The sequence below is a fragment of the Ruminococcus difficilis genome, assembly GCF_016680995.1.
The window spans coordinates 1-98513 of sequence record NZ_JAEQMG010000145.1; the positions used below are offsets into that span (position 1 = coordinate 1).

Annotated in this window: 109 protein-coding genes, 1 tRNA gene and 4 pseudogenes; 19 read left to right on the forward strand and 95 right to left on the reverse strand. The window is 49.5% G+C overall.

Going from position 1 to position 98513, the window contains the following annotated elements; genetic code table 11:
• The first annotated feature begins 165 nt into the window (after window positions 1-165).
• The 4 genes from JKK62_RS13300 to JKK62_RS13315 all read left to right on the forward strand — a co-directional run bounded on the left by JKK62_RS13300 (window position 166) and on the right by JKK62_RS13315 (window position 2046).
• Window positions 166-360, forward strand: a complete 195-nt coding sequence (locus JKK62_RS13300; protein ID WP_117523227.1) for a helix-turn-helix domain-containing protein — start codon at window positions 166-168, stop codon at window positions 358-360.
• A 74-nt stretch (window positions 361-434) separates the two neighbouring features.
• Window positions 435-641, forward strand: a complete 207-nt coding sequence (locus JKK62_RS17830) for a helix-turn-helix domain-containing protein (RefSeq protein WP_117523229.1) — start codon at window positions 435-437, stop codon at window positions 639-641.
• A 17-nt stretch (window positions 642-658) separates the two neighbouring features.
• Complete coding sequence (locus JKK62_RS13310; RefSeq protein ID WP_138156911.1) at window positions 659-871, forward strand: helix-turn-helix domain-containing protein; 213 nt, start codon at window positions 659-661, stop codon at window positions 869-871.
• A gap of 74 nt (window positions 872-945) precedes the next feature.
• Window positions 946-2046, forward strand: a complete 1101-nt coding sequence (locus JKK62_RS13315) for a tyrosine-type recombinase/integrase (RefSeq protein ID WP_201428307.1) — start codon at window positions 946-948, stop codon at window positions 2044-2046.
• Window positions 2047-2117: 71 nt separating this feature from the next.
• On the opposite strand, the gene JKK62_RS13320 is transcribed toward JKK62_RS13315, so the two are convergent.
• A tRNA-Trp gene (locus JKK62_RS13320) sits at window positions 2118-2193 on the reverse strand.
• Window positions 2194-2508: 315 nt separating this feature from the next.
• The gene (locus JKK62_RS13325; protein ID WP_201428308.1) at window positions 2509-3864 is read right to left on the reverse strand and encodes an MATE family efflux transporter; all 1356 of its coding nucleotides are present in this window, start codon (window positions 3862-3864) and stop codon (window positions 2509-2511) included.
• A 115-nt stretch (window positions 3865-3979) separates the two neighbouring features.
• Here JKK62_RS13325 and JKK62_RS13330 point away from each other — a divergent pair, with 115 nt between their 5' ends.
• The 3 genes from JKK62_RS13330 (at window position 3980) to JKK62_RS13340 (ending at window position 8252) form a co-directional block, all read left to right on the forward strand.
• Window positions 3980-4849, forward strand: coding sequence for a helix-turn-helix domain-containing protein (locus JKK62_RS13330; protein ID WP_201428309.1), 870 nt, complete (start codon window positions 3980-3982; stop codon window positions 4847-4849).
• A 124-nt stretch (window positions 4850-4973) separates the two neighbouring features.
• On the forward strand, window positions 4974-6971 hold the full coding sequence (locus JKK62_RS13335; RefSeq protein WP_207752193.1) for a CotH kinase family protein: 1998 nt from the start codon (window positions 4974-4976) through the stop codon (window positions 6969-6971).
• A 159-nt stretch (window positions 6972-7130) separates the two neighbouring features.
• Window positions 7131-8252: an acyltransferase family protein gene (locus JKK62_RS13340; protein ID WP_201428311.1), complete on the forward strand. Its 1122-nt coding sequence runs from the start codon at window positions 7131-7133 to the stop codon at window positions 8250-8252.
• Window positions 8253-8483: 231 nt separating this feature from the next.
• On the opposite strand, the gene JKK62_RS13345 is transcribed toward JKK62_RS13340, so the two are convergent.
• The 4 genes from JKK62_RS13345 to JKK62_RS13360 all read right to left on the reverse strand — a co-directional run bounded on the left by JKK62_RS13345 (window position 8484) and on the right by JKK62_RS13360 (window position 11427).
• Complete coding sequence (locus JKK62_RS13345; protein WP_201428312.1) at window positions 8484-9062, reverse strand: haloacid dehalogenase-like hydrolase; 579 nt, start codon at window positions 9060-9062, stop codon at window positions 8484-8486.
• Between the two features lie 147 nt (window positions 9063-9209).
• Window positions 9210-10451 carry a hypothetical protein gene (locus JKK62_RS13350; protein ID WP_201428313.1) on the reverse strand — a complete coding sequence of 414 codons (1242 nt, stop codon included), beginning with the start codon at window positions 10449-10451 and terminating at the stop codon, window positions 9210-9212.
• 129 nt (window positions 10452-10580) lie between these two features.
• Window positions 10581-11063 (reverse strand): CDP-alcohol phosphatidyltransferase family protein, encoded by a 483-nt coding sequence (locus tag JKK62_RS13355; protein WP_201428314.1) that lies wholly within the window; start codon window positions 11061-11063, stop codon window positions 10581-10583.
• Window position 11064: 1 nt separating this feature from the next.
• On the reverse strand, window positions 11065-11427 hold the full coding sequence (locus JKK62_RS13360) for a VOC family protein (protein WP_201428315.1): 363 nt from the start codon (window positions 11425-11427) through the stop codon (window positions 11065-11067).
• A gap of 254 nt (window positions 11428-11681) precedes the next feature.
• On the opposite strand from JKK62_RS13360, the gene JKK62_RS13365 reads away from it, so the two are divergent.
• Together JKK62_RS13365 and JKK62_RS13370 are read left to right on the forward strand one after the other, a co-directional pair.
• Window positions 11682-11939 (forward strand): type II toxin-antitoxin system Phd/YefM family antitoxin, encoded by a 258-nt coding sequence (locus JKK62_RS13365; RefSeq protein WP_201428316.1) that lies wholly within the window; start codon window positions 11682-11684, stop codon window positions 11937-11939.
• Window positions 11932-12246 (forward strand): type II toxin-antitoxin system RelE/ParE family toxin, encoded by a 315-nt coding sequence (locus tag JKK62_RS13370; RefSeq protein ID WP_201428317.1) that lies wholly within the window; start codon window positions 11932-11934, stop codon window positions 12244-12246. Before JKK62_RS13365 ends, JKK62_RS13370 begins: the two co-directional genes overlap by 8 nt.
• Before the next feature lie 130 nt (window positions 12247-12376).
• On the opposite strand, the gene JKK62_RS13375 is transcribed toward JKK62_RS13370, so the two are convergent.
• From JKK62_RS13375 to rlmD, 3 genes are all read right to left on the reverse strand, one after another.
• On the reverse strand, window positions 12377-12838 hold the full coding sequence (locus JKK62_RS13375; RefSeq protein WP_201428318.1) for a hypothetical protein: 462 nt from the start codon (window positions 12836-12838) through the stop codon (window positions 12377-12379).
• A 148-nt stretch (window positions 12839-12986) separates the two neighbouring features.
• Window positions 12987-13451: a hypothetical protein gene (locus JKK62_RS13380; protein WP_243411854.1), complete on the reverse strand. Its 465-nt coding sequence runs from the start codon at window positions 13449-13451 to the stop codon at window positions 12987-12989.
• A 37-nt stretch (window positions 13452-13488) separates the two neighbouring features.
• On the reverse strand, window positions 13489-14856 hold the full coding sequence (gene rlmD, locus JKK62_RS13385) for a 23S rRNA (uracil(1939)-C(5))-methyltransferase RlmD (protein ID WP_201428319.1): 1368 nt from the start codon (window positions 14854-14856) through the stop codon (window positions 13489-13491).
• Between the two features lie 241 nt (window positions 14857-15097).
• Between rlmD and murC the strand changes: the two genes are divergently transcribed.
• Window positions 15098-16477, forward strand: a complete 1380-nt coding sequence (murC, locus tag JKK62_RS13390; protein ID WP_201428320.1) for a UDP-N-acetylmuramate--L-alanine ligase — start codon at window positions 15098-15100, stop codon at window positions 16475-16477.
• Window positions 16478-16579: 102 nt separating this feature from the next.
• Here the strand turns inward: murC and JKK62_RS13395 are convergent, their stop codons facing one another.
• The 7 genes from JKK62_RS13395 to JKK62_RS13425 all read right to left on the reverse strand — a co-directional run bounded on the left by JKK62_RS13395 (window position 16580) and on the right by JKK62_RS13425 (window position 25193).
• Entirely contained in the window at window positions 16580-20206 is a 3627-nt protein-coding gene (locus JKK62_RS13395) for a response regulator (protein ID WP_201428321.1), read from the reverse strand.
• Between the two features lie 304 nt (window positions 20207-20510).
• The gene (locus JKK62_RS13400; RefSeq protein WP_201428322.1) at window positions 20511-21020 is read right to left on the reverse strand and encodes a hypothetical protein; all 510 of its coding nucleotides are present in this window, start codon (window positions 21018-21020) and stop codon (window positions 20511-20513) included.
• 22 nt (window positions 21021-21042) lie between these two features.
• Window positions 21043-21258, reverse strand: coding sequence for a helix-turn-helix domain-containing protein (locus JKK62_RS13405; protein ID WP_201428323.1), 216 nt, complete (start codon window positions 21256-21258; stop codon window positions 21043-21045).
• 6 nt (window positions 21259-21264) lie between these two features.
• Window positions 21265-21744 (reverse strand): DUF2975 domain-containing protein, encoded by a 480-nt coding sequence (locus JKK62_RS13410; protein ID WP_201428324.1) that lies wholly within the window; start codon window positions 21742-21744, stop codon window positions 21265-21267.
• 138 nt (window positions 21745-21882) lie between these two features.
• Window positions 21883-23574, reverse strand: a complete 1692-nt coding sequence (locus tag JKK62_RS13415; RefSeq protein WP_201428325.1) for a S1C family serine protease — start codon at window positions 23572-23574, stop codon at window positions 21883-21885.
• 157 nt (window positions 23575-23731) lie between these two features.
• A complete protein-coding gene (locus JKK62_RS13420) occupies window positions 23732-24175 on the reverse strand; it encodes a GNAT family N-acetyltransferase (RefSeq protein ID WP_201428326.1) in 444 nt (147 codons plus the stop codon).
• A gap of 202 nt (window positions 24176-24377) precedes the next feature.
• Complete coding sequence (locus tag JKK62_RS13425) at window positions 24378-25193, reverse strand: amidohydrolase family protein (RefSeq protein ID WP_201428327.1); 816 nt, start codon at window positions 25191-25193, stop codon at window positions 24378-24380.
• A gap of 221 nt (window positions 25194-25414) precedes the next feature.
• On the opposite strand from JKK62_RS13425, the gene JKK62_RS13430 reads away from it, so the two are divergent.
• The 3 genes and pseudogenes from JKK62_RS13430 to JKK62_RS13440 all read left to right on the forward strand — a co-directional run.
• The gene (locus JKK62_RS13430; protein ID WP_243411855.1) at window positions 25415-25615 is read left to right on the forward strand and encodes a spore coat associated protein CotJA; all 201 of its coding nucleotides are present in this window, start codon (window positions 25415-25417) and stop codon (window positions 25613-25615) included.
• On the forward strand, window positions 25608-25856 hold the full coding sequence (locus tag JKK62_RS13435; protein WP_201428328.1) for a spore coat protein CotJB: 249 nt from the start codon (window positions 25608-25610) through the stop codon (window positions 25854-25856). Before JKK62_RS13430 ends, JKK62_RS13435 begins: the two co-directional genes overlap by 8 nt.
• Window positions 25857-25858: 2 nt before the next feature.
• Window positions 25859-25951 (forward strand): annotated as a pseudogene (locus tag JKK62_RS13440) (manganese catalase family protein); the annotation flags it as partial.
• Window positions 25952-26047: 96 nt separating this feature from the next.
• Here JKK62_RS13440 and JKK62_RS17835 read toward each other — a convergent pair.
• From JKK62_RS17835 to JKK62_RS13700, 52 genes are all read right to left on the reverse strand, one after another.
• Window positions 26048-27676: a peptidoglycan-binding protein gene (locus JKK62_RS17835; RefSeq protein WP_201428329.1), complete on the reverse strand. Its 1629-nt coding sequence runs from the start codon at window positions 27674-27676 to the stop codon at window positions 26048-26050.
• A gap of 10 nt (window positions 27677-27686) precedes the next feature.
• Window positions 27687-28181 (reverse strand): phage holin family protein, encoded by a 495-nt coding sequence (locus JKK62_RS13450; protein WP_201428330.1) that lies wholly within the window; start codon window positions 28179-28181, stop codon window positions 27687-27689.
• Window positions 28182-28245: 64 nt separating this feature from the next.
• Window positions 28246-28413, reverse strand: a complete 168-nt coding sequence (locus JKK62_RS13455) for a hypothetical protein (protein ID WP_201428331.1) — start codon at window positions 28411-28413, stop codon at window positions 28246-28248.
• On the reverse strand, window positions 28406-28630 hold the full coding sequence (locus tag JKK62_RS13460; protein WP_201428332.1) for a hypothetical protein: 225 nt from the start codon (window positions 28628-28630) through the stop codon (window positions 28406-28408). Before JKK62_RS13460 ends, JKK62_RS13455 begins: the two co-directional genes overlap by 8 nt.
• Before the next feature lie 10 nt (window positions 28631-28640).
• Window positions 28641-29420, reverse strand: coding sequence for a leucine-rich repeat domain-containing protein (locus JKK62_RS13465; protein WP_201428333.1), 780 nt, complete (start codon window positions 29418-29420; stop codon window positions 28641-28643).
• A gap of 4 nt (window positions 29421-29424) precedes the next feature.
• Complete coding sequence (locus JKK62_RS13470) at window positions 29425-29919, reverse strand: hypothetical protein (RefSeq protein WP_201428334.1); 495 nt, start codon at window positions 29917-29919, stop codon at window positions 29425-29427.
• Window positions 29920-30047: 128 nt separating this feature from the next.
• Window positions 30048-30854, reverse strand: coding sequence for a hypothetical protein (locus tag JKK62_RS13475; RefSeq protein ID WP_201428335.1), 807 nt, complete (start codon window positions 30852-30854; stop codon window positions 30048-30050).
• The gene (locus JKK62_RS13480; RefSeq protein ID WP_201428336.1) at window positions 30832-32094 is read right to left on the reverse strand and encodes a hypothetical protein; all 1263 of its coding nucleotides are present in this window, start codon (window positions 32092-32094) and stop codon (window positions 30832-30834) included. Before JKK62_RS13480 ends, JKK62_RS13475 begins: the two co-directional genes overlap by 23 nt.
• A gap of 12 nt (window positions 32095-32106) precedes the next feature.
• Window positions 32107-32505, reverse strand: a complete 399-nt coding sequence (locus JKK62_RS13485) for a DUF6711 family protein (protein ID WP_201428337.1) — start codon at window positions 32503-32505, stop codon at window positions 32107-32109.
• Window positions 32506-32519: 14 nt separating this feature from the next.
• Window positions 32520-35261 carry a phage tail protein gene (locus tag JKK62_RS13490; protein ID WP_201428338.1) on the reverse strand — a complete coding sequence of 914 codons (2742 nt, stop codon included), beginning with the start codon at window positions 35259-35261 and terminating at the stop codon, window positions 32520-32522.
• Window positions 35262-35273: 12 nt separating this feature from the next.
• On the reverse strand, window positions 35274-35552 hold the full coding sequence (locus tag JKK62_RS13495) for a hypothetical protein (protein WP_201428408.1): 279 nt from the start codon (window positions 35550-35552) through the stop codon (window positions 35274-35276).
• A gap of 29 nt (window positions 35553-35581) precedes the next feature.
• On the reverse strand, window positions 35582-35902 hold the full coding sequence (locus JKK62_RS13500; protein ID WP_201428339.1) for a hypothetical protein: 321 nt from the start codon (window positions 35900-35902) through the stop codon (window positions 35582-35584).
• 70 nt (window positions 35903-35972) lie between these two features.
• Window positions 35973-36419, reverse strand: a complete 447-nt coding sequence (locus JKK62_RS13505) for a phage tail tube protein (RefSeq protein ID WP_201428340.1) — start codon at window positions 36417-36419, stop codon at window positions 35973-35975.
• A complete protein-coding gene (locus tag JKK62_RS13510; RefSeq protein ID WP_201428341.1) occupies window positions 36412-36921 on the reverse strand; it encodes a hypothetical protein in 510 nt (169 codons plus the stop codon). Before JKK62_RS13510 ends, JKK62_RS13505 begins: the two co-directional genes overlap by 8 nt.
• Window positions 36918-37307 carry a hypothetical protein gene (locus tag JKK62_RS13515; RefSeq protein WP_201428342.1) on the reverse strand — a complete coding sequence of 130 codons (390 nt, stop codon included), beginning with the start codon at window positions 37305-37307 and terminating at the stop codon, window positions 36918-36920. The genes JKK62_RS13510 and JKK62_RS13515 overlap by 4 nt, the downstream gene beginning before the upstream one ends.
• Entirely contained in the window at window positions 37307-37645 is a 339-nt protein-coding gene (locus tag JKK62_RS13520) for a hypothetical protein (RefSeq protein ID WP_201428343.1), read from the reverse strand. Before JKK62_RS13520 ends, JKK62_RS13515 begins: the two co-directional genes overlap by 1 nt.
• Window positions 37642-38031: a head-tail connector protein gene (locus tag JKK62_RS13525; protein WP_201428344.1), complete on the reverse strand. Its 390-nt coding sequence runs from the start codon at window positions 38029-38031 to the stop codon at window positions 37642-37644. Before JKK62_RS13525 ends, JKK62_RS13520 begins: the two co-directional genes overlap by 4 nt.
• A gap of 2 nt (window positions 38032-38033) precedes the next feature.
• Entirely contained in the window at window positions 38034-38303 is a 270-nt protein-coding gene (locus JKK62_RS13530) for a hypothetical protein (protein WP_201428345.1), read from the reverse strand.
• A 12-nt stretch (window positions 38304-38315) separates the two neighbouring features.
• On the reverse strand, window positions 38316-39206 hold the full coding sequence (locus JKK62_RS13535) for a capsid protein (RefSeq protein WP_201428346.1): 891 nt from the start codon (window positions 39204-39206) through the stop codon (window positions 38316-38318).
• A gap of 15 nt (window positions 39207-39221) precedes the next feature.
• Window positions 39222-39809: a hypothetical protein gene (locus tag JKK62_RS13540; protein WP_201428347.1), complete on the reverse strand. Its 588-nt coding sequence runs from the start codon at window positions 39807-39809 to the stop codon at window positions 39222-39224.
• Window positions 39810-39985: 176 nt separating this feature from the next.
• Window positions 39986-40180: a hypothetical protein gene (locus JKK62_RS13545; protein WP_201428348.1), complete on the reverse strand. Its 195-nt coding sequence runs from the start codon at window positions 40178-40180 to the stop codon at window positions 39986-39988.
• Window positions 40181-40417: 237 nt separating this feature from the next.
• Window positions 40418-41962 carry a phage minor capsid protein gene (locus tag JKK62_RS13550; RefSeq protein WP_243411856.1) on the reverse strand — a complete coding sequence of 515 codons (1545 nt, stop codon included), beginning with the start codon at window positions 41960-41962 and terminating at the stop codon, window positions 40418-40420.
• Window positions 41962-43440: a phage portal protein gene (locus tag JKK62_RS13555; RefSeq protein WP_243411857.1), complete on the reverse strand. Its 1479-nt coding sequence runs from the start codon at window positions 43438-43440 to the stop codon at window positions 41962-41964. Before JKK62_RS13555 ends, JKK62_RS13550 begins: the two co-directional genes overlap by 1 nt.
• The gene (locus JKK62_RS13560) at window positions 43427-44803 is read right to left on the reverse strand and encodes a terminase (RefSeq protein WP_201428349.1); all 1377 of its coding nucleotides are present in this window, start codon (window positions 44801-44803) and stop codon (window positions 43427-43429) included. Before JKK62_RS13560 ends, JKK62_RS13555 begins: the two co-directional genes overlap by 14 nt.
• Window positions 44793-45254 carry a terminase small subunit gene (locus tag JKK62_RS13565; protein ID WP_201428350.1) on the reverse strand — a complete coding sequence of 154 codons (462 nt, stop codon included), beginning with the start codon at window positions 45252-45254 and terminating at the stop codon, window positions 44793-44795. Before JKK62_RS13565 ends, JKK62_RS13560 begins: the two co-directional genes overlap by 11 nt.
• Before the next feature lie 139 nt (window positions 45255-45393).
• Entirely contained in the window at window positions 45394-45759 is a 366-nt protein-coding gene (locus JKK62_RS13570) for a hypothetical protein (protein ID WP_201428351.1), read from the reverse strand.
• Entirely contained in the window at window positions 45756-46085 is a 330-nt protein-coding gene (locus JKK62_RS13575) for a hypothetical protein (protein ID WP_201428352.1), read from the reverse strand. Before JKK62_RS13575 ends, JKK62_RS13570 begins: the two co-directional genes overlap by 4 nt.
• A 10-nt stretch (window positions 46086-46095) precedes the next feature.
• On the reverse strand, window positions 46096-46227 hold the full coding sequence (locus JKK62_RS17840) for a hypothetical protein (protein ID WP_279380636.1): 132 nt from the start codon (window positions 46225-46227) through the stop codon (window positions 46096-46098).
• Window positions 46228-46231: 4 nt separating this feature from the next.
• Window positions 46232-46564: a hypothetical protein gene (locus tag JKK62_RS13580; RefSeq protein ID WP_201428353.1), complete on the reverse strand. Its 333-nt coding sequence runs from the start codon at window positions 46562-46564 to the stop codon at window positions 46232-46234.
• Entirely contained in the window at window positions 46554-46739 is a 186-nt protein-coding gene (locus tag JKK62_RS13585) for a hypothetical protein (RefSeq protein WP_201428354.1), read from the reverse strand. The genes JKK62_RS13580 and JKK62_RS13585 overlap by 11 nt, the downstream gene beginning before the upstream one ends.
• Entirely contained in the window at window positions 46717-46938 is a 222-nt protein-coding gene (locus tag JKK62_RS13590) for a hypothetical protein (RefSeq protein WP_201428355.1), read from the reverse strand. The genes JKK62_RS13585 and JKK62_RS13590 overlap by 23 nt, the downstream gene beginning before the upstream one ends.
• 2 nt (window positions 46939-46940) lie before the next feature.
• The gene (locus JKK62_RS13595) at window positions 46941-47246 is read right to left on the reverse strand and encodes a hypothetical protein (protein WP_201428356.1); all 306 of its coding nucleotides are present in this window, start codon (window positions 47244-47246) and stop codon (window positions 46941-46943) included.
• A complete protein-coding gene (locus JKK62_RS13600) occupies window positions 47230-47427 on the reverse strand; it encodes a Lar family restriction alleviation protein (RefSeq protein ID WP_201428357.1) in 198 nt (65 codons plus the stop codon). The genes JKK62_RS13595 and JKK62_RS13600 overlap by 17 nt, the downstream gene beginning before the upstream one ends.
• Before the next feature lie 85 nt (window positions 47428-47512).
• Window positions 47513-47758 carry a hypothetical protein gene (locus JKK62_RS13605; RefSeq protein WP_201428358.1) on the reverse strand — a complete coding sequence of 82 codons (246 nt, stop codon included), beginning with the start codon at window positions 47756-47758 and terminating at the stop codon, window positions 47513-47515.
• Window positions 47759-47936: 178 nt separating this feature from the next.
• Window positions 47937-48140 (reverse strand): hypothetical protein, encoded by a 204-nt coding sequence (locus JKK62_RS13615; RefSeq protein ID WP_201428360.1) that lies wholly within the window; start codon window positions 48138-48140, stop codon window positions 47937-47939.
• Window positions 48137-48592 (reverse strand): YopX family protein, encoded by a 456-nt coding sequence (locus tag JKK62_RS13620; RefSeq protein WP_201428361.1) that lies wholly within the window; start codon window positions 48590-48592, stop codon window positions 48137-48139. Before JKK62_RS13620 ends, JKK62_RS13615 begins: the two co-directional genes overlap by 4 nt.
• Window positions 48593-48595: 3 nt before the next feature.
• Window positions 48596-48952, reverse strand: coding sequence for a DUF3789 domain-containing protein (locus JKK62_RS13625; RefSeq protein ID WP_201428362.1), 357 nt, complete (start codon window positions 48950-48952; stop codon window positions 48596-48598).
• Between the two features lie 15 nt (window positions 48953-48967).
• Window positions 48968-49387: a hypothetical protein gene (locus JKK62_RS13630; protein WP_201428363.1), complete on the reverse strand. Its 420-nt coding sequence runs from the start codon at window positions 49385-49387 to the stop codon at window positions 48968-48970.
• Between the two features lie 122 nt (window positions 49388-49509).
• Window positions 49510-51801 (reverse strand): phage/plasmid primase, P4 family, encoded by a 2292-nt coding sequence (locus JKK62_RS13635; RefSeq protein ID WP_201428364.1) that lies wholly within the window; start codon window positions 51799-51801, stop codon window positions 49510-49512.
• A gap of 12 nt (window positions 51802-51813) precedes the next feature.
• Entirely contained in the window at window positions 51814-52380 is a 567-nt protein-coding gene (locus JKK62_RS13640; protein ID WP_201428365.1) for a DUF669 domain-containing protein, read from the reverse strand.
• Window positions 52381-52382: 2 nt separating this feature from the next.
• Window positions 52383-52739, reverse strand: coding sequence for a VRR-NUC domain-containing protein (locus JKK62_RS13645; protein WP_201428366.1), 357 nt, complete (start codon window positions 52737-52739; stop codon window positions 52383-52385).
• Window positions 52736-54070 (reverse strand): DEAD/DEAH box helicase, encoded by a 1335-nt coding sequence (locus JKK62_RS13650; protein WP_201428367.1) that lies wholly within the window; start codon window positions 54068-54070, stop codon window positions 52736-52738. Before JKK62_RS13650 ends, JKK62_RS13645 begins: the two co-directional genes overlap by 4 nt.
• Window positions 54045-54941, reverse strand: coding sequence for an AAA family ATPase (locus JKK62_RS13655; RefSeq protein WP_201428368.1), 897 nt, complete (start codon window positions 54939-54941; stop codon window positions 54045-54047). The genes JKK62_RS13650 and JKK62_RS13655 overlap by 26 nt, the downstream gene beginning before the upstream one ends.
• 10 nt (window positions 54942-54951) lie before the next feature.
• On the reverse strand, window positions 54952-55542 hold the full coding sequence (locus JKK62_RS13660) for a siphovirus Gp157 family protein (RefSeq protein ID WP_201428369.1): 591 nt from the start codon (window positions 55540-55542) through the stop codon (window positions 54952-54954).
• 7 nt (window positions 55543-55549) lie between these two features.
• The gene (locus JKK62_RS13665; RefSeq protein WP_201428370.1) at window positions 55550-56485 is read right to left on the reverse strand and encodes a hypothetical protein; all 936 of its coding nucleotides are present in this window, start codon (window positions 56483-56485) and stop codon (window positions 55550-55552) included.
• Window positions 56445-57572, reverse strand: a complete 1128-nt coding sequence (locus JKK62_RS13670; RefSeq protein ID WP_201428371.1) for a PcfJ domain-containing protein — start codon at window positions 57570-57572, stop codon at window positions 56445-56447. Before JKK62_RS13670 ends, JKK62_RS13665 begins: the two co-directional genes overlap by 41 nt.
• Before the next feature lie 213 nt (window positions 57573-57785).
• Window positions 57786-58175 carry a hypothetical protein gene (locus JKK62_RS13675; RefSeq protein WP_201428372.1) on the reverse strand — a complete coding sequence of 130 codons (390 nt, stop codon included), beginning with the start codon at window positions 58173-58175 and terminating at the stop codon, window positions 57786-57788.
• A gap of 92 nt (window positions 58176-58267) precedes the next feature.
• Window positions 58268-58432 (reverse strand): GlsB/YeaQ/YmgE family stress response membrane protein, encoded by a 165-nt coding sequence (locus tag JKK62_RS13680; protein WP_201428373.1) that lies wholly within the window; start codon window positions 58430-58432, stop codon window positions 58268-58270.
• Window positions 58429-58590: a helix-turn-helix domain-containing protein gene (locus JKK62_RS18000; RefSeq protein WP_201428374.1), complete on the reverse strand. Its 162-nt coding sequence runs from the start codon at window positions 58588-58590 to the stop codon at window positions 58429-58431. Before JKK62_RS18000 ends, JKK62_RS13680 begins: the two co-directional genes overlap by 4 nt.
• Before the next feature lie 7 nt (window positions 58591-58597).
• The gene (locus tag JKK62_RS13690; RefSeq protein WP_201428375.1) at window positions 58598-59029 is read right to left on the reverse strand and encodes a hypothetical protein; all 432 of its coding nucleotides are present in this window, start codon (window positions 59027-59029) and stop codon (window positions 58598-58600) included.
• Complete coding sequence (locus JKK62_RS13695; RefSeq protein WP_201428376.1) at window positions 59007-59243, reverse strand: hypothetical protein; 237 nt, start codon at window positions 59241-59243, stop codon at window positions 59007-59009. The genes JKK62_RS13690 and JKK62_RS13695 overlap by 23 nt, the downstream gene beginning before the upstream one ends.
• Before the next feature lie 457 nt (window positions 59244-59700).
• Window positions 59701-59919: a helix-turn-helix domain-containing protein gene (locus tag JKK62_RS13700; protein ID WP_201428377.1), complete on the reverse strand. Its 219-nt coding sequence runs from the start codon at window positions 59917-59919 to the stop codon at window positions 59701-59703.
• A 181-nt stretch (window positions 59920-60100) separates the two neighbouring features.
• Between JKK62_RS13700 and JKK62_RS13705 the strand changes: the two genes are divergently transcribed.
• Window positions 60101-60469 carry a helix-turn-helix domain-containing protein gene (locus JKK62_RS13705; protein WP_201428378.1) on the forward strand — a complete coding sequence of 123 codons (369 nt, stop codon included), beginning with the start codon at window positions 60101-60103 and terminating at the stop codon, window positions 60467-60469.
• Here JKK62_RS13705 and JKK62_RS17845 read toward each other — a convergent pair.
• Window positions 60466-60600, reverse strand: a complete 135-nt coding sequence (locus tag JKK62_RS17845; RefSeq protein WP_279380637.1) for a hypothetical protein — start codon at window positions 60598-60600, stop codon at window positions 60466-60468. The genes JKK62_RS13705 and JKK62_RS17845 overlap by 4 nt on opposite strands.
• Before the next feature lie 99 nt (window positions 60601-60699).
• On the opposite strand from JKK62_RS17845, the gene JKK62_RS13710 reads away from it, so the two are divergent.
• From JKK62_RS13710 to JKK62_RS17590, 3 genes and pseudogenes are all read left to right on the forward strand, one after another.
• On the forward strand, window positions 60700-61494 hold the full coding sequence (locus JKK62_RS13710; protein ID WP_201428379.1) for a zinc ribbon domain-containing protein: 795 nt from the start codon (window positions 60700-60702) through the stop codon (window positions 61492-61494).
• Between the two features lie 248 nt (window positions 61495-61742).
• A complete protein-coding gene (locus JKK62_RS13715) occupies window positions 61743-63185 on the forward strand; it encodes a recombinase family protein (protein WP_201428380.1) in 1443 nt (480 codons plus the stop codon).
• Window positions 63178-63312, forward strand: a pseudogene (locus JKK62_RS17590) (manganese catalase family protein); the annotation flags it as partial. The gene JKK62_RS13715 and the pseudogene JKK62_RS17590, both read left to right, overlap by 8 nt.
• Before the next feature lie 545 nt (window positions 63313-63857).
• Here JKK62_RS17590 and JKK62_RS17595 read toward each other — a convergent pair.
• From JKK62_RS17595 to JKK62_RS13745, 5 genes and pseudogenes are all read right to left on the reverse strand, one after another.
• Window positions 63858-64937: pseudogene (locus tag JKK62_RS17595) on the reverse strand (recombinase family protein); the annotation flags it as partial.
• A 182-nt stretch (window positions 64938-65119) separates the two neighbouring features.
• Window positions 65120-65284 carry a hypothetical protein gene (locus JKK62_RS13730; protein ID WP_201428382.1) on the reverse strand — a complete coding sequence of 55 codons (165 nt, stop codon included), beginning with the start codon at window positions 65282-65284 and terminating at the stop codon, window positions 65120-65122.
• A gap of 119 nt (window positions 65285-65403) precedes the next feature.
• Window positions 65404-66627 carry a relaxase/mobilization nuclease domain-containing protein gene (locus JKK62_RS13735; RefSeq protein WP_201428383.1) on the reverse strand — a complete coding sequence of 408 codons (1224 nt, stop codon included), beginning with the start codon at window positions 66625-66627 and terminating at the stop codon, window positions 65404-65406.
• Between the two features lie 2 nt (window positions 66628-66629).
• Window positions 66630-67013 carry a MobC family plasmid mobilization relaxosome protein gene (locus tag JKK62_RS13740; protein ID WP_201428384.1) on the reverse strand — a complete coding sequence of 128 codons (384 nt, stop codon included), beginning with the start codon at window positions 67011-67013 and terminating at the stop codon, window positions 66630-66632.
• Window positions 67014-67654: 641 nt separating this feature from the next.
• Window positions 67655-69490, reverse strand: coding sequence for a hypothetical protein (locus tag JKK62_RS13745; protein ID WP_201428385.1), 1836 nt, complete (start codon window positions 69488-69490; stop codon window positions 67655-67657).
• Between the two features lie 284 nt (window positions 69491-69774).
• Here JKK62_RS13745 and JKK62_RS17600 point away from each other — a divergent pair, with 284 nt between their 5' ends.
• Both JKK62_RS17600 and JKK62_RS13755 read left to right on the forward strand, forming a co-directional pair.
• Window positions 69775-70935 (forward strand): DUF6076 domain-containing protein, encoded by a 1161-nt coding sequence (locus JKK62_RS17600; RefSeq protein WP_243411858.1) that lies wholly within the window; start codon window positions 69775-69777, stop codon window positions 70933-70935.
• Entirely contained in the window at window positions 70928-71743 is an 816-nt protein-coding gene (locus tag JKK62_RS13755) for a sigma-70 family RNA polymerase sigma factor (protein WP_201428386.1), read from the forward strand. Before JKK62_RS17600 ends, JKK62_RS13755 begins: the two co-directional genes overlap by 8 nt.
• Window positions 71744-71981: 238 nt before the next feature.
• Here JKK62_RS13755 and JKK62_RS18005 read toward each other — a convergent pair whose 3' ends face one another.
• The 21 genes and pseudogenes from JKK62_RS18005 to JKK62_RS13860 form a co-directional block, all read right to left on the reverse strand.
• Window positions 71982-73523 (reverse strand): dockerin type I repeat-containing protein, encoded by a 1542-nt coding sequence (locus JKK62_RS18005; protein WP_201428387.1) that lies wholly within the window; start codon window positions 73521-73523, stop codon window positions 71982-71984.
• 106 nt (window positions 73524-73629) lie between these two features.
• The gene (locus tag JKK62_RS13765; protein WP_201428388.1) at window positions 73630-74373 is read right to left on the reverse strand and encodes a hypothetical protein; all 744 of its coding nucleotides are present in this window, start codon (window positions 74371-74373) and stop codon (window positions 73630-73632) included.
• Between the two features lie 171 nt (window positions 74374-74544).
• On the reverse strand, window positions 74545-74820 hold the full coding sequence (locus JKK62_RS13770) for a DUF6809 family protein (RefSeq protein WP_201428389.1): 276 nt from the start codon (window positions 74818-74820) through the stop codon (window positions 74545-74547).
• A gap of 715 nt (window positions 74821-75535) precedes the next feature.
• On the reverse strand, window positions 75536-75808 hold the full coding sequence (locus tag JKK62_RS13775; protein WP_201428390.1) for a DUF6809 family protein: 273 nt from the start codon (window positions 75806-75808) through the stop codon (window positions 75536-75538).
• A gap of 72 nt (window positions 75809-75880) precedes the next feature.
• On the reverse strand, window positions 75881-78454 hold the full coding sequence (locus JKK62_RS13780; protein ID WP_201428391.1) for a PEP/pyruvate-binding domain-containing protein: 2574 nt from the start codon (window positions 78452-78454) through the stop codon (window positions 75881-75883).
• A 20-nt stretch (window positions 78455-78474) separates the two neighbouring features.
• On the reverse strand, window positions 78475-81606 hold the full coding sequence (gene carB / locus JKK62_RS13785; RefSeq protein ID WP_201428392.1) for a carbamoyl-phosphate synthase large subunit: 3132 nt from the start codon (window positions 81604-81606) through the stop codon (window positions 78475-78477).
• Window positions 81599-82702, reverse strand: a pseudogene (gene carA / locus JKK62_RS13790) (glutamine-hydrolyzing carbamoyl-phosphate synthase small subunit). The gene carB and the pseudogene carA overlap by 8 nt, the downstream one beginning before the upstream one ends.
• The gene (purF, locus tag JKK62_RS13795; protein ID WP_201428393.1) at window positions 82702-84132 is read right to left on the reverse strand and encodes an amidophosphoribosyltransferase; all 1431 of its coding nucleotides are present in this window, start codon (window positions 84130-84132) and stop codon (window positions 82702-82704) included. Before purF ends, carA begins: the two are co-directional and overlap by 1 nt.
• A gap of 292 nt (window positions 84133-84424) precedes the next feature.
• Window positions 84425-86152, reverse strand: a complete 1728-nt coding sequence (locus JKK62_RS13800; protein ID WP_243411859.1) for an ammonium transporter — start codon at window positions 86150-86152, stop codon at window positions 84425-84427.
• A gap of 214 nt (window positions 86153-86366) precedes the next feature.
• Window positions 86367-88460, reverse strand: a complete 2094-nt coding sequence (locus JKK62_RS13805; protein WP_201428395.1) for a glutamine synthetase III family protein — start codon at window positions 88458-88460, stop codon at window positions 86367-86369.
• 150 nt (window positions 88461-88610) lie between these two features.
• Window positions 88611-88982: a DUF1284 domain-containing protein gene (locus JKK62_RS13810; RefSeq protein ID WP_316638055.1), complete on the reverse strand. Its 372-nt coding sequence runs from the start codon at window positions 88980-88982 to the stop codon at window positions 88611-88613.
• Between the two features lie 2 nt (window positions 88983-88984).
• Window positions 88985-89539: a biotin transporter BioY gene (locus tag JKK62_RS13815; RefSeq protein WP_201428397.1), complete on the reverse strand. Its 555-nt coding sequence runs from the start codon at window positions 89537-89539 to the stop codon at window positions 88985-88987.
• 25 nt (window positions 89540-89564) lie between these two features.
• Entirely contained in the window at window positions 89565-90281 is a 717-nt protein-coding gene (locus JKK62_RS13820) for a gamma-glutamyl-gamma-aminobutyrate hydrolase family protein (RefSeq protein ID WP_201428398.1), read from the reverse strand.
• Between the two features lie 21 nt (window positions 90282-90302).
• Window positions 90303-91013: a gamma-glutamyl-gamma-aminobutyrate hydrolase family protein gene (locus tag JKK62_RS13825; RefSeq protein ID WP_201428399.1), complete on the reverse strand. Its 711-nt coding sequence runs from the start codon at window positions 91011-91013 to the stop codon at window positions 90303-90305.
• Window positions 91014-91024: 11 nt separating this feature from the next.
• Window positions 91025-91948, reverse strand: coding sequence for a M14 family metallopeptidase (locus JKK62_RS13830; protein ID WP_201428400.1), 924 nt, complete (start codon window positions 91946-91948; stop codon window positions 91025-91027).
• Window positions 91945-92886: a M14 family metallopeptidase gene (locus JKK62_RS13835; protein WP_201428401.1), complete on the reverse strand. Its 942-nt coding sequence runs from the start codon at window positions 92884-92886 to the stop codon at window positions 91945-91947. Before JKK62_RS13835 ends, JKK62_RS13830 begins: the two co-directional genes overlap by 4 nt.
• Before the next feature lie 18 nt (window positions 92887-92904).
• Entirely contained in the window at window positions 92905-93675 is a 771-nt protein-coding gene (locus tag JKK62_RS13840; protein ID WP_201428402.1) for a transglutaminase family protein, read from the reverse strand.
• Window positions 93672-94373: an alpha-E domain-containing protein gene (locus tag JKK62_RS13845; protein WP_201428403.1), complete on the reverse strand. Its 702-nt coding sequence runs from the start codon at window positions 94371-94373 to the stop codon at window positions 93672-93674. The genes JKK62_RS13840 and JKK62_RS13845 overlap by 4 nt, the downstream gene beginning before the upstream one ends.
• Window positions 94355-95692, reverse strand: coding sequence for a circularly permuted type 2 ATP-grasp protein (locus tag JKK62_RS13850; protein ID WP_201428404.1), 1338 nt, complete (start codon window positions 95690-95692; stop codon window positions 94355-94357). Before JKK62_RS13850 ends, JKK62_RS13845 begins: the two co-directional genes overlap by 19 nt.
• A 141-nt stretch (window positions 95693-95833) precedes the next feature.
• A complete protein-coding gene (locus JKK62_RS13855; RefSeq protein ID WP_201428405.1) occupies window positions 95834-97171 on the reverse strand; it encodes a citrate/2-methylcitrate synthase in 1338 nt (445 codons plus the stop codon).
• A gap of 739 nt (window positions 97172-97910) precedes the next feature.
• Window positions 97911-98513, reverse strand: a 603-nt coding sequence (locus JKK62_RS13860; protein ID WP_207752195.1) for a protein-ADP-ribose hydrolase, incomplete at its 5' end; no start/stop codon positions are given.

The following is a 98513-nucleotide window of genomic DNA, read 5'->3' on the forward strand; positions in this document are numbered from 1 at the left end:
GTCCGAGGAAAAGCCCAATCAGCGTGAAGTTCTTAAAATCTCGATGGAGAAAGTAAGGCGTTTTGCGCCCAAAGCCAGCAATACACAGCTCGAAGATTTTGTTATAAAAGCCTGCGAGCATTACAGAAGATATTTGAATAAAAACCGTGACAGAGGGAGGTGAAAATGATGACCGACAAGGCTTATGAAATGTTTTCCGATTACGAAGATGTCGTAACAGTTGACGATGTTATGAAGATGCTTCATATCGGTAAAAACTCTGTGTATGATCTGCTGAAGAATCACAGAATTGAATCTATAAGGGTAGGAAGCAGATATGTGATACCTAAGAAAAGCGTTATCAATTTTCTTAACATATAAGTTCATTTAATCCGCACATTTGATGTTTGAGAGCCTGTTGTGCTATTCTATATACACAGCGGGCTTTCATCCAAATGAAAGGAGACACTTTGAAAAACACAACTGAATTATTCGCTGAATACTGTGACGTCGTATCGGTTGACGATGTTACGAAAATGCTAAAGCTCAGCAAAGTAACTGTTTACAAGTTATTAAAATCCGGCAAAATCCGAACTATCAAAGTTGGCAAGAGATACATTATCCCAAAGAGATGTGTTTCGGAATTTCTTGAAAGCTGTTAGATAGGAGGATGAATTGTATGGATAAAACAAAAGAAGCTTTTGCAGAGTATAAAGACGTTGTCACAGTATGCGAGGTAATGGAAATGTTAGGTTTGGGAAGAGTAGCTGTCTATCGCTTGTTGCGTGAAGGAATCATCCGCACAATCAGGGTAGGCAAAAAGTATATTATTCCAAAGCAGAGCATTATCGACTTTATCTCAACAGGAGAATCATTTTTTAGAAAGGGTTAATTATTTTGGAAGGAAGCTTAATAATAAAAGGCAATTACTACTATGCCAAATTTCGTGTCAACGGCAAACAGAAAATGATTGCCACGAAGATACCCGTTAAGGGTAACAACAAACGCCGTGCAATTGAGAAGATGAAAGAGATCATTGAGAACTACAAGGATATCAACCTTGAATGCGACGATGTTCTTTTTACCGACTTTCTCGACAAATGGCTGAAAGGTATCAAGGGAATTATAAAACCTTCTACGTGGGAATCCTATGACAAGACCGTGAGCGGCAAGCTAAAGCCCTATTTTGAGTCAAAGAGATACAAGTTCAAGGATATGAAGCCGGAGGTGTTCACCAAGTATTTTGTGTTTCTCTCTCAACACGGTAAGTCAAACGGCAAGGGCGGACTGAGCTACAAAACGGTCAAAAATATCCGGGGAGTGTTGTCATCGGCGTATGAATACGCTCTTGAGAATCGCTACGTTAATGAGAATCCGGTATTAAGGAGCCGTATGCCGTCATTTCCTCACAGTATCAAGAAGGATGTACCCGAATACAACGCACAGCAGGTCAGAAAGCTTCTGCTTTACGCAAAGGAGCACGAGAGCCATATCTACATATTCCTGCTTCTTGCCCTCTATACAGGGCTGAGAAAGGGCGAATTGCTCGCCCTGACGTGGGATGATGTAGACTATGATAAAAAGCTCTTGCGGGTAAACAAGAGCAGAACAGGCAGCCGCAAGGACGTGACAATGCAAATCACAACGCCGAAAACGGCGAGCAGTAACCGTAAGATTCCGCTCAACGATACCGTTCTGGAAGCGCTAAAAGAGGAAAAACAGCGGCAGGAGGATTATGCCAAGTTGTTGGGCAATGGCTACGACAAAAGTCACAACTTCATTGTCCGCACCGTTCTCGGAAAGCCGTATGTCAACCTCAGCGCAATCAATCGGGTGGTAAACCGTCTGACCGAGAATGCCTGCTTGCCGCATTGTACGATCCACGGATTTCGGCACAGCGTAGCGAGTATCTTTGACGACAACGGCGTACCGATTCAGGACATTTCCGTTTTGCTCGGACACGAAAGCGTACAGACCACCGAGAGAATTTATATCAACCGTCGAAAGACCGCAAAGGAGACGACGATAAACGCTCTCGACAGCGCCATAAATTTGAACATCGCATAAAGGTGGTATAATTTTTGGTAGAATTAAAAGAGAAAAGGCTTCGGAAATCGCTTTCCGAAGCCAAAAATGAGTGGCAGGGGCAGAAGGACTTGAACCCTCGGCACGCGGTTTTGGAGACCGCTGCTCTACCAACTGAGCTATACCCCTATATATTTTGTTGAACGAAGACGAGGAGCAGATCATACATGATATAAAGCACGTGTACATGCCGCCTCTTTTCGTGCGAGGATTAGTATATCATCGAATGGGAAAAATGTCAAGATAAAAATGAAAAGTCTGTTGATTATCCCTGTCGATTCTACAGGTTTTTTGTGGTGATGGCGGTTTCGAAGAACGAATTGCCTTGTTTGTCCCCTATCAATCGAATGTTTCAAGCTCGGCGGGAGGATAACAACAGAGATATACGCAGATACACAGCAGCGGGGATGACACAACCGTCATCCCCGCCGTCATTTTATCCTGTTAAGTCACTTCCGCTGGTTCTTTCAGTTCATGTACCTCTTCCCTATCCTTGACGACGCGCTTGTTCCTCCACGCGCCGCTCTTCCAGCGAACGATCATCATGATACCGCGCACGATCTCGTCCGCCGCGAGGGCGATCCACAGTCCGTAGATACCCATCCCGAACACGACAGCGAACAGATAGGAGCCCGCCACGCTGATGATCCAGTTGGACATCACCGCGCAGATCGTCGGAAAGTAGACGTCGCCCGCGCCGCGCATGCAGGCGATGATGACGATATTGGTCGTCCTGCCGAATTCAAGTACCGCGTTCATGAGCAGGATGGTACTGCCGATCGCGATGACGTCGGCGTTATCGGTGAAGAAGCCCAACAGCGGTTTGCGGAGCAATATGCCGATCGTGCAGGTGATGACAGAGATCAGAAGCGCCGTTCGATAGGATCTCAGCCCCTGCCGATACGCCTCATCATATTCCTTCGCGCCGACGAGATGACCGATCATGATCTGGGACGCCTGTCCGATCGACATGGCGAACAGGTAGAAGAACATCGTGATGATCTGGACATAGGTTTTTGTGACCAGCTCATTCTCTGACAGACAATACAGCACAATGGAGGTGATCACGAGCTGTGAGAGATTATAGAGGAAGGTTTCCAGCGCCGAGGGGATGCCGATCTTCAGCAACGACAAGAATTCTCTTTTCGGAAACGGCTTCAAGAGCTTGAACGCCGAGGGTGATTCGATCTTCGTAAACAGGATGATCACCAATATGATACTGCTGATAATGCGGCTGATACAGGTCGCGATCGCCGCGCCCTCTACTCCCATTGCGGGTACGAGGATGATATCCATTCCGGTGTTCAGTATATTCATGCCCGCCGTGACGAACATCGTCATTCTGGTCATGCCGTGATTGCGGATGATCACCGAACAGCCGTTGATCAACGCCTGAAACATCATCGTGCCGCCGACGATAGAAAGATACCGGGTCGCGTAGTCGAGGATCTGCCCGTCGGCACCCACCAGCATCAAAAACGGACGATTGAAAAGCAGGAAGACCGCACTGACGATCACGCCGAAAAAGGCCTGTGACGTCAATAACAGCACCGATACCAACGAGGCTGATCGGCGTTCCTTCGCGCCGAGGTACTGAGAGATCATCACAGCGCCAGCCGTGGAAAGGATCTGGAACACGATGGTCATGATCGACACGGTCTGGTTCGCCGTATTGACAGAGGACGCCGCCAGATCATCATATTGACTGAGGATATAGACGTCGATGAATCCGAGCAGCATGAACATGGCGGTTTCGATGAAAATCGGCCATGCCAGATTGAAGAGCTTTAGTTTTTTCATAATCACCATCACACAAAACAATTATCATTCTATACTTGCATTATATTCTCTTGCATAGTATAATACTTGCATAAAACACGCTATTTTTTAACACAAACCAATCATGAGGTGTGAGATGTCGGCATATCAGGAAACAAAAGTACACGGAACGCATGATTTTCCCTTTGCGGTCTATCGGGGACTTGTCCCGGAATGGCTCAGCGATTTTCCTCTCCACTGGCACGAGGAGATGGAGATCATCTATGTGGAGAAAGGCTCCGTCAGTATTTCGATTCGGAACACGGAGTACCTTGTGCGCGGCGGTGAATTCGTGCTGATCCACCCGCAGACGATCCATTCGATCCGACAGCATGAGGATGACCGCGGCTTCTATCACAATATCCTGTTCCGCTTTTCGATGCTGGAAAGCGGCGCTGACGATCTCTGCCGCAAAAAATATCTGGAACCGATCTATAACCGACAGCTGCTGATGCCGGAATATATCGATATCTCACATCCGCTGAATGAAAAGCTCACCCCGCTGATCCGTATTCTGTGGTCGCATCAGAGGGACAGACAGTTTCGGGATGAGATGCTGATCAAGGCAAAGCTTTTTGAAGTCCTCTATCATATCCTCGAATACTGCGAGGAAGCGGACAAGGAGCGCGCGTATGAGGATATCGTATTCGATAAGCTCAAGCTTTCGCTGAATTATTTGGAAGAGAATTTCGCGGAGAATATCACAGCCGATACGATGGCGGCTGTCAGCAATTACTCGGTCAGTCATTTCTCCAAGCTCTTCAAGCAGATGACCGGAGAGTCTTTGACGCAGTATCTGAAAAACTATCGGTTGGAGATCGCCGCTAACCGCTTGAGGCATGAACCGACCAAGGTATCCGAGATCGCGTTGTCATGCGGCTTTTCCAACCTATCATATTTTTCCCGCGCCTTCTATCAAAAGTTTCATATGACGCCGTCAGAGTACAGAAAAACGCCGGAATTATAAAGAAAGAATGACACAAACTCTGTCAGATAAGCGGATTGTGTCAAGAAAAAAAGCATTTTATGTTAGAAGCAATTTTTGAATAATTATATAATGAACACATAATGATTAAAACACAGGAGGTTTTATGATGAAAAAGACCATCGCTATCATTTTATCACTGCTGATGATCCTGAGTGCTGTTCCCTTTACCGGCGCTTTTGCCGCCGAAGAAAACGGTGCTCCGTCGGATTACGCGACCGAAGCGGCGCTGTATGTACACGCGGTCAGCGGATCTGCCGATACGCAGGCATGGCAGGCATGGCAGAGCGTGCATGATGAGGATTTTGAAGTAGCAAAGCCCAATGAAAAATACTTCTTCCTCCCCTCTTCCGCCGCCGAGAACACCATTGACGTATACAACGGCTTTGACGCCGCGGTCACCCTCAACGGTGTTTCCATCGCGTCACACGCCACCGAGAGCGTCGCGTATACTGCCGGCACCGCATATACCGTATCAGCAGGCGGCAACAACTACACACTGAAGATCATGAATTCCAACGCCGAGGGCGCGATCTACATCAACAATCCGGACGCGGATGGCAACGGTACCGATCTGATGACCTATCTGAACGATACCAAAGAAAACAGCGCGACCGCTACCGGCGCGATCGTCACCCCCGACGGCAAGATCGACAACACCGCTATCAAGAAGATCAAGGGCAGAGGCAACACCTCTTGGGACAAGCCGAAGAAAGGCTATAACATCAACTACGATAAGAAAGTCAGCATCGCCGGCATGGAAAAGAACAAGAAGTACTCCATTCTGCCCAACTATCAGGATGATTCTCTGTCGCGCAACCGCATCCTGTATGACCTTTCCGACGCGGTCGGTCTCCCCTACGCGTCCGACTCCCGTTATGTCGACTTTTATGTCAACGGCTATTACTGGGGCTCTTATCTGATGTGCGAAAAGGTCGAGCCGGGCAGTCTGGTACCCGAAGTGACCGACGACGGCTATCTCAATGAGGACGGCACGATCAAAGAGGACTTCCCCTTTATCGCGGAGGTCGACGCCAGCGCGACCGAGGGTGATTACTATGTCACCACCAACAACATGAAGATCACGATCAAGGCTCCCGAGGTCGACCCCGGCCAGCCCGGTTATGAAGAAGTCAAGAACTATGTTAAGGAAAAGTTCAATGCCTTCTATACCGCTACCGCTCCGAGCGGTGATCTCGCCTCTGTGGCGGACGTCAACTCCGTCGCAAAGCTCTATCTGATCAATGAGCTGGGCAAGAACTGGGACAGCGGCGTATCCAGCACCTTCTTCACCTATCGTCAGGATGAAAACGGCAACTATAAATTCTACGGCTCCCCCGTATGGGATTATGATAACTCACTGGGCAACGCGAAAGGTGTACAGTGGGATCTGAGAAACATCGGCGTGACCGATTATGAGGAATACACCGGTTGGTGGTGCCAGCATAAGGGTAAATCAAACGCCAGCGCGAAGCGTTCCAACAATGTCATCGCGAGGATCTCTCAGAACGCGGCGGTCAAAGCCGTATTGCCGAGGATCTGGTTCGAGAGATTCATGCCCGCTCTGGATCACTTTACAGGCGCGAAATATGATAAAGAGATCAACGCCGATTTCTACACCAAAGAAGCATATTATGGTTTGATCAAGGATTCCGCGGCGATGAACTATGAGAGCGGTTGGCTGCTCAACACCGGCAGCTGGATCGCGGATCATTCCAGCCAGAATGTCGCGCACTATGACAGCGCCACCCAGAAGATGGTAGTGGATTCACAGACGACCAACTACGCGCAGGATTTTGAAGGCATGTACAACTACGCTTCCGACTGGATGCTCAGCCGTGCCGCATGGCTCAGTGAGCAGTTCGCGCCGAACTACGTACCCTCTCCCCTGCTCGGCGACGCCGATCTGGACGGTGAGGTCAACATCATTGACGCGACAGCGATCCAGCGTCACAACGCGGGTATCATTTCTCTCCCCGAAGAAGCGAAGGTTTCCGCCGACGTCGACAAGGACGGCGAAGTCACCATCATTGACGTCACCCTCTTACAGCGCTATTTTGCCGGCATCGCTACAATAAAAGGCATCGGCAAGCCTATCGAATAAGATCGATTCATCATCGAATGATCCTTCGTGATCGCAAATCACAATTGACCAAGTCGTTATCGGAACGCAGAACCGTGCTCCGATAACGGCTTTTTGATTATGCTGAAAAAATGCTCTTTTTTTCGGTAATTATGGATTTTATCAAAAAAGCATGTTATAATGAAGAATCATATACGAAAATCGGAGAATGATATGCGCCAAAACAGCACTACCAATCCCCTCAATCAATACAAACTAAATTACGCGTCATTCAGCTATTTCAGAAACGCGATCTACGGCTTTGCGGCGTTGTGGATTGTGGTCTTTCACGGTGTATTGCTCGGCAATATTCGTGATGAATTTGATCCCGCGATCCGATTGATCAGAGATTCGATCGACATGGGCAACATCGGCGTCGACGTCTTTGTCTTTTTGTCGGGCATCTGTCTGTATTTTTCCTATTCCAAAAAGCCAAAGCTCGGCTCCTTCTACCACAAGCGGTTCGTCAGGGTCTATATTCCCTACCTGATCATGGTACTGCCCTACATCATCTACTTTTATGTCACGGGAGAGATCGACCTTTGGCTGACGATCAAAACGATCCTCACCATCAACACATGGACCGGCGAGATCGACCCGATCGATTTTTGGTATGTGTCCGCCATACTGGTGTTCTACCTGCTCTATCCGCTGATCTATCGATTCATTTTCCGCGAAAAAAAGTCCGAAAAAGCACCTCGGAAAAAAGCGGAGTTTTGGCGGATGATGCTCCTCGTTGCGATCTCGTTCGCCGTATCTGTCACCATCTACTATACGTTACCCGACGTGTACAATGTGATCAGCCGTATGCTGTCACGATTCACCGTGTTCATCATCGGTACCTATGTCGGTAAATTAGTCAAAGAGGGAAAGCCGTTCCACGAGGGCTTTTTGATCGCCTCGGTCGTCATCCTCGCGGGCACCTATCCGCTGTATGAGTGCGATATCCTGCCCGGCGTATGGTCGCGCTATTACGGCTCATTGACGGGCATAGCGCTGGTGTTCCTGCTGTCGCAGTTCTTTATCCTTGCTTCAGAATGGAAGATCGACCGCTTCTTTGCGTTCTTCGGTCCCTTCTCGTTCGAGATCTATGTCCTCTCCATCATTGCGAGAAGGATCTATTACTTCACCCCGTGGTATACCGACGGCTACGCGTTCCTGCACTACATGATCGTGATGGTGTTCACCATCTTCATCGCGTGGGTAGTCAGCAAGATCGAACAGCCGATCTTCAAGCTGTTATTGAGACCTCGAATCGGTTGAGATTGCCACGGGCAACCCTCCGCCGCTTTGCGGCACCTCTCCTGTGTATGGATTCTGTAACCCAAATCACAGATTTGGACAGAATCTCACCTTAGGAAAGGGAGGTTCATCGCCTCGCAATGACGATTTCGTTTTGGGTTAAGATTAACACAAGGAAAACTCACATCAATATTGCATTTAAAAAACCGACGGAGCGCTCCGTCGGTTTTCGTTATGATAAGATTCAAAGTTTTACTTAGATCGTTTCGTGAGCTTCATGGGGACGCCTTTCTTGACGATATACACTTCTTCGGCGATCTCCATCATCGCCTTATCGTTATACGAATCCGTGTAAAACGCATCGATCTTTCGGTCGCCGTATTGTTCCGTATACCGCTTGACCTTATTATCTCCGAAATTGAACCATGTGATCTTCTTCGCCCCAACGTCCATTTCCGTGCCGATGATGTGATCGGTCTTCAAATACTCACGGATACAGTCGAGCAGAAAGACAGGGCTTGCCGAGATGATCACATCCTCCGGCTCGATCAAAGAAAGGATGTTTTGGTGCAGTCGGTCGGTACGTTTCTCCCAAAACGGCGCCGCCAGCTCTTCGGGAGATTCTGTTCCGTCCAGAACCCCGGCAAAGATCGAGTTGATAATCGATTCAAGCTTTTCCTTACTCACCCAACACAGCTCATATTTGACCGCGGTAACCAGGATCTTCGGGATATACCGAATGATCTTTTTATTGTGTTTGATCATATAGAAAGCAAAATGCAAGCCGCTTTCGCCGCGATAGATCGTGTTGTCAAAATCAAATACTTTCACTGTATTCCTCTGTTTCTGTTGAATAGGATATATCATTATTATAATTATAGCAATTCCGAAAGCGTTTGTCTATAAAAAACAGGCGACTCCGGCACATATCGGAATCGCCTGATGATCTTTTATTAGTTGAATTGTTTTATCGACAAATCACTTTTCTTCGGTTTTGTCCGTTTCGGCAGAGGGTTCGGAAACGTCGATCGAAGGCGACTCTTCCTCAGCCTTTTCTGTTCCGACAAGCTCGGGGTGTACCTCCGCCCAGTTGAACAGTTTATCGTTCGGCTTTGCCGCGCCGCAGCCGCAGGTGCCGACATAATTCTGGTTGATCTTGCCGCACTCCGGGCACTTCCACTCGTTCTCACCCGGCTCGATCTCCGGCTCGGCGGGCTTCTTCTCTACCTTTTCTTTTTTCGGTTCGACAGGCTGTTCTTCTGCCAGCTCTTCCTTTTTCACCAACTCGGGATGGACCTCCGCCCAGTTGAACAGCTTATCATTGGGTTTTGCCGCGCCGCAGCCGCAGGTACCGACATAATTCAGATTGATCTTGCCGCAGTCAGGGCACTTCCACTCGTTCTCATCCGGCTCACGCTCAGGCTCGGCAGGCTTCTTCTCGACTTCTTCCTGCTCGGGAACCGGCTCTTCAACGGGCTCTTCTTTTTTCACAAGTTCGGGATGAACATCCGCCCAGTTGAACAGCTTATCGTTCGGCTTCGACGCACCACAGCCGCAGGTGCCGACATAGTTCAGGTTGATCTTGCCGCAGGTCGGGCACTTCCACTCGTTCTCATCCGGCTCACGCTCAGGCTCGGCGGGCTTCTCCTCGACCTTTTCTTCCGGCTCGGGGATCGGTTCTTCAACGGATTCCTCTTTTACGACCAACTCGGGGTGAACCTCCGCCCAGCTGAACAGCTTATCGTTCGGCTTTGCCGCGCCGCAGCCGCAGGTGCCGACATAATTCTGGTTGATCTTGCCGCACTCCGGGCACTTCCACTCGTGCTCACCCGGCTCGGGCTCAGGCTCAGGCTCGACTTCCTTTGCCTTTGCGGGCGCCGCATCGGAGGATTTCGACTTGAACAAGGAGCGCTTTTCTTCCTTGACCTTTACAAAGCTGAATGACGCGGAGCCGTCCGCCGCACTGAGGGTCATTGTATCTCCTGTCAACTCACAGCGGAACAGCGCGGGCGTCATGGTGGCGGAATCCAGCTTCATCATACCGTTCTCAAACACCTGATAAAAGATAGAATCCAGATCATCCTTGCCCAGCATCGAAGCGGGGATCGTACAGGAGCCGTCTTTGAAGAACTGCGCGACAGCCTGCACTGCGTTTTCCTCGGTTGCCTCGACCGCCTGAGCGGGGCACCATTTTCCGACAAAAGAGTTGCCATCAGCCATAATTCATACTTCCTTTTTGATATGTTTCATACTATTTTTGAACTGTTATCACGCTAACAGGTTTATTATATTATAAAACGACAATTTGTGTCAATCCTTTTTATGCGATTGTGCATCGATCGGATCAAATCATTTTCGGGACAACAGATATCCTTCCTGTATCGCCGCGATTGTCGCTGTCATGCTGACAAACGCTCCGCTGTATCTCAAATCGATCAACGATATTGTCAGCGGCAGCACAAATAGCAATAATCCCGTCATCTTATTCAATACGGTATGGCAGGCTACTATTTCCTTTCGCGCGACATATCCGTGAATCAAGTTGATCACTTTGATCACAGCGATCATGATCATCCAGATGATAAGCCATATCGGCATGTGGATCGCGGGGATCAGTTTGATCAGACACACAACGACAAAAACAAAATCGGCAGCTGAATCGAGTTTTGATCCAAAATCACTGACGGTGCCGGTTGTCCGCGCGACAGCCCCATCGATCATGTCGCTGACCCCGGCGATGATATACAAGACATAAAACGCCGGTGAAAACACGGGACAGAACAGCAATATGATACTGCAAATGATCCGGATAACGGTTATGAAATTCGCCATGTTATACCGGCGTTCCCACTTCGATCAGATTACCGTCAGGATCGTAAAAGCGTATGACCTTCTGTCCCCAGCTGTGGGTCATGAGCCGATTCACATATTTCACATCCGGATCATACCGTTCCAATTTCTTTATGAATCCCTCAATGTCCGATTCCTCAAAATAGAGCTCAGAGGAATTGTTCTCCGGAACGATCTCTTTTCCGAGGAACTCTTTCCAGTATTTCTCCTCCTGCAGGACAAGACCTTCCGTGAGGATCATATTACCGTCATTATCGAGGATCAGCTCCAGACCGAACAGATCATGATAAAACTGTCGTGATCTTTCAATATCTTTCACAACAATCAATACATTTTTTAATTTCATTTAGATGATCCTTTCCCGGCAAAAGCCCTATCGATTCTACCCGACACGAGATATCGACACTACTGATTCACAGTGAGTCGCCGCAATGAAAATGATGTCACCTATCCCCTGCCGGTTCTTGGAAAAAGGTTTACTCGATTTGCCTGAGTGCGTGAATATGTCTATCGGTAATAAGTCGCCAATTTGCTCCTACTCTTGACGTATTGATAATATTATGATAAAATTAAGATAAAATAATAGCGAGGTGAAATACTATGCTGAATATCAGACCTGTATCGGATTTAAGAAACAAATACCCCGAGATCGAACAACTCGTCCTCGGCGGAGAAGAAGTGTATCTCACCAAGAACGGCTACGGCACGATGGTGGTCATGAGCATCGAGCAGTACAGTAAGCTGAAAGACGCACTTGAAATGAAGCTGGATGAAGCGGACTATCAAGCAGAATCGACTGCCGAGAGGCTCACTCACGAAGATGTTTTCACAAAGCTGAGAGGACGCGTCAATGGATAACGTCAAGTATCAGCTAAGGTATCTGCCGATCTTCTACGAAGATATGGCGGAGGTCGTCGATTATATCTCCATCGACTTACAGAATCCATCTGCGGCTATAAAGCTGATCGACCTAACGGAGCAAGCGATTCTCAAAAGACTGGATAACCCGCTGAGCTTTCAGCCAATCCGATCCAAAAGGGAGCGCGAGCATCCATATTACCGAATCAACATCAACAACTACGCCGTATTCTATGTCGTTATTGACGACGTCATGGAAGTCAGACGATTCCTCTATAGCAAAAGAGATTTACAATCAATCATTTAATGATTCAGGGCGGTTCGCAAGAACCGCTTTTTTGCGCAAATGATGTCATCTATCCCCTGCCGGTTCTTGGAGTAAGGTCTACTCGATTTGCCTGTTCGTGGGAATATGTCTACAGGAACATTACATCATATTACGGTTTTAATTCAGATACTTTCCTTAATCCTGTATCATATCTACCCGACCAAGAATGAATCTCATAATCAAACGACAACAAATAGTCACTTGCATATCCATAATGCTTTGATAAAGATGAAACAGATAGATTATCCAATTCTTCCACAGCTAACTTGCCGCCGAATCGACGCTTTCCGTCCTTATAGAATTCAAGTGGCAAGACCTTATCTTCCATGATAGCCAATATATACTCCAAAGCTTCATCTTCTTCATTCACATCGAAATGACAATGCTGAGTAGAAAAACAAACAATGTATTGAACAAAACGATCTTTCATATCCTGAGAAAAGTATTCTTCCTCATATACATATAGATTGTTACTGTTATTAGAATTCATAATCACCAGTTCGTGCTCTTTTGCTTCGACTAATACAGCATAAGTAGCAACTGCATCTTCAATTGCATCAAATAGCTTCATTATTCTCTCAATCCTTTCTTGACATCATAACTACTGCTTCGACGTGCCCCGAGACAATAACTTAAATGTCATCGGTATGAGGGAACATATCCACTCTAAGCGGCTCTGACTAAACAAGTCAACCTGTCTTGCACATGTAAACCGGAATTTATAATATAAAATTTACAGTTCCATATATTAAATGACAAATAGTAAAACATACTGCAGGAATAAGCGCTATGATGTTTTTTCTATCCAGCGCAAAAAGGATAAATGCAACACAAGGCGGCAATGTCAAACATATAATTACAATCGTATTTACAATGCCGTTATAATACAATACCCATCCTGAAAAGTATAAACCAATGCAAACTATTGAAGATATAAGCAGCGGGGAGATTTTTATGCTGTCTCTTTCCTTGTTTATAACAACGCAGAGAGAAGCAACGAATATAATTTGGCAAACTGAACCAATGGTATCAACTATCGGAGTTATTGACTCCTGACGAAGGATATCATTCGGTGCAGGAACAGCAAACCATATAAAGTTTGGAAGCATAATAATCAGAAAAATAACCAGACCTGAAACATTAAAACCAAACTTATACTTTTGAAGCAAAATATTTTCCTCCATAAATTCTGAATTGTCACCTCACATGACAATAATTCTATTACCTCGACCCGTCTTGAGACATCAATACTACTGTCTCAATGTGCGAGGTTCTCGGGAACATGTCCACGGGTGTTATTTCTTTTACGGAATAATTCTGTTCAGTGAACAGTTGAAGATCACGCGCCATGGTGGCGGGGTCACAGCTGACGTAGACGACTCTGTCGGGGGACATCCGCACGATGGTGTCGATCAGCTCCGGGGTCAGACCCTTGCGCGGCGGATCGACGACGACCACATCGGGACGGATCCCCTTTTTGCGCAATTCTTCCGCCGCCTGTGACGCGTCACCGCAGATGAATCGCGCGTTACGGACGCCGTTATGCGAAGCGTTACGCTTGGCATTTTCGATCGCTTCGGGGATGATCTCCACGCCAATCAGCTCACTGCATTGATCCGCCATGCTCAGTCCGATCGTACCGGCGCCGCAGTAGAGGTCGATCAATGTTTCCTTGCCGCTCAGACCTGCGTATTCCTTCGCTTTGGCATACAGCGATTCTGCCTGTGTGCGGTTGATCTGATAAAACGCCTCGGGCGCGATCTCAAAGCGCAGTCCGCACAGTGTATCGGTAATGAAGCCGTCGCCGTGAACCGTATAAGAACGCTTGCCGAGGATGACGTTGGTATCCTCGGCATTGACGTTGAGGATAATGCTTTTGATTTGTTTATATTTTTCTGTAAGAGAATAAAAAAGCGACGCGTCGTCATCAAAATGTCGGCTGCCCGCCACAACGCAGAACATCACGTCGCCGGTCGTTTCGGCATAGCGCAGATAGATATGACGGATGCCGCGGCGATTCTGCGGCGTATAAACCAACGAGGGTCGATGGCGCAGGAACGCATACACATCCTCGATGATGTCATTGAAGATCGGCGGCGATAGCTGACAGCACAGGCAGTGCATGATGTGGTGACTGTGGCGGGCGTAGTAGCCCATCACCACCTCGCCGTTGCGGTTGAGCCCGACCGGGATCATCGCCTTGTTGCGGTAGCCGTCAATATTCTTTGAAGGAATTATATCATGGACAAGCTGAGCGTCCAGCTTGCCGATCCGTGTCACGGCGTCGATGACCTTCTGCCGCTTGGCGCGACATTCCGCCTCATAGGAGATATGGCGATAGACACAGCCGCCGCAGGAAAATGACACGGGACAATCCGTCACAATACGGTCGGGTGACGGTGTGATGATCTCCTCCACACGCGCGAATCCGACATTCTTCTTCACCTTGAGCACCTTGGCGCGGATGGTATCGCCGACAGCGGTATTGGGGACGAAAAAGACCATCTCCCCTGCCCTGCCGACGCCGTCTCCGTCGGAGGTCAGCGAGGTGATATTCAGTTCAATGATTTGGTTTTTTTGATACATCATAATTATATAATCGCAAAATAAATCCTTGTTTTGTCTTTTCGGAGTTCTTTATTTGTATTATACAATAGTCAAATTAGTTATTTTTCTAATACTGAAATATGATTTACTATTTGTTTTCACTATTGCACTTTTATGACGAAAGTGGTATGATATACGGTAGCACAGAAGAACAGGATGTGCAGACATACATAGAATAATGAAGAACTCACATCATACTATCGATATATAAGGGGCTATTATAATGAACAAAGATCATCTTTTAGATAATATCAAACGCATCCACTTTATCGGCATCGGCGGCTCGGGCATGTGCCCGCTGGCGGAGATCCTGCACAGCGAGGGCTTCATCCTCTCAGGCTCCGACTGCAACGAGGGCGAGACGCTCGACCGCATCCGCAGCTACGGCATACCGGTACACATGGGACATAAGGCTGAGAATATCGAGGGCGCTGAGCTGATCGTATACACCGCCGCTGTCAAAAAGGACAATCCCGAGCTGGTTGCCGCGAATGAAAAGGGTATCCCCGCGATCGAGCGCAGTGTGATGCTCGGTATCGTCACCCGCCGCTACAATCGTTCCATTGCGGTAGCCGGTACGCACGGCAAGACCTCCACCACCGCGATGCTCAGCCAGCTGTTGATCGGCGCGGGCTTTGATCCGTCCGCGATCATCGGCGGCAAGCTCCCCTACCTCGGCGGCAACAGCTATGTCGGTCAGAGCGATATCATCGTATGCGAGGCGTGCGAGTATGTCGATACCTTCCTTGAGCTGACGCCGTATCTCTCCATCATCACCAACATCGACGCGGATCACCTCGACTATTTCAAGACGCTCGACAACATCAAGAAGAGCTTCAACAAGTTCTGTCACCTGACCACAGGTCTGATCGTCTACAACGGCGACGACGAGAATATCCTCGACGCAATCGAGGACGTTGAACTGCCGATGATCACTTTCGGCTTCAGAAAGACCAACGATTACTATGCCGCGAACCTGCGCGACGTCAAGGGCGCTTATAAAACCTTTGACCTGATGCACAAGGGTGAAAAGCTCTGTGAGATCGATCTGATGGTTCCCGGCAGACACAATATCTACAACGCGCTTGCCGCGGCGGCTACCGCGCATTATCTGGGCGCTACTCCGGAGCAGATCGCGGAGAATCTCGGAAAATTCACCGGCGTACACAGACGCTTTGAGATCCTCGGCGCGCCGGGCGGCATCACCGTGGCGGATGACTTTGCGCATCACCCCACCGAGCTGACCGCGACCCTCAGCTCCGCGATGGAAATGGGCTTCCGCAAGGTATGGGCGGTATTCCAGCCGCATACCTTCTCCCGCACCGCGCTGCTGCTGGATGACTTTGCCAAGGCGCTGAGCATTCCCGACGTCGCGATCATCTCCGAGATCCTGCCGGTACGTGAGACCAACACCTACAACATCTACAACACCGATCTCGGCGCAAAGGTCGAGGGCAGCGTATGCATCGACACCTTTGAGGATATCACCAAGTACATCGTCGAAAACGCGCAGGAGGATGATCTGGTCATCACCCTCGGCGGCGGTAACGTCTACATGTGCGCGAACATGATCCTCAAAGCGCTGAAAAAGGAAGAGGATTGATGATCGGGCACCCCCCTATCATTTGAATCGCTTCAATAGAACAAAAAAGCACTCCCTTATGGTAGAATCACCATAAGGGAGTTTTTATCTATCGTTTTATGATCAGCTCAACAGCTTTTGTAATGTATCCATCATCTTGGGGATATCATAGGGCTTGGCAAGATGACCGTCCATGCCGGCTTCGAGCGCGATCTTGCGATCCTCTTCAAAGGCATTTGCCGTAACCGCGACGATCGGGATACTCGCTTTGGCGGGATCATCCATATTACGGATCCGTTTCGCGGCGGTATAGCCATCCATCTTCGGCATCTGGATATCCATCAGGATAATGTCATAATAGCCCGCGGGCTCCGACTCCATCTTTTCAACGGCGATCTCTCCGTCGGACGCGATATCCACCGTTAAGCCGACTTCTGTCAGGATCGTTTCGGCGATGATCTGGTTCATCTCGTTGTCCTCCGCGAGAAGCACACGCTTTCCGGAAAAATCCGCAACTGTGTTTTCTTCCGACTTTTCATCCTTTTCTCTGAAAGGCTCCGCCAGCAGATTTCTCAGTTCCGACATAAACAGCGGCTTGGAGCAAAACGCGGTGACGCCCGCTTCCAATGCTTCTTCCTCGATATCGCTCCAGTCATAAGCGGTAAGGATAAAGATCGGCGCGTCATCTCCGATGACCTTGCGGATACGGCGCACGGTTTCGATGCCGTTCAGATCCGGCATCTGCCAGTCGATGATATATACCTTGAATTCGTCGGCGATATCCAGCGCGTCCTTCGCGCGGATCACGGCTTCTTTACCGTAGTTTGTCCAGTCGGGGCGCATACCGATCTCACGCAGCATAGAACATACGGAAAGACAGGTATCGATATCGTCATCCGCCACCAGCGCGCGTAAGCCTTTCAGCTCAGGGATCGGCTCGGGTTCTATTGCCTGACCGCAGACGCGACAGGTGATCTCTACGATGAATTCAGATCCCTTCCCCTTTTCGGAATTGACCGTGATCGTGCCGCCCATCATATCGACGATGTTTTTCGTGATCGCCATTCCGAGACCGGTACCCTGGATGCCACTGACCGTGCTGGTCTTTTCACGCGTAAACGCGTCAAAGATGTTTTTCCGGAATTCCTCGGTCATGCCGATACCGGTATCCTTGATACGAAATTCGAGCTTCGTCATATCTTTAGAGACGGACGGCTTCTCTGTCAGACGGAAGCTGATCATGCCGCCGTTCGGCGTGAACTTGATCGCGTTAGACATGATATTCAGGAGCACCTGATTCAGTCTCAGCTTATCGGTAATGATGTCCTCATGTACCACATCCTGTGTATCGATAAACAGATCCAGCTGCTTTGCGCTGATATTAGCGTGAACGATCGTCCGCAAATCGTGGATCAGCGCCGGCAGATGAACCTCTGTTTCTTCCAGAGTCATCTTGCCGCTTTCGATGCGGCTCATATCCAATACGTCGTTGATCAGCGAGAGAAGGTGCTGACTGGATACCGAGATCTTGCCTAAGTAATCCTTTACTTGTTCTTTGTTGTCGATATGGGACGCCGCCAGCGCGGTAAAGCCCGCGATCGCGTTCATCGGAGTACGAATATCGTGCGACATATTATTGAGGAAGATGGTTTTCGCCTGATTGGCGTGTTCCGCCGCTGCCAGCGCATTTTTGAGCGCTTCCTTCTGCGCCTGTTCCTCACGCACCAAATCAGTGACGTCACTGTGGTAGCCCTGCAGCATTTGATGACGCGGTTCGATCTCTTTCGCCGTACCGCCGCAGCGAACATACAGCACGCCCTTTGTCGGATGCTCCCAGCGATAGGTGTTTTCGGACAGCTTGCCCTCGAGCATTTCCTGTACGCTTTGCTCTACCGAAGTCAGATCTTCGGGCAGGATCCCGGAATGCCACGCTTCATAGATCTCTTCCTCCGACAAGTCTTGACCCTCTACGCCCAAAAGCTGCTTCATCTTGGCGTTGGCTCGCAAACGGGGCTCTTTGCCCTCATCCAGAATGATCATCCACATACCGTAGCCCGCGTCGGAGATGATCTCATCCGTCTGTGCCAATTCCTTTTGGCTCGCCTGCAATTCAGCGTTCTTCTCCTCAAGGCGGATACGGGCTGCCTCTTTCTCGCGTATCTGTTTCCTTGTACGGATTCTGTCACGCACCAACAGAAGGATGATCACGGCACTGATCACGATGATCACGGAAATAAACAACAGCATATGATCCGCGATCACATCCCAGAGACCGTAGGTATAAAGATCCTGTGTATAGCGATAGGAGATATTCTGCGCGTAATCACTGCCGACCACATTGACGCCGCGGTTCAATAGCTTCAACAAACCTTCGTTGCCGATCTCGACGCCGAAGCAGCGGTCATCGTTGCGTGTCAGCTGGTGCAGCACCAGATCCTTATACTTTTTATTCTTCAGAATATCATTCGCGCGCAGACCGTTGAGCGTCGTACAGCTCGCCTCTTCGGAAACAACAGCATCCAGACACGCGTCGATACTGGGATAAAAGGTGATCTCCGCGTTCGGAAAATTCGTGCGGACATAATAATACTGCATACGGTTGTTCTCATTGACCGCAAAGTGTGAGGTAGTATCCTCCGTGTAATTTCCCTTATGTACCAGCTCGGTCGAAGCGGAGGTGACGGGCATGGTCTGATAGATCCCGTTTTCCTCCGAGAAATACAGTCCGCCGCCGACAGGGAACGCGACGTCTATTTTCTTCGATGTGATATCGGCAATCATATCGTCATAGCTTTTGTACCCGGTATAAGTGATCTTTAAGTCGGAAAGCCCGAGATCGGTAAGCATTTCAGGGATCATGTCTTTGACGATACCGGTCACATTGCCGTCTTTGTCCGTATCACTGTAGGGCAGATAGTTTTCAAGATAACCGACCCTGAGGTCATCATGGGAGGAGAGCCATTCTTTTTCAGCCTGAGAAAAAGCCCGTGCCGAAATGCTGGCGGGATAATACTTATTGCCGAGGGAATGAAGCCAGTTCGGCTCCTCCACCGCCATGGTCGACTGCGCGTCGTTCAATTCCTTCAAAAGATCATTACGCGCTTTGTTGACGCAAAGATAGTAGTCGGAGGTTCCGAACGGAGTGAGCACCTCGGCGTTATCGCGGCCGTAGGAGCCGTCTCCCTCTACTGCGATCACATCCAGCTCTCCCGAGTCAAACGACTCAAACAAAACGGTATAATCATTATACGTCTTTACGGACGCGGTGATATGGTTGGTCGCAAGATATTGATTCAACGTCTCGACCATCGCGCTGTTCAGAACGCCGATCGTCTTTTCGTTGAGCGTTTCGGGATTGACCGTGATATCATCCGCAGAGATATGCTTAACAAGGTTATAGGTCTCGTTACCCATCGGGGCGTCGGGATAACCGATCACGGCGGAACGATCCTGCTTCCACGCAAGACCTGCCAGCAAATCGATTTCTCCGCTCAGAAGCATCTCATACAGATCGTTGTATTCTCCGTAGACATACTCGTACTTCCAGCCCGTATATTCGGAGATCTTGCGATAATACTCGTAGGCGTAGCCGTTTTTGATCGCGCCCTCTTTCGCGCCTTCCTGAAACACCTCATTCTCATAGTAACCGACCTTCACGGTTTTGATCTCGGTTTCCTCTGCGATAAAGGATACGGAAAAAGCCGAAGTACTGAGGATCAGTACGAACAGGATACAGAATAAGGCTCGCACTGCACGATTTCCGACTGTTTTTATGTGAAGCATTCATTTCACCTCTGACTATCATGAATCGGACTTTCTGCATCATACGAATATCGGAAAACCGATTCAAAAACTGATATAGTATCAGCCAAGTTGTTTATTACAAACCTATACATAGTTATTTTATCATATCAGTATATAATAATCAAATCTATATTGATAAAAATATACTTCTAAATCAGAACACTCCCTCAAACTCTTTGGGGGAGTGTTATTGATCATATTACAATTTTTCTTATACGCGTGATAAATACAGATCTCCGTCTTCTTCTTTCTATTCAAAGTCTTCTTCTTTCCATTCAAAAACAGAAGTAGATTTATACTCTTGAGGAAGATCCTTTATCGTTTCCCAATTCTTTTCGAATTCTCCTGTTTTCCATTCGAGATCATCAAAACGGTCACATACCATCCGTACATCTGTTTCCGAATCATATTGTTGTAATTCATAGTTGAATGATCCTGCTTGATAATCATCGACATTAAAAACTATCCATTTATCGTAAAATTCTATGTACAGCTTACCTTTATCATAAGCAAAACGTTTGATATATCCTTCTGCTATTTGTGCCCATTTGAAGTTATCTTTCGGATCAGAGGAAAAATTGAGGCAGAGAGAATCCGAATCAGGAGACATTCGCACGTCTACTTTATTGTAATAGGTATATGTATCAGAATCTAACCATGTCACATTTACACATCCGTCTTTATCAGGTATACATCCGGTTTGAGGGATTGTAAAAAAACAGACAATTATTAAGCAAACGCAAACTTTTATGCTTTTCATAACAATCCTCCGGCTAATACTATTATTCATCCTTACGAAACTCCAACAAATCGCCGGGCTGGCAGTCCAGCGCGTCGCATAGCTTACGCAGAGTCTCCACCTTGACCGCCTTTGCCTTGCCGTTTTTGAGGATGGACATATTGGCGAGGGTGATCCCTACCCTCTCCGAAAGCTCGGTCACACTCATCTTGCGCTTAGCAAGCATCACATCAATGTTAAAAATGATTTCACTCATCATGTCACCTCAAATCGTATAACGGTTCTCGTCCTCGATATCGGCAGCTCGGGACGTCAGGTGAGAAAGCGCGAATGAAGCAACGCAGATCGCTATACCGATGAATACAACTACCAGCGACATCATGACAAGACCAGGATGGTTCATGTTCAGAAGCAGTAAAACAATATTTCCAATAAAGAAATATACTGCATCAACCGCTGATAGGATCGCTATGGCTTTTAGCAGCTTTGCATTAGCCAAAGAAAAAGCGTTGTCACGGGCGATGTTAGAAGCGATCCTCCAACCAAGCACCAATACAATAAAGCAAGGCACTGCCGCGATCCAAAGAAAAATCGTCCACGGTATATAGGCGCTTGCAAACTCCGGATATGCCGCCACCAATGACTTAGCGATCGACGGAACGGCAAAGCCCAGAATACCTGCTCCGCAAACTGCAAATCCCAAGAGGACTGCTTTGATCCAAATTGAGAGAGTTTTCAATTTCATTCTCTCACCTCCATAATTCGATTGTAACAGAGAACTTATTGAAAGTCAAGATGAATTTATCGAATTACAATAAATTTTAACAACAAAGAAACTGCCACCTTAGGGGTGACAGTTTCTGATACTAACCTTATGATTTCATTATCTGTTACCAAACATTCCGAAGGGATTGCTTCCCTGGCTGCCGTCGTTGCCGTTATTGTTATTGGATTGACTACTGCTGCTGTTCGTGTTGTTCTGATCGGGGACGTCCTCATCCAGCGTCAGCTCGATCGTCTTCTTGCTTCCGCCGCGATCGATCTCGAACGTGACTTTATCGCCTGCGGATTTATCATTGATCACGGTCGTGATATCATCCGCTTTGCTGACCTCTTTACCGTCGAGCGATACAACGCGGTCGCCCTTAGCAAAGCCTGCCTTAGCGGCATTGGAACCGTTCTCGACGGAGTTGATATAGACGCCCGCCTGAGAGGTTCCGTAATAGTACCACGCGAACATGCTGTTTGACAGATCGATGAAGGTCATACCGGTATCCGCTCTGCCGCGAACATAACCATAATCCTTCAGATCATCGATGATCTCGATAACGTCGTTGATCGGGATGACAAAGCCAATGTTATCGATCTCTTCGGAAGAGGATTTTGCGACAACGATACCCGCAAGCGTACCCTGACCGTCAAACATACCGCCGCCGGAGTTACCGGGGTTGACAGCCGCATCGGTCTGCATAAGGTGCATGGTCTTGCCGTCGATGACGATGGAGCGATCCAGCGCCGAGATGATACCTTCGGTGACGGAGCCGCCAAGCGTGCCCAAGGGGTTGCCGATGATGACCGCTTTCGCGCCGACCGCGAGCTTGGATGAGTCGCCGAATACCGCGACAGGCAGATCGGACGCTTCGATCTTCAACAGCGCGATATCCACCTTAGCGTCGGTACCAACCAGCTTAGCGTCATAGCTGTCGCCGCCGCGGGTCGTGACCTTGATGGAGCTTGCGCCGGAGATCACGTGGTTATTGGTGACGATATAGCCGTCCTTGCTGATGATAACGCCGGATCCCGCGCCCTGAGCAATATACTGACCGTAGAATGTGCTGGTCTGCATGACCTCGGTCGTGATCTCTACGACGGTATCCGCGACCTCATTGGTGATGGTCTCGGTCGACTTATCGACCGTATTCTCAGCGTCTTCCTTTTCGGTATTCACCTTATGGATGACCATCGTGCCGGTGTCGTTGCTTTCATACTTGGAAGCGTTGATCTTCTGTGCCAGGATACTGCCGCCGAAACCGGTCAATCCGGAAACGATGATACAGATAATGAGCAACAGCGCGATACTGCCCTTCGACATACCGCCGCCGGACTTTTTGTCCTTTTTGTTACCGCTGTCCGCGGAATTCGTCGTGCTCCAATTGTTCACCGGTTTTTGCGGTGTATCGGAAACGCCGGAATAGATGTTACGGCTGTTTTCCGTCGCGCGGGTATTGTAATGATAGAAGCCGTCATTCGGGTTTTGATTCGGCTGACTCGGAGTCGACGCGGGAGTGGGCTCAGGACGACTGTATGACGGTGTGCCGGCAGCTCGATAAGGATTCTGATAGGCGTCCTGTCTCGGCTGAACAGGCTGCTGATAGTTGCCGCGATCGACATAAGGATTGTGATAGGGGCGTTGCTCCTGCGGGTCTACGGGCTGCTGAATCGGTTCCGATCTGTGAACGGGATCGGGTACAGCAGCGTGATCGCTCTCAGCCGCTTGCCGGGGGGTCTCATGCAACAGCTCTGTTTTTTCATTATCTTCAGGGAAATGCAGGTTTTCATATTGATTATCAGACATAATATACCTCCTGTTATTCTACCATTTATCGTAACGCCGAATCAAGGCGCAATATACTTTCTGAATATAACACTATCATAAAGCTTTTATGTGTCATCTGTATGAACAAAGAACAAAAAAATATGAATACATTATGAACAGAACATGAACGTTCCGGTCATTGCCGCTGTTTGTCGATCACCATCTGTAAATACGGCAACAATTCAAAGCCCATGCGCTCATACAAACGCTTGGCGCCTTCATTATAATCCTCGACCTCTAATCGAAGCCGCATGATACCGGACTGCGCCTTGAGCCAGTCAAAGAACTCGGTCGCCAAGCCGCGTGAACGGTACTCGGGATCGATGTAGATCTCTTCGATGGTCACGCTCACACCGCCCGCCTCCTGTGAGAAGGTCTTGGACAGCAGCACAAATCCGCAGGGCGTCGCGTCACATTCAAAGATGTAGCCCTTGACATAGGCGTCACTGCGCAGCATCTCATCAAAGGTGGCGCGATAATTCTCCTCAGGTACGGGTGCGTTCACCACATCGGTGTGATAAAACACATCGACATAATGACGGTAAAGCTCCCAATCGTTTTCTGTTATTCTTCTGAACATGGTATAATTCCTTAATCGAATATTAATGGTTAAGATCGCCACACCCCGACACGAGTGTCAGGGTTCGCAATGACACTCTGTAGGTTGAGATTGCCACGGCAACCCTCCGCCGCTTTGCGGCACCTCCCTTAGGAAAGGGAGGCTTATCGCCTCGCAATGACGATTTATAGCATGGTCTATGCCACACTGTAACCAGCAAAGACTATTTCAGATCGATACGGAACAATCTTGCTGCGTTGCGATACATGATGTTGTCATAATCCTCGGGGCTGATCATCGCGCGGAATTCATTGAAGTATTCCTGATACAGCGATCTGTCACCGGTCTTGTTATGCAGATAGGTATCGGGACCGTCGATGGGATTGTCGGAGCCGAACAGGAGCTTACCGCTCCCCCATCGCTCGATCGCTTTGAGAGTGCTTTTGACCGGCACCCATGTCGTATCGCCGTACAGGTTATCCGCTTTGCCGAGCAGCTCGATCGCCTCGCTGTTATCGGAGCCCAGATCCATATGCACCATCACAAAGCTGATATCGGGATGCTTGAGCGCGGCATTGTACAGATGGACGGAACGCGCCTCCTCGCAGCCGCCGGTGTGAGAAACGACCGGCAAATGATACCTTCGCGCGATCTCATACACCGCCTCGGCACGGGGATCATCGGGCGCGACACGTGAATGGAACGGATGCAGTTTGAGTCCGTAGACCAGCTCTCGATTCTCCTCCAGCAAGCGGATAAATCCATCATCGGGTGTTTCCGCATAGAGCTTCATCCACGGCGTCACGCCGATCCGGTCGGGATAACGGCGAGCGAAACGGAGGGTGCTCTCGAACACCTGATTCTGCGGCGTCTGCAAGGCGTCGGGAATCCTTTGACCGTTATGATCAAACTCAGCCGCGTTGACGCCGGACACCAATGAGAAATCCACCCCGTAACGGTTCATAGAATAAATTACATCCTCTTCACGCATCTCAAAATCAAGTATCGTTCCGATATGCACATGGGTATCGATCAACATAGAATCACCGACATTCATTTTATCACAATCAAACGCAGGAATCAATCGGAATCTGAAAAAAACTGCCGATGAAAAGTCGTTTCTTTCTCAATCACAGAGAATCATACTCGCATTCCGCCGACCTCGGCATAGTATGTACTGTGGCGAATCGCCATCATCATTCCGATCTGTCACGCTGATCCTATATCTCCATACAGATCGGAGCAAAAGGAGAATGATTCATGGACAGGAAAACGATCATGGCTGAATACGGCGTCGCGCCGTTACCGAAGGATACGACCGAAGCGATGGCATACATCCCCTACCAGCCGTATGAGCCCGAAATGTGCAAGGCGGTGCTCGGATATGAGAACGGTACGCTGTTCCGCGCGCTGCACAAGCCGTTCTACGGCAGTAAATGCGGAGGTGCCGACAATGACTGAACGCGATATGATGCTCAAAAAGATCGGCACCCTCAAATTTGCCGTCACCGATATCGACCTATTCCTCGACACCCATCCGGGTGACGCCGCAATGTTGAAGAAGCGCGAGGAATATGAAAGTCAGCTCGAACCGCTGATAACACAATTTGAGGCGCAATTCGGTCCGCTGACCAAATGCGAAAACGACGCCAACACATGGGCTTGGGTCAAAGACCCGTGGCCTTGGGATACGGAGGGTTAACTATGTTTGTATACGAAAAGCAACTGCAATATCCGGTCAAGATCAAGAACCCCAACCCCGCGCTCGCGAAAATCATTATCACACAGTACGGTGGTGCATACTCCAAAAGTAGATAAAAGCCAGCCACAAAGAATGAGGCTGGCTTTTTCTTTAATTATATTCATTATAGTGTAAATGTCAAGCGACGATGATTAACCCGCCAAAAGCATCCAGGTAACAGGACCGACAATGCCGTCGGCTGTAATGTCGTTATCTCTCTGGAACGACTTAACGGCATTCATAGTGCCGCTGCCGAAGATGCCGTCAAAGCCGTTGGTGCTGTATCCGTTACAGATCAGGAAGCCCTGCAGTATCTTCGTAATGTTGCCTTGAGCGCCAACGAAAAGGCATACAGCCGCAGAACTGGTCATATTGCCATAGATACCATCAACCATAAGGCCGGCGCCGCACTGTCGGTTTAGCTCGGTTTGCAGAGCCTTGACAAGCGCTGCCTTTGTCCTGGGACCATAGATATCATCGACATCAAGATCGGCGCTGTAGTTGTTGTTGAGCCACGACTGAACAGACGCGACCGAAGATTCATCCTCGGAGTAGACCTCTTCGTTCTCAGAATACGGTTCATAGGAATAGTCGGAATACTTTGGACGGCAGCAGCACGAGATGTTCGACTTATCGCGTGTTTTGATCTGGAAGTCATCACACTCGTCGCCGCCGTTGTTAGCTCCGATACACTTGATCGTGTCATCATAGACAGCGACGCAGAGTTCAACATGATCGAGCGTCTTATATTCGAGAGAGGATGCCGGCCAGTACGAAGACCGTTCCTTGCTCCACGAGAAGATCACGAGATCGCCGGGCCGGACTTCGTCGGGACCATAGAGCTGATCAGCATCATAGAAATTTCTGCAAAGGGATCCACAATCCGCAACCTTGCCGCCGGGGATAAGATCAAGCGCGCCGGCATGATTGAAAAGATACATTTGACCGGCACAGCAACAGGCAACATCGTTGATGTCGTCGCTGAATGTGCCGTACCAGTTCATGATGTCACAACTGTCGGGGTGTTCGTCTACGTTCAGCAGAGCGTAAGCGGTATCGATGATCAGCTGAGCAGCTGTGCCTTCGTCAATCTGTTTGGGCGTGCCGTTGCCCCAGCCGTTATATCCGCCGTTCTTGATGATTGCAGGATAATCCTTGTAGACCTTATCTTTGTCAATAACTCCTACGCCGGGAATGGAGTTACTCTCAAGATAGTTCTTCTCACCGCCGTACTGCCAAAGTCCCAGTTTCCTTGTCCAGTCAGGCGCATAGTTCCATTGTGAGAGCCAAACGTCGCACTTAACAATGGTATCGGTGCTGATCCAGTCGCGCAGCTGATAATATCCAGTATAGATTACCGGGTAATAGCCGAGCCTCAACATCTCAGATACGAATACCGCCGTGATATTTTTGACGTTGGATTCATTCCAACCGCCGCCATCGGCAATGTGATATTCATACTCGAGGTCTAAAGCAATCGGAAGTGTAGGTCTATATCCTTTTGCTTTCTCAGCTTTCAGCAGTTTGTCGATCTTGTCACACTCGTCCTTGATTGCCGTCGTCGAACAGGCTTCGGTGAAGAGATAGACGCCCCAAGGCATACCGAGCTGTTCGGCTTTCTTTACGTTATCCGTAAATTCCGAATCAATGATTCTGCCATTTCCGCCCTGACCGCATTTGATCATCACAAAGTTATAGCCGGCAGACTTAACCTTTGACAGGTTTATGTCGCCCTGATAGTCAGATATGTCAACCCCTTTTGTGTTCACAATACTCGCCATAGGCATTCCCTCATTCCTCTTTGTAATGTTCCCCGTCGGTATCGACTTCTGAGTCTTTCTTGTGATATTTGCCGTCGGCAGTATCTTCGACCTTATTCTTTAACGTCTTGATGATGTTGACCAAAAAGCCCGGAAGGGGCACATCGAGCTCGCCGAGGTTTTCAAGAATGGAAATCAATTCATTAATGATCAGCCAGATGGTGATAATCATACCGAAGCAATAGTTGATCTGCATATCGATACCGATCTTCAACAGTGCGGAGCTGATCAGATAATCCGCTACCATTCCGACCGCGACCAAAGCGAGATACCCCGCCTTCTTGATGATCCCGACCACACCGACACGGCTGTTGAGTTTACCTGTGTAGGCGGCGCCCGCCATACCGGTGATGTAGTCAATCAACATGACGATGATCAGCACAACCAGCGGGATCATCAGCACGCCGAAATAAGCCGCCAGCGCGCCAAGCGCTCCGGCGACAATGATCTGAAAAAATTCTTTCATTGAAATCAATCCTTTCTGTTGAATGAAAATCACGCCGAGTAATTCGACGTGATTTGACTTATTATTATTCATACTCAACCTTGAAGAAGTCAAACGCCTTTTTGATCTTTTCGTTCTTCAACAGTTGCTTTCGCTGACCTTTGTTGAGCGTGTCGGATATCTCTTGTAGGATATCGTGAAAGTCGCCAACCCTTGTGTCAACGTTTTTCTGCAATTTCTCCTTACTAATCATCTGTTTCAACTCCCATCTGGTTCAGCATAGCGAGCGTATCGTCTACGGTGAGGTCGCCTGTAGGCTCAGGAATAGGGATATCCTTGTAGTTCTCCGCGCTGTCGCTCTTGCCGAGGTCGATTTCTTCCGCTCTCATGGTTTCGGTCGCAACATCGGTCAAAATCATTCCGTCATCAGGTAACAGCTTGATAAACTGTCCTTCGTCAATTATTCTCATAATATCCCTCCTATGCCAAAGTCCAGTTTTTGTTTGTGGCGATGGCTTTCTGCTCGGCAGTCAGCTTGTTGAGATTGGTCTTTCCGACGGTCAACTTAAACGTCGCTTGTCCTGTTCTATCCGCTAAGGATTCAAGCCATGATACGATGGTTTCAGTGGTGTATTGGGTACTCGCTGAGAGATTGAGACCATTACAGTTAAAACCGCTTTCAATGGTGACATCTGTTAACGAGGTGCAACCATAGAATGCATCGGCCCCTATGCTTGCGATGCTGTTAGGAAAATTAACTGCGGTTAACGAGGCGCAGTACTGAAACGCATAGGTACCTATGCTTGTGATGCTGTTAGGAAAATTAACTGCGGTTAACGAGGCGCAACTCTGAAACGCAGAGGTACCTATGCTTGCGATGCTGTTAGGAAAATTAACTGCGGTTAACGAGGCGCAACTCTGAAACGCAGAGGTACCTATGCTTGCGATTTTTAAGCAGTTGACAAACGATACTTTTTTTAAATATGGGAAGTATGAGTATCCTATTTGACTTGTCCATGTATATTCAGCGTTCGGCGCATACCCGATAATATAGCACTCGGTAGGGTTGCCGTTGCTGTCAGGTTTAGTAAAATAGATACCCCCGACAGGTACGTCTGTACCGTCTACGCTTGACGGGATCGTGTCGATAGCCAACGGCATTTGACTCGGGCTGATCGGTGCGGTCTCCCCGCGCTTTCTCTTTATTGATTCTTCAATAGCGTCTAAAATCGCTTTCGGAATGATTTCATATTCTGCCATGTTATCACCTCTCGTTCAGTTCAGCGTTGACAATGTTGTTGACAAACGCTTTTAAATCCACATTCACCGCCACTTCACTATACCCATCCGCATTATCATCCTCAGCGGCATATGTGCCATTAGCTGTGATTTGCTTTGTGATAAGGGTGGGCTGTGGAGCCGCACCAACTGTAACGCTTGACAAGCCGATATTCGGAGCGGTCGGAGTAACCACTTGCTGTTCAGCGGTCGGCGTGACCGATTTAGCTTCAAGCGGTGTCGCGTTGACGGTAACATTCGACAAGCCATCATAACCACTGTCGGGAGTTACGGATTGTTGTGACGTTGTAGGAGTTACCGTTTTGGATTGCAAGGTGGGTGTACTCTGAATACTCGCCACCGTATCAGCCAGATTGTCACTGTTCTCCGTCGCGGGCATTGTTGCGCCTTTTGCTTCGGCTTCATTGTAAGCTGCCGCTATATTATTTTTTATGCGTGTGATCTCACTTGCCACACTCATATACATTCACCTCCGTTAAATTGAAAAGCCCCCTGCACAAAGGCAGGGAGCCACCTCTCCATCTATGCCGATATGTCGAAAAAAATTGCATATTTGAGGTAATATTACTTATATTATTAAGAAAAAGTTTACACTTCCGACAACAGGGTTTCGATATTTCCGACCATAGAGTCTATATACGTTGTATCATAAAACGACTGACCGCCTTTGATGGTTCCCTTATGATTGACAGTATCACTGTAAAGCTGACCGGTTGACATGGCGGCAATCTGTTCGGCGGTCGGGTTGAGGGGAGCACGGGACATTTTTTCTGTTTTCAAGTCGGAAATATCAATTTCAGTCGCTATTTTCAGCCAATCGTAATTGATAATGCCGGTTGCCGGATCTAAATTTACACCGAAGAGCCCCCAAAATTCATCGTCATATTCCCAAAATGCCAGCTCTCCCGCTTCACCGTTCTGTCCTGCATAACTTTCGGGGATCGAATCACCCCAGTTTGCAGATTCGGGAACGGTATTTTCGTTAATCTTGAAAATACCACCCGGCTCAAACGCTGCCCAAGTGCTCTCCCATGTTACTGTACCGCTATTTGCAGTGCCTTTCCTTCTGTAGATCTTTCCGTTCATATCCAAACGGATCTGAGCAACAGAAACATCACCGACGTAGTTTTTACTACCGCAAAAGCGGAGCCATCCGCACGGGCTTCCGCTTCCTGAAACAAAGACACGATAGGCCACGTCGTTTGCGGTAGCGCTGTTAACATTCGGATAGGGATCCGAACCCGTAAGTTGAACATTTTGAACGGATTTGATCACTTCATTGGTAACAGCCTCGAGTCCGTTTTCGATCTTGTTGAGGTTTTCGGCACTGAGTGCCGGAGCTTGTCCGTTTCTCCATTCGGTTTTGATGTAACTATTCATTGATTTCTTCGTCATTCTCCTTTCCCATGATTTCAACGCCCTTCGCTTCGATCTCAACCGTCAGACCGTACATTCCCTTGATCTTTCTGGAGAGGACAATGCTCTCGACAAACGGGACCTCGGGATCATTGGTAGGAAGTCGGATCCGATCGCCGACCTGCACCCACCAGCGGTTGAAAATCGATGCTTTGAACGGACGGTACCGATATACACTACCGGTGATCTTTGCCGTATGATCAGTTGAATAAGCTTCTTCAAGATTTTCGATGATCGGCTGAACATACGACCAATCGGCTATACTGTTCAAAACGGGATTATCCGAATAGTAACGGCTGTATCCTTCGTAGGGATCAACGTGAAAGAATACACGCCTTCTACTTTTGTTGAACTTGAATTGTCCCCATCGGATCTCTTTTGTGATGAAATCATCGTAATCAAATCCGTTGATCGCATAAGACGAAATGACATAGACGGTATTCATGTTTTGATACGGAAAGATCACACGAGGGTGTGCACGAGCACTCGAGATTTCCGTCGGGGCATCTTCAATCAAAAATACGCCGTTGAGCTCGCATAACCAGCGATAAAACTCCAAGAACGTTGTATTGTCATCCGCAAGATCCTGCCAGTAAGTATCATTCAAAAACAGAACAGTGTTTCTGTTGATGAAACCGGAACGATCAAAAGAAAGCCTTGCTTTCGAGAAAAACCAATTAATAATAGTTGAAAAAGTATATTCCGGCGCGGTTTGTGGATCATATGTGTGCAAATAGTTATACACTCTGTTCTTACACAGAATCGTGGAAGGGTAATACATACGGTCAAAGGCGATAAGCTTCCTGATCCTGTAATTGCTTGTCTTTTTGCAGGAATAAATCGGACCGACAAACAAGACGTATTGATCGGTAAAGCAAACGTTCGGATACATATCTTCTCTTGGGTACAGAGATGCGGAAGGATACAGATCGCCGTAATATTTCGCCTGTGCTGTAACGACTATTTGCTTACCACTGAGATCCTCGGCGATATCGACCAGACTGAGCGTCAGCTGAGACGGAATACAACCGCCGATCTTGATCTCCTTATCATCACAAATAGACTGCTCGATCTCCAAGCTCTCCGATACGATGTTCGACGGATCCAACGGCACGGGATCGTTCCACACTCCGCCGCTCTTGCTCTGGATCCCGATCGTGATGATATTGTCATACCTGCTGACAAGTTGTTCATCAATTGCGTAAAGCTCTGATATCATGTTCTCACCTCATCAATACTCGATCAGCTCAAACGATATCGGGTTATATAGGATCGTGTCGGCGTTAAAGTCCATTACCGAAAACTCCACATCGGGGAGATAGAATGTTCCGGAATAGTAGCTGTTTGTTTCATCGTTCCAGTATTCCACGTAGACATTGCGCTGGTGCGAAGAGGCATATCCCATACGGTTCTGCAGATCGATCTTTTCATCCAGCGTCAGAATATGTGTTGTAAAGCGGATAGACGATCGGGTGTGCGGCATTGTGGCTCTGTGGAGAACACCTGACTGATCAACCTGTGCGTCTGACTCCTGACGCTGATCGGGAGTAGATGAATAATCAGTAAAGTAACTGCCGGGGATCACGTTTCCGTTGATCTTCAGGATCCATCCTTCATAGTTGTTTGCCAATACTCATCCCTCCCCTACCACGGCAAAGAGCCATGGCGAATTTTATATAAACGCACCTGTTCAACGAATTCCTCAAACAGGGTCTTTCCGTTCAACGTAGCGACAAACTGATAGGTGTTACCACCGTTCTTCGTATAGATCACAAACTGTTCATACAGACGCTTGAGGTAGTCAAGGATCGACTGCAGCAGCGTTGTGTCGTACTGATTGCCGGCGTTCATCATATTCTGCAGCTTGCTCAACGGCGAAACGACCTCGGGGTCACCGTTACCGGCGCCGGCGTTATCACCGACAAGCGCAAGGGTCGGGGCTGTCACGATACCGCCCTTTGCGAGCTTAGGGATCAAAGGCGGTTCCGCGGGCATTTTAAACTCCCAATCCTGACCAAACAGCTTTCCGATCGCGCCGGCTACACCTCCGATCGCGTCGACGATGCCGCGAACGACGTTGTAAATTCCGGTCCAGAGTAAATTGATTCCGTCGATGATCAGATTCACGACGCTCTTCAATATAGCCCACATTCCGTCCCAAATTCCTTTGAAGAAATTTTTGATTCCGGACCAGGCTTTTTCCCAATCGCCCGAGAATACTCCTGTGAGAAATTCTATCAGACCGCCGAGTGCGTCTAAAATCCCGCCGATCACGCCGCCGATTACACTGAAAACCGTGCTGAAGACGCGACCGATCGCCTGAAAAGTGGAGGATAAAATAGGACCGACATACTCGATGATCCAATTTACGATGGGAGAAAGATAATTTGTCCAAAATGTTGCGATGAACTCTCCGATTTTTCCGATGAAATTTACGATTTTTTGAAAAATCGGCGATAAACAGTTATTCCATGCATCGGTAAAAATACCCTTGATGAAATTCCAGATCGGCATGATCCATTCGTTCCACAGATTCATGAAGGTCGTTCCGACATTGTTCATCGCGTCGCAAATCTTACGAAAGATTCCTTCACCGTCGCCGTTCCACCAGCTCGACAGTGTTGAGCCGATATCGCCGAACACCTGGCCGAAGAAGTCCATCACATCAGCGCCGATCGTTTGGAGATTGTCCAGGAACAAACCGATCGTCTCGGAGTCCTTTTCCAGCCAATCAGCGAGTGATTCGCTGGCAACCGCAAATATGCCGGATACAACTGTACCGATACCGCCGTAGAAATCGGTGAAGCCGGACAGAAGATTGGCAATAGACTCTTCCATCCGCGGCCGCATGCGGTCGATGCTGTCACCGACAATATCGCCGATATTATCAAAGGCTCGACCGAGTCCATTGAACCCGCGGGTAAAGTTATTACCGATCGTATTGATATAATCGATGATCTTGTTTTTGTCGCGTTTCAGCCATTTGTCAACGCCGCCGGTAAACGTCTGGAAGGATTTGCCGGCGATCTGAATACAAGCGCCAACCGCTGATCCTATCGCGCCGAAGGCGGATTGTCCGACATTTTGCATCTGCTCGAATGCCGCCTTTGCGATAGGCTTCAAACTGTTGAAAATACTCTTACAGTTGTCGCCGATCGCAGACCAGTTCACCTTATTGATCCCTGCCTGCACCTTGTCGACGAAATTCTTGAATCCGGATTTTTCATAAAAATCCTTGAATGTATTCTTGAATTTATCCGAAATACTATCAGCGGCGGAGTTCGCCTGCGATGTCAGGGCGCTGATTCCGGACGAACCGGAGTCACCGGCGCTTGAGGCGGTATCGGAGCTGTCATCGTCCGATTCGCTCGAGGAATCCGAGATCACGTTGAGCTTATCGAATGAAGCAACGCCTCGTTTTACCTCCTCGTTGGTATTTTTGACCTCTTTGGTCAAATCCTCCTGGTTATCGGTTGCGGTAGTGATCGCGTCGGAGGTACTCTGTACCGCCGAAGTTGTATCATCGGCGGTTTTCCATCCGAACAGATCACCCAGGGATGAAAAAGCTGACTTAGCTGCTTCTGTAAGAGCAGCTAACCCGGCGGTGATCTTCTGGATCACGGTAACGGCAGCCGTCAAAATCGGCTTTCCGATCACGGCGATAAACTGTTTCCACGCTTCTTTCAGATTGCCGAGGACATTCTCGAGACCGTCTGATTCACGTGCTGCCTGTCCGAGAGCGCCGGACGCGGCGTTGGCGTCCTTGACCATCTGCAGCAGGGTCAGCTGCTTCTGAGCTTCGGACAGATCCTTGAAGGATTTACCGTACAGCTTGTTTGCCGCGGTATTTCGTGTGGTCTCGGTACATGAGAGACCCAAAGCGGCGTCGTTGGCATAATTACCCTTGAGGAAGGATTTCAGGCTTTCGGCGGTATCCTCGAGAGAGCGATCATAATATGCGGCGCTGTCGGCGGTGACCTGCAGCGCTTCCTGCATCATTTTCAGCGCATTAGAAGAATCCATCCCTGTCGTTTTTGCAAAGGCGTAGATCGAGGTACCGACGCCCTGCAGCCGACTCTTGATAATACCGCTTTCATTGGCGACCTTCTCCATTGCGGCGGTCGCGCTGTCTGACAGACTGCCGAAGGTCTGCTCAAACTGGGAATTTGCTGCCTGTACTTCGGCGGCAGATTTGACCGCGGCTTTCGTAAAGCTGACAACTGCCTTGACGGAAAATGCCGCCGCTACCGTCTTTCCGATCTTATTAAACGCGCCCGAGATCTTTGATCCGACTGCGTTTGCCTCGGAAGGGACCCTGCTGACTTCACGATTGAAGTTGCGCTTGTCCAATTCAAGACCGATTTTGATCTTGCCGATTTCGCTCAATCTGTCACCTCCTTACATAGAGGCGAAGAAGCTCTCCATCTGATCCAGGAAGGCTTTGTGGGCTTCTTCGTCTTTGTTTACATGCGAATGTTGAGCCCGCCAGTCATTTCGGATCTTATGCTGAGCGGGAGTATAATGCTCGAGGATCTTCGGATCGTTCTCTGAACGGATCTGAACCAGTTTCCCGAGCGGAGTTTCAGGATCCATACCTGACAATAAGGAATAAAACTCATCGCAGGTCATTTCCCGAAACTCATCGGAGTACATTCTGACCCCGTACTGCTTGAGCATAGAGGCTACAATGACGTCATAGTCCTCTATCAGGTCGTAGTAGGGGTCTGAGGTTCCCCCTCATCATCACCCGTAGCGGAAATGAGATTTGCCGCCTCGATGATGAAGGTGCCGAAATCCTCCAAATTCAGCTCCAGCTGTTTGACCTTCTCCTGCTCCTCTTTCGAAAACAGGACGTCAAACAGATGATAGATATCCTCTGTTGTGATATCTTCCTTCTTTTTCAGAGTGGGAGTAATCTCCAGAACGTCAGTCGCTTTGTTGTTGACCTCGATCTCAACGCCATGGATGCGGAGTCGGGGCTTTTCTTCAAAGTTCAGCTTGTCGGTAATATCAACGACTCTTGCCATTGTTCATTCTCCTTTGTGGTATAAAAATACGGAGCTGCCTGATGACAGCTCCGCTGATTGATTACGGCCCTTATGCCGCGGGGGTAAAGACGGGCTTGCCGTTGCTCTGAACCTCGAATTCGAGAGGTCCGACGTTGGTAGCCGCGGCGGCGCCCAAAGCGCTGACACTGACAACAGCACTCTTGAACAGTGCTGTAGCACCGCTGGGGAATGTCCACAGGAAGTTCTTTTCTGCACTGCGGCCATTTTCGAAAGCGATGTTTGCCACCGTATCGTTGCCGGCGTCGCCGACATTACGCTTACCCTTGACGCTGATTTTGACGGATTTCGAGGTCATCATGCGTTTGACCCATCCTTCTTCGCCGTAGGCGTGCCACTCTTCAACGCCGTTATCAAATGTGACGGAGTATTCCTCCATATCCGCGATCGGCGTAGCAGGCGTTTCGTTGCCCGACGCGCCGATAGCGAACTGGTTTTCATAGCACGGAAAAACACCGGTCGTAGGGGTGTTAGGCATTATTCTCATTCTCCTTTTCTACATAAAGTTCAAACTCAATGACGAATTCAAAAACGCCGTAGTCATCGGTACCGAAAAACACGGGTTCGGGAACCGTCAGATCGATAAATTTGATTCTGCGTGTCGCTTCACTGTCGATGTCCGGGTAATGAACCGGGCAGGCGGGGACTTCCTCGTCGGGATATTCTGCGTCCGGCCGCCTGTCGGTGATTCTCGACAGATCACTCGGTAAAGGTGTCCGCAGGAATTCAAAGATTTTTTCCGCGGCAAATTGCGACTGCTCCATATTGTGTGTATAGTGGATCAGCAGCGATATGCCGATGATTTCATAGCTTTCCAGACCGCCGTAAGCGCGGTATGGGCGGCCGCTGCGTTTGAGCGGATAAACGCCCATCGCCTTGTCGGGCTTGTTATCCAGCTTGCCGCAGTAGCCGCGGCGAAACAACTCGTGATAAACAGGAGCCCGTTTCAACCATGTCAAAACATCAAACACACTGATCATAAGTTGTTCTCCTTCTTGTATATTGCGGCAAAGGTCTCCGAGGCAAAATCCTCGTGCTGACCGCCGGGGAGCCACGGCTCATACCATTCGCCGCGAGCGTTGGCATGAAATTCACGGTTGAAGTTGTACTCCGGATGGTAGTACAGCCTTCTGCCATAGGGCGTATCGGTCACGAGATCGACCTGTCCGGATGAGGCTTTGCTGTCATCCACAAAGGTGCTCTCATTTTGAAGGTTACCGGTTTCAAACGGAAAAACCTCCGCGTTCTTGACCTCGCTCAACAGTGCCGCGGCAGTCTGCTTCAGCGCCTTTGTCGGGGACGAGGTGAGCTTGTCCAGGGCAGGCATGTCGATCTCAACCGTAGAACTGACATCAAATCCGGACATCAGATCAGCTCCAAACAGGTATAATTGACGGTTCCGTCGGGGTTACGAGCCTTGATGCCGCGCAACACATGACGCCTTGCGCCGAACACCTTGACCTCACCGCCGGAGATCACCGCCATATCGGGCGCGATATCGCCGTTGAAATACGCCTTTGCGCTGATTTCGACCAGCTTCTTCTGCTCGGTCATCACGGTCTTTGCGCCGTCCTGGTAATTGCACATCAGATCCGCCTCAAAGTCGGTGAAGGGCTCGCCCTTCTCGCTGAGACCTTCGCCGTGCAGTTTTACGTGGATCGGGATCCTGCACACGGAATCGGGTACTAATTTCACATACTTCATAATACTCTGCACGTCAGTCCTGTCTGCCGCAGCAAGCCGAATACTTCCTGCGGAATGATCACGCCGCCCACACGCAGCACCGCCGCATCGTCAAAGCTCATCGACACGCCGCTGATCGCGTATGACTTGAGCGTTGAACTGAGCAGCTCGGCATTATCGTCCTTGAAGGTCAGAAATCGAGCGCACACACGCAGCAGCGTGTCCTGTTGGAACCGCGTCAAAGCGGCATAATCCGTGATACGGTTGAAGGTCAGTGTGTTGATATCCTCGCACACGCTTTTCACGACAGGGAGGATGCCCTCGCTGTAGGTGATCTCTGTATCAGCGAGGACAGTGTCCAACAGCTCGTGATCATTCGCGATCAAAGCGGAATAGAGATCAGGCATGATCACTCACCCTTTCCGGGATCGTTCTCCTTGCCGCTGTCGCCCTTCTTGAGCTCCTTGATCTGCTTCTTCAGCTCCTTGTTCTCCGCGGCGAGCTTATCGCGCTCCGCCTTCAAGGTCTCGAACTCCTCCAAAGGCACCTTCTTGCCGATGGCGTGCTCCTTGAGATTACCCTTCTCATCGACAATATCAAAGCCGCGTGCCCTGTACGTCTCCTTCTCAACATCATTGGCGATGTTATACTCGCGGTTTTCCTTAACAGCTCTCAGCATGTTATCGCCTCCTTACGACGCCGCGTTGATGCGGCAGCCCTTTGCCAGCAGCTCATCGATACCGAAGGTACCGTTGAAGCGGCGGTTCTGGTACAGATAGCGGTCGGAGGTACGGCTATCGGAACCGGGCTCGAACATCTTGATGTAGGAATACTTCACGCGGGAGACCTGTGCCTCGGGATCAACCAGAATGTAGTTGATCTGCTTGCCGGAAGCAGCGACAGCATAACCATTGGTGAAATTGTAGGCGGTCATGAAGCGACCGGAGGGAACCTTCTTGATCTTGCCGATATCGTCCAGCGAATAGACGCGGCGATCGATACGGTTGCCGCTACCGCTGACATTCAGCTCTCTCTCGATGCCCTGGGCGTTTTTCAGCAGCTTGTGGGTGCCGTTGGTGAGATAGAGGATGCATCTCTCGAGCGGTACCCCTTCATCTGCCAACGCAACCATATCGTCGTCGAGCTTCCCGAGGATATTCGCGGTAGTGAGAGCGGTGTTATCAACGGTAACGCCGGCGCGGACGGCTTCGGTGTACAGTTTACTGAAAGTGTAGCAATCCAGCTCGGGAATCGCCTGAGTGTTCTCGAAACGCTTATGGATATTAGCGACCGATACGACCTGATTGGTCTCGTCGACATCCATCGGATCCACAGCGAACTCGATGTCACGGTCGTGATCGAGCGACACGAGCTGGAAATCGTTCTGGTAGATACCGGAGTTAAACTGCGCGGCACGGGTGTGATCCTTATAGCCCGACACCGAAAGGGTGGGGAGCTTCAGATTCTTGGTGTTGATAATCTGGATGTCCTCATTGGAATGGTACAGATCGTCGCTGAGCAGCGCCTGACCGTACAGTTCACGGAGGACATTACCGAATGTGGTTACATAATTCAAGGGCATATATCATTCTCCTTTTTATTTCTTTTTTACGCCGAAGATGCCGCGAAGCATATCTTGGTCGACATCATCGTCATCCTTACCGTTGCCGCCGATCCTATTAAAGCCTTTACCACCTGCACTCTGGGTACCCTTGAGCGCGGGAACGTCCTCGAGGACCTTCTTGACGGCTGCGGTGAGGGCGTCGTCTTTGACTTTGCCGTTTTCGTCGGTGACGTTGGTCAGATCAGCCATGCGGAGCAGATAATCCACAGAAGCCATCGGGACGCCCTGTTTGAGCGCCTCTTTCATCGCGGCGGTGTTGATACGTTCCTGCATCAAAGCGTTCTGCGTGGTGCTCAGATCGCTCTGCAGCTTTCCGACGTCGGGCGTGTTCTTCGCCTTCTGATCCTTGAACGCCGCGATCGCCTGCTTCATCTCGTCAGAGGATAACCCCTGGTTCTTGAAGTAGTTCTTGAGGATCGTTTCCTCATCGGCGCGTTGCTTGCCGCTGATGATCCCTGCGAGCTTGTCATAGTCAAACTCAGGGGTGGTCTGATTACCGCCCTGCTGATTCTGCTGGTTCTGCTGGTTGTTCTGCTGATTCTGGTTATTGTTTTCGCTCATAATAAGCTCCTTTCAGTTGTAAGAGTGTCTCTCTGTATCAGTTTTCGGGGTGTCCTCCCCTGTTGTATCAATCGTCATTGCGAGGCATTGATGCCGCGGCAATCTCAACCGCTATACAACTCAGTTTTTCACGGTGTCCTCCCGTAGTTTCAAGCCTTCGGGCATAAAAAGAGCGACTACTTTTCAGCAGTCGCTTTCTGTGCGTCGGCGTCGGGCTTCTCAGCCAGACCCAACGATATCAACTTTTCGCCGCGGTCGGGGCTGACGTCCAGCTCCTCACCCACCTTCTTCAGCTTCAAGCTGTCGGTCTTGTCGTAAAAAGCACGCTTGACTTTCAGCTTGACGTTCTTCTCTTTTACAGCTTTTTCCACATCATATCACCTCCTTTTGGGCATCAAAAAACCGCCCTCATAGAGAACGGTCAAATCACGATATAGAAACAGCCACTTATACAAAGAGTACAAGTGGCTGAAAGCTTGGTTATTTGGCAGGCGTGGCGTACTCCTGCATCTCTCGGAATTACTTCCTGTCATACCATCGGCGTGTGGATGCCACGAAATTGTCCACCTCAAATAACCTATTCTTATTGTACTTATATTTTAGCACATTTATTCAGCTTTGTAAAGTATTTTCTTAGTCCTCAGGTATCTGTTATAACGTTTTTCCGATACTTTAAGAAATGTAATAACAGAGTTTTTGTATTCTTTAGGATCATCGCTGGTATGAAGTCGCAAAATGACCTGGTACCGTTTATCGTTATCCTCAATATGTTTTAATACAAAAGCGGTATTTGGCTTGTTAGCTTCAAGAATATAATCAGGTTTACTAATGATCTCAGCAATATACTGATAATACTGTTCATAATCATTAGGGTGTTTTTCCTTAATATGCGCGATCTGTGTATCTGTGATAATAACTTCATCAGTTGTTATATCGTCCGTTATACACTTGTAAATATCCTTGTCGAGTTTTCCAATATGTTTCACTGATATATTAACTCCGCTGTTTGATAATTTGGCTATCGTTTTTATCATTATACCACTTTTAATTGCTTTTGCAAGCTGTTTTTCGTGATAAGACTGCCATTTTTCGGTATATTCCGCCCACTGCTCTGCGCGGCTGCGGTACATCTTTTTGTTATCAGGATCAAGGGCATATTTTGAGAGGCGTTTGTTCATCTTCTCCATGCGCTTGCCGTATGTCGCCTTCTGCTCGGCGCGCTCGATCTCAGTAAGATCTTCCTGCGCTTTCTTCGGCAGTACTTCCTGATCGGGCGAGGTGCTGATCCCCTCGATATACAGGGATGAGCTGTCCTTACAGCGCGGATGGAACAGCCCCGACTTCATGGCGTCACTGAGCAGAGGGTATTTACCGCCGTGATCAGAAGGCTTGCCGCCGGCATAGACGTCATCGATGAACACCATCCCGACAAAATCCGCGCATCGGCCGCACGCGCCGTGACGACGATTGATGATGACGGTGGTGATTCCCCACTCCTGCATCTTCATGCCCTCGCCGCGCAGATAGGCGCGCTTGTTGGCGGTACGGATCGCCATCTCGGCGTAATCGTGCAGCGTATGCCGCGCGCCGTTGCTGTATTCCACACACTGCAGACCGGCGCTGAGCATGTCCTTTGTCGCCATATCGACCGCCTGCTCGTAGGTAGCGGCGCCGGAATTCATAAAGGTCTGGGCGCTGAATATTGCTTTTCGATAAGCGTCATTGGAACGGCGAAGGACGGCGAATTCGGCACGGCCGAGATCGTCGGTCGTTGATCTGACCAGGGCGTTCATCTTACGCTCATTGAGCTTAAAGAACGACGCCTGCATCGCGGAAGAAGGTCGGCTCGGGGTAAAGCCCTTTTGGATCGCCTTGAGGATCTTCTGCTCCTGCCGATAGCCTGCGTCGTCGGCGGTGTTTCTCAGCATCTCGCCGACCCGGTCGTTCAACTCGGCGAACTCTGTGGAAAACTTCTCCTTGTTATTGCGGCGGTACTCTTCCAGCGCCTCGAGCTGTTTTGCCTGCCACTGTTCCCAGTTATAGCCCTCGACGGTCTCCTCCGCGCGGTGATGCTTGAAATTCCGCATCATGGAATCGATCAGGTAGTTCTCGATCCGCTCAAACGCACGGGAAAGATCATACTCTTCCGACATCAGACGTCACCGTCGAGATTGGCGGCAGGCGGATCGCCCATCGTGACGATTCCCTGCTCCTCCTTGATACGGCGGACTTCCTGTTCCTTCCATTCGTCGTCCTTACTGTCGCCGTACAGCTCTTCGACAGCCGCCTCGGTGGACATGATACCGCCTGTCTTTCCTTTGGAAACAGTCTCGACCTGGCTTTCAAAGCTCGGGTTCGCGTACTCGCCGAAGTTGACCTTGACCGTCGGCTTCTCGACATTCTGTTCATGCCAGATCTGACCGGCACACACGGCGGCGATCACCAGTTCGGGCAGAACGTCATTGAGCAATTCAATAATATTTCCGCGGGTATAGAGCGTCGCCTTCTCTTTCTCACGCTGGGCGTCGGCATTATCAAGCTTCTTGACGTCGATGCCGAGGGTCGACGGACTGATGATGCCCTGCAGCGCAAGATCAAGCGCGGTGATATAGGTCGAGAGGTAGCTCTCGTGCTGGATCTGCGCCTGACCGGTCGTGATCTTGCTGTTGCTGTTCTCGGACATATCCTGCGCCACTTCGATAAAGCGGTTATCAAAGGAATTCGGCTTGAGCAGCTTGCCGTTATCGGGATCACGAGGGATCAGATTCTCAGGAATGTACTCCTTTGTCCGCCCCGCTCTGAGCGCGTCCATCCACTGGCTCCATGCTTCATCCAGCGCGTCAAAGGCGTCGGACTTTCCCTCGTACAGGCTCTCGCCCCTTCCCTCGTAGCTCTCCGATTCACCGTAGATGACCGGTACCGCCAGCATCACACTCTTATCAAAGCCGACGCCCTGCCCGTCGACCCATTTGGTCTGAGGGATGAAGCCGGTAGGGATTGGCTCGTCGTTATCGTTATACAGCTCATAGAGAATATAGCCGTAGCCGTACCGCTCCTTGAAGGTGTATTTTCTGTTGTTATGGGTGTAGGTCGCCAAGAATACGGTCTCGGTGATCCTGCCGCGGCTGCGAACGAACTCCACATTCTCGCCTGACACATACTCGATGATTGGCACATCGCCGCTGAGCGTCCGGTCAAAGCTCACCTTGAAGGCGCCGTCGCCGACGATCAGAATCTTCTTGAGGAATCTTTTCAACAGCTTCTTGAATTTGTTATCCTCTGCGATCTTCTCCCACTGCTCTGCGGCGGTCGGCTCGGTGATCTCCAGACCGTTGTAGTCGTGCAGGATGATATTGCCGATCGTCTTGATAATCAGCTTCGGGATACCGGTGTGGAGCTTGTGGATCTCCATTCCCTTCGTCGACGACGCCTTCCAGAACAGCGTCGGGCTGACGTCGAGCTGCCTGTAAAAATCAGACAGCTCCCAGCTGTCGCCGCGATACCACAGCTTATTGCGCGCGATATTACCGTAGAAATCCAGCCGTTGCTGCAGCACGATCTGCTGATTGGCGGCAGGCTCGATATGTAAAAAGTTCCTGATTTTGTTTCTCAAAAAATCACCCAGTTTCATTCTTCTCACTTCCGATTTTGTTAACATATGGGATCCACGCGTATTGTGACGAGTTGATAAAATGATCGTTTCTGTCCTCGGGTTCGTTATCCTTGTCCTCTTTCCATGAGTAACGATTCAGCTCTCCGATCGTTTCGGTGCAGTGATCGAGGATAAAATAGCACTGTCTCTTGAACCATCCGCTCTGCAGCTTGATGCGGTCGACGATCTTCAATTGCTTCCATGCCGGATTAAACAGATAGATACTGCCGTGATTGCGCACATATTTGGAGAACTCCTTCAATGTTGCCTGATCGGCATTATCAATGAAGGTGTTACGGGCAAAGCCCCACTCTTCTCGATTGCGCTCCAAAAAGTCGATGAAGTTCACGACGGTATCGGACGGTGCGATCGTCAAGTGTAATTCCGCGTTATCGTATACCTTTTCATCGAGCTGGATCCACTTGCCGCGATTGGTGCAGCCGTGGAACGTCATCGCGATCGTGTCCTTGGTCTTGTCGCTGTACGCGGTATCCAGACCGGCAGAAAACAGAATAAACTGTTCCTCGCCTTTCTTGGCTGTCAGGAACTGCCGCGCCCATTCCGCTGATCTGACGTGCAGCTTGTAATCAAAGTTGTTGAACACGAGTCCGGTCGCCCTGCCGCGCAGACCCTGCACCTTATTCTTATAGATCTTCGTGCCCTTTGGCGTGTTGCTCAAAACGCGGTCGAGCTCGGACTTTTTCAGACCGAGATTGTCCTTGAAGGTAAAGAACCAATGCACCCAACCGTCCTTCAGCTCCTCGGTCAGATCGTCGAGAATCTCCGTCGGCGTATCATCAGACCAACGGTAAAGCGGTCGGGCATGGTTGATATATTCGTGATACACCGGCAAATTCGGATCGTCCGGGTTGAGCGTTGCCATCATATAGTCGGCGCGCATGCTCGCCTCACGGATAAACTCAATATTTGCAGTGTTGATCTCGTCGATATACAGACAGCCGTACTGTCCTCCCAGTGCCTTCTTCCACTTCGTCTTGTCGCCGTAGCCCATAACGTATACGGTCTTGGTAACACCTGGAGCGGGTGTGAAGACGATATGCGGGATCTTATCGGCGCTGGTACCGTTGCCGTTGTACCTGACCAGAGATCCGAAATCATCAAGGATCCCGAGATCCTTCTGAATGATATTCTTCTCAGCAGTACCGGTGTCATTGGCGGCGATGATATGCAGCTTCTTCGGCGACTGCGCGACCTTCAACATAAACTTGAAGATGCCGACGGTCGTCTTGCCTGCCATCGTCGTGCCCTCAAGAAATTCGACAGGCGCCTGACAACGGAGAAAGTCTTTGTATTTCTTAGATAGGATCAGCTTATTCGGCACTGTCCTCGCCCTTCAACTGATCTAATACGCCGGCGAGAGTTGCCATATCGGTTTTGACGCTGCCATCCAGCTCGACCTTGTCTTTGAATAGACCGAACCGTTTTCCGAGAAGCTCAGCAGCCTTGATTCTATCCTTTTCCGACGGCGCCTTTTTCACGCGTGTCGGCCTCGAACATCCATCACCGATGAATTCGTTGACCAGCTCCTCGCTCTCGCTCTCACCGCGCATGACAGAGGTCAGATATTCGATGATCTCCTGCGCGTCGGCACTGCGCTCATTATGGAGCTGCTCGATGCGCTCCTTGATTGCCTGCTGAATGTAAGGTTTTGTCAAGTTTTCCGCACCGATAGCTCGGGCGGTATCCTTAGAATATCCGGCTCTGATCGCCGCCTGAGTGGCGTTCAGATCGATCAGGTATTCATCCACAAATCTCTTTTGTTTTTCTGTCACTCAGGATCACCTCTTTATACAAAAGCAAAACAGCCGCCTTGCAGAGCGACTGTTTTGTGAAAGGAAATCAAATCAACACGTTATACACACGTTTTGTAAGTATAATGATATCATACGGAAAAGTAACTTTGTAACCAATTTACCATTCGTATTTATAGCAGCGCTTCTTGATGCTCGCAACGGTGTCAAGTCTGCCGTCGGTGATCTGTGCGATTCTTCGCCAGGAATAGCGCCGCACGAGAAAGAGATAGATACAATTCTCTTCGTCGATATCCTTTGACAACCGCCTCAGGCTCTCATCACGTAAAGCGATCAGGCGCTTCAATTCCTGCTCGGTCTCATCGATCTCGGCGATACAGCTGCCGATCTTATCGGACATCTGACCGCTGCCGGGCATTCCCGTCAATGCAGGTGTCACATTAAGAGCGTCGGCTTTCAAGCGTTCCAGCTTGCGGCTAAGTGCCGCGATCTTTCTGTCATTCTCTTTGATCTCGCGGATGTTCAACGGCGCTTCACTTCCTTGATGATCTCCGGGTTATCCGTGATGACCTGGAACAATCCTTTTGAGATCTGCTCCACCAGCTTTTCTTCGTCGGCCGCGCTGACGATGTTCGGGCAATAGTTTTCGAAGATACCGTGCATCAGCTCGTGTAAGAATACAACGGATTGATAGTCTTCGGTGCCTTCACGCACGACTTTGATCTTCTGTTCAAAGAAACTGTGTGTCCCGTCGACAACACTGCCACCATTGACAAATGATCTCTCCTCACGCTCGACCGTATAAACACAGCCGGCAATTTTAACGGTATCGGGAATATGTATCTGTATCAATGCTTTTTCCTCACTTTCTGCGAAAGGTTGTATTCCGCTTTTCTTTGACGATTTTGACGACGGCGTAAACGACAAGAGCGATAAACTCGCCCAGCACCGTCGCGATCACGCCGAGCCAAAACGGCGGTATAGTAAAGGTCATTCGATCACCTCCCTGTAAATCTGCCAAAGGCTCTCTTTTTGTTCTTTTTCTTTATCCTGCGATTCTTACCGAACTGTGCTAAATGAGCAACCCGACGAGAAAACCGCTTATTGAAGTATTTGTACTCCACACCGTAAATCTTCTTGTGTTCGGATTTCGGCAGAACAATCGAAGGGATCGTGATAGATTGACTCGCATGCAGGCGATCGATGAATCCGTCAAAATCTTCGTCGTCCTCAAAAAAGAACTCAATAGTAGGAATTCCGTCGACAAGTTCAATCGGCTGATCAATACTGCCAATGAAAAGTTTAGATAACAGATTATTCTCAACCGGCATTATCTTCCTCTTTCTGCTTGTATTTATTCAGCCATTGAGTGAATGAGCTATAACATTTCGGGCATAAATCATAAAAATAATTAATCAGGTTTTTATGCTCGACGATATAACTCGGTACCAAAGATTTCTCCTTATACAGCTCGCCGCAGCGGTCACATTCTTTTGCGTTTGCCATTGTTATCACTCCAATACTTTAGATTTTCCACAGTTCTGTTTATACACGGCTCAACGCATTTCAAAATCCCTGTAACCAGATTCTCAATACTTTCAGGCGTGACGCCATATTGAGCGCAGTTCATTGCAAGCGTTTGTTTCTGCTCGTCAGGCAAATTACAAATTGCTTCGTGAACAGACTCTTTTGTGATGTTTATCATATTCACTCCTCCGCTTCTATAACAGTCGGTCTTGATTTGACAATTCTTCTGAACATTCTTTGTATGTATTCGTCTCCTTTGAGTTCTTTGTTGATGTATTCAATCAAACTGTCGGCGTCTATTAATCTGCCGTGAGGTGTGGGAATTTCGGATGCACGATATACACAGCAAGAATATTTCCATGCTTCGCTATCAAAAGTAAGAAAAGACATCCTGAGAATTCCGTCGTCTGTTGATCTATCGAGTGTAAGATGTCGGTGCTTATAATCGTCGTTCGGTATGCTCATACCGTTAATCAGTAGGCTCATTGTTTGTTCTCCTGTTCCAGTTTTTTATAGTGTATTTATCGCCAAGATCTATAACATATCTTGTTCTTACTCCGCAATTAATGCACTGCACAAATGTTCCGATTGTTATTGTGTTTGGAACGGTAGTTTTGCAAAACTCAGCTTTGCCACCACAAAACGGACACGGTTTAAGTTTTGTCATTACTCAGCCTCCTGTTCTCAGTTGTAAAATATCATTTGACAACTGATGCTTACTCACTTAATGCATTTTTTGCAACAACTGATTATTAAATCTCAACACTCTCAAAATCTGCGCCAAAATTAATTAATCTATTTGTAGCCGCAACAGCAGTTCCGCAGAACTGTTGTTTGCCATCGCATGAATGTATTTCAATAAAAACCTCACCACATCGACAATCTACAAAAGCGACTCCCTTTTTCGTTTTGATAGTAAAACTGTGCAAGTCTGGTTTTCCTTCGTTTTTTAAACATTTAATTATTAATCTGAAAATTTTATCGTTGTTTTCTGTCATTCTTCCACCTCCTGATTGTAATACTCAATCCAACAATCATGGCAAAAGTCTGTGTTCGGATTTTTTGGTTTCCAAAGGCATTTGTTTCCACCAATCGTGCGTCCATCAGGACACATTCTTAGTCTGTGTTTGACAAACTCCTCAACCGTCATGTTTTTGATTTTCTCGTAATTTGTCATCATTCTCCCTCCCTCGTATACCGATCAACCGTCATCCCGTTCGACAAATGCTCTCGATAATGCACCTCGTCGCCGTCCCGACCGACTTCTTCAACTACTGACCAGCTGATTGGTTCGGTCGGTTCGGGAGTGTGATTGGAAGCGCAGGCGGATAGCGAGATCATGACGATCAGAGCGAGGAGCAAGCAAATCAGGCGTTTCATGGCTTATCCTCCAACAGTTCGGGGTTATCGTGGATGTTGCCGATGATCTCTAAACATTTTTCGGACGTTTTGCAAAGAAGCCATTTATCAAAATAGAATGCTCCGTGATAATAAAATACTTCGCCAACACGGAATCGCCTCCAAATTCGTTTCTCTCCATCTCTGTCAGGGTATAAACCAGTAACCTTTACAATATCCCCCTCAAAGATTTTCTTGCCGTTAGCGGTCAAGCCTGTGTACTGTCCGATGGTGGATGGGTCAACTTCATAATCGGAATAATTATCAAATCCGCTATCTTCGGTTCTGATTACAACAACATCTTTGTTCTTATAGTAACGACGATGGATAATATCTCCATATGCCCACTCTCTGGCACCTTTTTCTGCATAGTCAATGCTTTTATCGTTAACATAATCGTCAATCCGCTTTCCGCGGAAAAGTATTTCTCTCATTTGTTATTCTCCTGCTCTATCTGAAACATCTTGTTTCGTGTCTATCTCATCGCGGGTCAAATACGGTGCGTTTGCTTTGACGTATTCTTCCATCTGACTTCTGGCGGTAAAGGAGTGCGGCAGCCGGCTGACATGCTCAAGGTCGCCTATTTTGTTCCGCTTATATACGTCGATGCCGTATCCTTTTACCTGTCGAACCAGAAACACATCGCTTTCTCTCCATTCGACAAAACCGACCCAAACGCTCGGCAAAAGCTCAAAATCCCTGTCGCTTTCGCGCCCGATCTGCAGCAGTGCCATTACAACGACGCCTACCAAACCGCCGAGCATAAATCCTGATAAAACCAATATAATCGTCATGTTCCCATGTCCTTTCTACGCAAAGTGTACGTTTCTTTGTATTCGCCGACTTAATCCGGGCTCATTGAGGAGCATCTCGAGCAGGTCAAGCGCGGTGATCAGAGCGGCGTCGGAAGTATCGGCAAGATTCAGCTGGCGGCTCAGCTCAGCGGAACGGAGCAAATCCGCCTGCAGCTTCTCCGCATACTCGACACGCTGATTGCGTTTCTTACACGCCTCCCGGTACTCCTCACGGTATTCTTCCTGTTTCATCTCACATAGCTCCTTTGACCAACCGTTGTGACGGTTCTTGTATCCGAGCTTAGAAAGCTTGGAAAAGTAGCGGTATTCCTCCGGCGGAAAATCGTCATAATCAAGCTGCCCGTCGATCGCCTGCTCTTCCATTTGGAAAAACGCCGATCCATCGTTAAAAAGATATATTTGTTTTCGCTTCATAATCCTCCTGATGACGGGTCTGACGAGTTTGACCACTTTTTCAAATACCTTTCTATATATTTGTTTCTTTTTTTCTTATACGAAAGGTTAGAAAAACCCGTAAACCCGTCAAACCTGTCATATTAATATTGCGCTACCAATGACAGACCGGTGTAATGCCAGCCGCTCACGGTGTGTACTTTTGTGAATCTCTTTGATAGTTCAACGCCGAACTTGGTGTTCGACATGTGATATTCATTATTGCTCTCTGCCCACTCTGAATAGGCGGCATAGAGCGTTTTTGCCGCTACGGAGCCGCTTTCGTTGCAGCAGTCATTGATAAACGCTGAGATCACGTCCATCTCGCGGCGGTACTCTCTCACACTCTCGAGTACGGCGCGTGGCATCTTCAAGCCCTCCTTCTGCCACAGCATGCAGCCGTCGACGATCCACTTAAAGATAGCGGTCATCTCCGCTTTGAGCTTATACGGCAGGTTTTTATCGATCTTGTCATCGTCGACCGCTACCGTGAAGGGGATCATATGGATGCGGCGCCAGATGCCGGTATCGGTACCGCGGATGATCGGTTTGTGGTTAGTCGCCATCCACAGTTTGAACTCCGGCTTGAACTCAAACTCCTCGCTATACAGCTTGCGTGCGGTGACGGTATCATCGCCGGTGAGCTGCTTGAGTAATCCTTCATTGATGCGGACGCCCTCATTCGGCTCCACACTGGTGACCAGACGCGCACCCTTGAGCCGGGCGATATCGCTGTTGATCGCCGAGCCTGCGTTATTGCGCACCATGATCGTCTCGGGCTGGATATTGGCGGCATAATCACCGAAGACGTCGCGGACGACGTCAAGGAAAGTGCTCTTGCCGTTCTTACCGGTACCGTACAGAAAAAAGGCGCACTGCTCGGCGGTGGATCCCGTGAGGCTGTATCCGAGCGCCTTCTGAATGTAACGGATCAGATCTTTGTCTCCGTTGAAGGTTTCGTTGAGAAAATTGATCCAGCGCGGACAGTCGGCGGCGGAGCTGATATCCACCGAGGTGATCTTGGTAAAATATTTCTCCGGGTCATGCTCGCTGAGATCTCCCGTTCTCAGATCGATGATACCGCTGGGCGTATTCAGCGCCATGCGGTACTTGTCCATCTGCGCCGGCAGGATCGGAACATGATGCTGCACCTCGCTGAGCATTGCCTTCTTGCTCTTGTTTGATCGACTGGTTTTCATATGCTTTTGAAAATCCTTCTGCATGTCGGTGCCTTCATCGGCGTCCGTCTGGGCGTAGGCCTTCAACTCCGCCGCCATCGCTTCTACCGCGCGATCCGCCATGCGCTCGGCGGCGCCGATGATATCAACACACCACTTCTGCGTATTGTAGTAGTACCACTTCTTCTCCGTATAGCAGTAGCGGATCTCACCGCCGAACAGGTCGACAAAGCGCTCCGCATTGCCCATATCATCAAAGGAATAGAGCTTGATACGCGGATCCTCATCGGTTTGACCTCCGTCGCCGATCGTCAGAGAATAATCATCCTCCTTTGAGGAAGGCGAATAACATGTGCGCGTGTCGGCGATGGCGCGGGCGATGGTGATCGCGCCGTAGGTGGTGCCCTTCTGCTTACGATCCCACTTCTCGCGCATCAGTCCCGACGATCGGAAGAGCGCGTCCATCTTCTCGGCGTCACAGCCGCACCAGAACGCGAGCATATTGCAGAACGCGAGATCCGCTTCACTGTGCGAGCCGTATGCGGAGAGATCGCCCTCATACAACGCACGGAAGGCGCCGCCGTTCTTTGCGTTCATCGCTGCTGAAAGGATATCGTTGACGGTTGCGAGCGAATAGACAGGATGACGCACGGGCGCCGCGGATGGTTCTCGCCCCGCGCCGATATACTTGGCATGAAGAGGCTTTATGCTCTCGGTGCAGTCAGCGATATTCATGTACTCGGAGCAGTAATCGCCCGTCATGACGAAGAACCGTCCGGAGTCGTACATCTCAAAGCCGCCGAAGGAGTGTTTTTTCTTTCTGCCGCCCTTCGGCAGCTTGCCGCGACAGATGATATGGATACCGGTACCCGACTGAGAGTATTCGGTATAGCTCTGTAAGGTGTTAACAAATTCGGAGATGATACCGTTTTCTCCGTTTCGGTACCGCTCCAGCTCCTCGGGCATATCGTCGATATCCACACCGAAGCAACCCGAGCCGCTGAACATAAAGCCGAGACCGGTATATTGCGATGAAGCCGCAAGCGCTGTATCAAAATCCGCCCATGTATCGGGGTTATTTGACATAGCAAAGCCGCCCGTTCGCGGATTGACGGGCTTTTTGCTGATACCGCTGTGGGAGCGCTCATCGGGCTCTGCGATCCAGCATACCCAGTTGGGGAGCTTCTTCAGCTCCCCGGGAATAGCGTTATAATTCATGTACCCCACACCTTAGAACGGGAGATCGTCGTCGTCGCCCGCTGCTTGAGCTGCCGCCGCCTGTGTTGCCGGTGTATCGGCATAGGTCGTCTGCTGCGCCGCGGGAGCAAAGCCGTCGGGGTTGACGTCTGGCTTCTTCTTCATTACGTGCTTGACCTCAGGATAGTCGGTCGGATTGAACCAGGCGATCGCCTCACGTTTGTTGCCGTTGTACTCGTCATGTACAACGTGTGCGCGGACAGGCTTACCGATCAGCTCCTGCAGGAAGTCGGAAAGGCTCTCGTAATTTTTTCCGTTGGGTAGGCCTGCCGCCTTGCCAAGCGCCATAACCTGTCCGAAGCCGTAACCGTTGACCTGCAGATCGGCGGCAGTCGGCTCTTTGCGCTTCCAAAGTGTATGGAAAAGATATCCGTTCTGATATGACTGATCAACATCGTTTCGGATAACGAGATTCAGATTCAAATGGAGCTTGCCTCCTTTGCTCTGCTTTTCCTCTGCTTTGACGATCAGCACTTCGTAATCGCCCTCGGGCTTGAGACCGCCCTGTGATGCTTTTGAATAATCATTAGTAAATCCCATAGTTAATTCCTTTCTTTTGTAATAAGTTGAACCGCGTCTTTCACGCTGCGGCAGATACCCGCTACAGCGCCGTATTCGCGCATTTTGTTGATGAAATTTCTTTGCTGTTTCGTCGGTCTGCCTGTCGGCGTCTTGACCTCGATAAAGACAGCTTTGCCGTCAGAGATTCTCACACCGGACAAATCGGAATACCCCTCCGGGAGACCCTCGATTTTGCGAATGTTTATCAGAATATTTTGTTTGTATATCTTTGAATAGATGACCTTACCCTGCCAGAAATCTCCGGCATTGGTTCGGAAAAGAACACAATCGGGTGTATTCAACCTGATTTCGTTCTGGATACGGTGTTCCTCTGTCAAGCGATCATTCCTCTCAATCGAGCCTGATAATACGCCCAGCCGGGTTTATAGCCGCGGCGTTTGGCATAGCTGAGCAGTTCATCGTAGGTGTGGCAATCATCGGGCGTATCGAAATCGAGCTTGAAGCCCTCGATCCGTATCAGCTCCGCATCCTCATCGGAGGTCAGCTTTCGCGTTCGCTTGGGAAGCGGAGCGCCGCAATGCGGGCAGCATCCGTTCTCGGCGTTTTCTCGCGCGAAGGTAAAGAAGCACTCCGGACACATGACGACGCTCTCGCTGTTTTCTTTCTCAGTTTGGATCCGTTTATGCTCCTTTTTGGCGAGCGTCCACTCACGATCGTCGTCGGGCATACCGTGCCGGGCGTAGTTGCCCACATGGTCGATAATGATCGCGCGCTTATCCTTGCGATACCGCATACAGCGCATGCTTTGTTGGATGTACAGTGTCAGACTGTGGGTCGGGCGCAGCAGGATTGAGCACTCACAATCAGGAACGTCGAAGCCTTCGGATATCAGATCGACGTTGCAAAGGATCGTGATCTCACCCTTGCGGAAAGCGCTGATGATACGGTCACGCTCGTTTTTTGGAGTATCACCATCGATGTGCTTGGCGCGGATACCGGCGTCACAGAACGCCGCGGCGGTCGCCTTGCTGTGTTTGATCGAAGCACAGTAGCAGATCGCCTTCTTCTCGTTTGCGAGCTTGCGATAATAGGCGATCACATCACCGAACACCTTATTCTGAATCATCGCCTTGTCGATATCAGACTGCACATACTCGCCGCGGCGCGTATGCAGACCGGTCAGATCCGCTACCGACGGCGCATAATAGTCATACGGCGCGAGGAACCCGTTTGCGATCAACCACTTGGTCGACTTGCCGATAATCAGTTTGTCATTAACGTCACCGAGGCCGTCACCGTTGAGCCGAACGGGCGTAGCGGTCACTCCCACACGCGGAACATCGGAAAAATGCTCATAGATACGCTTATAAGAGGTCGCCAGACTGTGGTGATTCTCGTCGGTGATGATCAACGCCGGCTTCGGTATCTTTTTCAGTCGCCGGGTGATTGTCTGTACCATGCCGACGAAGCAAAGATCCATCAGCACACCCCATCGGGCAAAGGTCGCCGTGATCTGATCGACCAGCTCCTTGCGGTGAACGAGAAACAGCACACGCTTACCGTTGAAGGTTGTCCGACGGGCGATCTCGGCGACGATACAGGATTTACCGCCGCCGCACCCGAGGACGATACACGGAGCGCGATACCCTTCGTGCCATGCGCTCCGCACATCCTCAACCAGATCATTCTGATACGGACGAAGCGGCATTGTTCACAGCCTCCTTGCGTCTGCGGTTCTCAGCCGATGCGCACGGCATACAAAGCTGTCTGCCGTAGTTCTTGATCGTGCCGGTGACGATCTGATCGACCGAGCGTTTTCCGTCACTCATAATGACCTTGCCGCAGTCGGCGCAGCGCGGCAGCTCTACACCACTGTTCAGCCAGTCGCCGAGCTGTTTGCCGAGCTCCGCGTCGATAACGCCCGACCAACGATCGAGGAAGGTGGTGTCCTTTGATAATGTCGCGTTGTGCTGTCGGTCTATCTGGAACACGATGTCGAACTCATACTCGGTATTGTCGCGCTGGACGGGAGCCAGTCCGATCTTGACGGGCTTCATCCTGCCGCGGTCGTCCTCTTCCATCGCGTAAGCCATCTTGGCACGCATCGTCGTGATCGTGTGACATTCAACGGACAGGATGGTATTGACCAGACTGTTCTGGATCTTGCCGGCTTCACTCCACGCGGTATAGCTGTTTTTATCGTTCCTTGAGGCGATCTTATCCTTGATATCCAGCACGCCGCCTTCGTTGTCCCACGCGTGAGAGAAGCTGTCGATGATCACGCAGCCGTCCTCTCCTACCGACTGCGCCGCCGAGGTGACATAATCGATATAGCGCTCGGGGCTGTAAGGCGGATCAAGCCTCTGATACAGGAACTTGCCGATTCCGTACTCCTTGCGCTCGGCATAGAATCTGGCGCGGCCGTGCTCGGTGTCGATGATGGCGACCTTGTTCCAGTCGCCGGTCAGGCCGTAGGCGAGCAGCAGTGACGACAGGGTCTTGCCCGAGCCGCTCGGTCCGGTGACCGCGATGCGCGCCTTTGACTTCGCGCGCGATGCGGGTTCAAATACGATACTCATGTTTTCCTCCTTATTTGATGATCAGGCTCTCTGTGCGGTCAAGATGGACATACGGCAAAGATTCACCGGCCTGGATCAGCCTTTTTGTTTCTGCTTTTTTAATGTCGGGCAGCTTGACCTTCAGGAGCATATTTGCATTCTCCTGCGCCCATCGGATGAATCCAAGTTCATCATCGACGATAACGCTCTCCGGATTTTTACGGATTGTCAGACGTGCGCGAGGCATATCGATCTTCTTGACGCCGATCGCGTTCATAGATTTGATCAGGTGCTTTTTGAGCCTGTCGGCACGCTGTTCGATAACCATTCGACGTGCTTTCAGCGTCTTTTCTTCATCGTGCATCGCCGCGGCTTCGATATAGAGTGATTTCAAATAAACTGCGATGTTTTCAGCTTTATCGTTGAACTCAGCTTCCAAGCCGACCAGCGTGTCAAACCACGCTGAGCGCAATTTTTCACGGAACGCTTCGAGATCCTCGATGATTTCGCCGTTACCGTCAATATACCGCCCGAATTCATCTGTATCGGGAATGTAATTATCAATTTCATCGAAACGGTCAAATAGTTCGTTGAATTGTTCAGTCATTTGATATAGTTCCATAGGCGCCTCACATATCCCGGTTGGCGTTTGAAAACGAGCTGATCAACGCGCTGATCTTGCCGCGGAAGAATTCCAGATGATCAGGCGATTGCGCCGCAAAGGCGATCATTCGATAAAACGCATCATAGGCGGCGGAGTAGTACGCCTTGAATACCTGTTTATCATCCTGCTGCGCAGGCTGGGCAGCTTGACGGAGCTTTTCCTCATATTCCGCCTTCTGCGCATCGAGCTGCTTCTGCATTTCGATACGGTTCTTCTCATGAAGTTGGCGGATGTCGCGCAGGTGTTCCTCCTGCAGCTGATCGACTTGCTTTTCTGAGGTACGCTCCAGATTCTTGATGGTCTCCTTAAGCTGGCGGACGTCATCGGAAGGCTCGGCGGCGGCAACGTCGATCGGACGGGAGCGGAGCTCCTTGATCTCGTTGCGGAGCTCAATATTTTGATCGTCGATATCTTTCAGCGTACCCTTTATCTTGCGGATCTCATGATCACGATCATCGAGATCCTCCTCGAGGTGTTCTTTATCGATGTTGAGCTTGTCATTAATGACCTTTAGCTTTTTGATCTCCGCCTCCAACTCCTTGACGGTCATGTCGCTGACGTCGTTCGCGGCGGTGATCTTTTGCTGATCAGCCTCCGAGAGTGTGGATAAGAGATAGAGCTTTGAAACTCCAAAATGTTTCGACGTCGAAACATTTTCGGGACTTATATTTTCTATAATAGAAATATATTTATGAGCATTTGTGCGGGTCATGCCAAATTCGGTTCCGCAATAATCCTCAAAATTTTGATAACCCAGCTCCTTATAGAGCTTGCCGTCGCGCATCTCCTTGAGCCCGTTGCACATATCCCACAGATTGGTTTGCACCAGCTGAGCGGATACCATGATCCGATTGTGCAGATCAAGCGCTTTGGCGTGCTGAGCGGTGATTTCGTTTGTCATGTATTACCTCCTGTAAGTATTGTTCATAATGCTTTTCGAATGTCTTTATCTTCGATGGCTTCGGATTGCCGGCACGGTTATTCGCATAACCATAGCACTGCTTAATCTTACCTGTTTTATCGATTTCCATTGTGTAATACGGAATATCCGGCTGATCGACTTGACGCAGAAACAGGATAGTGACCTGTCCCTTTGCGTGACGTTCGGCGTATCCGCCGACACAATGCTTCAGCGCGGAACCTTCGTCAGCGATCTCTTGGATACTCTTCGGCTGTCGGACGATCAGACCTCGGTATGTGAATTCGAGGCGGCTACGCTCCTCATAGTGTTTTTGAAAAGCTTCACATAGTTCTTTTGTTTCTTCTGCTTTGATCAGCGACGTCAATCGAGCGTGCATTACGAAGAAATCTCGCGGCATATTGATTGCCGTATCGTAAAGATCGTATCCAAGCTGAATACATTGATCGAGATAGTCATTATAGAGTCGGTGATCGATATTATTCTCGCTGAGATAGCGTGTCAAACGAAGAATCGACAGACCGGTCGCTTCCGCGTGTTTTTTTGCAGATTGATATGCCGAACCATAAGCATATGCAATATTGATCAGATCCTCCGGTTTAGCTTTCGGGAATACCTCACGGTATTTAAGGTAAGACAGATACGCGTTCTCCCTGCCTTGCAGCAGCTTGAATTCAGTTCGATTCAAATGAAGCATTTTCAACAAATTGTTGGTTTTGAGATCAACGTGCTCATCAACTCCGACATACTCGGCGTTATCCCAATAACTGTATCTGTACTGCTGCTCAACAATCAGATGATCATATCCTGTTTTCTCAAGATACTCAATATTTGGATGTCGAACGAAGAATCGCATATATTGCATCGGAAACAGACGGTGACAATGAATTGAGCAATAGCGCATATCGGATTCTTTTAGCGCATTTGCGTTGAGAATACAGTAGGAATTATCAAAAGAATATGGATATGCCGGATCGGCAAAGCGCGGCTCTCTGAACTTTGTCGCAGGACGCCATCTATCGGTCCATGTATCGTATATATACCTCACGCAGCCGTCCTTGGCGAACACATACCGCTGACGTTCGATGAGTCTGCCCTCGATCGGACAATCTGTCTTCCGGCTGTATCGGTGAAAGCAACGCACAAAAAGCTCATGACCATTGGTAAGGAACACACAGAAATTCGCATATCCTTGTCCGTCACGCATTTGAGTCTCACATTTCGCCGGCACCGGCGGGAACGCGTACATCAGCGCTTCTTTTCGTTCTTTCCTCATAGCCGATCACCAGTCCATCAGATCCATCAGACTGTCCATGCCGACCTCGATCTGCTGCGGTTTTGCAGAGACGTCGTTCAGCACACCGTCTCCGACGTCGATCAGCATCTTAAAGGTTACGGTTGCGCCGGCAAAATAAAACTGCACCGCGCGCTTGTAGGCTTCGAGATCGGAGATCCCGGTCGTAACGCCCTTCGCCACTGCCTTCATGCAATCCTCGAGGGTCTTGTCCGACTGGCAGATCGCCTGTGCGAATTCGGCGTTCTGTTCACAGAAACAGCACAGGGCATTGAGGACGTCGCTGTGCATGATCCGACCGTGACGGTCATAGTTGACTGCGCGATCCTCTTTTTGCAAGCGCTCGATCGCCGCCGCGATGATTTGAGCCCCAGACATATTGACAATGTTGATCGGCTCGGCTATAATAGATTTAGAAGATTTTTTCTTTGCCGCTGTGGAGTTGCCGCTCCCGGCGGTTTTTTTCTTTTTTACTCATGGTTTTCTCCTTTCATGTCGTATTCTTCCTCAGTGGTTTCCTCCGGCTGGTCAAACAGCACCGAAATAAAATCTTTGACGTTTCTCCGGATAAAACCGAAGAGCAGTAACAGAATAACGGCGCCGCCGATCGCGGGCAGGATGTACTGCTGGATCATTCGATCTCAACTCCTTTCATGAATTCTTCACAAGAGATGTGGAACACGTTCAGTAGTTTGAGAAAAGCAGGCAGCTGCGGTAAGCTCGTGTTACTCTCCCATGCGCATATAGTGCTTTGACTGCAATTCAAAGATTGGGCGAGCTCCTCGCGCGTCATAAACTTTTTATACAGCCGAATCTCTTTGATCCTCTCTCCTATTGTCACCGGTCGCACCTCCCGTCATTTTCTTGTAGCGATCGCTTTGGCGCGATCCGGGGCGGATATTGCTCCGGGCAGGCTTGTCCGCTTTCAAGCTGAGATCTGTCTCGAACTTATTGAGCCTGTCCTCAAATCCGTCGACCTTATTCAGCGCGTCGCTGACCCGCCGCCACATGTGATAATCGGCGCGCTCCTTCTTCATCTCGGCTCTGATGATCCACACGATGCTGATCGCAACGATCACATAGAACAGCAGCGCAGGGGCGATCTGCTTATAAAACAGTGCTGTATCGCCCGCCATCGTCGCCGCGATGCTGACCAGAAACGGCGGGATCAGCTTAGCGGGGTTCGGGATATACTCTTCGGGTGCGGTATCATGCTGTTTGTTTTCGTTCATTTTGACACTCCTTTTCAAGATATTCGGGATTTGCCGTATAGAATCGGCTCATGGTCTCCCCTATGTTTTTGAGCATTTTCCGCTCATATCGCTCTTGTTCTTCTTCTGAGATGAGCCGGGTGACTTTTCCTTCGCTGTCGATCAAAAGACAGGGGATCCGCTTTCCGTTATCTTCTATACAGACCCTTGCGGACCATTTGTCGCTCTTGCTCATCAAAACCACCTCTTTTCATCATATGCCGTCACGGCTTGGTCTTTTTCCTCCGACGTTAAGTGAACACGCTGCCTGTCCTGCTTGCTGTATATGTAGGATTGGTAAAACAAATTCTTTATAGGAAGGTAAACACATGAATGTTAGGTTTGGCGATCAACTGTCGATACACGGGAAATACCGACAATGACAGACAGCGCGCTCGCTTAACGCCGGAGAATGATATTGATTATTTCGTTTCAGAATGAATCAAGGTTTTCTTTCTGAATCGATTCTGTCGACGTTTCATGAGCGTCATTAAGATATCCAAAAACTTGGGTTGATGTTCTTTGACGACGGCCTTTCTCTGAAGAGTATTCATTGTAGCCGCACGCTTCTCATAACTCCGACGGCTACGGCGACGATGATTATTTGCGCTACTCATTGTTTCACCTTCTTTCTTAATTTGCGCAAGTCGCATTTATGCGACAAACTGACTAAAAAATATAGCTTGAGCTTCTCCAGCGTCAAGCGACAGAACTTTTGCGATCTTATCTGCCTGCCCTATTGTAAACTCATCACCGCCGTTGTTGAGCTTTCGATACATTGTGCTTTTATCGATTCCGATGGCGTCAGCGAGCTTTTCGGGCGTCAATCGCTTCTCTTTGATCTTTCCTTTGAGTTTATCAACGTTTGTCATTTTATCACCTCCTCAAAAGTCGCATTTATGCGATATCTTAATATTAACACTCTATTCCTTAAATGTCAATATTAAATTCGCATTTTTGCAAATATTTTTCGTATATTTAAAAATAATAGTTGCATTTTTGCAAAGTATATGATAACATAATAGTAATCAGAAATAAAAGTGAGTGATACATATGACAATCGGCGACCGTATCAAAGAGCTGCGCAAAGAAAAAGGTATCTCTGTTGATAAATTGGCTGAAATCATTGGCAAAGACAGAGCCACGATATACCGCTACGAAAGTAATGATATCGAAAAAATGCCCACCAGCGTACTGGTACCGTTAGCTACTGCTTTAGGTACTACTCCGGCTCACCTGATGGGCTGGGATGACACTCCCCCAACGACGGAGGACACGATCGTCAAGCTAATCAAGGCTCAGTATCATCTGAATGAACAGGATGTAAAGTTCGTGATGGACTACATCAAGCTGGCGCCCAAGGAGCGCGAGGCGCTCCGTACAGCGATCGAGGCGATCAAAAAAATAAAGGACGCTGATTAGCGTCCCCATTGTCCGTTCTGATGGTGTTGATACACCGCGTCGATCAGATTCAGCATATCCTTCAGGACTGTTTCATCCTCGACCTTATCCAGTATTGAGTTGATTTGTTCGATCATTGATTCTTTATTCATTCATATATCTCCCTTCATTCGTTTAACTTATATTATCTATTGTAGAACATTTGTTCTGTTTTGTAAAGTCTTTTTTTATTTTTTCTTTGGAGGTTTACTATGTATTGTCCTAAATGCGGTCAACAACAGCCCGACGACTCAAAGTTTTGCGGCAACTGCGGCGCAAATCTGCAAGAAGTGAAACAGGAGCCCAATCCCACACCGGCTCCTGCAGCAGAGATTCAGAATCCGGCTCCGCAACCTGTTCAGCAGCCGATCCAGCAGCCGACACAAACCAAACCTAAACAGCCATGGTATAAAAAGTGGTGGATATGGGTCATTGTGGGTGTTCTGGTAGTAGGCGGCATCGGAGGCGCCTTTGCCGAAAAGACTGACGGAACTAAGAAGAGCGGTGGATCCACTTCGAGCGCTTCATCAAGCGCGTCCTCCGTCGCTGAGAAAGAGAAGGCTACCGAGGCAAAGGAAGAAAAGACAGAGGCTCCGGAGCCTGCTACCGAGGATCCCGAAGTAGTGAAAAAGGAATTCATCGACAGCTGCGAGACGGTCGATTACAGCACGCTGGCTCGTAACCCCGACAACTACAAAGGCAATCATCTCAAATATACCGGTCAGGTGATCCAGGTCCTTGAATCTAAATCCATATTTAACAAATCGACCACGCTCAGAGTCAATGTTACTGCCGAAGATAATGAATTCGCAGAAGGCGGCAAGCTCTGGAAAGACACCATCATCTGCGCTGTGACGATTCCCGACGGCGGTGATAGGATCCTGGAGAACGACATTATTGATCTGTACGGTGTGTGCGAAGGTCTGTATACTTACGAGACTGTGCTCGGGAATAATGAATCGGTACCGAGAGTTGATATTGAGTATTATACGATCCACGAGAAATAAACAACAAGTGAAATTTCACTTCTAATTTTATTTGTCAACTATACTTTCAATTTCATTTGATAAAAATGTAAACTATACTTTCAACTAAATAGAAAAACCGCCCTACCCTGCTGGAACAGGATAGAGCGGGCGTCACACACGAGGGTGTAACAGCATGGTCGCCAAACCATATCAATATTCTAACATACCCTTGTGAATTTTGCAATACAAATTACAGGGGTATTTTTATACCCTTTTTGAGGTGTAGCATGAATATTGAATTTAAAACCGCCGCGGCATATATCCGCGTCAGTACCGACAATCAGACGGAGCTCTCCCCCGACAGCCAGATCAAGGAGATCCGCAAGTACGCCAAACAGCACGGATACATCGTACCGAACGAGTTCATCTTCCGCGACGACGGTATCAGCGGCCGCAAAGCCGAGAAGCGCCCGGACTTCATCCGCATGATCGCCATCGCAAAGCAAAAGCCGGCGCCGTTCTCCGCGGTGTTGCTGTGGAAGTTCAGCCGCTTTGCCCGTAATCAGGAAGAAAGTATCTTCTATAAGGGTATGCTTGCGAAAAACAATATTGACGTCAAGTCGATCTCGGAGCCGATCATCGACGGACCGTTCGGCAGTCTGATCGAGCGCATCATTGAGTGGTTCGATGAATTCTACAGTATCAACTTATCCGGAGAGGTCAAACGCGGCATGACTGAGAGAGTTGAACGCGGCGGCGCCGTATCGATCCCCGCCTTTGGCTATAATATCGTCGATAAAAAATATGTGATCAACCTGGACACCGCCCCGATCGTGCGCCAAATCTACGCCGATTATCTGAATGGTATGGGTGCCTTGCAGATTGCTCACAAGCTCAACGACATGGGGATCCGCACCACCCGCGGCAATCTGTGGGAAAATCGCACCGTCGATTATGTGCTGCGTAATCCGGTATATATCGGGAAGATTCGCTGGAACCCGAACGGCAGAACGCGCCGCAACTATGATGATCCCAATATTATGATCGTTGACGGTCAGCATGAGCCGATCATAGACGAGGACAGCTTCAATAAGGTACAGGCAGTGTATGAGGTGAATCAAAAGAAACACGCCCGATATGCCCACGCAAATGGCAAGAAGTACATGTATATGCTCCACGGTCTGGTCAAATGTTCCGATTGCGGCGCGAGCTTGTCGATGTCGGCGCGAGGTCAGGGCCTGCAGTGTATCCGCTATACAAAGGGCCAGTGCAAATCCTCGCACTATATTTCGATCAAGAGACTCAACGAAATGGTGATCAGTACGATCGATACCTTCTTTCAGTCGGGGATGTTCAATGTCGTTGTAAAGGACACGCAGTCCACATCCCCCGCCGTTGAGATAGACGTCGACGCGCTGATCGAGAAGGAAGTACAGAAATACGACCGCATCAAAGAGGCTTTTGAGGCGGGGATATATACGGTCGAGGAGTTGCGCAAGAGTCGCGATTTGATTGATCAAAGAATCAATGCTCTGCGCGCTCAGAAAAAGCCACAGCCTGACGTCAAAGTCCTGCGCAGGAAAATCATCAACGAAAACAAAAACGCAATACAGACGCTCCGAGACCCATCTGTGAGTGAAGAAGAAAAGAACGCTCTGTTACATGGTTTCGTTGACCGTATTATCTTCGACCGCGCAACCACATCGATCGACGTTATTTTTTATATTTAATCATTATCTGTTTTTGGGATATGGTGGCCCCGACGGCGAGCTCGGCGCGTCGATCCGCTATCTGTCACAGCGGTTTGCGATGCCGCTGCCCGAACTGAAAGCGACGTTGACCGACATCGGCACCGAAGTCCCTCCTTGCTGTAAAATTTTTTGATTTTGCTCAAAAACCTCGATTTCAGCCTTGCCTTTGAGGATTTTTGCCTGCCATTTTTCGGGGATGAGCTTTAAGTGAACGTCGATCGTCCTGTCCTTGTGAACATAGATCTTGTCTATGATATTGCGGTAGAAGATGTCGTCCCACTCCTCCCCTACACTCAGCGCGTTGATGTACTCCGTGATCGCAGCGATGATCTGCGTCTTGTCGGCGATCATATCACGATTTGCCTTTTCCTTGCTGAGTTTGCCCAGCAGCTCGGCATGTTCTGCGTTCAGCCGCTCGCAGGCTTTCTTGTACTCTGATGTCTCAATATCACCCGAAAGGCACATGTCGAGAAGCTTTTCTTTTTTCGCTTCGACCTTGCCGATCTCGTTCTCAAAGTATTCCACGTTGTTCTTATCGGCGCAGACGCGCAGCACCTCGTCGACCGTACCGAGAACCGCGTCAAGCAATTCTTCTCTGTTGCCCATCACATCGCTGATGATGTGCTTGAGGATCAGCTTGATATCGGTATCGCGCAGATTGATCGTATCGCAGCCGACAGTCTCACCGTTCTCGAGTGTGCGGGGCTTGCCCTGACGATTCTTGGTGATACACGTCCAGTTCTCGTACTTGGTGCCGTTCGGACACTTCTTCTGCGAATGGACGAAGGTTGCGCCGCACTCGGCGCAGATGATCTTGCCGGACAGCGCGTAACGATTGGCAAAGCCGTTCTTGGTGTAGTGCATATCGTGTCGGCGCTGCAGCTCCCGCTGCGCTGCTTCAAAACGCTCGCGCGGGATGATCGGCTCGTGATGATCTCTGATAATAACGTAGTCCAACTCGCCTTTGTTGGCTTTCTTTTTGTGGGAGAGATAGCTCTGCGTGTAAGTTTTCTGCTGTACCAGATCGCCGCAGTATTTCTCGTTTTTCAGCACGCGGAGGATGACCGTGTACGACCATTCCTTCATGAAGCGCGAGGTCTTGATCCCCGCTTCGCGCAGTTCGTTGGCGATCACATGACAGCCCTTGCCCTCGTCGAGGTACTTGTGATAGATCAGTCGGACGATCTCAGCGCCTTCCTCGTTGATGATCAGCTTTCCGTCCCTCACGTCATAACCGAGCATATCGCGTCCGAATACCACACCCTGCTCCATCCGTCGGCGCTGTCCCCACTTGACACGCTCGGAGGTCTTTCGGCTTTCCTCCTGCGCGAGCGACGCCATCATCGCGAGGCGGAATTCATGATCGGGCTGATCGGTGTCGATGTTGTCGTTCAGGAAGATCAACCGGATACCGTATTCCCTCAGCTCGCGGGTATAGGCAATGCTGTCGAGCAGATTGCGGGCAAATCGCGAGACCTCTTTGGTGATGATCAGATCGAATTTGCCGTCCTTGCCGTCTTTGATCATGCGATTGAAGTCCTCGCGCTTGAAGGTGTTGGTGCCGGTGATGCCCTCGTCCACGTAGATTTCGTACAGCTCCCATAATGGATTGCGGGCGATGTACTCGTTAAAATATCGCTGCTGACTCTCCAATGAATTGGCTTGGTCGAGCTTATCGGTCGACACGCGGCAGTAGGCTGCGACGCGTATGACTTCTGTTTCTTTTTTCATAATCGTTGCCTCCTTTAGCAACACAGTATACTCTATTATTTTGAAAAGTCTATATTAATTTTCGGAGCGGCCGAATCAGCCGCCCCGATATACTGAATCAATCATCGCTTCGTGACATCCCCGCCGTTGTACTGCGTTTTATTTAAATGCTTACTCATACAAAGGCGGGACGGGATGCAACGTCACGTTGCTCTTTTAATACATTCCTCACACTGCTTCTGATCAAGGATTCCTTTCTCTTTCAGCACGAGGAAGATCGCCTTTTTGATTTGGTTTTCCAAGTCTTTGCATACAGTGATCTGTTCGGGTTTTTCGGTCAATACGATCTGCGTTTTCACGATCATCACCTGACCAATCCTATGCTGAATCAGAAATACTTATGTTGTCATCACTCCTTTCATGTTGATATCGATCATACAATAATATGTTGTGTTTATCAATTATTCAATCATCCTTTCATTATTATTTACATTGACATGATAAAGCCTTCGTCCTCATCATCGTAAAAGTCATCGTCGTATTCATCCTCGTCGAACACTTCACGGAGGATTTCTTCCCTCTGAGAATCGTCCTCATCTTCGTCATCGGGCTCCTGTGGTTGGGCTTCTTTTTTGTTTGCGATACCGGTGATCAGACCGACTCCGGCTCCGATCAACGCGCCGATCGCTGCGCCGTTTTCCTGCCCTTCGATTCGTTTGCGGCGCTCCTCCGAATCTTCGGAATCGTCGTCAATGATTCGTGATACCGCTCCTGCAAGATTGCCGATCCCGCCGGAAATGATATTACCGGTGGATGAATAGCTGTCGGCGATCCTCTGAGATTCCTCTTTTGCAAGGGCGCGTTCGCGCAGATGCTGCTCGTAAAGCTCACGCGAATCCTCCCAGCCTGTCGGCTGAATAAGCTCAGAACTACTGTCGGAAAGCGCTCTTTGATTGAGCTCGTTTTCGATATTGTTTTTCAGGTATTTCTCATCGTGAAGATTTTTATCGCGACAGCTCCGACCGTTCGGACAATGGAAGGTGAGATACTTTCTCTCGTCCGTCCACGTCATCCGATAGCCGAGGATGGACATTGCTCTTTCGAATTCATCCCTGCTACCGCTGAATTCCATCGCCTTGTCGATATCGTCAGCGAGCTTTTGTTTCCAGCTTTCGCCCTTCATCCGCGCGCGGTATTCACGGGTGGACATTCGATTACCACCGCCCTCATATGGATCAAGTACGGTGAGCCCATGCGCGACGCAAATCTCATCGCTGAGCTTTCGCAAATGCCTGAGCGTTGAGGGCGATTGGCGGAGCTTCATCCCTGATTCAAACCCGACAGAATTGACAACGAAATGCGAATGAATATGCTCGGCGTCGCAGTGTGTCGCGACCATAACTTCATGCCCCGGCCACGCTCTCTCAGCGAACTCCAAAGATACTTCGTGCGCCTGCTCAGGCGTGAGCTTTTCCGTCGGTGAAAAGGATTGCGCGTAATGGTAGAAATAGATTCCGTTATCCTTACCGTAAACCTTTTTTGTTGCCATGAATTCACAGTAAGAATTCTCTCCGTCACAGTTGATTCCGCTGACCAATCTGCGCTTAGAATTGCTGTCAAAGGTCTTGCGTTCCTGCTTACAATAATTGATCACCGCGTGCATGACAGAAGGATTCTGCGCGCCTTCCTTGATAAAAATCACGGTTGCCATAGCTAATCACCGTCCTTCAAACTGAGGATCGCGTCATAGATCGTTCGCAGTTCTGCGGCAACGGAATCGAATTTCGGATAGAAAATCCGTCGGGAATTTGCTTTCCGCGCGAGCTGGTTGATGTTGTTCCCGATGCGTTTCAGTTCAATAAGGATCCCGGATAAATCTGTAACTTTGATTTCAGTTTGACGTGAACATGCGATCAGGTAATCGGTCAAGCTCATCTGAGCCTGCTTCGCTTTAGTTGCAATTTCTTTCTTTTCTGCTGCGGTTAATCGAATAGAAATCGTTTGATTTCTCTTTCTGTTTACAATGATTATCACCTCCAGAATGTATGTGTGTAGTGGGTCCGGGCTACCGCCCGGTGATCGTGTCCGAGCAACCATACGGGGCCCCCAACACGCCCCTGCGTGGTGGGGAGAGGAGCCGCCGCCCGAACAGCGAAGCCTTGCCGCATACCTGCGGCAAAGCGAGCTCCAAGGGCGAGGGGCGACGAGGCGGACAGCCGGACGCTCTGCTTGCCTGCCTGCGTCCTCACTCGCCGTACTCGGTAGGCATATCCGGTAGGTATGCCTTGACCTCGTGTGGCGGTTCGTCCTTTCCCCAAAAAAGCAGGGGCTTTTTGGGGACCCCATAGTTCTCAGTGAATATGCTCTGAGTTTACGACAGAAAAAGCCTTTGCTGTGGATGACCTGTAGTTTCCAACTGAAAGACCTTATGGATTGAACCTTTGAAATGATGCTGACAGAAAAGAAAAAAACTTTTCAATTCCGATAAGGTATATGCGAAATAAAAGTGTAACTTCTGTTATTTGAAATAACTTTCAAACAAAAACTCAGTGTTCATCAGCTTTTTCAGGATTTGTAAAAGTGTAACCGAAGCGTCACCTATGTGTTACCGGTTACACATTTTTCGCTGTTCGGCAACAGATTTTTGCGTGAAGTTACAGGTAAAGTTACATTCCGTATTTGAGAAGGATTCCAGTCGCAAAGAGGCTTTTCGAAAATCGGTTACAGGGTTACACTTTTCAGCAAACTATCTCTGCGCCGACATTGACTCCCGCGATCGGTTCGGTTCTGTCCTTGCGCAGAAACAGCAGCCGGAGTGTAGATTTGTCGACCTTCGTCACGCGGGTAGTGGTGTCTTTACCCGGTTCGACGATCCCTTCCTCGACCAGCGCTTTCATGATCGCCCGCATGGTGAACGGGAATGCTTCTCCCGCGTCGCTGCAGAGCTTTTTCACCTGACGGTGGACGCTGTCGGGATGGATCATCAGGTAGGTATCGTCCTCCAGACCGCTGTGGAAGGACGGCGTGTATTCTCCCGGCTCACCCTTCCTTTTCAGCACGATCACACCGCTTTCTATCAGCGCGTACAACTTACGGATGAAGATGTTGGCAGGCTTATCCTGCTCAACACTGTCGGATTGAAGATCAGCTAACGCATATAGTTCCTTTCGAAACAGCTCCAGTTCAACTTCCTGATCCTCCTGATTAATGACGGCGTTCTCTGCCATAAATTGAAGGAAGAATCGCATGCCGATCATCAGGCACGCGACCGTTTCCGGCAGACGTCCGTGACAGATTTGATTGTGATGGTAGTAATCGTTTCTGAAAGTTTTATGCCAGTTCAGCAGCTTGTCACGCAGTTTCTCAACATGACTATCGTCACACAGATAACGACGTTTCAGCCACTCTGTGTATGCGTACATGGTACGGCGATACGCGCCGTCAGCTGCTTCACTTTGACAAACAGAGAGTGATCCGAGATCAACGTCCTCCTCTTTCAATTCCAAAGAAAAGTATCTTGCGGTACCGCTTTCTCCGACGTCGGGGCTGAGCTCGCCGGTGATAATGGCGTTCCCTTGGGGAGGTCTGCTCTCCATCAGTGTAGAATCCGAACGCAGTCTGGCTCGTCCTGTTCGGTCACCGTAGGCGCGCATGACGGTCTGCGCGGTAGCATTGAGCTTCTTCATTTCGGTGTTATCCGACGGGTAGAAGTCATCGATACAGGTCAATACATCCTTGAGCGTGAACGCGTTGGCGATGATGGAATTTGCCGTATCTCTGAACGACATCGGCAGATCGGACGACGTAAATTGACCGAAGAAACTGAGGATCAGCGCAGCGATCGTACTCTTTCTGGTACCGGTTCTTCCTGTGATGAAGAGAACGAATTTCGGCATACAGCCTGCTTGTTTTAAGAATTCATTCAGCGGCGTGAGAAAAGCAAACGCGATCAGCGGATGGATGATAAGAGAAGACACGGGAGGTTTTTCATAGAGATTGTACGCGTCGATCAGGTCGTACAGATCATCCACATCTGCCCCGCGATAGCGTTGGAGTTTGCCGTTCAGGACGACATTGAGCAACGGCGATGTATCGTTGTCATTGCGAGGGAGCGAACACGCGTGTTCGACACGCGTGTCGGCGACCGTGGCAATCCCCCTGTCATTACGACCGGTTGCAGGAGGAAGGGGATTCCCACGTCGGGCTTGGTCGCCCTCCTCGGAATGACACGCCTTTTGTTGCGTTGTCGTCGGCAAAAGAAAATGCCACTCGCCATTGATCTTCTTCCAACCGGTCACGTGATACTCTGTGCTTTGCTCCGCTTCTTCTGCTGTGGTTTGGATGTAGTATCGCAGGTGATCCTTACGGCTCTGGCCGACTTCGATGATACATTTCGCGCCCCACTTGTCGAGAAGCCAGTTGAAGTTGGAAAGCTCTGCGCCGGTCACCTCCACCTTTGGCAGCGTTGAACCGTCGGCGTGTACGCCGGACAGCACCAGCGATTTCTCCACCACCGCTCCGTCATCGACGGTCTTTTCCGATACGATACGCGGTACGAAGTTGCAGAGCTTCATAGTACTGCTCCCTCGCTTTGATGTTGTCGTAACGTAAAGGCAGTTATCCCGCACCTCGAACGGGGAGTTTTTATTGTTTTCTGTTTGAGACATTCAAGTCCCCCTTTCTTGATTATTTGGAAGCTCCCCCTTCCACTCTATCAATGTCCGATTTTTTTAAAAAACCGCCTTTTCCCGTGAAAGGTCAAAACCGTTTCCTGAATTTTGTGAAAATTCGAACGATTATTCTAAATCGCAATTATCTCCACCATCGAACGTGATATAATACCGTTGAGGTGAAACGATTGTTCGAAAAAGATATACAGCACATCACGGATACCGTCAATCTGTTTGAGGTGACCTATAAGAAAGATTCTTTTGTGATCGACGAAAAAGATTATCCGCTTGGTTATACAAGTTATTTGGCTATTCAGCCCGATTGCCGATTCATGGATACCACCGTGTTCGCAGAGCTTCGGCGATTCGCTGACAGTCTCACGGATGATCTCTCTCGTGACGGTCTGATCGAATACCGCAGCAGGCTGATCACCGCGATCGAATCCCTGCAGGAGATTTCTTTCTCTTCTCTGTTTGATCTTGAAAAGTACAAGGAGAAGATCTCTTTTCTTCTGTCGGAGAAAAAAATCTATCAGTATACCGAGATTTGGAAATTTCACAAGAACGGAATCGATCTGAGCACACCTGAGAAAGCAGATCATGCGGATGATATGATGAAAGCTTTCGATGATTTCAATTTGGTATTATCCCTCGGCAGGATCATTCATCAGGCAGTCGATGACCTTACACACTACTCCGCTTTTGTGTTTCAGATGACAAATAAGGTCGCGGAGCGCGGCGCGAGGTCAAAAAGCCAACTGGCAGAAGCGTTCGGCGATTTCCTGTCCGACCCGCACTTATCCCTTATCTTTCACACCGATCAAAAACCCTTTTGTACGAAGGCATCGGTGATGCCTGTCGTTGAAAAGGCTGACGGTGAAAGCCACATCTTCCGCAAAGTCTATTACAATCACTTGAAAGACTTTTTGTTTGCCGATCTGTTCGAGGGCTACCGGCACGGGCATTACCTGTGGCAATGCGGTATCTGCGACGATTACTTCTTCATGACTACCGCGCACAAACAGCTGTACTGCAGTACCGTCAATCCCAAATACGGCGTACCGTGCTCCTATGTGGCGAAGCATCCGGAAGTGATCGACAGAAAGCCCAAACAGCAGAAAAAGACCGACTCCCCGCACTATCTGCTATGGCAACGCAGATATGACCTGATCCGCAAAAACAAAAGCCTCGGCAGATACGATGACGCTGTATCTGCCAAGGCGAAGGAGTATATCGACTCTTGCTTTGAGCTGGCGCAAGTCGATTTTGAATACGCTTTCACGCAATATGAGAAGGATATGGATATGACGAATGTTTACCGAAAGGCGATGGAGATGCTGAATGTATGAGTTGGATTACACGCCTGTCAGGTTGAGCGATTGGAACGAATACTTTGTGAGATTCAGGGAAACAGGCGATATCAGATACTACAATGAATTCCTGCACTTCTACGAGCCCGTGCTGGATGAGAGGGCTCGCGCGTTCATCCGCCGATTCGAACTGGAGGAGTATCGGGCAGAAGATCTGAAGCAGATTTTTTCTTCTCTGCTGTGGGAAGAAATACAAACCTATGGCTCCGAAATCCCCCTTTTACAGCTGATAAAGTTCAAGGTGCTGAACGCCTGGCACGAGTATGTGCGCGTCAACTGCGGTAACTTTCAGCCGGATAACCGGAATCAGTATCAGCTGCTGAGAAAGATCGCCCGACTGTATTATCTGAAAAGCAACGGTAAGAAAACGACCCGTGAGATCATTTACGAGATCGCAGCCGAGCTGAATCTGACCGAGAAGAGCGTAGAGGATTACATCATAGCCGTTGCCGGCTTCAAGCCGAAGTACAATGCGGAGTTCTATGCAGATGATGAGGATGATGAATACAATGCCTCGGCGATCGACTCCGTTGCCGACCGTTTTACGACCGAGGATTGGTTCTTCCGGTTAGAGCAGAAGGAGAAGCTGATCTCCGCGTTGGCTGATCTCACGATCACCGAGCAGAAGCTGATCGAGAGCAGATTCGGTATCTGCCTGAACTGTCTCGGGGATCTCCCCAAGTTCACCATGAGCACGTCGTCGATGGCGCTTGGTCTGACCGAAAGCGGCGCTGAAAAGAAGCTGAAAGCGATCCTCAAAAAGCTAAGAAAAGCACTGCAAGAATAAAAGGCTATGGTACTCGAATCAGTCCATAGCCTTTTATGACGCCGATCATCCGGTCAGATCAATTCTTCTTTGATTGGCGGTGTATATAATGACAGCACAGTCGTGCAGATATGTCCCACAAATGCCCACAAATCGCCTGTGGCGGGTGTGCAATCCTTTTTCCTATCATTTTACCACTGCTACATAAAACGCGAACAGCGGGGACAAGTACGTCCTCCGCTGTTCATGATCAAATCATTTATTTTAAAATACCTGCTCGCCGATTTTGTACGATACTTTCATATGTACCAGATGCTTTTGTAAAAAAAGTAACATCCATAATGGTAATATCATTGTTCCCGTCAACGTCAGCTGTCTTTTTATTGAAAGTAAAGGGTAAATTGATTCCAGCGATTTTTCTTTGGATAAATGTCGCATCCCTAATCTCGATGTCACAATTTCCGTCAACGTCACCGAGAAGATAAAGCGGAAGTATCTTGTCCTTATACTCATTTGCAACATTGCGCTTCCAGCGTTCAATCGTAGCCGGCGGCACAAAAATCTTTTCGATAGCGGGCTTGGGCAGTGAAGAATCATAAGAGTATTTGTATCTTATCAGATAGTCGATATCATAATACTCGTTTTCATACGAAAAATCGCTTTTGTATACAAGTGTTTTCAATGTCGGAGCATCTTGCGGATTCGGTCCCATATCGATAACATTCTGCCCGACCGTGATTTTCTCAATAGACGAACAGCCGTGATAATCGAAAAGATCATCTGTCTGACCCTCGTTATCGATCTCTTTCAGGTTCTTGTAATCGGTAAACCATTGGCTCCCTTCCACGGTAACATCCTTTCCGATCACGACCTTTTTGACCTTTTCTATCAACTCGTGATTGAGAACGGGTTTTCCGTCCTCATAACCAAAATATGTCAGCTGATCCCACGCCCGTACGCCGTAGTCATTGTAAAGGTGAAGCTCGCCGGTCGCTTCGTCAAAGGTATAGTAATCACCCAAACGGTCGATCATGATACCTGTCTCCCGGGACGAGCCCCAGTAGCCGTTCACAATATCAATATTGCCGATTAGGGTAATATTCGCATCATAATCGTATTCATCAGAGTTAAAATCACCGGTACACATGATCATTCTGGTGTTGTCGATGTACAGCTTCATAGCGGGGTCTGTGGTATATATATGATCGAGCATCATCAAACTGTCGGTGAATCTGACCTCTCGTGATACGTTCTCCGTGTATGGAAACTCAAAGCTCGCTCCTGAGAATGTATAGTAGGAGAACAGCTCGGTCGCAGGTATGCCGTTGCCCAGAGACACCTGACGCTCACCCTGCTTTGTTTCTGCGATCCCCTTGAAATTACAGTTAATCACGTTTGTGTCGGCGCCGTAACATTCAATCCGAGAGTTTTGACCCTCGAACTTTGCGTCTACTGTAGTCTTTTGGAATGTCAGATCGCCGTATATCTCCATATCGGTACCGTAAACGATACAGGAATCGATCGTCGTATCCGCGTAAACAATCAATGAACTATCCTCCAGCCGGGAATCTGTGACGCTGACCGTATCGGAACTGTCGGAATATTTTCTGATGTTAGTATATTTCAGGTCGCAGTATTTCAATTCCATCCGCTTTGCGGATAAAACACAATACCTGTCTTGATACTCGGTCTGTGTCCGCTCAGTACAGTAGGATTTGACATTTTGCGCCGTCAGACTGCCGCCTGATTGAACGGAAGCATAATCCATTTTTACATTGTTCAGCGCGGTATCGGTCTGCACGGCGAACTCGGTTTGCGCGAGTGTACTGTCAAGAACGGTCAGTGATCTGCTCTTAATAGAGGATCTATAATAGTTGATAATATTAGTGATCTTTGCCCGATACTGCTCACTCTGTATCGTTGCGTTCTCTATGGCAGCGCTGCCGGGGAACGTCAGATCGCACCCTTGTCAGGGTTGCATTGCGAACGGTCAGATCGCCGGATTTTGTATTAGTGATAAAAAACCTGTACGCCTTGATGTGATCGAAGGTTACATCCGCGTTGATCTCCATTTTGACGTCAGTTTGCAGACTCTCGTATGTATAATAAGATTCCCACCTATACTCTTCCTCATTGAATTCCTCGTGTTCGACAGCTTCCGTTTTGTACATCTCCGTCGTGCCGTCGCCGGTAAAGGTAACTTTGCCGGAAGAACAGAGGAAATAATTATCGGATCTCCCTTCGTCATATACGGTCTTGCCCTTGAACACGACCGTAAGGTCGGAAATCGCGGAACCTATCGCGGCGTATCTGAAAAAGTTGCCGGATGAAGGCGTTTTGCTCAGCTCTGCGTTATCGAGCGTAAGCGTGTTGGTGTTCGGATTAAAGGATGCAGTACCATTTCCGCAGGAGATTGTCAATTTATCGTTGGTAAAATACTCGCCGTTGACAGTCAGGCTATATGCATTCACGGGAACGGACGGCTCGGTAGGCTCTTCATCATCGCCTCCGTTATCCCAGTCATCTCCACCGTCCCAGTCGTCGTCATAATAGGAGACAGTCGCATTTTTGCTTTCGACAGCATAAGTCGGAACGATGAAAAGACTTGACAGCATTACAACCGCAATCAATAAAGCTAAGCATTTTTTCATACTTTTCTCTCCATTGCATTTTGGTATGATTATACTTATTTTATTTGATTATACAACAAACCAGGATGTTTGTAAACGGCAAAGCTTTATAAATAATGTAATCATTATTTATGTTTGCTTTTACATCAGGTCACAGCCGCTGATTAAATGCGAACAGCGGGGCGACGTGCGTCATCCCCGCTGCTGTGTATCTGCGTATATTTCTGTTGTCATCCTCACGCCGAGCTTGAAGCCCTCGATGTAGGCGTCACGCTCAGAAAGCGCAATCAGCGACAGCTGACAACTGTCTATCTGTTCTATCTTTTCTTTCTGCTGTTCATCAGTCAATAGACTTTTCAGCTCGTCTATCAGGTCTGTCATTTCCGACAGTTTCTTCTTTGTATCTTTCTTCTGTCGGTACTCGCTGGGATTCACGTTCCCGAAGTAGAAATCCTCCAATGCGATCATGGTATCACGCTCCTTGTCAGAAAGACACAATACCATGAAAAATCAAGAAGTCAAGCATTATTTGATAAACTCGTCCATAGCTCGCATGCACTACCGTGTGAGCTATGGACAAATTTGCTAATAATGGCATATCTATCACATTTTTTAGATATTCTCTTTTCTTATTCCTTGTTAAGCAGTTCATCTTTTGATGTATTTTTTTTAAAAGAAACACTTGCAATTTTGTGAGTTGTAAGGTAACCTACGAACACCTCGAGAGAGGCTCTGGGGTCCCACACGCATCCCTATGCGGTAGGGAGAGGACGAACGGCGGACATGCGTGTCCCGCGAGGTCAAGGAGCACCTACCTGATGCGCCTACCGAGTACAGCCGATGAGGACGAGCGACACTAGGCTTTTTGTTTTTGCTACACAACTACAATGGCAGGGGCAGATGAAACATCAATCATCTGTCCCTGTCCTTTGTACTTTTTTGATTGATATCACATAAAAAGACGAACAACTTTATGCTACACAACCCTTTCACAAACGCTCACAAATCGCCTGTGGCACAAGTTTGGTTTTCACCCGAGTGTTTACCCTATAATATGGCACAATCCGCAAATGCACTTATAAGGTTTTTTTCGTTCGATTCATAAACTGAGTCAATATCAGCAGGAGAAAGAGTCTTTCGATGTGCTTTTCAAAAGTACAACAGCGGGGCTACCAAGATATCATCACCGCTGCTGTATATCTTCATATATTTCTGTTGTCATTTTCACACCAAGTTTGAATTCCTCGATGTAGGCGTCGCGTTCCGAAATAGCAATCAGCGATAACTGACAGCTATCTATCTGCTCCAGCTTTTCCCTCTGCTGCTCGGTAGTCAGCATAGTACGATGCTCATCGATCAGTGCTGTCGTTTCAGACAGTTTCTTTTTAGTATCCTTACTCTGCTTGTACTCACTTGGATTCACGTTGCCAAAGTAGAAGTGCTCTAATGTGGTCATAGTATCGCGCCCCCTTCAAGCACAACACAATACCATAAGTTTTGAAAAAGTCAAGTAAAAAATGAAAGCAATTTATTCTTTACATACCAGCAAATGCTCTTCGCCCAAATCGTAGTACAGGGTCAAATGATCCTTTGAGGTATCGTATACACGCAGAACTCCTTTGATATCATCCGCGAGCTCCGTTACTCCATTCGTTACATCGGCAAACTCTTTCAGCAGGTCGGGAGAGAAAGCGATTGTGCTCTCTTTTTCAAACACCGCGGTATAAAGAATCCCTGCTTCAACAAGATCCTGAAAAATATGGCTGCCGTAGCTCAGCTCGGGAATATAGCCAACCTTGGATTCTGAGACCTCTGCAATCACGGAAAATTCGCTGATATCTGAGAAGCCGGACGGTACGCCGAGTTCCGGTGACGATGTGCATATCCTGCCGGGCGTCAGAAGCAGTAAATGTTTGCCCTGATTGCGGAAGCGCCAGTTGACTTGAGAGAGCGCTTCCTTTATCTCATACTTACGGCGGTACGGCATCTGATAGTAGAGGATAGGATCGATATACACAACGCCGTCGATGGCGATCTCACGGGAAAATCCCATAGACACCCCCTTGGTTTCGAGCAGGATACGCCTGTTATCTACGCCGTCGGGGACAGTGATCTTATCTCCCTCCGCTGTCAGCTGCAGCGGACGGCACTGCAAAAGATCAATGACATAGCTGCCGTCAGGAGCGAAGTTAATCGTGTATTCCGTATCAACAGGATATTCGTAATGGGTTTGGATCAACTCGAGGATGTCACGCATATCAGTCATCAGCTGTTCGTTCTTCGTTAATCCGTCACAGGTGATGAAGAGGACGTCCCTCCAGTCGCCGCGTTCTCTGAGACGGCTCTCGGTTTCGTAGTTGTGCGAGTAAATCATATTTTTTAAATATCGCGGTACAGATTTACAGATGTTCATCGCGTCAAAGCCTTCGACATCGTTCGTGTCAGCGCTGATAGCGTCCACGATCCTCTGAGAAAACTGCTGTCGATCACTCATGTCCGTGCTGAGGACCTTTGTCGGCGCGTCGAGAGAAACCAATCTTGGATAAGAACCTGTTCTGCGGTCGACCGCTGCCGTACCTAAACCCATGACGAGCCGCAGCATACCGGATTTCGGCTTTTCGCTGCCCATGCGGTAGGGGCTGACTGAATAACCGACACCCGCCGTGCAGGGCATGAAAAAGCCCTCATACCGCGAGCCCGATACGCGCTGCACCAGAATAGCCATCTGTTCGTCGCGCTTATCCAGCCCCCGGCGTTTTCTGTAGTCGAGCGCGGACATGCTCATCGTGCTGGCATAGACAATTTTGACTGCTTCTTCAAACTTTTGCAATCGTTCCTCCGGATCGCCTTGATTGCCGCAGAAAACAGATTCATATTTACCGGCGAAGGCGTTCCCGAAGCCATCCTCTAAGATGGAACTGGAACGGACGATGACCGGATCGTTACCGTAGTAATCGAGGATTCGACGAAACTCCGCCTCGATACCGGTCGGGAATTTGCCCTCCATGATCTTTTTCTCAAACTCTCCGGCAAGAGTAAAATAGCCTTCCTCCGTCCGCTGTTTAATTCTCAGATCCCAAAAGCCGTTGTCCACTATATACGCATAAAAAACATCTGAGCCGATGTAGTAGGAGTCGTGCGGTTCAAAACGCTCAAAGATGTCCGGGCGATGGTTCTCGACAATCTTTCTGGAGAGCAGCATACCGCACGCCTTGCCTCCGATCATACCGGTACCGACCATTCGGGAATGAACTTCAAAATAGTCCTCCGGCGTGAAGTTGCTCTTGATAAGCTCGCGCATTTTACTGTCGCGCGTCAGCATGATATTGCAGATCTTTGAGCAATCCTCGGTGACGGCCACGCCGTTTTGGTGGAGGAGCTTGGTTCGGAAGAAAAATCGCTCCCAACTATCGACATTCTGATCCTGTGCCTGGGTTGCTTCTTTGTTCATCACGCTGTAGAAATGACTGACCTCGGTGCCGTCCCTTAGCACGGTGAAGCTGTTATCCTCACGGCTCAGACGATAGGGCTGGAACATGGTCTGCGAGTAGCGGTTCCATACCTTCATCGGGCGGACAAATACATCCTTTTCATCCTTATACACATCGAGGAAAAGCTGAGTTGTATCGCGAATCGTCGCAATCGCGTCAAAGGAATGTCTGCCGCGGATCAGCGGAAAATACGCAACGGTGTCGAGGATAAACAGGTAAGGACAGGTGAGGTGGAAGAAGTTGCCCATCATCAGGTCTGTTGACCACGCCTGTTCGAGTTCAGAAAGGCAGTCAAAGATGTAGAACGTGTCATAACCCTCGCGCTCGATTAGGTTGTGGATATTGACGGTGAAGGTTTCAAAGCGGTGGGATAGCTCTACATGCTCGATCCTCAGTCCCTCGCGCGGGGTGAGAATCGGCTCATGCTCTGCAAAGCGGATGTAGATCAGGTTCCTCCCGTCTGCTATCGCCTGATTGGAAAAACGCTCTGCAACATAGCGGAACTCGTCAAGCGACGGTACCTGCCAGACGACATTGTCGCCGAGACGGATGTTCTGTAAAGCGTCGTCCATCATCGGGATTCCTGATTTAGTTTTTTCAAATGCAGCCATGTTAGTTCCTCCTGATAGTGTTATGTGTCGATAGTGGAAATGGTGAGCGTGGTTTCCTCTAATACATCCAAAAGTACACGTACTGTATCGAGCGAGGTAAAGGCTGTCACGCCGTTCTCAATCGCTGTTCTGCGGATCGCGGCGCCGTCCTCGTAGTGCACACCTGATAGGATCGCGCGCGTGTTGATCAGGTAGCTGACGTATCCTGAGCGTAGCGCGTCGAGGAGTTGATTTGAGCCTTCACTAATCTTTCTCAATGTTCTGGTCTTGATACCGTGCTCTCGTAGCACTTTTGCAGTTAGATCCGTTCCCTCAATATTAAAGCCGAGGTTGTAGAAGCGGCGAATCAGCGGGATCGCCTCTTCCTTATCTTCATCGGCAAGGGTCACGATGACCGTGCCGTAGTTCTGCACCTTCGTGCCCGCTGCGACGAGTGCCTTGTATATCGCTCTCGACAGGCTCTTGTCATAGCCGATCGCTTCGCCGGTGGACTTCATCTCAGGGCTGAGGTACGCGTCGAGGCCCTTGATCTTCTGGAACGAGAAGACCGGCACCTTGACATAATAGCGCTTCTTTTCCTCGGGATAGAGCTGGAAAATACCCTGTTCCTTCAGCGAATTGCCTAAGATGACCTCCGTCGCAATATCCGCGAGGGAATAACCTGTACTCTTGCTCAGGAACGGAACCGTTCTCGAGGATCTCGGGTTAACTTCGATGATGTAAACGTCGTCATTTTCGTCGATGATGAACTGGATATTATACAGACCAACAATACCGATAGCCTTGCCAAGCTTTTTCGCGTATTGCAGGATGATCCCTTTTACTTTATCCGAGATTGAGAAGGATGGGTAGACCGAGATACTGTCGCCGGAGTGGACGCCAGTTCTCTCGACCAGCTCCATGATACCGGGTACGAATACGTCTACGCCGTCGCAGATCGCGTCGACCTCAACCTCTTTGCCCGTGATGTACTTATCGACTAAGACAGGTTTATCCTCGTCAATCTCAACGGCGGTCTTTAAATAATGCCTCAGGTCTGCTTCCTTACTGACGATCTGCATGGCTCTGCCGCCGAGCACGAAGGACGGACGGACGAGGACGGGATAGCCGATCTCCTCTGCCGCTTTCACGCCCTCTTCGATCGAGGTAACGGCGCGGCCGGCGGGCTGGGGGATACCGAGTTCTTTGATGATCGCGTTGAAGGAATCACGGTTCTCGGCTCTCTCGATCGCGGCGCAGTCGGTACCGATGATCTTCACGCCGCGGTCCATGAGGGGCTGGGCGAGATTGATCGCGGTCTGACCGCCGAGAGAAACAATAACGCCCTCAGGCTGTTCAAAGTCGATAATCGCCATGACATCCTCGGGAGTGAGGGGCTCAAAGTAGAGCTTATCGGCGGTGGTGTAGTCGGTCGAGACGGTCTCGGGGTTATTGTTGATGATGATCGCCTCATAGCCCGCTCTGCGGATGGTCTGCACCGCATGAACAGTAGAGTAGTCGAACTCCACGCCCTGACCAATACGGATCGGTCCTGCACCTAAAACAATGATCTTCTTTTTATCGGTGCAGATCGATTCATTTTCTTCTTCATAGGTCGAATAAAAATACGGTACATAGCTGAGGAATTCCGAGGCGCAGGTGTCGATCATTTTGAATACTGGCTGAATGTGCGCATCCTTTCTCATCTTATATATCTCCGCTTCATCGCATTTCCAAAGATGAGCGATCGCCTTATCCGAAATACCCATTCGTTTAGCGCGATACAGCATATCGGGATTGCCGACATTATCCCGCAGCTGTGATTCCATCTGTATGATGTTGCGAATCTTGCGCAGGAACAGCCTGTCGATGGCGGTCAGGTCATGGATATTGTTGATATTGCCGCCCTTTCTGAGCAGTTCAGCGATTGCAAACACTCTGTCATCGGTATCGCGGGTGATATATTTGTATAGTTCATCGGAAGTCATTGACTCAAATCGCAGAAGATACAAATGATCCGCGCCGATCTCCATCGAGCGCACCGCCTTGAGCAGGCTTTCTTCGATGGTTCTGCCAACGCTCATGACCTCACCGGTCGCCTTCATCTGGGTGCCGAGGGTGTTTGGCGCAGTGACGAATTTATCAAAGGGGAATCGCGGCATTTTTGTGACAACATAGTCGAGGCGCAGACCGACGCCGATCTTCGCGCTGACGCGCGCGATGGGATAACCCGACGCTTTACTTGCAAGCGCAGAAGAACGTGACACGCGCGGGTTGACCTCGATGATATAATACTGCGACGAATGCGGATCAAGCGCAAACTGTACGTTACAGCCGCCCTCAACCTTCAGCGCTCGGATCAGTCTGAGAGCGCTGTCGCGGAGCATCTGGTACTCTTTGTTGGTCAGCGTCTGAGACGGACAAAAAACGATGCTGTCTCCGGTGTGGATGCCGACGGGATCGAAGTTTTCCATATTGCAAACGGTGATCGCGGTATCGTTATGATCGCGAATAACCTCGTACTCAATCTCCTTGTAGCCCTTGACGGACTTTTCGATCAGCACCTGATGCACAGGGCTCAAAGCAAACGCTTGTTTCCCGATTTTCAATAAATCAGCTTCACTGTCGGCAAAACCGCCTCCCGTGCCGCCGAGGGTGAACGCCGGGCGCAGGACCACGGGGTAGCCGACCGCCGCGGCGGCTTGTTTTGCTTCTTCTAAGTCATATGTGATTTGAGACGGGATGACGGGCTCGCCGATGCGCTCGCACAGCTCCTTGAACAGCTCTCTGTCCTCGGCTTGCTCGATGCTTTCAGACGAGGTGCCGAGCAGCTCGACGCCGCATTCTTTCAGCACACCCTTGCGTTCGAGCTGCATCGCAAGATTCAGCCCTGTCTGACCGCCGATCCCCGGCAGGAGCGCGTCGGGGCGTTCCTTGCGAATGATCTTCGCAATATATTCGAGGGTCAGCGGCTCCATATATACCTTGTCGGCAATCGCAGGGTCGGTCATGATGGTCGCAGGGTTGGAGTTGCAGAGGATGACCTCGTAGCCTTCCTCCTTGAGCGCAAGACAAGACTGCGTACCCGCATAGTCGAACTCCGCTGCCTGACCGATGACGATGGGCCCCGAGCCGATGACCATAATGCGTCGGATGTCCTCTCTCTTAGGCATGGCGCTTTCCCTCCTTCATCAGGCTGATAAACTTGTCGAACAGATAGCCGCTGTCCTGCGGACCGGGCGCGGATTCGGGATGATACTGGACTCCGAAGACTCGGTCTCTCACGCTTTCCACACCCTCTACGGTGTTATCTAATAGGTTGAGATGTGTGACTTCAAGCGGCGTGTTTTTCAGGCTCTCGGCGTCCACCGCATAGGAATGGTTCTGCTAGGTGATCTCGATTTTGTCAGTTGTGAGATTTTTGATTGGATGATTGCCGCCGCGGTGACCGAATTTCAACTTGTAGATCTTTGCACCGTAGGACAGGGACAGGATCTGATGCCCCAGACAGATGCCGAAAACCGGAAACATACCGCGAAGCTGACGAACGGTATTGATTACCTCGCGAACGTCCTCAGGATTGCCGGGACCGTTGCTTAAAAATAAGCCGTCAGGATTCAGCGACCAAATCTTTTGGGCTGGTGTGTTCCACGGCACGACGGTGACACAACAGTTTCGTTTCACCAGAGAACGGATGATATTATCTTTCATCCCGCAGTCGACCGCTACGACATGATACGCGGCATGATCAGACGTGTATTCTGTCATATATTTTCGACTGACGCGGCTGACGGCGTCTGTCGGGAGAACGTGTTCTTTCAGCCTTTTTACTGCCTCATCAGTATTTTCAGATATATCCGTGATAATCGCGCGGCAGGAGCCGTAGTCGCGAATATTACGCACCAGCTTGCGGGTGTCGATCCCGCTGATACCGACGATATGATACTGTTGCATCACCTCTTCGAGCGTATTTACGCTCTGATAATTAGACGGTTCACTGTTGTATTCACGCACGATCATCGCGGCTATGGTCGGCGTCTTTGTTTCATAGTCCTCCGCCGTCATGCCGTAGTTGCCGATCAGCGAATACGCCATTACTACACCCTGATCGGTATAGGACGGATCGGATAATATCTCCTGATAGCCAACGGGCGAGGTGTTGAATACGATCTCAAAGACGCGCGCGTCATTGTCTCCAAATCCCTTACCAAAGTATTCTGAACCATCTTCCAGTATCAGTTTTTTATTTAATTCAAGTAGCTTCATCATCACACCTGTTTCTTTTCACTGATTTTGGTTTCAAATCGATTCTTCGCCGTATCGGATGGGATAACAGTCGGATAGTTTCCGTCAAAGCACGCTGTGCAAAAGCCTGTGTCCTCACCTGTTAACAGCCTGACATGATCGATATTAAGGTAACCGAGGGATGTCACACCGATCTCTTTTGCGATGTCGTCAACACTTAGGCGGTTGGCGATCAGAACTTCCGCGCTATCGATATCGGTTCCGTAGTAGCAAGGGCATTTGAATGGCGGTGCGCTGACGCGCATATGGATCTCCTTTGCGCCTGCGTTCCACAGCAGCCCGGCGATCCGTCGGCAGGTCGTGCCGCGCACGATGGAGTCGTCGATCAGTACTACGCGCTTGCCGTCTACCACATCGCGGATAGGATTGAGCTTGATCCCGACGCCCTGCGCGCGCTGACCCTGTTCGGGCGCGATAAAGGTGCGGGCGATGTACTTGTTCTTGGTAAAACCGATCGCGTAGGGGATCCCCAATTCCTGCGCATAGCCGATCGCCGCCTCGAGCCCCGAATCGGGCACGCCGATGACGATATCCGCATCGACAGAGTGCTCCTGTGCAAGAAACCGTCCCGCCATCCTGCGGCAGCGGCTGACAGATGCGCCGTCGATCACCGAATCGGGACGAGCAAAGTAGATGTATTCGAACACGCAGAAGCGTTTCGGACATATATGACAATGGCTTGTATCGAATCGGATACCGCCGCTGTCGACGACTGCGATCTCTCCGGGCAAAAGATCGCGCACAAGCCTTGCGCCGACGGCGTCCAGCGCACAGGACTCGGATGCAAATACGATCTTGCCGTCATCGGTCTCGCCGTAACACAGCGGTCGAAATCCGTGCGGATCGCGCGCGGCGATCAGCTTCTGCGGCGAGCTGATGACCAGCGAATACGCGCCCTCTATCATATCCATCGCCGCCGACACCGCCTTTTCAATCGAACCGTGACTCAGTCGTTCCTGCACGATCGTATAGGAGATAACTTCGGAATCGGTAGTGGTATGGAAGATCGCGCCCTGTTCCTCATAGCGCGTCCTCAGCGCATAAGAATTGGACAGATTGCCGTTGTGGCACAGCGCCATCCTACCCTTGTGATGGTTGACGATCAGTGGCTGGATGTTCTGCAGCAGTTTTGCGCCGGTGGTGGCATAGCGCACATGACCAACTGCAATATTCCCTTTGCCTAGTGAGCTCAGGTTGTCCGTGCTGAATACCTCGCTGATCAGTCCCTCGCCTTTTTGATAAGTGAACACGCCGTCGTCGTTGACGACGATTCCCGCGCTCTCCTGACCGCGGTGCTGTAAGGCAAACAGTGCATAATAGGTCATCGATGCAAGATCGTTTGTTTCTCTGCTGTATACACCGAACACACCGCACTCTTCATGGAAACTGCTCATGGAATCACTCCGCATTTAATTATTCAAAAGAAAAAGACAAAGCCGCCTTGGAATATCCAAGACGTCTTTGCTTTATTAAATGTATTATACCCCGATATATAAGGTTTGTCAAATAAAATACAGACTGTAATCCAGAAAATTGAATCACAGTCTGTATAACTTTAGGAATGTCAAACGGTAAGTAAAATGGCAAACATTATTTGAGAGTTATTATTCAATGTTGATGAAGGCTTTGGAAGGAGACTAAGCCTGTTAATCGTTTGACCCCTGAAGTCCTTTAGCTGCAAAGGGATTAATCGTCGCCCTGCAGGGCGTCGTAGCCTTCCTCGCCGGTACGAATCTTCACGACGTTCTCCACGTCGTAGACGAAAATCTTGCCGTCACCGATGTGACCGGTGTACAGGGCCTTCTTCGCGGTCTCGATGACGTCTCTGACAGGGATCGCAGAGACGACCATTTCAACCTGCATCTTAGGCAGCAGATTGGTTTCTACAGGAACACCGCGGTAATACTCGGGCTTGCCTTTTTGTGCACCGTAGCCCATGACATGGGTGACGGTCATGCCGGTAATGCCGAGCTTTGCCATAGCCCTCTTGAGCTTTTCGAAGCGGGCTTCCTTACAGATGATCTCGATCTTTGTGAACTTGCTGTCACCCTTTTCAAATGTGGGAACGGTCTTGACCTCGACCGCCTCGGCAACGGGGGTATCGCCGAGTACGACGGTGACGTCTTCACCGTAAACACTATAGTCCTCAGCAGTAGCCGCAAAGCCTGCGTAGGCTGACGGCAGACCGTGTTCGGTAATATCGAGACCCACGATCTCTTCCTCAGCGGAAGCGCGGAGTCCGACGGTCTTCTTGATGATCATAAAGGTAATGATCATCATAACCGCCGCATAAGCGGCAACAGAAACAAAGCCTAAGAGCTGGATGCCGAGCTGTGTAAAGTCGCCGGTATAGAACAGACCGGAAAGTCCCGCGGGAGCATCGGGATTAGCGAGCAGACCGACGGCAATGGTGCCCCAGATGCCGTTTGCCATATGTACGCCTACCGCGCCGACGGGGTCGTCAACATGGAACTTCATGTCGAGAACTTCGACGAAAACAACGACCAGGATACCGGATACGATACCGACGACGGTCGAACCGATCGCGTCGAGCGCGTCACAGCCTGCCGTGATGCCGACCAAGCCGGCAAGAGAAGCGTTCAGACACATCGAGACGTCGGGCTTGCCGTTCTTGATCCAGGTGAACGCCATCGTGACGCAGGTGGCGACCGCAGGAGCGATCGTGGTGGTCAGGAAGATAGAGGCGAGCTCGCTCGGCGTTGTCGCTGCCGCGCCGTTGAAGCCGTACCAGCCCAGCCACAGGATGAAGACGCCTAAGGCGCCGATGACGATATTATGACCCGGGAACGCGTTGACCTTGACGACCTTACCGTTCTCGTCACGCTCATATTTACCAAGACGGGGTCCTAAGATGACCGCGCCTACCAAAGCCGCTATACCGCCTACCATGTGGATTGCGCAGGAGCCTGCGTAGTCGTGAAAACCAAGCTGGGAAAGCCAGCCGCCGCCCCAGATCCAGTGCGCTTCAATGGGGTAGACAAACAGCGAGATAACGCCCGAATAGATACAGTAGGCTGAGAACTTAGTACGCTCTGCCATAGCTCCCGAAACGATAGTCGCGGTCGTGGCGCAGAAAACGAGGTTGAATACGAAGGTGGAAGCGGCGGTGAAATCGCCGTTCGCGGGGGATGCGATGAACTCCTTAAAGTGGGCGAACAGATCCATGTTAGGGATACCGATCAGGCCGAAGAGCGTATCCTCGCCCATCATGATGGTGTAGCCCAAGAGAGCGAACACCACCGTGCCGATACAGAAGTCCATCAGGTTCTTCATGATGATGTTGCCGGCGTTCTTCGCCCGGGTGAAGCCTGCCTCCACCATCGCAAAGCCTGCCTGCATCCAGAACACCAATGCGGCTCCTATCAGGAACCAAAATTCTACTGTCATTGTCATAACATATACCTCCCAAGTGTTAGATGTCATTGCGATGAGGGATGCAGTCCCAACGTGGCAATTCCCTTGTTGCTGATATCTTTATCAGAGGAGTTGCACCCCTCTTTGCGGTTTGCCAAAGCCCCTTTGGGGTTCGCAATGACTGCTTTACTAAAACGGCGTACCCGAAATGATCCAGAGTACGCCATTGTACACGATAATGATTCAATAAGTTTTATCTTACGCCGAAGAGCAGCTCGCCGTATGTCGGCAGCGGCCAGATCTTTGAATCAACAATCGCTTCTGCGTCGTCAGCGTACTCCCTAAGAGTATCCATCTGCGGCAAGATCTCATCTCGAACGAAATCTGCCTGCTCAATGATATTGTCGATGTGACTCAGATGATATGTTAAGCGCTCGAGGATACCTGCGTTGGCGCTCATCTCGTCGCACGCAGCCGAGAGCTTTTCAATATTAGCTGTCTCATACGCGCAGCTGATGTCGGGGGAGATCGCTTTCTTCATGGTGACGTTGGTCAGCAGCTTGGTCAGATAGGACTCGATGGCGGGCAGGATCTGCTTGCCGGTCATATCGACCATGGTCAGCGCCTCGATGTTGACCTGCTTGACGTAGTTTTCGAGCATGATCTCCAAGCGGCTCTCGAGCTCCGCCTCGGTAAAGACCTTGTGAGCGGTCAGCATCGCGACGTTCTTCTCGTCGAGCAGATGCGGCATCGCGTCGGCGGTGGTTCTCAGGTTGGACAGACCGCGCTTCTCGGCTTCTTCCAGCCATGCGTCATCGTAGCCGTTGCCGTTGAAGATGATGCGCTTATGCGCCTTGATGGTGTCGCGGATCAGGGTGTGTACGTCGTTCTCAAAGTTATCGGAGTTCTCCAGCACATCCGCGAACTGCTTCAAGGATTCCGCGACGGCTGAGTTGAGCATCATGTTGCAGCACGCGATGGAGTTGGAAGAACCCAACATACGGAACTCGAACTTATTGCCGGTGAAGGCAAAGGGCGAGGTACGGTTGCGGTCGGTGGTGTCGCGTCTGAACTGTGGCAGCACGTCAACGCCGAGCTTCATGTACTTTTTCTTTGCGCCCTCATATTCTGTTTCGTTCTCGATCGCATCGAGAACGCCGATGAGCTCGTCGCCGAGGAATATGGAGATAACAGCAGGAGGCGCTTCATTCGCGCCCAGACGGTGATCGTTTCCGGCGGTCGCAACGGATAATCTCAGCAGATCCTGATACTCGTCGACCGCCTTGATGACCGCGACGAGGAACAGAAGGAACTGGACGTTTTCATAGGGGGTCTCGCCGGGGGTGAGCAAATTGACGCCGGTATCGGTGCCGATCGACCAGTTGTTGTGCTTGCCGGAGCCGTTGACACCCTTGAAGGGCTTTTCGTGCAGCAGACATACCAAACCGTGCTTTGTTGCAACCTTCTGCATAATCTCCATCGTCAGCTGGTTGTTATCGGTTGCGATGTTTGTGGTGGTGTAGATGGGAGCCAGCTCATGCTGGGCAGGGGCGACCTCGTTGTGCTGGGTCTTGGCGAGGATGCCGAGCTTCCACAACTCATCGTTCAGATCCTCCATATAGGCGAGGACGCGTGGCTTGATGCTGCCAAAGTAGTGATCATCCAGCTCCTGACCCTTTGGGGGACAAGCTCCGAACAAGGTGCGTCCGGTGTAAATCAGATCCTTGCGCTTGGCGTACAGCTCCTTGGGGACAAGGAAATATTCCTGCTCGGGACCGACCGAGGTGACTACCTTCTTGACGTCCTCGTTGCCGAACAGCTTCAGTACACGCAGTGCTTGGATATTCAGCGCCTGCATCGAGCGCAGGAGCGGGGTTTTCTTATCCAGCGCGTCGGCGCCGTAGGACGCGAACGCGGTGGGGATACATAATGTCTTTCCTTTTATAAATGCGTAGGATGTCGGATCCCACGCAGTGTAGCCTCGCGCCTCAAAGGTCGCGCGCAAGCCGCCGGAGGGGAAGGATGACGCATCCGGCTCGCCTTTGATCAACTCTTTCCCGGAGAACTCCATGATAATCCTGCCGTCAAGGGACGGGGAGATAAAGCTGTCATGCTTCTCGGCGGTGATACCTGTCAGCGGTTGGAACCAGTGGGTGTAGTGGGTCGCGCCCTTTTCGATCGCCCAGTCTTTCATCGCAACAGCTACCGCGTTCGCAACAGTCAAACTCAGCTGTTCGCCGTCGTCGATCGTCTTGCGCAGCTTCTGATAAATCTTACCGTCCAGACGTTCTTTCATCAGCTTATCATCAAAAACCAGACAGCCGAAATAGTCTGCTACATTTTCCATAATACCTTCTCCTTTGATATAAAAATAGAAAAAGCGCCTTGAACTTTCGTTCAAAACGCCTTTGCTTTCTACACCGGTGATTATATCACCTTGTTAAAAAAATGTCAAGAAATAAAATAGTTTTTTCAAGTAAAAATGCTGCCTACACACTCAAACTTTCTTTTCGCAAATATACAGCCACTGACATTTACGGCAAAAATCTTTCAGTCTGCCGCTCTTGACGATCATTTCATTTGCCTGCTCGTACAGCTTGCTCCACAACAGCTCGTCGCCGATATGGCAACCTAGAACATTCATGACTCGGTCATCGATTGCCCTGACCTTATAATCTTTTGCACATATAACTCCCGCGTTATTCGGGCACGCTTCACAGATACAGTCGCAGCCGCCGGTGAGTGTGACAGTCGGGTCATCATGCTGTAACATGGTTATCACATCATTCATATGTCGGACAAAGTCCGGATCGTATCCGTATCCCTCAAAGAAACGGATACACAAGGCGTGGTGGGGTCTGAGTAACACACTCAAAGGGTAACGACCATTGACAGACGATTGGACAGTACCATGGCGAGCACGATTTTCACCGCGTCGGGGATTAGGAACGGAACGACGCAAGTCATCAGCGTTTCAACGACGCCCCACTTCATGACGACCATGAACCAAACGGTACCGAAAGCGTAGCAAACGAGTATGCCCAGTATCATCGCTATTGTTAAAGGCAGGGCCTTTCTCTCCCACTTATCAGCCGCAAAACCGACAATCAGCGCTGTCGCCAGAAAACCGATGATATATCCGCCGGTAGGACCTGCCAGTATTCCAACGCCGCCTGACATTCCTGCGAACACCGGGACACCGACCGCGCCGAGCAGAATGTAGACAAAGACGCTGAGCGTCCCGCGCTTCCAACCGAGCATTGCCGCCGAAAGACACACGGCAAAGGTCTGGAGAGTGACGGGTACCTCACCTACCGGTATGCTCAGGATCGAGCATACCGCGATCAAAGCGGCGAACATTGCGGTAACGACCATACTCTTCACCGAGAAGCGAGTGTTTTTGCTATCATGAGTTTTTGCAGACATACCTATACCTCTTTTTTCAAAGTTTTCATAATGGCAGTTCTTTACAATGATCAACAAAATCCTTCCAGATCAGCCGGCTTTCCTCACAAACTCGATAGGAAAGTTCGGGGTGCCACTGTACTGCCCATACATAGCTTTTTTCGGGCATATAGACCGCCTCAACCAGTCTGTCCTCGGAATATGCCATTGGATAAAGCAGCGGCGACAACTCTTTGATTGCCTGATGATGATAGCTATTGACCTTCAGACGATCGGTATTCAACAGAGTATACAGCGGGGTATCCTTGATGATACTGACCGAGTGTACCGGTTCGTCATATGGCGGAGACTGACAGTGAACGACAGGGGACGGCTTCTGAGACGGCAGATCCTGATACAGCGATCCCCCGCAGAACACGTTGAACGCTTGTATTCCCCTGCAAATGCCGAACAGCGGCTTATCCGCTTTCAGCGCTTCGTGAAACAGGATATATTCCATCGTATCGCGCAGGGCAAAATGCTCACCGCATTTTTCCGATTCTGCTTCATGATAATACGCAGGGTCGATATCCTGTCCTCCTGTGAACAAAAATCCATCGAAAGTGTCGACAAGCGACCGGATGTCCTGCCAATCTGTCAACAGCGGCAGCATTATCGGAATCGCTCCCGATTGTATAAGAGCGTCCATATAACCCGGTATCATCCAAAGACTGTCGCGCTGAATATCAAAAAGCGGAAAAACACCGATCGTTGGCTTTGACATTGACATAATCCACCACCCGCATTATAACAAGGAATTCCTTTGCATTGTTGCATGCGCGATAAACAAATCTATTATCTTCTTGCTGTTATCATCTGTCATATAGGCCAGTTCAGGATGCCACAGGATCCCCCACATGAACGCTTTGAGCGGCATATATACTGCTTCAATAGACCCATCCGACGCATATGCCATACTTTTCAGGATCGGGGAAATCTTTTCGATCCCTTGAAAGCGATTACCTTTGACGGATAGCTGCCGTATTTTCAGTAATTTTGCCAAGGGTGTATCGGGATTGATCGACACATTATGCACGGGAGGGTGTTCAGATAAAGTCTGTTGATTTGCAGAAAACGACTGAACTCTAATGTCCCGAAAGAGTGTGCCGCCCAGCGCTGCGTTCAAAAACTGGAGTCCTGTGCTGATACTCAGCAACGGCTTGTTGACCTTTATCGCTGTATCCAGCACGAAAATCACCCTTGCGTTCTGTTGTGAATCCGGGAGGACATATCCGTTCTTTTCCTCTCTGTCCATGATCAAATCATCTTCTCCTGCAATAATAAAGCCGTCACACATCTCAACCGCTTGATAGAACAACTCCTCTTTACCGGTCATTGGGACGAGCGTCGGGAGACCTCCTGCTTGCACGACAACATCCAGACATTTTGATATCGTTCTACAGCTTTGAGTGTGATTGTTTACAAGAGCTACCATACCGATCAACGGCTTAGACATCAGACCACTTCCTACTTAATGATTTTGAAGCATACTGTTTTTTCATTGATCAGCGGGCTGTGATAGGCAAAGTAGACGGTTCCTGAGACAGGCGTACGGATCTCTCCGACGGTCGTACACTCAAAGGGATCAACGATCCTGCCGAGGATGTCGTCCTTTTCGACAGTCGCGCCGATCTCAACAGTACTGAAGAAGAGACCTGCCGCACCCGCTTGGATCTGTTCTGTTTCGCTCTCATCCAATACGACCGTGCGATATCCGGGCGGCGTTTTCGTGCTGACCAGGCCGCGGTTGTCCATAAAGCGCAGGATCGCATTGACCGCCTCGCAGGCAGCCTTTTCGTCGATCTCGTCAGTTGCGTTCGCATAAACCGAAAATGCTTTTGTCTCCCAGATCTGCCAGTTATAATTCAGCGTAGTGGTGTCATAGGGACGCGGCTTGCGCACGATACCGAATTCCAGTCCGAAATCCTTGAGCATCCCGGGATCTGTGAAACCGGTATCCATCAGCTTGACATGCGGCAGGAAAATCCCCTGCTGGTAGAAACTAGCAAGCTGGATGCCGTATTCATAGCCCTGTAACTGTTCAAACACGCCTGCCGCGATCCGCTGGGTCGTTTCACCCTGATCATATCCGGGGAACATCCTGTTGATATCGGTGTTATCCATCGCCCAGAACCGCTTGCCGAGGTTCATGGAGTAGTAATTGACGCAGGGGATCACAAGGATCTCGCAGTTCTCGGCGAGCTTTCCGTCTGCTTCAAGCCTTTTCAGCTCCTGCACCATGCGGCTGCAGACATACATCTGCTGTACCTCGTTGCCCCGCATGGCGCCGACAATGACAAGGGCTTTTTTTCCTCTGCCGAAGCTGTAGCCGATGACGTCAAGCTGCTCACGATAAGGGGATTTCAGTGAGAACAGCGTCTTCTTTTTCATGCGTCCTCACCTCCCTGCATAGGCTGCAAAATCCGCGCCAGCAGTGAGCCGCCGTAGACGACCGGATACTCGCGCAGGGTAAAGATCATTCCGTCACAGACAGCCTGCACCTCCTCGACAACCTTAGAGCTCAGCGGGTCGATAACATTGCCGATATGGTCGCCCTTTTTCACCGTATCACCGAAATCCGAAAAAGGAACAAAGATACCTGCGACGTCGGAGTTGACAAAGCCGACCTCGCGACCCGCGGAAATGATCGGCTTGCGCACGGGAACGGTTTTTCCCTTCCACATACCGAGCTGTTTCATCAGGTTAAGGACGCCCTGAAACAACTGACCGCAGTATTCCTTTGTGATCCGCATACCGACGCCCATTTCCACAACCAGCGTTTTTGTACCGCGGGAGTTGAGCGTATGCGCAAGGGTCGATTCCAGTACCGTCGCCGACTCATGGATCCAAACGAAGTCTACATTCATCATCTCAGCGTACGGCAGAAGCACCTCGGCAGTCGGCACGCTGATGCGTATCTGCGGAATCTCCTTCAGAAAAATATTGCTTGAGTGAACATCAACGCACACATCCGAGCCGCTGATATCATCCGTGATAGCGGAACAGACGACCTCGACCATTGTGCCGTTCTTAGTACCGGGAAAAACGCGGTTCATATCAAGGTCGAACATCGGGATGCCCCGCGTGATGCTGTCGATCCCCATGGGATTGAGCGCAGGATAGATATCGACGATCCCGTCGAGTAGGTCGATATTCTTGTCGATAAAGCTACCGACCATAAAGGCGAGGTACTGCCCCTCCAGCTCGTCGCCGTGGGTACCGGTCACAAGGCTCAGGCGGGTCGTGCTGTTTCCGTTTTGAATACGTCTCTTCTGTATTTTCAGCTTTTCATTAACGGCAAGCGCAATGCTTGCGATCGTTTCTGTCATTTTTTCTGTTTCCTTTCCCTATGATAGTATCGAGCGAACCAGCTGGAGCTGGCAAGTATGCTTTCCGTACATCACGCCCCGATCAACAGCGCAGTCGCGAAAATCCCTGCCCTGTGAGATCACCAGATAACCGTCGCCGACAGGGCAGTTGTTGGCGGGATCGATCCCTTCCCAATGTTTGCCTGTCCAATACTCCACCCATGAATGGGTCTCTCCGTCACAGAAGGCGAGTCCCGCGATATAACGGCAGGCGATGCCGTCCATTCGCAGCAGCGAGATCAGGATATGCGAAAAATCCTGGCACACGCCTTTTTTCAGCGCGAACGCCTGCGCCACAGTCGTTGCGGTATCAGTCACGCCCTTCTGATATCCGATCGTCTGCGACAGGACATCGCTGAGATATGCCGCCCGGTCTGCGGCAGTTCCGATACAGCCGTCCTGATGCGCACGGTAAAAGTCGCGCAGAGCATCGTCAGGCTGTGTATATTCTGATTGGTAAAGATAACACGGCATATAGTCGGTACGGCGCTTTGTACAGTCGACCTCAGCCGTTCCCTTGATCTCAAAGTCGAGAAAACGATGGTCGTCCCTCAGATACCCGGTCGTCACATTATTGCCGAACGCGTCGACAGTCTGTTTGACCGGAACATAAGGAGAGATATTCAGATTGCATGACAAAATCTGCTGCGATGCCGTCTCAGGCGGGATGATCCGCAGCGCAAAGCTGTGGTCATGTACATAATCATCAAAGGTCAGCTTGGTGGAAAAACAATAATTCACGCGTTTCATACGCTCACCTCCCCGGCTTCAAACAGCCTGCTAAGACTGCTGATTGCCCTCTTTGACTCACGATCATAGTCGGCCTCTGTGCCGAGAATCTCGACCAGATCGGACAGCGGCTTTGTCTGATAACGAAAGGGAGTCGAGCGCGGCACGCGGTTCAGATTTTTGAGGAGTCGGATGAACTCCTTTTCCACGATCGGATACGGGTATTTCATCCTCATATACAGGTCAAGCCGCTCGACGGTTTTCCCGATATAGATGATGTTCCTGATCTCATCGTCATAAATATGTTCATTGATACAGCCCCAGAAGGCATAGAGAATATCCTCCAGCGGCAGCAGCGATAAGCGGATATTTGTACTGTTCTGTGCTTTTTCCAACGTGTCCTTTGCCATCTGCAAAAAGGACAGCGAGGTAGTTGAGATTTCCTCGCGCAGGACGATACCGTTGTCATAGGCGCGCTCGAGACTGTATACTGCGGAGTTAGAATTCGCATTGTCAAACAGAAAGCTGCGGAGAAAAGCCGCGTTATCCGCATAGGTATCGGCAAGTCCGAAACAGCCGAGATAATCCGTGTATCCATGCTGTGTATCGAGCATTTTGTCATACAGATCGCCCAGCGCCTTTAGCGTCGTAAAAAATCGTTCCGTATAGCGTCCCAGCCAGTAGAGACGGTTGCTGTGTTCTAACGAGATAGTACCCATGTGTCTTTAAAGCCTCCCCCTTGCGATGAATTGACCACGAAGGAATCGGGATTTCTGGAAAATCTGGTCAGTCCCGACGCCCATACTCTTGTTGTTTCTCCCGACAATACAAATGCCCTCAGATCTGCCTTGCGCATGACCGTAACACCGTTGTCGATGATCGGCAGATCGAGGAAGTCGATGACCTCCTGCGCGATAAAGCGTCTGGGCTGTGCGATGATCTCAGCGCGGAATTCCTCCAGCCGTTCCTTTGACAGCTCGCTGCCGAATACCACGCCGTAGCCGCCCGCCTCCGCGACGTCCTTGATGACGAGCTGTTCGAGCTTGTCCATCACATATTTCATATCCTCTTCATAAAACGGCAGATAGGTCGGGGCATTTTTCAGAATCGGCTCTTCACCGAGATAGTACCGTATCATCTTCGGGACAAAGTAGTAGATACCCTTGTCGTCCGCAACGCCGTTACCCGGCGCATTGATGATACCGACGTTGCCGCTGCGGTACGCCTCCATCAGATTCGGAATACCGATCAGCGATTCGGGCAGGAAGGTCAGCGGATCGAGGTATTCGTCCGCAATACGGCGGTACAGCACACCGATCCTTGTTTTACCGCCCGAATAGGTGCGGTGGTAGAGAATATTGTCCTCGACAAACAGCTCGTCATTCTGCACCAGCACCGAGTCGGTATGCTCCGCTAGATACGAGTGTTCAAAGTATGCCGCGTTGAACCTACCCGGCGTGAGGATCGCCCTGATGCCGCCGCAGTTCGCGTATTCCATAGTTTCTTTCAGCAGCTGTGCATAGCCGCGATTGTCGACAACGGCATTTTCCTCGAACGCCTGCGGCGCCGCGATCCGCGTCAGTTCTCTTGCAATCAGCGGATAGGAAGCGCCCGACGGGATCCGCAGGTTATCCTCCAAAATATACCATTCGCCGTCCTTTGCCTGTACCAGATCGATGCCGGAAATATGACTGTAAATCTTATTTTTAGGCGTCACGCCCTCGCACTGTGCGAGGTAGCCCTTTGAGATGTATATGAAATCCTCCGGAACGATCCCGTCCCTGACGATCTTCTTGTCGTGGTAGATATCGTAGAGAAAAGCATTCAGAGCGTCTACGCGCTGGATCAATCCCTTTTCGATCTGCGCAAAATCCTGAGACGGGATCACTCGCGGGATCGGATCGAAAGGGAAGAATTGTTCTTTGAACTCGCCGTTCTTGTAGATGCCGAATTTGACCCCGTATCGCCTGAGAAGATCATTGATCTCACCGGCGTTTCCTACTGCCTTTGTAAACTGCTCCTGATGCAGCGCCGTCATAGTATCACTCCGTTCCTTTAAACGAAAACGGCGCCTCTCCGTTGTTGGAGAAGCGCCGTTGCTTTCTGCGTTTTTACACTTGGTTTTTACCGCATTGTCAAAAGTTTGTCAAGAATTTTCCCACATTTCATCGACAAAATGCTATCTTTTTTCAATAGGGATATACTTTTTCTCGCGAGAGACCGACTTGTATGCGGGACGGATAATACGCTTGCCGCTGTTGATTTCTTCAAAGCGATGTGCGCACCAGCCCGCCATTCGTGACACCGCAAACAGCGGTGTGAACAATTCTTCGGGGATACCGAGCATCCTGTAAACCAGTCCGCTGTACATATCAATGTTAGCACACATCACCTTGCTGGAATGTTTGACCTCTTCAAAGACGATCGGCGTCAGGCGTTCGATTGATTCCAGAAGTCGGAACTCCCTTTCGTACTCTGTACCCTCTGCCATCGCTCCCGCGTATTTTTTGAGGATCACCGCACGCGGATCGGACAGAGTGTAAACAGCGTGACCCATCCCGTAGATCAGTCCGCTGCCGTCTCCCGCCTCTTTTTTCAGGATCTTCCTCAGATAATCGGATACCTCTGCGTTATCTTCCCAATCTGAAACATTCTCCTTGATATACGCGTGCATTTCGGCAACCTTGTGATTAGCCCCGCCGTGCCGCGCACCTTTGAGCGACCCAATGGCGGCAGCATATGCCGAATAAGGATCGGTGCTCGACGAGGTCAGCACCCTGCACGCAAATGTCGAGTTATTGCCGCCGCCATGCTCGGCATGGAGCATCAGCATCAGGTCGAGCAGCTTTGCCTCATCGTGCGTAAAGGTTCTGTCAGGTCGCAGGGTCGAGAGGATATTCTCTGCGGTTGACTGACCCTTGATCAACTGGTGCATGATCATCGATTCCTCTGTAAAAAATCTTTTTTTCGCCTCATAGGCACAAATCATGATAACGGGCATTTTTGCGATCAGTGAGACGGCGGTGTCGATCTCGTGCTCGGGTGTTTTTGCCTCAGGATCGCTGTCATAGGAATACAGCGCAAGCGTTGACCGCGCCATTTTGTTCATGATGTCCCGGGAGGGCGCTTTCAGAATCATATCTTCAAAGAATGTCCCCGGCAGTGCACGGTTGTCTGATAAGAGAACGGTGAAATCCTCCAGTTCTCGTTGATCGGGCAATCTGCCGGTCATCAGCAGAAAGACGACCTCTTCATAACCAAACCGATCCTCCGCTACTGCTCTGCCGATCAGATCGTTGATGTTATAGCCTCTGAAGATCAGCTTGCCCTCGGCGGGCTCCTTTTCGCCGTCGTCCACCACATAACCGTGTACATTACAGATATTCGTGACGCCTGCCATCACGCCGGTACCGTCAGAATTACGCAGTCCGCGCTTGACATGGTACTTCGAGTAATATTCCGGTGAAATGCGATTGTTTTCAGTAAAGGCAGTCACCATTGTTTCCTTGAAGCTCATAAGTATTCTCCTTAAAAGGAAAAGCGCTCCTCTGAAAAGAGAAGCGCCTTTGCTCAGTTATTGGCTGTATTATAACACCGTTTTTTCGGATTGTCAAATAGAGAAAACAAACTTTGTAATTAAGCATAAAGGAACAATCTGCTATTTATGTGGAGCTCCTGCTACTCAAATCGACCATAAGATATCAGTATACCGATTCGCTATTGAAAAATTGGACATTAGAGATATGAATTCCTTTGACAATCTCTTTCCCATTTGCATGATATGTAATTCATCTAAACTTCCATAAGCACTCATACTACTTAACATATGTTTTTGTTTTCCTTTCTCATATATTCGAACAAAACAATACTGTCAAGCCTATCTTAGGACTATCCTAAAACGTCCAAATTTCACCTGTGTCGCGTTTTTATGAGAAGGTAGGGTAATTTGACTTCCTTTTTGGATTTCAAGCGAAAAGTGTTGATAAATAGTGTGGTTTTAGCTCAGAAAGTCAGTGTTTAAGCCATTTTTCATTTAATAAGGCTGTTTGATAATTTCACTTGAAGCTAAACAAAAATGTTAGTCACAGTATCACCGTTTCTTTATACAAGAAAGCGCGCTCTGCGCGCATTTCGCATAGCCATCGCTCGTTGTTGCGTAGCAACAAACTGAGCGGGCATACAAATCTTTTTTACTTTATTAGAAACGAGCAGTTTCTTATAAAGTAAAAAAGGAGCCGGGGAAACCGGCTCCAAAATCAGCAATTCAACAAGTTGCGATAAATCATCAGGTCGTCATCCTTGAACACATTGAAGATGACCTTGATATCGCTGCTTGTTGTTTTTTTGTAGTCTTTCACAGTTGATACGGCGATCTCAGCCGCCTTATGCTGCGGGAATCCGAACACACCTGTAGAGATACAGCAGAACGCGATGCTTTTACATCCGTTTTCCTCTGCAAGCTTCAAGGAAGAGAGGTAACAGCTTTTGAGCAGTTCACAGTGCTGATCGGTGAGTCTGCCGCTGACAATCGGTCCCACGGTATGAATGACATATTTGCTCGGCAAATTGTAGCCGGGAGTTATCTTAGCCTGACCTGTAGGCTCCTCGTGCCCCTGCTCGCGCATGATCTCAAAGCACCGGTATCTCAGAGATAATCCGGCAGCGCTATGCAAGCAGTTGTCGATACAGGAATGTAAAACCCTGAAACACCCCAAAAGCTGGGCGTTGGCAGCGTTCACCACCGCGTCGCAGGAGAGCGTTGTGATGTCGCCCTGCCATAAATAGAGGTCTTTTTCAACAGGGGTGAGGTCTGATATTTTTGTGATACCCTTTGCTTCGTTTTCAGCTCTGAGATATTC

Bases quoted from the DNA above. Each gene is read 5' to 3' on its own strand.
- JKK62_RS13660 (WP_201428369.1), bottom strand. From the start codon at position 55,542: ATGGAACTATATCAAATGACTGAACAATTCAACGAACTATTTGACCGT.
- JKK62_RS13475 (WP_201428335.1), bottom strand. From the start codon at position 30,854: ATGACGAAGAAATCAATGAATAGTTACATCAAAACCGAATGGAGAAAC.
- JKK62_RS13430 (WP_243411855.1), top strand. From the start codon at position 25,415: ATGGACAGGAAAACGATCATGGCTGAATACGGCGTCGCGCCGTTACCG.
- JKK62_RS13675 (WP_201428372.1), bottom strand. From the start codon at position 58,175: ATGTCTGGGGCTCAAATCATCGCGGCGGCGATCGAGCGCTTGCAAAAA.
- JKK62_RS13665 (WP_201428370.1), bottom strand. From the start codon at position 56,485: ATGACAAACGAAATCACCGCTCAGCACGCCAAAGCGCTTGATCTGCAC.
- JKK62_RS13585 (WP_201428354.1), bottom strand. From the start codon at position 46,739: ATGGCAAACGCAAAAGAATGTGACCGCTGCGGCGAGCTGTATAAGGAG.
- JKK62_RS13680 (WP_201428373.1), bottom strand. From the start codon at position 58,432: ATGATCCAGCAGTACATCCTGCCCGCGATCGGCGGCGCCGTTATTCTG.
- JKK62_RS13625 (WP_201428362.1), bottom strand. From the start codon at position 48,952: ATGACGATTATATTGGTTTTATCAGGATTTATGCTCGGCGGTTTGGTA.
- JKK62_RS13735 (WP_201428383.1), bottom strand. From the start codon at position 66,627: ATGGCAACCGTGATTTTTATCAAGGAAGGCGCGCAGAATCCTTCTGTC.
- JKK62_RS13315 (WP_201428307.1), top strand. From the start codon at position 946: ATGATTGCCACGAAGATACCCGTTAAGGGTAACAACAAACGCCGTGCA.
- rlmD (WP_201428319.1), bottom strand. From the start codon at position 14,856: ATGATGTATCAAAAAAACCAAATCATTGAACTGAATATCACCTCGCTG.
- JKK62_RS13415 (WP_201428325.1), bottom strand. From the start codon at position 23,574: ATGTCTGATAATCAATATGAAAACCTGCATTTCCCTGAAGATAATGAA.
- JKK62_RS13380 (WP_243411854.1), bottom strand. From the start codon at position 13,451: ATGGAGGAAAATATTTTGCTTCAAAAGTATAAGTTTGGTTTTAATGTT.
- JKK62_RS13690 (WP_201428375.1), bottom strand. From the start codon at position 59,029: ATGAACGAAAACAAACAGCATGATACCGCACCCGAAGAGTATATCCCG.
- JKK62_RS13620 (WP_201428361.1), bottom strand. From the start codon at position 48,592: ATGAGAGAAATACTTTTCCGCGGAAAGCGGATTGACGATTATGTTAAC.
- JKK62_RS13375 (WP_201428318.1), bottom strand. From the start codon at position 12,838: ATGAAGCTATTTGATGCAATTGAAGATGCAGTTGCTACTTATGCTGTA.
- JKK62_RS13550 (WP_243411856.1), bottom strand. From the start codon at position 41,962: ATGTCGGAAGAGTATGATCTTTCCCGTGCGTTTGAGCGGATCGAGAAC.
- JKK62_RS13310 (WP_138156911.1), top strand. From the start codon at position 659: ATGGATAAAACAAAAGAAGCTTTTGCAGAGTATAAAGACGTTGTCACA.
- JKK62_RS13630 (WP_201428363.1), bottom strand. From the start codon at position 49,387: ATGAAGCGAAAACAAATATATCTTTTTAACGATGGATCGGCGTTTTTC.
- JKK62_RS13510 (WP_201428341.1), bottom strand. From the start codon at position 36,921: ATGATCAGTGTGTTTGATGTTTTGACATGGTTGAAACGGGCTCCTGTT.
- JKK62_RS13715 (WP_201428380.1), top strand. From the start codon at position 61,743: ATGAATATTGAATTTAAAACCGCCGCGGCATATATCCGCGTCAGTACC.
- JKK62_RS13425 (WP_201428327.1), bottom strand. From the start codon at position 25,193: ATGTTGATCGATACCCATGTGCATATCGGAACGATACTTGATTTTGAG.
- JKK62_RS13650 (WP_201428367.1), bottom strand. From the start codon at position 54,070: ATGCCGCTTCGTCCGTATCAGAATGATCTGGTTGAGGATGTGCGGAGC.
- JKK62_RS13775 (WP_201428390.1), bottom strand. From the start codon at position 75,808: ATGACCACATTAGAGCACTTCTACTTTGGCAACGTGAATCCAAGTGAG.
- JKK62_RS13800 (WP_243411859.1), bottom strand. From the start codon at position 86,152: ATGACAATGACAGTAGAATTTTGGTTCCTGATAGGAGCCGCATTGGTG.
- JKK62_RS13615 (WP_201428360.1), bottom strand. From the start codon at position 48,140: ATGAAACGCCTGATTTGCTTGCTCCTCGCTCTGATCGTCATGATCTCG.
- JKK62_RS13495 (WP_201428408.1), bottom strand. From the start codon at position 35,552: ATGCTCAAGCAGTACGGGGTCAGAATGTACTCCGATGAGTTTCGGGAA.
- JKK62_RS13835 (WP_201428401.1), bottom strand. From the start codon at position 92,886: ATGACAGAAACGATCGCAAGCATTGCGCTTGCCGTTAATGAAAAGCTG.
- JKK62_RS13410 (WP_201428324.1), bottom strand. From the start codon at position 21,744: ATGAAATTGAAAACTCTCTCAATTTGGATCAAAGCAGTCCTCTTGGGA.
- JKK62_RS13540 (WP_201428347.1), bottom strand. From the start codon at position 39,809: ATGAGCGAAAACAATAACCAGAATCAGCAGAACAACCAGCAGAACCAG.
- JKK62_RS13815 (WP_201428397.1), bottom strand. From the start codon at position 89,539: ATGTCTGCAAAAACTCATGATAGCAAAAACACTCGCTTCTCGGTGAAG.
- JKK62_RS13595 (WP_201428356.1), bottom strand. From the start codon at position 47,246: ATGAGCCTACTGATTAACGGTATGAGCATACCGAACGACGATTATAAG.
- JKK62_RS13705 (WP_201428378.1), top strand. From the start codon at position 60,101: ATGACAATCGGCGACCGTATCAAAGAGCTGCGCAAAGAAAAAGGTATC.
- JKK62_RS13805 (WP_201428395.1), bottom strand. From the start codon at position 88,460: ATGGAAAATGTAGCAGACTATTTCGGCTGTCTGGTTTTTGATGATAAG.
- JKK62_RS13355 (WP_201428314.1), bottom strand. From the start codon at position 11,063: ATGGCGAATTTCATAACCGTTATCCGGATCATTTGCAGTATCATATTG.
- JKK62_RS13740 (WP_201428384.1), bottom strand. From the start codon at position 67,013: ATGGTTGCTCGGACACGATCACCGGGCGGTAGCCCGGACCCACTACAC.
- JKK62_RS13370 (WP_201428317.1), top strand. From the start codon at position 11,932: ATGGATAACGTCAAGTATCAGCTAAGGTATCTGCCGATCTTCTACGAA.
- murC (WP_201428320.1), top strand. From the start codon at position 15,098: ATGAACAAAGATCATCTTTTAGATAATATCAAACGCATCCACTTTATC.
- JKK62_RS13845 (WP_201428403.1), bottom strand. From the start codon at position 94,373: ATGGGTACTATCTCGTTAGAACACAGCAACCGTCTCTACTGGCTGGGA.
- JKK62_RS13420 (WP_201428326.1), bottom strand. From the start codon at position 24,175: ATGTTCAGAAGAATAACAGAAAACGATTGGGAGCTTTACCGTCATTAT.
- JKK62_RS13405 (WP_201428323.1), bottom strand. From the start codon at position 21,258: ATGATGAGTGAAATCATTTTTAACATTGATGTGATGCTTGCTAAGCGC.
- JKK62_RS13360 (WP_201428315.1), bottom strand. From the start codon at position 11,427: ATGAAATTAAAAAATGTATTGATTGTTGTGAAAGATATTGAAAGATCA.
- JKK62_RS13520 (WP_201428343.1), bottom strand. From the start codon at position 37,645: ATGAAGTATGTGAAATTAGTACCCGATTCCGTGTGCAGGATCCCGATC.
- JKK62_RS13830 (WP_201428400.1), bottom strand. From the start codon at position 91,948: ATGAAAAAGAAGACGCTGTTCTCACTGAAATCCCCTTATCGTGAGCAG.
- JKK62_RS13600 (WP_201428357.1), bottom strand. From the start codon at position 47,427: ATGACAAAACTTAAACCGTGTCCGTTTTGTGGTGGCAAAGCTGAGTTT.
- JKK62_RS13765 (WP_201428388.1), bottom strand. From the start codon at position 74,373: ATGAAAAAATGCTTAGCTTTATTGATTGCGGTTGTAATGCTGTCAAGT.
- JKK62_RS13535 (WP_201428346.1), bottom strand. From the start codon at position 39,206: ATGCCCTTGAATTATGTAACCACATTCGGTAATGTCCTCCGTGAACTG.
- JKK62_RS13640 (WP_201428365.1), bottom strand. From the start codon at position 52,380: ATGGGATTTACTAATGATTATTCAAAAGCATCACAGGGCGGTCTCAAG.
- JKK62_RS13365 (WP_201428316.1), top strand. From the start codon at position 11,682: ATGCTGAATATCAGACCTGTATCGGATTTAAGAAACAAATACCCCGAG.
- JKK62_RS13635 (WP_201428364.1), bottom strand. From the start codon at position 51,801: ATGAATTATAACGCTATTCCCGGGGAGCTGAAGAAGCTCCCCAACTGG.
- JKK62_RS13555 (WP_243411857.1), bottom strand. From the start codon at position 43,440: ATGAAACTGGGTGATTTTTTGAGAAACAAAATCAGGAACTTTTTACAT.
- JKK62_RS13525 (WP_201428344.1), bottom strand. From the start codon at position 38,031: ATGCCTGATCTCTATTCCGCTTTGATCGCGAATGATCACGAGCTGTTG.
- JKK62_RS13695 (WP_201428376.1), bottom strand. From the start codon at position 59,243: ATGAGCAAGAGCGACAAATGGTCCGCAAGGGTCTGTATAGAAGATAAC.
- JKK62_RS13755 (WP_201428386.1), top strand. From the start codon at position 70,928: ATGTATGAGTTGGATTACACGCCTGTCAGGTTGAGCGATTGGAACGAA.
- JKK62_RS13455 (WP_201428331.1), bottom strand. From the start codon at position 28,413: ATGATTAGTAAGGAGAAATTGCAGAAAAACGTTGACACAAGGGTTGGC.
- JKK62_RS13325 (WP_201428308.1), bottom strand. From the start codon at position 3,864: ATGAAAAAACTAAAGCTCTTCAATCTGGCATGGCCGATTTTCATCGAA.
- JKK62_RS13505 (WP_201428340.1), bottom strand. From the start codon at position 36,419: ATGCCTAACACCCCTACGACCGGTGTTTTTCCGTGCTATGAAAACCAG.
- JKK62_RS13855 (WP_201428405.1), bottom strand. From the start codon at position 97,171: ATGAGCTTCAAGGAAACAATGGTGACTGCCTTTACTGAAAACAATCGC.
- JKK62_RS13605 (WP_201428358.1), bottom strand. From the start codon at position 47,758: ATGACAGAAAACAACGATAAAATTTTCAGATTAATAATTAAATGTTTA.
- JKK62_RS18000 (WP_201428374.1), bottom strand. From the start codon at position 58,590: ATGACGCGCGAGGAGCTCGCCCAATCTTTGAATTGCAGTCAAAGCACT.
- JKK62_RS17835 (WP_201428329.1), bottom strand. From the start codon at position 27,676: ATGGCGAGTATTGTGAACACAAAAGGGGTTGACATATCTGACTATCAG.
- carB (WP_201428392.1), bottom strand. From the start codon at position 81,606: ATGCCTAAGAGAGAGGACATCCGACGCATTATGGTCATCGGCTCGGGG.
- JKK62_RS13480 (WP_201428336.1), bottom strand. From the start codon at position 32,094: ATGATATCAGAGCTTTACGCAATTGATGAACAACTTGTCAGCAGGTAT.
- JKK62_RS13745 (WP_201428385.1), bottom strand. From the start codon at position 69,490: ATGAAGCTCTGCAACTTCGTACCGCGTATCGTATCGGAAAAGACCGTC.
- JKK62_RS13465 (WP_201428333.1), bottom strand. From the start codon at position 29,420: ATGGCAGAATATGAAATCATTCCGAAAGCGATTTTAGACGCTATTGAA.
- JKK62_RS13500 (WP_201428339.1), bottom strand. From the start codon at position 35,902: ATGGCAAGAGTCGTTGATATTACCGACAAGCTGAACTTTGAAGAAAAG.
- JKK62_RS13335 (WP_207752193.1), top strand. From the start codon at position 4,974: ATGATGAAAAAGACCATCGCTATCATTTTATCACTGCTGATGATCCTG.
- JKK62_RS13840 (WP_201428402.1), bottom strand. From the start codon at position 93,675: ATGAAACGCGTGAATTATTGTTTTTCCACCAAGCTGACCTTTGATGAT.
- JKK62_RS13710 (WP_201428379.1), top strand. From the start codon at position 60,700: ATGTATTGTCCTAAATGCGGTCAACAACAGCCCGACGACTCAAAGTTT.
- JKK62_RS13515 (WP_201428342.1), bottom strand. From the start codon at position 37,307: ATGTCCGGATTTGATGTCAGTTCTACGGTTGAGATCGACATGCCTGCC.
- JKK62_RS13580 (WP_201428353.1), bottom strand. From the start codon at position 46,564: ATGCCGGTTGAGAATAATCTGTTATCTAAACTTTTCATTGGCAGTATT.
- JKK62_RS13780 (WP_201428391.1), bottom strand. From the start codon at position 78,454: ATGGCTGCATTTGAAAAAACTAAATCAGGAATCCCGATGATGGACGAC.
- JKK62_RS17840 (WP_279380636.1), bottom strand. From the start codon at position 46,227: ATGACCTTTACTATACCGCCGTTTTGGCTCGGCGTGATCGCGACGGTG.
- JKK62_RS13450 (WP_201428330.1), bottom strand. From the start codon at position 28,181: ATGAAAGAATTTTTTCAGATCATTGTCGCCGGAGCGCTTGGCGCGCTG.
- JKK62_RS13820 (WP_201428398.1), bottom strand. From the start codon at position 90,281: ATGTCAAAGCCAACGATCGGTGTTTTTCCGCTTTTTGATATTCAGCGC.
- JKK62_RS13470 (WP_201428334.1), bottom strand. From the start codon at position 29,919: ATGAGTGTGGCAAGTGAGATCACACGCATAAAAAATAATATAGCGGCA.
- JKK62_RS13330 (WP_201428309.1), top strand. From the start codon at position 3,980: ATGTCGGCATATCAGGAAACAAAAGTACACGGAACGCATGATTTTCCC.
- JKK62_RS17845 (WP_279380637.1), bottom strand. From the start codon at position 60,600: ATGAATAAAGAATCAATGATCGAACAAATCAACTCAATACTGGATAAG.
- JKK62_RS13770 (WP_201428389.1), bottom strand. From the start codon at position 74,820: ATGATCGCATTGGAGGATTTCTACTTCGGGAACGTGAATCCCAGCGAG.
- JKK62_RS13300 (WP_117523227.1), top strand. From the start codon at position 166: ATGATGACCGACAAGGCTTATGAAATGTTTTCCGATTACGAAGATGTC.
- JKK62_RS13340 (WP_201428311.1), top strand. From the start codon at position 7,131: ATGAAGAATCATATACGAAAATCGGAGAATGATATGCGCCAAAACAGC.
- JKK62_RS13590 (WP_201428355.1), bottom strand. From the start codon at position 46,938: ATGATAAACATCACAAAAGAGTCTGTTCACGAAGCAATTTGTAATTTG.
- JKK62_RS13460 (WP_201428332.1), bottom strand. From the start codon at position 28,630: ATGAGAATAATTGACGAAGGACAGTTTATCAAGCTGTTACCTGATGAC.
- JKK62_RS13435 (WP_201428328.1), top strand. From the start codon at position 25,608: ATGACTGAACGCGATATGATGCTCAAAAAGATCGGCACCCTCAAATTT.
- JKK62_RS13530 (WP_201428345.1), bottom strand. From the start codon at position 38,303: ATGCTGAGAGCTGTTAAGGAAAACCGCGAGTATAACATCGCCAATGAT.
- JKK62_RS13350 (WP_201428313.1), bottom strand. From the start codon at position 10,451: ATGGCTGATGGCAACTCTTTTGTCGGAAAATGGTGCCCCGCTCAGGCG.
- JKK62_RS13400 (WP_201428322.1), bottom strand. From the start codon at position 21,020: ATGAAAAGCATAAAAGTTTGCGTTTGCTTAATAATTGTCTGTTTTTTT.
- purF (WP_201428393.1), bottom strand. From the start codon at position 84,132: ATGAGCAGTTTCCATGAAGAGTGCGGTGTGTTCGGTGTATACAGCAGA.
- JKK62_RS17830 (WP_117523229.1), top strand. From the start codon at position 435: ATGAAAGGAGACACTTTGAAAAACACAACTGAATTATTCGCTGAATAC.
- JKK62_RS13700 (WP_201428377.1), bottom strand. From the start codon at position 59,919: ATGACAAACGTTGATAAACTCAAAGGAAAGATCAAAGAGAAGCGATTG.
- JKK62_RS13850 (WP_201428404.1), bottom strand. From the start codon at position 95,692: ATGACGGCGCTGCATCAGGAGCAGTTTACAAAGGCAGTAGGAAACGCC.
- JKK62_RS13825 (WP_201428399.1), bottom strand. From the start codon at position 91,013: ATGTCTAAGCCGTTGATCGGTATGGTAGCTCTTGTAAACAATCACACT.
- JKK62_RS13655 (WP_201428368.1), bottom strand. From the start codon at position 54,941: ATGAGTATCGTATTTGAACCCGCATCGCGCGCGAAGTCAAAGGCGCGC.